General features: G+C 31.4%; 102 protein-coding genes and 1 tRNA gene (2 of these 103 running past the window's edge). 40 read left to right on the forward strand and 63 right to left on the reverse strand.

Features of this window, described 5'->3' with window-relative positions:
• From LACAL_RS01080 to LACAL_RS01095, 4 genes are all read left to right on the forward strand, one after another.
• Positions 1-80: the end of a DUF368 domain-containing protein gene (locus LACAL_RS01080; RefSeq protein WP_013868844.1), read on the forward strand. Its footprint begins 931 nt before the window's first position; 80 of the gene's 1,011 nt are visible here — the last part of the coding sequence; its start codon lies off the left edge, out of view; its stop codon occupies positions 78-80.
• Positions 80-1,099, forward strand: a complete 1,020-nt coding sequence (locus tag LACAL_RS01085) for a DUF368 domain-containing protein (RefSeq protein ID WP_013868845.1) — start codon at positions 80-82, stop codon at positions 1,097-1,099. Before LACAL_RS01080 ends, LACAL_RS01085 begins: the two co-directional genes overlap by 1 nt.
• Positions 1,092-1,829 (forward strand): shikimate dehydrogenase, encoded by a 738-nt coding sequence (locus LACAL_RS01090; RefSeq protein ID WP_013868846.1) that lies wholly within the window; start codon positions 1,092-1,094, stop codon positions 1,827-1,829. Before LACAL_RS01085 ends, LACAL_RS01090 begins: the two co-directional genes overlap by 8 nt.
• Before the next feature lie 101 nt (positions 1,830-1,930).
• Positions 1,931-3,934: a DUF349 domain-containing protein gene (locus LACAL_RS01095; protein WP_013868847.1), complete on the forward strand. Its 2,004-nt coding sequence runs from the start codon at positions 1,931-1,933 to the stop codon at positions 3,932-3,934.
• A gap of 293 nt (positions 3,935-4,227) precedes the next feature.
• Here the strand turns inward: LACAL_RS01095 and mazG are convergent, their stop codons facing one another.
• The 4 genes from mazG to ruvX form a co-directional block, all read right to left on the reverse strand.
• A complete protein-coding gene (mazG, locus tag LACAL_RS01100) occupies positions 4,228-5,001 on the reverse strand; it encodes a nucleoside triphosphate pyrophosphohydrolase (RefSeq protein WP_013868848.1) in 774 nt (257 codons plus the stop codon).
• Positions 5,002-5,085: 84 nt separating this feature from the next.
• Positions 5,086-5,502, reverse strand: coding sequence for a DUF5606 domain-containing protein (locus tag LACAL_RS01105; protein WP_013868849.1), 417 nt, complete (start codon positions 5,500-5,502; stop codon positions 5,086-5,088).
• Between the two features lie 85 nt (positions 5,503-5,587).
• A complete protein-coding gene (gene def, locus LACAL_RS01110) occupies positions 5,588-6,178 on the reverse strand; it encodes a peptide deformylase (RefSeq protein ID WP_013868850.1) in 591 nt (196 codons plus the stop codon).
• Positions 6,179-6,182: 4 nt separating this feature from the next.
• Positions 6,183-6,593 (reverse strand): Holliday junction resolvase RuvX, encoded by a 411-nt coding sequence (gene ruvX, locus LACAL_RS01115; protein WP_013868851.1) that lies wholly within the window; start codon positions 6,591-6,593, stop codon positions 6,183-6,185.
• Positions 6,594-6,772: 179 nt separating this feature from the next.
• Here ruvX and LACAL_RS01120 point away from each other — a divergent pair, with 179 nt between their 5' ends.
• Both LACAL_RS01120 and LACAL_RS01125 read left to right on the forward strand, forming a co-directional pair.
• Positions 6,773-7,588, forward strand: a complete 816-nt coding sequence (locus LACAL_RS01120; RefSeq protein ID WP_013868852.1) for a 2,3,4,5-tetrahydropyridine-2,6-dicarboxylate N-succinyltransferase — start codon at positions 6,773-6,775, stop codon at positions 7,586-7,588.
• A 74-nt stretch (positions 7,589-7,662) separates the two neighbouring features.
• Complete coding sequence (locus LACAL_RS01125; RefSeq protein ID WP_013868853.1) at positions 7,663-8,724, forward strand: glycosyltransferase family 9 protein; 1,062 nt, start codon at positions 7,663-7,665, stop codon at positions 8,722-8,724.
• On the opposite strand, the gene LACAL_RS01130 is transcribed toward LACAL_RS01125, so the two are convergent.
• Positions 8,719-9,543, reverse strand: a complete 825-nt coding sequence (locus LACAL_RS01130) for a glycosyltransferase family 2 protein (protein WP_013868854.1) — start codon at positions 9,541-9,543, stop codon at positions 8,719-8,721. The two genes, LACAL_RS01125 and LACAL_RS01130, sit on opposite strands and share 6 nt — an antisense overlap.
• Positions 9,544-9,603: 60 nt before the next feature.
• Here LACAL_RS01130 and LACAL_RS01135 point away from each other — a divergent pair, with 60 nt between their 5' ends.
• Entirely contained in the window at positions 9,604-10,359 is a 756-nt protein-coding gene (locus LACAL_RS01135; protein WP_013868855.1) for a glycosyltransferase family 2 protein, read from the forward strand.
• Here the strand turns inward: LACAL_RS01135 and LACAL_RS01140 are convergent.
• Genes LACAL_RS01140 through LACAL_RS01150 form a run of 3 tightly spaced genes read right to left on the reverse strand, consistent with a single transcriptional unit; the run spans position 10,356 to position 12,786 of the window.
• Complete coding sequence (locus LACAL_RS01140) at positions 10,356-11,120, reverse strand: lipopolysaccharide kinase InaA family protein (RefSeq protein ID WP_013868856.1); 765 nt, start codon at positions 11,118-11,120, stop codon at positions 10,356-10,358. The genes LACAL_RS01135 and LACAL_RS01140 overlap by 4 nt on opposite strands.
• Positions 11,113-11,907, reverse strand: a complete 795-nt coding sequence (locus LACAL_RS01145; protein WP_013868857.1) for a glycosyltransferase family 2 protein — start codon at positions 11,905-11,907, stop codon at positions 11,113-11,115. Before LACAL_RS01145 ends, LACAL_RS01140 begins: the two co-directional genes overlap by 8 nt.
• 6 nt (positions 11,908-11,913) lie before the next feature.
• Entirely contained in the window at positions 11,914-12,786 is an 873-nt protein-coding gene (locus tag LACAL_RS01150; RefSeq protein ID WP_013868858.1) for a hypothetical protein, read from the reverse strand.
• A gap of 116 nt (positions 12,787-12,902) precedes the next feature.
• Here LACAL_RS01150 and LACAL_RS01155 point away from each other — a divergent pair, with 116 nt between their 5' ends.
• Entirely contained in the window at positions 12,903-13,853 is a 951-nt protein-coding gene (locus tag LACAL_RS01155) for a hypothetical protein (protein WP_013868859.1), read from the forward strand.
• Position 13,854: 1 nt separating this feature from the next.
• Here the strand turns inward: LACAL_RS01155 and LACAL_RS01160 are convergent, their stop codons facing one another.
• Both LACAL_RS01160 and LACAL_RS01165 read right to left on the reverse strand, forming a co-directional pair.
• Positions 13,855-15,081 (reverse strand): glycosyltransferase, encoded by a 1,227-nt coding sequence (locus LACAL_RS01160; RefSeq protein WP_013868860.1) that lies wholly within the window; start codon positions 15,079-15,081, stop codon positions 13,855-13,857.
• Between the two features lie 49 nt (positions 15,082-15,130).
• Positions 15,131-16,015, reverse strand: coding sequence for a polysaccharide pyruvyl transferase family protein (locus LACAL_RS01165; protein WP_013868861.1), 885 nt, complete (start codon positions 16,013-16,015; stop codon positions 15,131-15,133).
• A 38-nt stretch (positions 16,016-16,053) separates the two neighbouring features.
• On the opposite strand from LACAL_RS01165, the gene LACAL_RS01170 reads away from it, so the two are divergent.
• The 14 genes from LACAL_RS01170 to LACAL_RS01235 all read left to right on the forward strand — a co-directional run bounded on the left by LACAL_RS01170 (position 16,054) and on the right by LACAL_RS01235 (position 43,431).
• On the forward strand, positions 16,054-16,620 hold the full coding sequence (locus LACAL_RS01170; RefSeq protein WP_013868862.1) for an L-threonylcarbamoyladenylate synthase: 567 nt from the start codon (positions 16,054-16,056) through the stop codon (positions 16,618-16,620).
• A gap of 17 nt (positions 16,621-16,637) precedes the next feature.
• Positions 16,638-18,056: a CCA tRNA nucleotidyltransferase gene (locus LACAL_RS01175; RefSeq protein WP_013868863.1), complete on the forward strand. Its 1,419-nt coding sequence runs from the start codon at positions 16,638-16,640 to the stop codon at positions 18,054-18,056.
• Between the two features lie 2 nt (positions 18,057-18,058).
• The gene (locus tag LACAL_RS01180) at positions 18,059-18,511 is read left to right on the forward strand and encodes a GNAT family N-acetyltransferase (protein ID WP_013868864.1); all 453 of its coding nucleotides are present in this window, start codon (positions 18,059-18,061) and stop codon (positions 18,509-18,511) included.
• A 25-nt stretch (positions 18,512-18,536) separates the two neighbouring features.
• Positions 18,537-19,571, forward strand: coding sequence for a heme A synthase (locus LACAL_RS01185; RefSeq protein ID WP_013868865.1), 1,035 nt, complete (start codon positions 18,537-18,539; stop codon positions 19,569-19,571).
• Positions 19,572-19,606: 35 nt separating this feature from the next.
• The gene (locus LACAL_RS01190) at positions 19,607-20,122 is read left to right on the forward strand and encodes a hypothetical protein (protein ID WP_013868866.1); all 516 of its coding nucleotides are present in this window, start codon (positions 19,607-19,609) and stop codon (positions 20,120-20,122) included.
• Between the two features lie 162 nt (positions 20,123-20,284).
• Positions 20,285-21,184, forward strand: coding sequence for an ABC transporter ATP-binding protein (locus LACAL_RS01195; RefSeq protein WP_013868867.1), 900 nt, complete (start codon positions 20,285-20,287; stop codon positions 21,182-21,184).
• 74 nt (positions 21,185-21,258) lie between these two features.
• The gene (locus LACAL_RS01200; RefSeq protein WP_013868868.1) at positions 21,259-22,095 is read left to right on the forward strand and encodes an ABC transporter permease; all 837 of its coding nucleotides are present in this window, start codon (positions 21,259-21,261) and stop codon (positions 22,093-22,095) included.
• An 82-nt stretch (positions 22,096-22,177) separates the two neighbouring features.
• Entirely contained in the window at positions 22,178-25,513 is a 3,336-nt protein-coding gene (locus LACAL_RS01205) for a T9SS type B sorting domain-containing protein (RefSeq protein WP_013868869.1), read from the forward strand.
• Positions 25,514-25,663: 150 nt separating this feature from the next.
• On the forward strand, positions 25,664-31,582 hold the full coding sequence (locus LACAL_RS01210; RefSeq protein WP_013868870.1) for a T9SS type B sorting domain-containing protein: 5,919 nt from the start codon (positions 25,664-25,666) through the stop codon (positions 31,580-31,582).
• A gap of 121 nt (positions 31,583-31,703) precedes the next feature.
• Positions 31,704-33,542: a T9SS C-terminal target domain-containing protein gene (locus LACAL_RS01215; protein ID WP_013868871.1), complete on the forward strand. Its 1,839-nt coding sequence runs from the start codon at positions 31,704-31,706 to the stop codon at positions 33,540-33,542.
• Positions 33,543-33,657: 115 nt separating this feature from the next.
• A complete protein-coding gene (locus LACAL_RS01220; RefSeq protein WP_013868872.1) occupies positions 33,658-38,478 on the forward strand; it encodes a T9SS type B sorting domain-containing protein in 4,821 nt (1,606 codons plus the stop codon).
• A gap of 73 nt (positions 38,479-38,551) precedes the next feature.
• Positions 38,552-40,891 (forward strand): choice-of-anchor L domain-containing protein, encoded by a 2,340-nt coding sequence (locus LACAL_RS01225; protein WP_013868873.1) that lies wholly within the window; start codon positions 38,552-38,554, stop codon positions 40,889-40,891.
• Positions 40,892-40,990: 99 nt separating this feature from the next.
• On the forward strand, positions 40,991-42,994 hold the full coding sequence (uvrB, locus tag LACAL_RS01230; RefSeq protein WP_013868874.1) for an excinuclease ABC subunit UvrB: 2,004 nt from the start codon (positions 40,991-40,993) through the stop codon (positions 42,992-42,994).
• 2 nt (positions 42,995-42,996) lie between these two features.
• Positions 42,997-43,431 (forward strand): SRPBCC domain-containing protein, encoded by a 435-nt coding sequence (locus LACAL_RS01235; protein ID WP_013868875.1) that lies wholly within the window; start codon positions 42,997-42,999, stop codon positions 43,429-43,431.
• A gap of 7 nt (positions 43,432-43,438) precedes the next feature.
• On the opposite strand, the gene LACAL_RS01240 is transcribed toward LACAL_RS01235, so the two are convergent.
• The gene (locus LACAL_RS01240) at positions 43,439-43,852 is read right to left on the reverse strand and encodes a hypothetical protein (RefSeq protein WP_013868876.1); all 414 of its coding nucleotides are present in this window, start codon (positions 43,850-43,852) and stop codon (positions 43,439-43,441) included.
• A gap of 479 nt (positions 43,853-44,331) precedes the next feature.
• On the opposite strand from LACAL_RS01240, the gene LACAL_RS01245 reads away from it, so the two are divergent.
• Entirely contained in the window at positions 44,332-44,655 is a 324-nt protein-coding gene (locus tag LACAL_RS01245) for a DUF1456 family protein (protein ID WP_013868877.1), read from the forward strand.
• A gap of 31 nt (positions 44,656-44,686) precedes the next feature.
• Here LACAL_RS01245 and sucC read toward each other — a convergent pair whose 3' ends face one another.
• Positions 44,687-45,880 (reverse strand): ADP-forming succinate--CoA ligase subunit beta, encoded by a 1,194-nt coding sequence (gene sucC / locus LACAL_RS01250; protein ID WP_013868878.1) that lies wholly within the window; start codon positions 45,878-45,880, stop codon positions 44,687-44,689.
• Between the two features lie 192 nt (positions 45,881-46,072).
• The gene (locus tag LACAL_RS01255) at positions 46,073-46,729 is read right to left on the reverse strand and encodes a hypothetical protein (RefSeq protein ID WP_013868879.1); all 657 of its coding nucleotides are present in this window, start codon (positions 46,727-46,729) and stop codon (positions 46,073-46,075) included.
• A 112-nt stretch (positions 46,730-46,841) separates the two neighbouring features.
• Between LACAL_RS01255 and lysA the strand changes: the two genes are divergently transcribed.
• The 3 genes from lysA (at position 46,842) to LACAL_RS01270 (ending at position 50,128) form a co-directional block, all read left to right on the forward strand.
• Positions 46,842-48,068: a diaminopimelate decarboxylase gene (gene lysA, locus LACAL_RS01260; protein WP_013868880.1), complete on the forward strand. Its 1,227-nt coding sequence runs from the start codon at positions 46,842-46,844 to the stop codon at positions 48,066-48,068.
• Between the two features lie 166 nt (positions 48,069-48,234).
• Positions 48,235-49,734 (forward strand): PAS domain S-box protein, encoded by a 1,500-nt coding sequence (locus LACAL_RS01265; protein ID WP_013868881.1) that lies wholly within the window; start codon positions 48,235-48,237, stop codon positions 49,732-49,734.
• Positions 49,727-50,128 (forward strand): two-component system response regulator, encoded by a 402-nt coding sequence (locus LACAL_RS01270; RefSeq protein WP_013868882.1) that lies wholly within the window; start codon positions 49,727-49,729, stop codon positions 50,126-50,128. The genes LACAL_RS01265 and LACAL_RS01270 overlap by 8 nt, the downstream gene beginning before the upstream one ends.
• Here the strand turns inward: LACAL_RS01270 and LACAL_RS01275 are convergent.
• The 10 genes from LACAL_RS01275 to LACAL_RS01320 all read right to left on the reverse strand — a co-directional run bounded on the left by LACAL_RS01275 (position 50,125) and on the right by LACAL_RS01320 (position 60,347).
• Positions 50,125-50,505: a glyoxalase/bleomycin resistance/extradiol dioxygenase family protein gene (locus LACAL_RS01275; RefSeq protein ID WP_013868883.1), complete on the reverse strand. Its 381-nt coding sequence runs from the start codon at positions 50,503-50,505 to the stop codon at positions 50,125-50,127. The two genes, LACAL_RS01270 and LACAL_RS01275, sit on opposite strands and share 4 nt — an antisense overlap.
• A gap of 3 nt (positions 50,506-50,508) precedes the next feature.
• Entirely contained in the window at positions 50,509-51,906 is a 1,398-nt protein-coding gene (locus tag LACAL_RS01280) for a M20/M25/M40 family metallo-hydrolase (RefSeq protein WP_013868884.1), read from the reverse strand.
• Positions 51,907-52,008: 102 nt separating this feature from the next.
• Positions 52,009-52,887 carry a PPK2 family polyphosphate kinase gene (locus tag LACAL_RS01285; RefSeq protein ID WP_013868885.1) on the reverse strand — a complete coding sequence of 293 codons (879 nt, stop codon included), beginning with the start codon at positions 52,885-52,887 and terminating at the stop codon, positions 52,009-52,011.
• A gap of 159 nt (positions 52,888-53,046) precedes the next feature.
• On the reverse strand, positions 53,047-54,210 hold the full coding sequence (locus LACAL_RS01290; RefSeq protein WP_013868886.1) for a sigma-54 dependent transcriptional regulator: 1,164 nt from the start codon (positions 54,208-54,210) through the stop codon (positions 53,047-53,049).
• Positions 54,210-55,097 carry a DUF6268 family outer membrane beta-barrel protein gene (locus LACAL_RS01295; RefSeq protein WP_013868887.1) on the reverse strand — a complete coding sequence of 296 codons (888 nt, stop codon included), beginning with the start codon at positions 55,095-55,097 and terminating at the stop codon, positions 54,210-54,212. The genes LACAL_RS01290 and LACAL_RS01295 overlap by 1 nt, the downstream gene beginning before the upstream one ends.
• A 3-nt stretch (positions 55,098-55,100) precedes the next feature.
• Complete coding sequence (locus LACAL_RS01300) at positions 55,101-56,060, reverse strand: mechanosensitive ion channel family protein (RefSeq protein ID WP_013868888.1); 960 nt, start codon at positions 56,058-56,060, stop codon at positions 55,101-55,103.
• A 1-nt stretch (position 56,061) separates the two neighbouring features.
• On the reverse strand, positions 56,062-57,375 hold the full coding sequence (locus tag LACAL_RS01305) for an ABC transporter permease (RefSeq protein ID WP_013868889.1): 1,314 nt from the start codon (positions 57,373-57,375) through the stop codon (positions 56,062-56,064).
• A 5-nt stretch (positions 57,376-57,380) separates the two neighbouring features.
• Positions 57,381-58,307 (reverse strand): ABC transporter ATP-binding protein, encoded by a 927-nt coding sequence (locus tag LACAL_RS01310; RefSeq protein ID WP_013868890.1) that lies wholly within the window; start codon positions 58,305-58,307, stop codon positions 57,381-57,383.
• Positions 58,308-58,637: 330 nt separating this feature from the next.
• On the reverse strand, positions 58,638-59,756 hold the full coding sequence (dnaJ, locus tag LACAL_RS01315; protein WP_013868891.1) for a molecular chaperone DnaJ: 1,119 nt from the start codon (positions 59,754-59,756) through the stop codon (positions 58,638-58,640).
• A gap of 51 nt (positions 59,757-59,807) precedes the next feature.
• Complete coding sequence (locus LACAL_RS01320) at positions 59,808-60,347, reverse strand: nucleotide exchange factor GrpE (RefSeq protein WP_013868892.1); 540 nt, start codon at positions 60,345-60,347, stop codon at positions 59,808-59,810.
• Between the two features lie 156 nt (positions 60,348-60,503).
• On the opposite strand from LACAL_RS01320, the gene LACAL_RS01325 reads away from it, so the two are divergent.
• Positions 60,504-61,139 (forward strand): YceI family protein, encoded by a 636-nt coding sequence (locus tag LACAL_RS01325; RefSeq protein ID WP_013868893.1) that lies wholly within the window; start codon positions 60,504-60,506, stop codon positions 61,137-61,139.
• 63 nt (positions 61,140-61,202) lie between these two features.
• On the opposite strand, the gene LACAL_RS01330 is transcribed toward LACAL_RS01325, so the two are convergent.
• The 3 genes from LACAL_RS01330 to LACAL_RS01340 all read right to left on the reverse strand — a co-directional run bounded on the left by LACAL_RS01330 (position 61,203) and on the right by LACAL_RS01340 (position 63,360).
• Positions 61,203-62,105 carry a TIGR01777 family oxidoreductase gene (locus LACAL_RS01330; RefSeq protein WP_013868894.1) on the reverse strand — a complete coding sequence of 301 codons (903 nt, stop codon included), beginning with the start codon at positions 62,103-62,105 and terminating at the stop codon, positions 61,203-61,205.
• A gap of 78 nt (positions 62,106-62,183) precedes the next feature.
• Positions 62,184-62,852 (reverse strand): tRNA (5-methylaminomethyl-2-thiouridine)(34)-methyltransferase MnmD, encoded by a 669-nt coding sequence (gene mnmD / locus LACAL_RS01335; protein WP_013868895.1) that lies wholly within the window; start codon positions 62,850-62,852, stop codon positions 62,184-62,186.
• 1 nt (position 62,853) lies between these two features.
• Positions 62,854-63,360, reverse strand: coding sequence for a DUF4920 domain-containing protein (locus tag LACAL_RS01340; protein WP_013868896.1), 507 nt, complete (start codon positions 63,358-63,360; stop codon positions 62,854-62,856).
• A 106-nt stretch (positions 63,361-63,466) separates the two neighbouring features.
• Here LACAL_RS01340 and LACAL_RS01345 point away from each other — a divergent pair, with 106 nt between their 5' ends.
• On the forward strand, positions 63,467-64,531 hold the full coding sequence (locus tag LACAL_RS01345; RefSeq protein ID WP_013868897.1) for a branched-chain amino acid aminotransferase: 1,065 nt from the start codon (positions 63,467-63,469) through the stop codon (positions 64,529-64,531).
• Positions 64,532-64,579: 48 nt separating this feature from the next.
• Here the strand turns inward: LACAL_RS01345 and LACAL_RS01350 are convergent, their stop codons facing one another.
• On the reverse strand, positions 64,580-64,966 hold the full coding sequence (locus tag LACAL_RS01350; RefSeq protein ID WP_013868898.1) for a nucleoside triphosphate pyrophosphohydrolase family protein: 387 nt from the start codon (positions 64,964-64,966) through the stop codon (positions 64,580-64,582).
• A 343-nt stretch (positions 64,967-65,309) separates the two neighbouring features.
• Between LACAL_RS01350 and LACAL_RS01360 the strand changes: the two genes are divergently transcribed.
• Positions 65,310-66,332 carry an SRPBCC family protein gene (locus LACAL_RS01360; protein WP_041301652.1) on the forward strand — a complete coding sequence of 341 codons (1,023 nt, stop codon included), beginning with the start codon at positions 65,310-65,312 and terminating at the stop codon, positions 66,330-66,332.
• A gap of 23 nt (positions 66,333-66,355) precedes the next feature.
• Complete coding sequence (gene crcB / locus LACAL_RS01365; RefSeq protein ID WP_013868901.1) at positions 66,356-66,727, forward strand: fluoride efflux transporter CrcB; 372 nt, start codon at positions 66,356-66,358, stop codon at positions 66,725-66,727.
• On the opposite strand, the gene LACAL_RS01370 is transcribed toward crcB, so the two are convergent.
• Positions 66,724-67,326 carry a DUF1684 domain-containing protein gene (locus tag LACAL_RS01370; protein WP_013868902.1) on the reverse strand — a complete coding sequence of 201 codons (603 nt, stop codon included), beginning with the start codon at positions 67,324-67,326 and terminating at the stop codon, positions 66,724-66,726. The two genes, crcB and LACAL_RS01370, sit on opposite strands and share 4 nt — an antisense overlap.
• 271 nt (positions 67,327-67,597) lie before the next feature.
• Here LACAL_RS01370 and LACAL_RS01375 point away from each other — a divergent pair, with 271 nt between their 5' ends.
• Positions 67,598-68,836 carry an MFS transporter gene (locus LACAL_RS01375; protein ID WP_013868903.1) on the forward strand — a complete coding sequence of 413 codons (1,239 nt, stop codon included), beginning with the start codon at positions 67,598-67,600 and terminating at the stop codon, positions 68,834-68,836.
• Positions 68,805-69,179, forward strand: a complete 375-nt coding sequence (locus tag LACAL_RS01380) for a VOC family protein (protein ID WP_013868904.1) — start codon at positions 68,805-68,807, stop codon at positions 69,177-69,179. Before LACAL_RS01375 ends, LACAL_RS01380 begins: the two co-directional genes overlap by 32 nt.
• Here LACAL_RS01380 and LACAL_RS01385 read toward each other — a convergent pair.
• On the reverse strand, positions 69,176-71,113 hold the full coding sequence (locus tag LACAL_RS01385) for a CocE/NonD family hydrolase (RefSeq protein ID WP_013868905.1): 1,938 nt from the start codon (positions 71,111-71,113) through the stop codon (positions 69,176-69,178). The two genes, LACAL_RS01380 and LACAL_RS01385, sit on opposite strands and share 4 nt — an antisense overlap.
• Positions 71,114-71,165: 52 nt before the next feature.
• On the opposite strand from LACAL_RS01385, the gene LACAL_RS01390 reads away from it, so the two are divergent.
• The gene (locus tag LACAL_RS01390) at positions 71,166-71,939 is read left to right on the forward strand and encodes a DJ-1/PfpI family protein (RefSeq protein ID WP_013868906.1); all 774 of its coding nucleotides are present in this window, start codon (positions 71,166-71,168) and stop codon (positions 71,937-71,939) included.
• Here the strand turns inward: LACAL_RS01390 and LACAL_RS01395 are convergent.
• From LACAL_RS01395 to LACAL_RS01410, 4 genes are all read right to left on the reverse strand, one after another.
• Positions 71,936-72,406 (reverse strand): RES family NAD+ phosphorylase, encoded by a 471-nt coding sequence (locus tag LACAL_RS01395; RefSeq protein WP_013868907.1) that lies wholly within the window; start codon positions 72,404-72,406, stop codon positions 71,936-71,938. The genes LACAL_RS01390 and LACAL_RS01395 overlap by 4 nt on opposite strands.
• 2 nt (positions 72,407-72,408) lie before the next feature.
• Positions 72,409-72,912 carry an antitoxin Xre-like helix-turn-helix domain-containing protein gene (locus tag LACAL_RS01400; protein ID WP_013868908.1) on the reverse strand — a complete coding sequence of 168 codons (504 nt, stop codon included), beginning with the start codon at positions 72,910-72,912 and terminating at the stop codon, positions 72,409-72,411.
• A gap of 65 nt (positions 72,913-72,977) precedes the next feature.
• Entirely contained in the window at positions 72,978-73,523 is a 546-nt protein-coding gene (locus tag LACAL_RS01405; protein WP_013868909.1) for a sigma-70 family RNA polymerase sigma factor, read from the reverse strand.
• A gap of 228 nt (positions 73,524-73,751) precedes the next feature.
• Positions 73,752-74,192, reverse strand: a complete 441-nt coding sequence (locus tag LACAL_RS01410) for an Lrp/AsnC family transcriptional regulator (RefSeq protein WP_013868910.1) — start codon at positions 74,190-74,192, stop codon at positions 73,752-73,754.
• A 118-nt stretch (positions 74,193-74,310) separates the two neighbouring features.
• Between LACAL_RS01410 and LACAL_RS01415 the strand changes: the two genes are divergently transcribed.
• The gene (locus LACAL_RS01415) at positions 74,311-74,706 is read left to right on the forward strand and encodes a hypothetical protein (RefSeq protein ID WP_013868911.1); all 396 of its coding nucleotides are present in this window, start codon (positions 74,311-74,313) and stop codon (positions 74,704-74,706) included.
• Between the two features lie 157 nt (positions 74,707-74,863).
• On the opposite strand, the gene LACAL_RS01420 is transcribed toward LACAL_RS01415, so the two are convergent.
• Positions 74,864-78,277: a methylmalonyl-CoA mutase family protein gene (locus tag LACAL_RS01420; RefSeq protein ID WP_013868912.1), complete on the reverse strand. Its 3,414-nt coding sequence runs from the start codon at positions 78,275-78,277 to the stop codon at positions 74,864-74,866.
• 147 nt (positions 78,278-78,424) lie between these two features.
• Between LACAL_RS01420 and purU the strand changes: the two genes are divergently transcribed.
• From purU to LACAL_RS01435, 3 genes are all read left to right on the forward strand, one after another.
• Entirely contained in the window at positions 78,425-79,273 is an 849-nt protein-coding gene (gene purU, locus LACAL_RS01425; protein ID WP_013868913.1) for a formyltetrahydrofolate deformylase, read from the forward strand.
• 117 nt (positions 79,274-79,390) lie between these two features.
• Positions 79,391-80,095, forward strand: a complete 705-nt coding sequence (locus LACAL_RS01430) for a DUF4197 domain-containing protein (RefSeq protein WP_013868914.1) — start codon at positions 79,391-79,393, stop codon at positions 80,093-80,095.
• 252 nt (positions 80,096-80,347) lie between these two features.
• Complete coding sequence (locus LACAL_RS01435; protein WP_013868915.1) at positions 80,348-80,545, forward strand: Lacal_2735 family protein; 198 nt, start codon at positions 80,348-80,350, stop codon at positions 80,543-80,545.
• On the opposite strand, the gene LACAL_RS01440 is transcribed toward LACAL_RS01435, so the two are convergent.
• The 13 genes from LACAL_RS01440 to LACAL_RS01505 form a co-directional block, all read right to left on the reverse strand.
• Positions 80,528-81,319 carry an ABC transporter substrate-binding protein gene (locus LACAL_RS01440; protein ID WP_013868916.1) on the reverse strand — a complete coding sequence of 264 codons (792 nt, stop codon included), beginning with the start codon at positions 81,317-81,319 and terminating at the stop codon, positions 80,528-80,530. The two genes, LACAL_RS01435 and LACAL_RS01440, sit on opposite strands and share 18 nt — an antisense overlap.
• Before the next feature lie 27 nt (positions 81,320-81,346).
• Entirely contained in the window at positions 81,347-82,162 is an 816-nt protein-coding gene (gene pyrF / locus LACAL_RS01445) for an orotidine-5'-phosphate decarboxylase (RefSeq protein WP_013868917.1), read from the reverse strand.
• Between the two features lie 45 nt (positions 82,163-82,207).
• The gene (prfA, locus tag LACAL_RS01450; protein ID WP_013868918.1) at positions 82,208-83,284 is read right to left on the reverse strand and encodes a peptide chain release factor 1; all 1,077 of its coding nucleotides are present in this window, start codon (positions 83,282-83,284) and stop codon (positions 82,208-82,210) included.
• 402 nt (positions 83,285-83,686) lie between these two features.
• A complete protein-coding gene (locus LACAL_RS01460) occupies positions 83,687-84,640 on the reverse strand; it encodes a DUF3078 domain-containing protein (RefSeq protein ID WP_013868920.1) in 954 nt (317 codons plus the stop codon).
• A gap of 17 nt (positions 84,641-84,657) precedes the next feature.
• Positions 84,658-85,836: an AIR synthase related protein gene (locus LACAL_RS01465; protein ID WP_013868921.1), complete on the reverse strand. Its 1,179-nt coding sequence runs from the start codon at positions 85,834-85,836 to the stop codon at positions 84,658-84,660.
• Between the two features lie 87 nt (positions 85,837-85,923).
• Positions 85,924-87,447 carry a carboxypeptidase regulatory-like domain-containing protein gene (locus LACAL_RS01470; RefSeq protein ID WP_013868922.1) on the reverse strand — a complete coding sequence of 508 codons (1,524 nt, stop codon included), beginning with the start codon at positions 87,445-87,447 and terminating at the stop codon, positions 85,924-85,926.
• A gap of 40 nt (positions 87,448-87,487) precedes the next feature.
• The gene (locus tag LACAL_RS01475) at positions 87,488-88,993 is read right to left on the reverse strand and encodes a CsgG/HfaB family protein (protein WP_013868923.1); all 1,506 of its coding nucleotides are present in this window, start codon (positions 88,991-88,993) and stop codon (positions 87,488-87,490) included.
• A 17-nt stretch (positions 88,994-89,010) separates the two neighbouring features.
• Positions 89,011-89,421 carry a curli production assembly/transport component CsgF gene (locus tag LACAL_RS01480; RefSeq protein WP_013868924.1) on the reverse strand — a complete coding sequence of 137 codons (411 nt, stop codon included), beginning with the start codon at positions 89,419-89,421 and terminating at the stop codon, positions 89,011-89,013.
• Positions 89,422-89,423: 2 nt separating this feature from the next.
• Positions 89,424-90,227: a curli assembly protein CsgE gene (locus LACAL_RS01485; RefSeq protein WP_013868925.1), complete on the reverse strand. Its 804-nt coding sequence runs from the start codon at positions 90,225-90,227 to the stop codon at positions 89,424-89,426.
• A gap of 10 nt (positions 90,228-90,237) precedes the next feature.
• Complete coding sequence (locus LACAL_RS01490; protein WP_013868926.1) at positions 90,238-90,780, reverse strand: hypothetical protein; 543 nt, start codon at positions 90,778-90,780, stop codon at positions 90,238-90,240.
• A gap of 104 nt (positions 90,781-90,884) precedes the next feature.
• Positions 90,885-92,396 carry a curlin gene (locus tag LACAL_RS01495; protein ID WP_013868927.1) on the reverse strand — a complete coding sequence of 504 codons (1,512 nt, stop codon included), beginning with the start codon at positions 92,394-92,396 and terminating at the stop codon, positions 90,885-90,887.
• Between the two features lie 330 nt (positions 92,397-92,726).
• Positions 92,727-94,235, reverse strand: coding sequence for a hypothetical protein (locus LACAL_RS01500; protein ID WP_013868928.1), 1,509 nt, complete (start codon positions 94,233-94,235; stop codon positions 92,727-92,729).
• 203 nt (positions 94,236-94,438) lie between these two features.
• On the reverse strand, positions 94,439-96,625 hold the full coding sequence (locus tag LACAL_RS01505) for a glutamine synthetase III (protein ID WP_013868929.1): 2,187 nt from the start codon (positions 96,623-96,625) through the stop codon (positions 94,439-94,441).
• Between the two features lie 192 nt (positions 96,626-96,817).
• Here LACAL_RS01505 and LACAL_RS01510 point away from each other — a divergent pair, with 192 nt between their 5' ends.
• Entirely contained in the window at positions 96,818-97,843 is a 1,026-nt protein-coding gene (locus LACAL_RS01510) for a glutamine synthetase beta-grasp domain-containing protein (protein WP_013868930.1), read from the forward strand.
• Between the two features lie 71 nt (positions 97,844-97,914).
• Here LACAL_RS01510 and LACAL_RS01515 read toward each other — a convergent pair whose 3' ends face one another.
• The gene (locus tag LACAL_RS01515; protein ID WP_013868931.1) at positions 97,915-98,853 is read right to left on the reverse strand and encodes a calcium/sodium antiporter; all 939 of its coding nucleotides are present in this window, start codon (positions 98,851-98,853) and stop codon (positions 97,915-97,917) included.
• Between the two features lie 28 nt (positions 98,854-98,881).
• Positions 98,882-100,861, reverse strand: coding sequence for an endonuclease (locus LACAL_RS01520; protein ID WP_013868932.1), 1,980 nt, complete (start codon positions 100,859-100,861; stop codon positions 98,882-98,884).
• Between the two features lie 573 nt (positions 100,862-101,434).
• Between LACAL_RS01520 and LACAL_RS15510 the strand changes: the two genes are divergently transcribed.
• Both LACAL_RS15510 and LACAL_RS01530 read left to right on the forward strand, forming a co-directional pair.
• Positions 101,435-101,587 (forward strand): hypothetical protein, encoded by a 153-nt coding sequence (locus LACAL_RS15510; RefSeq protein ID WP_013868933.1) that lies wholly within the window; start codon positions 101,435-101,437, stop codon positions 101,585-101,587.
• Positions 101,588-101,722: 135 nt separating this feature from the next.
• Positions 101,723-101,796, forward strand: a tRNA-Arg gene (locus LACAL_RS01530).
• A 113-nt stretch (positions 101,797-101,909) separates the two neighbouring features.
• Here LACAL_RS01530 and LACAL_RS14930 read toward each other — a convergent pair.
• The 14 genes from LACAL_RS14930 to LACAL_RS01595 form a co-directional block, all read right to left on the reverse strand.
• Positions 101,910-102,185, reverse strand: coding sequence for a helix-turn-helix domain-containing protein (locus tag LACAL_RS14930; protein ID WP_013868934.1), 276 nt, complete (start codon positions 102,183-102,185; stop codon positions 101,910-101,912).
• A 407-nt stretch (positions 102,186-102,592) separates the two neighbouring features.
• Positions 102,593-103,087 carry a heavy-metal-associated domain-containing protein gene (locus LACAL_RS01540; RefSeq protein ID WP_013868935.1) on the reverse strand — a complete coding sequence of 165 codons (495 nt, stop codon included), beginning with the start codon at positions 103,085-103,087 and terminating at the stop codon, positions 102,593-102,595.
• A 32-nt stretch (positions 103,088-103,119) separates the two neighbouring features.
• On the reverse strand, positions 103,120-104,898 hold the full coding sequence (locus LACAL_RS01545; protein WP_013868936.1) for an efflux RND transporter periplasmic adaptor subunit: 1,779 nt from the start codon (positions 104,896-104,898) through the stop codon (positions 103,120-103,122).
• The gene (locus LACAL_RS01550) at positions 104,888-105,370 is read right to left on the reverse strand and encodes a DUF305 domain-containing protein (RefSeq protein ID WP_013868937.1); all 483 of its coding nucleotides are present in this window, start codon (positions 105,368-105,370) and stop codon (positions 104,888-104,890) included. Before LACAL_RS01550 ends, LACAL_RS01545 begins: the two co-directional genes overlap by 11 nt.
• Positions 105,371-105,396: 26 nt before the next feature.
• The gene (locus LACAL_RS01555) at positions 105,397-106,188 is read right to left on the reverse strand and encodes a cation transporter (protein WP_013868938.1); all 792 of its coding nucleotides are present in this window, start codon (positions 106,186-106,188) and stop codon (positions 105,397-105,399) included.
• 4 nt (positions 106,189-106,192) lie between these two features.
• Positions 106,193-108,688 (reverse strand): heavy metal translocating P-type ATPase, encoded by a 2,496-nt coding sequence (locus LACAL_RS01560; RefSeq protein ID WP_013868939.1) that lies wholly within the window; start codon positions 108,686-108,688, stop codon positions 106,193-106,195.
• 75 nt (positions 108,689-108,763) lie between these two features.
• Positions 108,764-109,321: an AraC family transcriptional regulator gene (locus tag LACAL_RS01565; RefSeq protein ID WP_013868940.1), complete on the reverse strand. Its 558-nt coding sequence runs from the start codon at positions 109,319-109,321 to the stop codon at positions 108,764-108,766.
• A 3-nt stretch (positions 109,322-109,324) separates the two neighbouring features.
• The gene (locus LACAL_RS15515; protein ID WP_256365401.1) at positions 109,325-109,588 is read right to left on the reverse strand and encodes a nuclear transport factor 2 family protein; all 264 of its coding nucleotides are present in this window, start codon (positions 109,586-109,588) and stop codon (positions 109,325-109,327) included.
• Positions 109,589-109,606: 18 nt separating this feature from the next.
• Positions 109,607-109,846 carry a hypothetical protein gene (locus LACAL_RS15520; protein ID WP_237701000.1) on the reverse strand — a complete coding sequence of 80 codons (240 nt, stop codon included), beginning with the start codon at positions 109,844-109,846 and terminating at the stop codon, positions 109,607-109,609.
• Positions 109,847-109,871: 25 nt separating this feature from the next.
• Positions 109,872-110,330, reverse strand: a complete 459-nt coding sequence (locus tag LACAL_RS01575) for a heme-binding domain-containing protein (RefSeq protein WP_013868941.1) — start codon at positions 110,328-110,330, stop codon at positions 109,872-109,874.
• Entirely contained in the window at positions 110,331-110,939 is a 609-nt protein-coding gene (locus LACAL_RS01580; protein ID WP_013868942.1) for a DUF3347 domain-containing protein, read from the reverse strand.
• Between the two features lie 52 nt (positions 110,940-110,991).
• Positions 110,992-113,265 carry a multicopper oxidase domain-containing protein gene (locus LACAL_RS01585; RefSeq protein WP_041301238.1) on the reverse strand — a complete coding sequence of 758 codons (2,274 nt, stop codon included), beginning with the start codon at positions 113,263-113,265 and terminating at the stop codon, positions 110,992-110,994.
• A gap of 3 nt (positions 113,266-113,268) precedes the next feature.
• The gene (locus LACAL_RS01590; RefSeq protein ID WP_013868944.1) at positions 113,269-114,504 is read right to left on the reverse strand and encodes a TolC family protein; all 1,236 of its coding nucleotides are present in this window, start codon (positions 114,502-114,504) and stop codon (positions 113,269-113,271) included.
• On the reverse strand, positions 114,501-115,343 hold the 3' end of the coding sequence (locus tag LACAL_RS01595) for an efflux RND transporter permease subunit (protein WP_013868945.1). Its footprint extends 2,904 nt past the window's final position; 843 of the gene's 3,747 nt are visible here — the last part of the coding sequence; its start codon lies beyond the right edge, outside the window; the stop codon is at positions 114,501-114,503. Before LACAL_RS01595 ends, LACAL_RS01590 begins: the two co-directional genes overlap by 4 nt.

Genomic DNA, 115,343 nt, shown 5'->3' on the forward strand with positions numbered 1-115,343 from the left:
CCACATTAGCAATAACCTTAATGGTTGCTGGGTTTTTAACCATATTCGTTTTAGAATATGTTGGTTCAAAAGTTAAATAATGGAAAGTACTCGCAGCTTAAAAGATAAATTATTTCTAGTCTTAAAAGGATTAGGAATGGGTGCTGCAAATAAAGTTCCTGGTGTTTCGGGAGGTGTTGTTGCTTTTGTTGCTGGTTTTTACGAAGAATTTATTTATTCCTTACAACGTATTAATGGCACTGCTTTAAAGCTATTAATTAATGGCCGTATTAAAACATTAATAAAATACATAAATGGTAAATTTTTAGGCTTACTTTTTTTGGGAATGCTTGTAAGCTATTTTAGTGTTTCAAAAATTTTAGATTACTTAATTAAATATTATGAACTTTACGTCTGGAGTATTTTTTTCGGGATGATTTTAGGCTCAATATATTATTTAAGTAAAGATTTTAAAGATTGGAAAATTACTACTTATACAGCATTATTTATAGGTGCTGCTATTGGTATAAGTATTAGTTTTCTAGATCCTGCAACACAAAACGACAACCTTTGGTTTGTTTTTATTTGTGGTATTATTAGTGTTTCTGGCATGACTTTACCAGGTTTTTCTGGTTCATTTATATTAATTCTTCTTGGCAACTATGTATTACTATTAGTAGACTCTGTAAATGCACTTTACGATACTTTTTTCGAAGTTTTAGGAGGCAATTTTAGTTTTATAGAAAATGTAGAACGTATAAAAATGCTAAAAGTTCTAGGTGTATTTACATTAGGTTCTATAGTAGGTTTAATAACTTTTTCTCATGTTTTAAATTACATTTTAAAACACTATAAAAGTGTAACTACAGCATCAATTATTGGATTTATAATTGGCTCTTTAGGAGTAGTTTGGCCATGGAAAGAAACCATATATAAAATAGACAGCAATGGGAAATCACTAATTGATTCTGCAGGAAAACAAATAGTTGAAAACTACAAACGTTACTGGCCCGAATTAAGTTTTGAAACTAGTTTGGCGATTATTTATATAATATTAGGAATAGCAGTTGTACTAAGTTTAGAATGGTACGGAAGAAAAACAAAAAAAGTTAATGCGTAGATTTGGGTTAATAGGAAAAGATATAGAATATTCATTTTCAAGAAATTATTTTAAAATAAAGTTTAAAACCGAAGACATAGACAAAACAACATACGAGAATTTCGATTTGGTTTCTATAGATTTATTTAAAAACGAATTAAAAAAAGATAAAACAATTAATGGCTTTAACGTTACAATACCATATAAAGAAAGTATAATAACACATCTTGATAAGCTTGATAAAAAAGCAAAAGCCATTGGAGCCGTAAACACTATAAAAGTCACAAAAAAAGGAAAGTATGTTGGTTATAATACAGATTTTTACGGTTTTAAAAACACTTTAAAACCACATTTAAAACCACACCACAAAAAAGCATTAATATTAGGAACTGGTGGCGCCAGTAAAGCCATTGCATATGCCCTTAAAAAATTAAATATAAAATTTATTTTTGTCTCTAGAAACCCTAAAAATCCAAATGAAATTTCTTATGATGCATTAAACGATTTAAATATAAAAAAATATAAAATTATAATAAATTGCACACCATTAGGTACACATCCAAATATAGAAAGCTGCCCAAAGATCCCATACCAAGAACTAACAAAAAAACACTTACTTTTTGATTTAATTTACAATCCTGCCGAAACAAAATTTTTAAAATTAGGGAAAAATCAAGGTGCAAAAACCGTGAATGGTTATGGCATGCTTGCCTTACAAGCCGAAAAATCATGGCAAATTTGGAATAAGTAAAATTATTAAAACAAGCTTTATAGAACTTCAACCTTTGTAGATAATGCAATTTTAGTATCTTTAAAGTCTAAATTTTTATTAGAACTATAACATTTAAACAAATGTCTGAGCAAGATAACCTGCTAAACGCAGATGGAATTGAGGATAAAAATCCTACCAAAAACACTTCAGAACAAGAACCTACAAATTCAACTCCTGAAGACACAACAACTAAAAACACTAATAGTGACTCTAGTGACGATGATTTAATTAATGAAATCGATGAGTCTAATGCAGAAGATGCAGAAGATGAAGGAAATGTAGAAAGACATAGCATCGAAGAAAAAGATTATCATGCAATGTCTCTTGACGAATTAGTTATAGAACTTGAAAAACTGGTAAAAAACCAAAAAGTTCAAGCAATTAAAAAGCATGTTGAAACTATTAAAAGTGAGTTTACAGAAAAATTTAATGCACTTTTAGACGATAAAAAAGAAGACTTTTTAAGTAAAGGTGGTAATGAAATAGATTTTCAATACTCAAACCCATTACAAAGAAGTTTTAAAGATACCTATAAAGAGTATCGTACTAAATTAAATACACACTATAAAAATTTAGAAAAAGGACTTAAAGATAACCTTTCTTCTAGACTTGATATTATAGAACAAATAAAAACACTTACAGATAGTGATGGCACTATGAATAGTAAGTATAAAGAGTTTAAAGATTTACAAGAACAGTGGAAAAACGCAGGATCTATACCAAGAGATAAATATAATAATGCATGGAATAGCTATCACTTTAACGTTGAACGCTTTTACGACTTGTTACATTTAGACCGTGATTTAAGAGACAAAGACTTTGAGCATAATCTTGAGAAAAAAACCAAGATAATAGAACGTGCAGAAGAATTAGTAAATGAAGAAAACACAAATCGTGCTTTTAGAGAACTACAAGCACTACATAAACTTTGGAAAGAAGATTTAGGTCCAGTAGCAAAAGAACATCGCGAAGTTATCTGGGAGCGTTTTAAACAAGCAACCAAAGCAATAAATGCAAAAAGACAAGACTATTTTAAACATTTAGACGAGTTGTACGAAAAAAACCTTGAACTAAAACAAGGCATTATTGCTATTATAAAAGAAAAAACCCAAAACACACAAGACAACCATAAAAGTTGGCAAAATAAAATTAAAGAAATTGAAACTTTACGTGAAGAATTCTTTAAAGCAGGAAAAGTACCAATTAAGGTAAACGAAGCTACTTGGGCTCAATTTAAAGAAGCAGTTAGAGCGTTTAACCATAAAAAAAATGCTTTCTATAAAAATTTAAAAAAGGACCAATACGTAAATCTTGAAAAAAAGCAAGCACTTGTTAAAATTGCCGAAGACAATAAAGACAGTGACGATTTTGAAAAGACTACAGCGCTAATGAAAAAAATTCAAAGCGACTGGAAACGCATTGGTCATGTACCAAGAAAAGACAGCGATAAAATTTGGAAACAATTTAGAGCTGCCTGTAACCATTACTTTGATCGTGTACATGCAAAACGTAACGAAGCTAGTGCCGAAGAAGAAAAAGCATATCAAGAAAAAGAAAACATGCTTAAGCTTGTTAAAGAAACAAAGCTTACAGGAGAACAAAAAGCAGATTTAGCAACTATAAAACAACACATCGCAAACTGGAAAAACATTGGTCGTGTTCCTGGAAACAAGCGTAGAATTGAAAGTGAATTTAATAAAGCACTTGATACGCTGTTTGGCACGTTAGATATGAATAAAAGTGAAGTAGAAATGATGAAGTACGAAAATAAACTTCAAGATTTATCTTCTGCCAGAGACCAAAGAGCACTTGAAAACGAATATAATTTTATACGTAAAAAAATAGGTGAGATAAATGCTGAAATCACTCAGCTTCAAAACAACTTACTGTTTTTTAAAGATGCCGACAGAAAAAATCCTTTAGTAAAATCTGTTTACGATAATATAGATAAGCAAACCGAAGCTTTAAAAACTTGGAAAGCTAAGCTTAAAAAAATTAAAGTAATGGAAAATGCTAAAGCGAAAGCTGAAGAAGAAGCTCAAGCTGCAGCTAAAACTAATACAGAGAATAGTGAAACCGAATAATTAGAATTTTATTTCAATAACTATTAAAATACCCGTTTATAACGGGTATTTTTTATTTTATACTAATATGAACCGCTATAAAAAACCAAATCCTGCTCGATTTAAATCAAACAGGATTTTGGCTCCTAACTAAACTAACCAATTATTTCTATTTCGCTTACTAGAAATAATTTATTATATAAAATGACATTATAAAAGTTTACGCTATTAACCAATTTTTCTATGAAGAAAGAATGTCATTTGTTATATATACGCACACATTATAGTTTTGGACTTCGAGATTTAAAAAATAATTACATTTTTTTTGCTTCTTCCCAAAAAACGTCCATTTCGGCTAGTGTCATATCCCTTAAATCTTTATTCAATTCCTTTGCTTTTGCCTCTATATGCTTAAAACGCTTTGAAAATTTCTTATTGGTTCGCTCTAAAGCATTCTCTGGATTTATATTTTTAAATCGTGCATAATTTACAAGAGAAAATAAAACATCTCCAAACTCATCTTCCATTTTATCGGCATCGTTATGCTCAACTTCTGCTTTAAATTCTATAAGCTCTTCTTCAACTTTTTCCCAAACTTGTTCTGGCGCATCCCAATCAAAACCAACACCTGCAACTTTATCTTGTATTCTACTAGCTTTTACTAAAGCTGGTAAACTTTTAGGCACACCTTCTAAAACACTTGTCTTTCCTTCTTTAAGTTTTAGTTTTTCCCAATTACGCTTTACTTCTTCTTCATCTTTTACTTTTACATCACCATATATATGTGGATGCCTGTGTATAAGTTTTTCGCAAATAGAATTACAAACATCTGCAATATCAAAAGCGTTTGTTTCGCTTCCTATTTTAGCATAAAAAACCAAATGCAGCATAAGGTCTCCAACTTCTTTTTTTATTTCTTCTAGGTCGTTATCTAAAATAGCGTCACCAAGCTCGTAAGTTTCTTCTATGGTAAGATGTCTTAAACTTTCCATAGTTTGCTTTTTATCCCAAGGACATTGCTCTCGCAACTCGTCCATAATAGTTAATAATCTATCGAATGCTTTTAATTGGTTAGCTCTAGAATTCATGTAAAAAAGTTTTTGTAAAGGTATTTAAAAACAAAAAAATCCAGCTTAAAAGCTGGATTTTAATTTATGTTTAGATTAAGTGTTTTATTCTTCTTCATCTGTAGATTTAGTATCTTCTAAATCTAATAAGTCGTTTTTTTGTAACGTATTATACCACTGTATTACTTTTTTAATATCGCTTGCATATACTCTATCTTCATCGTAATCTGGTAATACATCGAAGAAATATTCTTCTAATTTATCTTTAGATTCTTTATGGCTTACACTTGTTTGTGCACCGTTTTCTTTAGTTTTTATTTTATTAAAAACCTCGCGTAATGGTACTTCTTCTGTTAAAGTATAAATAGCTATTTCACTTAAAACACTTACGTTTTGCTGGATACCTACAGAGATTTTACGATTATCTACTAAAGATTTTGCAATAAATCCTCCTCTAGTTTGTGTTACTAACTCGTATAAACCTGGTTTTCCTGAAATTGCTAAAATTTTATCTAATGCCATATTATTGTTTCTTTTTGTTTGCTATCACTTAATTTTTAAACTAAGGAGCGCAAATATCTTGTACACGATTGTGTTTTGCAAGTTTTTAACGTTTCTTTTTTAGGTTAGGAAACTTCATTCTATACTCTACATTAATTTTACCTTTAGAGATATTAAGTAGTTTTCCTTTTATTAAACGTTTTTTTAATGATGATAATTTATCTGTAAATAAAATACCTTCAATGTGGTCGTACTCATGCTGGAAAACTCTAGCTGCTAAACCACTTAATTCCATGGTATGCTTTTTAAAGTCTTCATCAAAATATTCTACTTTAATATTAGGTTTTCTAAACACATCTTCACGAACATCTGGTATGCTTAAACAGCCTTCGTTAAATGCCCATTCATCTCCAGATTCTTCTAAAATTGTTGGGTTTATAAATGTGTGTTTAAAATTTTTTAAAAAGGCGCGCTCGTCGTCTTCTAATACATCATCGTCTGCAAATGGAGATGCATCTACTAAAAACATACGAATTGGCAAACCTATTTGTGGTGCTGCTAAACCTACACCATAAGCGCCATGCATAGTTTCTTGCATGTTTGTTATAAGTTCTTTAAGGTTTGGGTAATCTTTATCGATTTCCTTAGCTTTAACTTTTAATACTGGATCGCCATAAGCGACTATTGGTAATACCATATTATTATTTATTGTAAAGGTAACTTTGTAATATTATTGTTGCACTAATTTCGTCTACTAATGCTTTATTTTGTCTCTGTTTTTTCTTTAAACCACTATCAATCATTGTTTGTACTGCCATTTTAGATGTAAAACGCTCGTCTACTCTTTTAATTGGTATGTGTGGAAAGAAGGTGCGTAATCTACTTATAAAAGGTGCTATTAAGGCTTCGCTTTCGCTGGCCTGATTATTCATTTGTTTTGGTTCGCCAACCAAAAACAACTCTACGCTTTCCTTTGTTGTGTAGTCTTTTAAAAAATCTAATAATGTTGTGGTAGCAACCGTGGTTAGGCCAGAGGCGATAATTTGCATATCGTCTGTTACTGCTAATCCAGTTCTTACTTTACCATAATCTATTGCTAGAATTTGAGCCATTATTATTTTTTATGCAAATTTAATGTTTATATACTACATACATAAAATATTATGCCAAATTATAAATAGAGGTTATATTTGCGTGAAGGATGGAGGCATTTGTTGAAGCTCCTCGCAGAGAGCGACTGCCGAGAGCCTGACCTTTAGGGCACGCCCAAAACACTAAAAAATTATTATTGATGAAAGATTTACAACAAACTATTGAAAATGCTTGGGAAAACCGAGATTTATTAACTAAAGAAAATACGCAAAACGCCATTAGAGAAGTCGTTAAGTTACTTGATGAAGGTACTTTAAGAGTGGCTGAACCTGTTGAGAATGGTTGGCAAGTTAATGAATGGGTTAAAAAGGCTGTGGTTTTGTATTTCCCTATTCAGAAAATGGAAACTATTGAGGTTGGTGTTTTTGAATTTCACGACAAAATCCCATTAAAAACGGGTTATAAAGAAAAAGGCATTCGTGTGGTACCTCATGCTGTGGCTAGACATGGTGCATATATTTCGGCTGGTACAATTTTAATGCCTAGTTATGTTAATATTGGTGCTTATGTTGATGAAGGTACTATGGTAGATACTTGGGCTACTGTTGGTAGTTGTGCACAAATTGGAAAAAATGTTCACCTTTCTGGTGGTGTTGGTATTGGTGGTGTTTTAGAGCCTTTACAGGCTGCTCCTGTTATTATTGAAGATAATGCTTTTATTGGTTCTAGATGTATTGTTGTTGAAGGTGTACACGTTGAGACTGAAGCGGTTTTAGGTGCTAATGTTGTATTAACGGCTTCTACTAAAATTATAGATGTTACTGGTGATGAACCTGTAGAGATGAAAGGTCGTGTTCCTGCTCGTTCTGTTGTTATTCCTGGTAGTTACACAAAATCTTTTCCTGCTGGCGATTACAATGTGCCTTGTGCTTTAATTATTGGAAAGCGTAAAGAAAGTACTAATAAAAAAACATCGCTTAATGATGCTTTACGTGAGCATAATGTAGCAGTATAAACGAATAAGATAAAGTTATATAATATGCTAAATCCCAAAATTGTTTTCAATCTTGGGATTTAAATTTTTGAAGTATGAAAATTTTAGTAATTCAGCAAAAAATGATTGGCGATGTGCTTACTACAAGTATTTTGTTTGAGGTTTTACGTGCTAAATATCCAGATGCTGAGTTACATTATTTAATTAATTCTCATACCTTACCAGTAGTTGAAAACAATCCGTTTATTGATGAATTTGTTTTTTTTACTAAAGAAATTGAAAATTCTAAAACTGAATTTTATAAATTTTTAAAACGTATTAAAGCTGAAAAATATGACACTGTTATTGATGTTTATGGAAAACTAAGTAGCAATCTTATTTCTTACTTTACCAAAGCTGAAACTAAAATTTCTATTAAAAAATCTTATTCTTCTTTTTTATACAACCATACTTTTAAAGATTCTAAAACTCCAAAAACAAACGCTGGTTTAGCTATTGAAAACAGGTTACAGTTATTACAGCCTTTGTTAGGCAAAATACCGCAACCTATTAAACCTAAAATTTATTTAACGAATACTGAAATTGAAAAAACAAAGGCTTTTTTAATTTCAAATAGTATAGATTTAAATAAACCTTTGATTATGATTGGTGTTTTGGGTAGTGATTTATCTAAAACCTATCCTTTTGAATATATGGCTAGCGTGTTAGACTATATAATTGAAACATATCCTGATGTACAACTACTTTTTAATTATATACCAAAACAATTAGAAGATGCTAATGCTATTTACAACCTGTGTAAAGTAGAGACTAAAAAAAGAATTAGATTAAATGTTTTTGGAAAAAGTTTACGCGATTTTATTTGTATCACACACTTTTGTGATGCTTTAATTGGTAACGAAGGTGGCGCTGTTAATATGGCAAAAGCTTTAAATACGCCAACATTTACCATTTTTTCTCCTTGGATTGATAAAGCCGCATGGAGTTTGTTTGAAAATGGAACCACAAACATTTCTGTACATTTAAAGGATTTTAAACCAGAATTATATAAGAATACTACTTATAAAGCGATTAAAAAAGACTATTCTAATTTTTATAATTATTTTAAACCAGAGTTTTTACTTGATAACTTAACCGTATTTTTAAAAAATCTATGATTTTTGTAAAATACCGTAGTTAGTCCATTTTAAATTTTCTTTTTTTACAACAGCACGTATTGCTTGGTTTTTATCTATAGCTTCCTGGTTTACATAACCTCTAGAATGGTCTAAATGTAAACATATTGCATTATACCTTATCTGTTTAGATTTTATACCCATATTAAATAAGCGTTCTCCCATTTCTCTATCTTCACCACCATATTGCATACGCTCATCAAAACCATTAACTGCTAAAATATCTTTTTTCCAACCCGAAGCATTATGCCCATTCCAACTAGCATTTGTTGGCGTTATGGTATTTAAAACCTTTGCTTTTAAAGGTGATGCATTTAATTTATTATTTTTAAAAGATGATGGTAAACCATTTGCCAACAACCATTTTAAGTTAAAACAGTCTTGAGATAGAATATCCTGTTTTGTTATTTTTTGAGAAATATCCATTGGTAATTTAAAATAACCACCAGATAAAAAGTAACCTTTTTCTCGTTTGGCGTAATGCGTTTCAACAAAATCTTTTCTCGCCATACAATCGCCATCACTCATTAATATATAATTAGCGTTACAGGCTACAATTGCTTTGTTTAAAATTTTTGTTTTTTGAAAACCATTGTCTTCATGCCAAACGTGTTGTATAGGAAATGAAACTTCGTTTTTAATTCGCTCTAACAAATTAAAAGTTGGTTGCTTAGAGCCATCATCTGCAATAACTATTTCAAAATTTTTAAAGCTTTGTGCCTCGTAACTCCACAGTACTTTTTCTAGCCAAGCTTCGGCATTGTAAGTACTTATAATTATTGAGATTTCTGGTTTAACCATTGATTTTAGATAAAGTCTTTATATATAGCAAAAATAGTTATTTTTACACAAAACTTTAGTGTGAGGAAAATAACAGCAATTATACCTACTAAAAATGAAATTGATAATATTGAAGCAGCTATTGCTTCGGTTTCATTTGCTGATGAGATTTTGGTTATTGATAGTTTTAGTACCGATGGTACTTTTGAGAAAGCAACTACTCTAGCCTCACGAGCTATACAGCGTAAGTTTGATTTTTATGGTGTTCAAAAAAATTATGCCATTGCTCAAGCTGAACATGATTGGATTTTACTTTTGGATGCCGATGAACGCGTTACACCAGAATTAAAAACTGAAATAACCTCACTTTTAAATAAAAATGAAATTTCTCACGATGCCTTTAGTATTAAACGTATAAACCATTTTATGGGACAACGTGTACATTACAGTGGCTGGCGAAATGATAGTGTTATTAGGTTATTTAAAAAAGACGCTTGTAAATATGATAATAGGCATGTACATGAAGCTTTACAAGTAAACGGAAGTATTGGAAAATTAGAACATAAATTTTTACATTATTCTTACCGTAGTTTTGATCAATACATGCAAAAAATGAATAAGTATGCCACATTACAAGCTAAAGATTACGATACTAAAACAGGCCAATTAACTGCTTATCATTTTGTAATTAAACCTGTTTGGGGCTTTTTAAAACATTATTTAGTACAAAGTGGTTTTCGTGATGGTGTTGTAGGCTTAACCATTGGCTATGTACAAGGTTATGTTGTTTTTATGCGTTATGTAAAATTATGGTTGCTGCGTAAAGGTAGAAACTAATCGTATTTTTTCCAGAATTTTATTTTTTGTTTTAAGCGTCTACGGCGGTGAAAAGATTCTTGAAACGCCTGTGTTTCCTGCCACATTAAATTAAACACTTTACTATAATCTTCATTAATAAGCTTAGCGTATTCATCACTCATAACTTCAATCATAGATTTATGAACTGTAAGTTTTGCAAAGTTTTTTATACGTTTTTCAAAAGTCATGGTTTCAAAATTCATTCGGTTTAAGTCTACCAAATAAAATTTATAATCACCATTATTATAGTCTATTAATGTATTTCCTGGTGAGTGATCTAAAAAATTTACGCCATTTTCATGTAGGTTAAATGTAAACCTTGTAAAGGCTCTAAGTATAGCCTCATAGTTAGGTATATTAAAATCTGTAGTTAATTCCCTATAGGTAATGTCGCAATCTAACTGCTCACTTATATAATAACTTTTACCAAATAGTAAACCAGTATTTATTTCGTAAAATGCTACTGGTTCTGGTGTGCCAATGCCTAATTCTTGTAATTTATTTGCATACTCAAAAGAGCGTTGTGCTTTACTTTTTCTAAAAAATTTATAAACGACTTTATTTATTGCATTTGGCTTTTTAAAAGATTTAGCATTTAAAACTTTGCCATCTAACTTAAATAAGCGCAAACTGTTTCTATCTTGATTGCCAAATGCTTCACCTTGAGTTTCATAATTTAATATAAAATGGTCAAGTGCTCTTGTATTGGCTTGATATAGTGGATTTATTACTTTACGCATTATTTAAATATTTATCTAATCCATTAGTTGCCCAATCTATTTTATTGCTAATGGTTTTTAACTCTATTGTATTGTTTGCTTCTACTCTATCTTTCGATTTTTCTTTATGCCAGATGTGAAACACAATGCCACGGTAACGCAAACGTCTTGCTTTTACTCCTTTATTATGCATACGCAGCATAAGCTCACTATCTTCACGTCCCCAACCAGTTATATCTTCATTATAGCCATTTACTGCAATAAAATCTGATTTAAAGTAAGAGGTATTACATCCACGAAATTTTTTTGAAAAGAAATCTTGCTCTTTATAAAAGCCGCTTAAAAATTTAGAATGAATGGCTCGTGTGCGTTTTTTTATTCCTTTTGAAAACGGTCCAAAATTGGTTTGCTTTTTTTGAAATAAAACTTCTAAATATGGTTGCTGTATATTTACTCGAGAGCCAAATAAATATTGATTGGCATTTGCAAAAGCCATGTGATCTTTCACAAAATTTCGATGCATAATACAATCGCCATCTACTTGTATTATATATTCGCCACTTGCTTGCGCTATGGCTTTATTAAGAATTTGAGATTTTCTAAACCCTTTATCTTCCTGCCAAATGTGTTTTACTGGTATGGTAAATGTTTTTGCATACAGGTCTATTAATGCTTTAGTTTCTTGTGTAGAACCATCATCTGCAATTAAAATTTCGTTTGGTAATTGCGTTTGGTTTTTAGCACTTTGTAAAACTAACTCTAAAGCTGCTGGCCAATTATATGTAGCGATAAGGAGTGTTGACTTCAAAATAAATTACTTAAAAAGGTATTTAAAAAACTGTCCTAAGTTTTTTTTAAAAATAAAAACCTTAGATTTATATAATCCTTTTTCTTTTTCTTTTTTAAAATTTTCAAAAAGCTCTGTAAAGTTTGATCCTTTAACAAAATCCAAGTGTTTCCATTTTTCTGGTTCTAAAAAGAAAAAATCTTGCATGTCTTTATAATTAGACTCATTTACAGCATCCCATTTTTTCATGAAACCGTCAACATCTACCTCTTCATTATGTCCCCAATTAGTGAGCTTTGTGATTAAATCTTCACGATCTCTAGAAATACTTTCGTGTAAAATTAAAGCATTAAAATAAATTACTTTACCATGCGTTTTTCTTCCAATTTTATAATCTGGATAATTAGTTGCAACTACAGTTTTGGTTGCTTCATTTACATACAAATAACCATTTTCTGTTTTTTTATATAAACTTACATGAAATGGTTGTATTTGTATTTTATGTTTTTCAGGGTTTGTTAAATAAGCATCTTTACTTTTTAAAAACTTTACAAAACGTTCAAAGTTTATAAAATACTCATCGGCATCCAGTTGAATTATCCAATTACCAATTCCCATTTTTTCGGCCATCATTTTACGCTCACGCACTTCGCATTGCATGGTTGTTAGTTCTGGCTTACAAAAATTATCTTCGTAAATAACTATTTTATTCTCTGTGTCAAAGGTTTTTATCCAATTAAAAAAAGAATCATCAATAGTAATTGGTGATCCATTCCAGGTTTTTCGGTCTATATCAACCGCTAAAAAAATAGTATCGGCTAATTTATAAACTAAAGGAATAGCATTTTTAAGCAATTCGTAATCGTAAGAGACTAAAAAGCCTACTTGAATTTTTTTCATAAAAAGTAATTCTGTTTTAAAACAAAAAACAAAGATACAATTCTTTAACATACCTTGTAGCTTTACAAAAAACTGTACCTTTGAGTTTGAAAAATAACTAGCGACAACTTGCGTTTATGAAAATTACCTTAATAAGTTTTGATTATTGGAATTACGACCAACATATTGTAAAAGCATTACAAAAAAAAGGGATTGAAGCTACACATATAGATATTAGTAAGTTTAAATATAAATACCGTTCGGTATTTGAAAAACTTAAAAATTTTGTTTTAAAGACATTTTTTAACAAGAATATAAAAAAAATTAAACGCTTAGAATATATTACTAATACACTTGAAAGTTTAGGCAAACAAGATGCTATTTTAGTTATAAGGCCAGATTTAATACCATTAGCAGTTCACACAAAAATAAAGACTTTTACAAACCAGTATATCGCTTATATTTACGATAGTTGTGTACGCTTTCCTGTGGACCATTTATTAAATGGTGTTTTTGATTCTATTTATTCTTTTGATTTAAAAGATGTTGAAAAATATGGTTTTAAACACATTACTAATTTTATTTATTTAGAGAAGCAACCTATAAAAACGGAGTACAAATATGATGCTTTTATAGTATTGTCTCCAGACGAAAGACTTACTCAACTTAATAGTATTGCACAACAATTTGATGCTTTAAATATTAGTTACAAATTTGTAACTGTAAGCTCTAGAAAACCGGTTGGTTTATATAAAAATATTGAGCATACTAGCACAGAGATTAAAGCTGATGAACTTAAAGAGCATCTTGATAACTCTAGAATAATTTTAGACTTAGTTCGTGATGGACATAATGGCTTAAGTTTTAGGATTTTTGAAGCTTTAGCTTATCAGAAAAAAATAATAACTACAAATGCTTCTGTAAAGAATTATGCTTTTTATAACCCTAATAATATTATGGTTATAGATAGTAAAAACCCTAAAATTGATGCTTCCTTTTTTAATACACCGTACCAGGTTTTACCAGAGGATATATACCACGAATTTACTGTAGATAATTTTACAGATACTGTTTTTAAACTTAAATAAGTTAGCGTTTTAAAACCTGATCTATTGTACTGCTAATATGCTTTAGAGAAAATGGCTGAATAATTTTTGGTGAGAAATCACTTAACTCATTCCATAACTCATTATTAGTATAAAGCGCCACAATTTGATTAGCAAAGTCTCTTTTATTATTTGCAATCATGGTTTGACTAAATGGAGAAAAATCGAAACCTTCTGCTCCAATATCTGTAGTTACAACTGGTAAACTATACTCAAAACTTTGTCCTATTTTTCCTTTAACACCTGCGCCATATTTTAATGGCGCCACAAATAATTTTGCTGTTTTATAATAGAGAGACACATCTTCTACAAAACCTATAACATTAAACTTTTTAGAGTGAAGCTCTAAAACCGTTTGTGTTGGATAACTACCAACAATATTAACTTTAATCTCTGGATGTGTTTCCCAAACCAATGGCATAATTTCATTATGTAAATACAATACAGCATCTTCATTTGGCATGTGCTTAAACCCACCAACAAATAGCAAATCTTTACGGTTTTCTACTGTTAAAAATTCATCTGTTTTTTTTATATAATCGTGAACATTACCTATAACGACCATTTTTTCTGGCTTATTATAATGTTTCAGTAGTTCGGTTTTATCATCTTCAGAAATTACTATAATACTATCGGCTTGATTGCAGTTATTTAATTCTATTTGTAAATAGCGTTCTGCTTCAGTTTTTGTGTTTAAATCTTGTGAGTCTTTAAATTCTCTACTTAACCTTAAATAATGAAAATCTACCATATCAAAAACCAACTTAATATTAGTATTTGCTTGTTTTATTTGTTGGTAATATTTTTCAAAAATATTTGGTCTATGTAACCATGCAATATCAAGTTTTTCTGCAATTTTATATATAAAAAGTTCTTTAGTTACCAATACATCACTTTGGTCTATTGTTGGCTCGTAAACATTTACACCAAGTGCTTTAAACTTTTCTATATAATCGCTTTTATACTTGTATTGCTTTAAATCTGCTACTAAAAATACAGCAACATCTTTTTCTAAAAGTAATTTTATAATTTCGGTTAAACGTCTAGAACCAGAATCTTTATTAAATTCTGGCACAATTTGATCTATAATTAAAACATTAGTTTTTTTAAAAACGTAGTGTTCTAAATTAAAACGCTTATTCTCCTTAATTAAACGGTTTCTAAGTGCATTATTTTTGTACTTAACTTTTATTTTTTTGAAAAAACTCATAGAATATATTACATCATTTAGGTTGCATTAAAAACCATATGTATTAAATTTATTGAAAATATTTAGCATTAAAAGCGTCTACTTCTGTCTCCATTTTTTCTATCATATTTTCCATTATAGACTCTGTAGATAAATTGAACAAAATACTTTCATGCTGAGACAGTTTAGATATTAAATGGTCGCGATTTGCTTTTTTATAAGCTGCTTTCGAGATTTTAAACCATTTTTTTCGTTTTAATATTGGCGCTTCAATAAAACTATTTTCTTTAATATCTATAGACAACATCCAATCGTTCCATTTCCATTCACTTACACGTTCTCCTTCGTACATATGTGCATTAAAACGTAAACGTTTCCAAGGTACTCTTAAAGCATCTGCCAGAATACAACCATGCATTGCTTCACTTATAACTTGTTCACTTTCTGCAATATCAATCATAAATTGTTCTACGTTACCATCTGTTGGTAAAATAAGATTCCAACCTAAGCCATCGCAAATAGATTTCCAGTCTACTTTATCTAATGATTTAAAATACGGTATAAAACTAATTTTATGTTTTTTAGGTAAGTTTAAATAGGTTTTATATTGCGGCAAAAGTGCTAAAAAATAAGCACCATCTGCAATGTAGTTATTAGCTTCTTTTGTTAACCTTAATGAGCTATAAGGACCACGTACAAATCTAATATCCCAAGAGTCATCAAAATTAAAGTTTTCATTTATAGAGCGAACTCCTGTACTAAAAATTACTTTTTTTTCGCTTTTATTAGCTAGTTCTATAAATTTCGAGTTGCCCATTAAAATTGAGCCAATACCCATAAAAGCAACATCGTTTCGTTTATTAAAAAAGTTGTCTCCAAAAACTTTAGGCCATATCCATAAATTTAAATCGTCTCCAAAATTTCCATGATCTGATTTATAATAAACTAATTTCATTTACTTTTGTTTTACGCAAATATATAATAAAATTGAGTGTGGATATTAAATTACTTACTACCGAAGCTGTCACTGTTTTAAAACAAGGTGGCATTATTTTATACCCAACAGATACTGTTTGGGGTATTGGTTGCGATGCAACAAATTATAATGCTGTTAAAAAAGTTTATAAACTTAAAAACCGTGAAGAAAGTAAAGCATTAATTTGTTTGGTTAATAATTATAGTATGCTAGAAAAGCATGTTGATAATGTACCAAATATAGCTTACGACATTTTAGATTTAGCTATAAATCCAACTACAGTGATTTATGATAATCCAGCTGGAGTTGCAGAGAATTTAATTGCAGAAGACAATACACTTGCCATTAGAGTTACTCAAGATAAATTTTGCCAGCACCTTATAAAATATTTAGGAAAACCTATTGTATCTACATCTGCTAACTTAGCAGGAAATCCAACTCCAAAATCGTTTAAAGAAATAGACGAAGCCATTTTAAAAGGTGTGGATTATGTCGTAAATTTGCAAACAGAAAAAAGGTCTACAAACCCATCAACTATTATAAAGTTGAGTAATAACGGAAACGTTAAAATTATTAGGGAGTAGCAAGGTTTGCATATACAATGAATCACAAAAAAGCACTTAAACACAACATATTTAAAATCATTTCCCAATCTGCTAAAGAGTTAAATCTTGATAGCTATGTAATTGGTGGTTTTGTACGCGATTATTTATTACAACGCGGCAACGCTAAAGATATAGATATAGTTGCTGTTGGTAGTGGTATCGCTCTTGCAAAGCAAGTTGCAAAAAACTTACCAAATAAGCCAAAAGTTCAAGTATTTAAAACGTATGGCACAGCAATGCTTAAATATAACGACATAGAAGTTGAATTTGTTGGTGCTAGAAAAGAATCTTACAACGAAAACAGCAGAAATCCTGTTGTAGAAAACGGCACTTTACAAGATGACCAAAACCGAAGAGATTTTAGCATAAATGCTTTGGCTTTAGATTTATCGCAAGATAATTTTGGAGATTTATTAGACCCTTTTAATGGTGTAGAAGATTTACAAAACAAAATTATACGCACACCTTTAGACCCAGATATTACGTATAGTGATGACCCTTTACGCATGATGCGAGCTATACGTTTTGCTACGCAATTAGGTTTTACTATAGAAAAAGAATCGTTAGATGCTATTACGAGAAACAACAATAGAATTAAAATAATTACCAAAGAACGTATTGTTGTAGAATTAAATAAAATATTAGAAAGTAAAACACCATCAATTGGCTTTTTATTACTAGAACAAACGGGATTACTTAAACATATTTTACCAGAATTAACGGCTTTAAAAGGTATTGATGAAGTTGAAGGCCAACGCCATAAAGACAATTTCTACCACACACTTGAAGTTGTAGATAATATAGCAAAACATACAGATGACGTTTGGTTGCGTTGGGCTGCATTATTACACGACATTGGAAAAGCACCAACAAAAAAATTCTCTAAAAAAGTAGGCTGGACATTTCATGCGCACGAATTTGAAGGCTCAAAAATGGTATATCATTTATTTAAGCGTTTAAAAATGCCGCTTAATGAGAAAATGAAATTTGTTCAAAAATTAGTATTTATGAGCTCGCGACCAATTGTTTTAGCTCAAGATATTGTAACAGATTCTGCCGTAAGACGCTTGGTTTTTGATGCTGGAGATTATGTAGATGATTTAATGACACTTTGTGAAGCAGATATTACAACCAAAAACCCTAAGAAATTTAATAAATACCACAACAACTTTAAAATTGTTAGAGAAAAAATAATTGAAGTTGAAGAGAAAGATAGTATTAGAAATTTTCAACCACCAGTAACTGGTGAAGAGATAATGAAAACCTTTAATTTAAAACCATCTAGAGAAATAGGTATAATTAAAGAAGCCATAAAAGAAGCTATTTTAGAAGGTGAAATACCTAACGAACATGAAGCCGCTTTTAATTTAATGCTAGAAAAAGGAAAAGCTTTAGGTTTAAAAACAAATCTATAACAATGCTTAAAATTTCAAGAACAAACTCTAATAATCAAGATTTTATCACTTTGGTAAAAGAATTAGACAATTATCTTAAAATTACAGATGGCGATGAACATGATTTTTACAACCAATTTAATAATATAGATGTTTTAAAACATGTAGTTGTAGCCTATAAAAACAATCAAGCCATTGCTTGTGGTGCATTTAAACCTTTTAATACTACTTCGGTAGAAATTAAACGCATGTTTACTAAACCAGAATTTAGAGGTTTAAATATAGCTAGTACCATTTTAAAGAAATTAGAACTTTGGGCTTTAGAATTAGGATATAATTACTCGGTTTTAGAAACTGGAATTAGGCAAGTAGAAGCTGTAGGATTTTATAAAAAAAGTAACTATAAAATAATACCTAATTACAGCCAATATAAAAACATGGAAAACAGTTTATGTTTTAAAAAACAATTAAGCTAGAAATTTAATTTTTAGGAAAAAGAATATGAAAAAACACTTTAGAACTTTTGCAAAAATAGCCTTAGTTTTAGTTTATCTGGTTATTATTGCTGGCGCAGTAGTTCGCATGACAGGTTCTGGAATGGGTTGTCCAGATTGGCCAAAATGTTTTGGTTATTACATACCTCCAACTCAAGCTTCAGATTTAGAATTTAAACCAAATCACGATTATAAAAAAGGTATTGTAATTATTAAAGATGAAGGTCTTTTAGTTGCACAAACAAATTTTATTTCTTCAGAAAATATAGATTTAAATAATTGGGAAGCATACACAAAACATGATTACGCAAAGTATAACCCATTACATACTTGGGTAGAATACATTAATAGATTATGTGGTGCCTTATCGGGAATTCCAATATTAATATTTACAGTTTTATCCTTTTGGTTTTGGCGAAAAAACAAATGGCTTCCTATAATATCTATACTTACAGTGTTTGGCATGGCATTTCAAGCTTGGCTTGGTAAAACGGTAGTAGACTCTAACCTTGCGCCTTATAAAATTACCATTCATATGGTAATGGCTTTAGTAATTGTAGGCTTTATTTTATATTTAATTTACGCCTCTAAAACACGCTTTAAAAAACAAATTCAAAATTCTAAATTTAAAAACATTTTACTATTTGCCATTGTTTTAACTTTAATACAAATTGTTTTAGGTACTCAAGTTAGACAGCATGTAGATGAGCAAGTAAAAGCTATAGGTTATGTAAAAGAATTATGGCTGCAAAACCCAACACTTCAATTTTATGTGCATCGTACATTTTCATTTTTAGTGTTTTTTGTAAACGCATGGTTATATGTTAAAAACAAACGTTTAAACTTAGGTTATAAAAAAGTAAACTTAATAATTATATGTATTGTTTTCGAGGTTGTTTCGGGCATTGCAATGTATTATTTTGATTTTCCTTTTCTATCGCAACCATTACATTTAGTGATTGCAACTATTTTATTTGGAATTCAATTTTATGTATATTTAGAAAACAGCTATAAAAGTATTTTTATTTCGGAAGAAATATAGAAGACAATCGTACCTTTGCAAACCAAAATTAAATTATGATTTATAGATTTAGAGTCATTCTTGACAATGATACAGAAGAAGATGTGTTTCGCGATTTAGAAATTAGAGAAACAGATACCATGGAAGATTTGCATAATATTATTACGCAGTCTTTTGGGTTTGATGGTACAGAAATGGCATCATTTTATTTAAGTGATGATGAGTGGAATCAAGGCGAAGAAATCTCATTGTTTGACATGAGCGAAGGCGCTAACCAAGTAAAGCTAATGAACGAAACAGCTTTAGATGACACAGTACATGAGGCACAAACAAAACTTATTTATGTTTACGATTTTTTTAATATGTGGACATTTTTTGTTGAATTAGCCGAAATCGCTGAAGAAACTGAAGGTGTTGATTACCCTAATTTAATGTTTGTTCAAGGTCAAGTACCAGACTCTGCGCCAGAAAAAGTTTTTGAAGCTGAAAGTGATGATATTTATGATGAATTTGATGATGATTACAATATTGATGATTACGATAATTTAGATTTTGATGAAAACTGGAATTAAAATTCTATTACCGTATTACTTATAAATACACATATAAATTAAAACCATTCTTTCCCAGAATGGTTTTTTTTATGCCTAATTTGTAACAAAAAATAAATAGCATCGTCTTACTTTTAAACCAACCTTTGCCTTTTTTATGGCATCAAAAAATATTAAGAGTTCATGGAAACCATTCTTCAAATAAATAATCTTACAAAAAAATATGGCTATTTAACCGCTGTAAAAGATTTATCTTTTACTATAGAAAAAGGTAATGTATATGGCATTTTAGGACCAAACGGTAGTGGGAAATCTACAACTTTAGGCATTGTATTAAACGTTGTAAATAAAACCAGTGGTGATTTTAAATGGTTTGATGGTAATGCAACTACACATGAAGCTTTAAAAAAAGTAGGTGCTATTATTGAGCGTCCTAACTTTTATCCATACATGACTGCTTTTAAAAATTTAAAATTAGTTTGTAAAATTAAAGGTATTGATGATAGTAAAATATTAGAAAAACTTGAAGTTGTTGGCTTAACAGATAGAAAAGATAGTAAATTTAAAACCTTTTCTTTAGGAATGAAACAGCGCTTAGCCATAGCTTCTGCCCTACTTAATGATCCTGAAATTTTAATTCTAGACGAACCTACTAATGGTTTAGACCCACAAGGTATTCACCAAATTAGAGCTATTATTAAACAAATTGCAAGTCAAGGTACAACTATTTTATTAGCATCGCATTTACTTGACGAGGTAGAAAAAGTATGCTCACACGTTGTAGTTTTAAGAAAAGGCGAAAAATTATATTCTGGCCGCGTAGATGAGATGATTTCAAGTAATGGCTTTTTCGAATTAAAAAGTGACGACAAATCTAGTTTACTTTCTTTTTTAGAAACACATAAAGATATCGATCGTGTTACAGAAAAAGATGGTGTTACAACTGCGTTTTTAAAAGCACCTGTTTCTGCATCAGAGTTTAATAAACAAGCCTTTAATAATGGTGTATCCTTATCGCATTTAGTTATGCGTAAAGAAAGTTTAGAAGAGCAATTTCTTCAGCTTACAGATAATAAAAAATAAAACATCAATCCTGCTAAATTAAAGTTTAGTATTTAAATCATTTCTGAATTATTTCAGCTAAAAACCAACCAATCATGTTACGACTTTTAAATATAGAATTTATAAAACTTTGGAATAATCGCGCTAGTAAAGTGCTTATTCTAGCTTATTTTATTTTATTAACTGCCATTGCTTTAATTGCTGCCATTAAATTTGATATTGGTCCTGTAAAATTTCATCTTGCAGAACAAGGCATTTTTAATTTTCCATATATATGGCACTTTAACACGTTTATTGCTGCTTCACTAAAATTCTTTTTAGCCATTGTTATTGTTTCTATGATGGCTAATGAATATAGCAACAAAACCATTAAACAAAATTTAATTGATGGTTTAAGTAAAAAAGAATTTATAGCTTCTAAATTTATAACTGTTTCAGTTTTTGCACTAATTTCTACACTTTTTGTATTTGTTGTATCTTTAATTCTTGGTTATTCATTTTCTAGTATTACAGAGTCGTTTCACGTGTTTTCAGACTTAGAATACCTTTTAGCCTTCTTTGTTAAATTATTAGGTTTCTTTTCGTTTTGCTTGTTCTTAGGTATATTAATTAAACGCTCTGCTTTTGCTTTAGGATTCTTATTTGTTTGGTATGTAATCGAAAAAATTGCCTACGCTTTAATAAGGTTTCAGTTTGATGCTACAAAAGATCATTGGGAAGCAATAACACAATGGTTTCCTTTAGAGTCTATGTCTAATTTAATAATGGAACCCTTTTCAAGATTAGGTGCTGTTAAAGAAATAGCAAACCAAGTTGGTGAACAATTTAATTTTGACTATAGTTTACATTGGTACCAAGTCGCTATTGTTTTATTTTGGACCGCTCTATTTATTTTAGGCTCTTACCGTTTGTTATTAAAACGTGATTTGTAGGTAATTACCTATTTATTTTAACATACTTAAGTTAGATTAACAATTGTATTTATAATATATTTGAATACTACGCTAATCTATTATGAAAAAGGTATTTAATTTCCTACTATTATGTTGTTGTTTTGCTGTTTACTCGCAACAAGAAGCCTCTAACTGGTATTTTGGTGATAATGCCGGAATTAATTTTGATTTAAATGGAAATGTTACAACTTTAGATAACGGACAATTAGCTACTGAAGAAGGTTGTACAAGTATTTCAGACAATGCAGGTAATTTATTATTTTATACCAATGGCGAGAATGTTTACGATAGTTCTCATAATTTAATGCCTAATGGTTTTGGTTTAACAGGTAACCAGTCTAGCACACAGTCTGCTATAATTATACCTAAACCTGAAGATGCAGACATTTATTATATAATTACCCAAGACACAGAGTTTCAAGGTGGTTTAGATTCTGGATTTCGTTACTCTGTTGTAGATATAACTTTAAATGGCGGATTAGGAGATGTAACATTAAAAAATCAGTTTTTATTACATAAAGCTTCAGAGAAATTAAGTGCTGTTTTAAAAGATTGCCAATCACAAAGTATTTGGGTAGTGACATTTGCAGATAGTGATGCGTTAACAAACTCAAATGCAGTTGATAATAATAACAATACATTTTATGCCTTTGAAGTAAATGCTGTTACAGGAATTAATACAACGCCTATAGTATCGTCTTTTCCTTTTTCAATTTCAGAAAGAAGAGGTTACTTAAAATTCTCTCCAGACGGTACAAAATTAGCTGCGGCAAATATTACCGAAGGCTTATACCTTTACGATTTTGATACCGCTACGGGTATAGTTAGTAATCCTACATTTATTAATATAAATTTTATTTCGCAAGCTGGAGCACAAAACCCTTATGGTATTGAGTTTTCTCCAGATAACACAAAACTTTATGTCTCGACTTTTGTCAATGTAGCTCCAGAAGATTTTAATAATGCTAATGCTCAATATGGCGCTTTATTACAATATAATTTACAAGCAACAGATATTAGTGCAAGCGAAGTACTTATTGACGAAAGACAAACTTATCGTGGAGGTTTGCAATTAGGACCTAACGGAAAAATATACCGTGCCATGAGCAATACTTACGATCAAGGCACACCTTTTTTATCTGTTATAAATAATCCAAATGCACTAGGTTTAGCTTGTAATTATCAACATAATGCAGTGGCTTTAACTGCTAATTCTAGACAAGGTTTACCTCCATTTATTTCTTCTTTTTTTACTGAAACTATAGATATTATTAAAGATGGAAACAGTACAACATTTTTAAAACTATGCGATGGTGATTTTTACTCTTTAATGGGAGACGATATACCTGGTGCTACCTATACTTGGACTTTAGATGGCAACCTTTTACCAGAAACAGATTTTGATTTAGATATTACAACATCTGGTTTTTATGAAGTATTAATTGAACTTAACGATGGTAATTGTGGCGCTTTAAAAGGTGAAGCCAATGTTACGTACTTCTCGTATCCAGTCGCTAATCAACCTTCAAATATTAGAGTTTGTGATAACAATAATGATAATAAATTTCTTTTTGATTTATCGCAACAAACAAGCGATATCCTTGATACTCAAGACCCATTAACAACAGATGTTATTTATTTTGAGAGTTTAAGTGATGCTCAAGCTGGGATTAATAGTATTAGTGGTTTGTATGAAAATACTTCAAACCCACAAACAATATACGCACGAGTACAACCTACAGGCAATGCAAATTGTTTTGATATTACATCTTTTAATATTCAAGTATTTAATACTCCGCAAATAAATAATACTAACGACTTTATTGTATGTGATAACGATAATAATCCTATGGATGGATTTTTAACTATAGATTTAACTACTTTTAATGCAGATATTATTGGGAATCAAAATCCAGCAATTTATACTATTTCATACTATAACAGTTTTGAAGATGCCGAAAATGAACAAAATCAATTACCTAATAACTATACCAATCAAACAGCTTTTAATGAGACTATTCATATTAGAATTGAAAACAATAATGAAACATCATGTTATTCTATAGGAAATTTTCAATTAATAATAAACCCTATACCAGAAGCTAACAATACCACACTATACCAATGTGACGATATTAATGCTGTAGACGGTTTTACAACCTTTAACCTAACTCAAGTTATAGATAATATTACACCTACTACAACAAATAGGAGCATTAGGTTTTTTAATTCACAAAACGATGCCGAAAACAATACCAATGAAATAGATGGCAACGCATATAACAATATTACTAATCCTGAAACCATTTACGTTAGAGTAACTAATACTATTACCGGCTGTATTAATACAAGCGAACTAATAATTGAAACTAGCGATACACAAATTAGTAATTATTACGCACCAGAACTTTGTGATGTTTTAAACTCTGAAGATGGTTTAGATACCTTTAATCTAGATGAGTTTTCTGTTCAAATATTAAACGCATTACCAACAGGTTTAAATATTAATTATTTTGAAACTTATAATGATGCACTTTTAGAACAAAATCCACTAGCATCACCGTACCAAAATACTACGCCATATTCTCAAACTATTTATGTTAGAGTTGAAAACAATAATGCCTGTTATGGAATAAATGAAGTATACTTAAAAATTAATCCTCTACCAGAATTAGAGACCGAAAACGAAAGAGTTTTATATTGCTTAAATACATTTCCAGAAACACTAACTTTAAATAGTAGTTTAGCTGATGAATTTTCGGGAAACTATAGTTTTAACTGGTCTACAGGTGAAACAACCGAATCTATTCAAGTTAATACTGTTGGTACTTTTACTGTAACCGTTACAAATATTGCATCTGGTTGTAGTAAAACAAAAAATATAATTGTAGAACCTTCTAATACTGCAACAATAGAAGATGTTTTAGTAATTGATGGCAGTTTAAATAATAATCAAATTACAATATTATTTAGTGGTGAAGGCGAATACGAATTTGCATTAACTAATCAAGATGGAGAATCTACACTTTTTCAAGAAAGTAATATATTTAATAATATTTCTCCTGGAATTTATACAGTAACCATTAGAGATACCAAAAATAATTGTGGTAGCGTTACAGAGTTGGTATCTGTAATAGGTTTCCCTCTATACTTTACACCTAATAATGATACAATAAATGACACTTGGCAAGTTTACGGTGTTTCAAGTCAATTTCAACGTAATTCTTTAATTCATATTTTCGATCGCTACGGAAAACTTCTTACTACTTTAGATCCTGCTGGTAAAGGTTGGGATGGTACTTACAATGGAAAAATTATGCCCGCAAGTGACTATTGGTTTCATGTTACCTTAGAAGATGGCCGTATTTACAAAAATCACTTTACATTAAAACGCTAATAGACTTTATCTTTTTTTTAGTAGGTGTTATTTACATAGAGTTGTTTTAAATTTAGTATTCCACTTTTTATAGCTATTCTAATATTTAACAATCTTATGAAAACTAATTATATAGTTTATATTTGCTCAATCAATCGCATTTAACCCATTATGAAAAGGATCCTACTAAGTACATTATTTTTTATTTTCTCGTTTATTTCTTTCGCTCAACAACCTAATGACTGTGCTAATGCTCTTACGGTTTGTGGAGATTCAGATGTTGTTTTAGATGTTAACGGACCTGGAAACAATAGTAACGAATTTCCTAACTCTTGCCAAAGTAATGAAAACAATAGCTTATGGCTAGAAGTAACTGTAACAACAACAGGTACTTTAGCATTTACATTAACTCCTAATAGCAATAATATTACTGAGGACTACGATTTCTTTATTTTTGGACCAAACACAACATGTGGTAATTTAGGACCAACGATAAGATGTTCTACAACAAATCCTCAATCATCTGGTCAAGCAAATAATTTAACAGGGTTAAGTACTTCTGAAACAGACAACTTTGAAGGTCCTGGTGCTGCTGGAAATAGTTTTGTAAGTGCTATAAATGCTAATGCAGGAGATACATATTTTATTGTTATAGATAGACCTATTGGTAATAGTCCTTTTAGTTTAACTTGGACTGGTACCGCACAATTTGCCAATGCTCCAACCAGCGAAACAGATCCTTCTGGAAATGCTTTAGATTTAACTGAATGTGATTCGGTAGCGCCATTTAATGATGGTCAAACACCTTTTAATTTAGAAGAAAACACGCCTCTAATTATAGGATCGCAACCAGATGTAGCTGTGGCATACTATGAATCTGAAAGTAATGCTAATATCGCTTCAAACCCATTAACAAGCCCATATATTAGTAACAGTAACGGACAAACTATTTATGCTACAATTACTAATACATCTACAGGTTGTTTTACTATTCAAGAATTTCAATTATTAATAAATAACAATACTACTGCTGCACAGCCTTCAAACCTAGAACTTTGCGACGATTCTTCAAACGATGGCGTAGAAATATTTGATTTAACAACCGAGGAAGCAGTTATTTTAAACGGTCAAGATCCAGCCAATTACACGGTAAGTTATTACGAGCAACCAGGTGATGTAGCAACAAGTACCAATGCAATAGCAACACCAGGAGCTTACCCAAATATGTCAAGTCCACAAACCATATATGTTCGTGTAGACGATAACTCTAATCCAGCATGTTTTGGCGAAACAAGTTTTACAATAACGGTTAATCCAGAAGACGATTCGACCTTTACCATGCAACCAACCTGTGATGGAGCTACTGTAGATACAGTAGCCACACCAGGCGGCACCTATGTATTAAATCCAGATCCTGCAGATGGCTCAGTAATAGATGCAACAACAGGAACAATAACCGACGGATTATCAGGCGCGAGTTACACTGTAGATTATACAACAAATGGCACCTGTCCATCAACAAGTTCATTTACAGTAACAGTAGATATAACCAATGATGCTTCATTTACTATGAATGCTACCTGTGATGGTGGAATAGTAACAAGCGAAGCCACACCAGGCGGTACCTATGCATTTAATCCAATACCAACAGATGCTGCTAGTATAGACCCAGTAACAGGAACAGTAACAGGAGCCACATCTGCCACTGTTTATATGGTAGAATATAGCTTAGGAGGCGCTTGTCCGTCATCAACAATAGAAACGCTAACCGTTTTAACTACCGATGATGCTAGTGTAACCTACACACCAACCTGTGATGGTGGCGTTGTAGATTCAGAAGCCACACCAGGCGGAAGCTATGCATTTAATACTGTGCCAACAGATGGTGCGATTTTAGATACCACTACAGGCGCTATAACCGGAGGCACACCAGGAGCAAGTTACACCGTAGATTATACAACAAATGGTAGCTGTCCAGCAACAAGTACAACAACTGTAACAGCCAACCCACTACCAACAGTAGTAACACCAACACCTTTAGAAGTATGTGATGATGCGACACCAGATGGAATAACAGCAATAGATTTAACATTAAAAAATCAAGAGATATCAGGCGGAAATCCAGCCTATACAGTAAGCTATTATTTTACACCATTAGACGCAATAAATGCGACCAATCCATTAGCCATACCTTATACCAACCAAACACCAAATATGCAAACGGTATATGTTCGAGTAGAAGATGCAAACACGGGATGTTTTGATACAACGAGTTTAGAATTAGTAGTTGAGCAAGCACCAGTAGCCTTTACACCAGCAGCTTTAGAATACTGTGATCCAGACAGTGATGGGTTTGGAGAGTTTATGCTATCAGATACCGAAGCAGAAATCACAGCAGGCGCACCAGGACTAACAGTCACTTACCATGAAACGATGGCCGATGCTATGAATAATGTTAATGCCTTATCAAGTCCTTACAATAACATTGTAGCAAACATGCAAACAATTTATGTACGAGTAGAAAGCTCTACCATAGCAACAGACTGTGCGAGTTTTGTAGAACTTGTATTAATAGTCAACCCAACACCACAAATAACCGATCCAACAGCGTTAGAAGTTTGTGATGATAATGCCGATGGTTTTGCTACATTTAATTTACCAAGTAAAGATGCCGAGATTCTAAATTTATTAGATACCGATCCAACAAACGATTTAGATCCAACGCAATACACAGTAACATATTATATAACACCAGGCGATGCTATGGCAGGTACAAACCCAATAGCAACACCAAACGCTTATGTTAATACTAGTAACCCGCAAATAGTACATGTACGAGTAGAAGACACAGCTAATGATTGTTTTACAAACACGACATTAGAGCTTATAGTTAACCCATTACCAGTACTTGTGCAACCAGATCCTTTAGCCTTGTGTGATGTTAATAATCCAGGAGATGAAGTAGAAGCCTTCACTTTAGAAGATGCAAATGCACAAATACTAAACGGTCAAACGGGTATAACACTAACATACTTTGATACACAAGCAGGAGCCGATACTAATGATGCAGCCGCACAAATATTCAGTCCATATACCAATACTGTAAACCCACAAACAGTATATGTACGAGCAGAAAATGATAACACAGGCTGTGTAAGCACGATCACATTAGACCTTCGTGTCAATCCATTACCATCACCAGTTGCAATGCCAGCAGCTATTGAAGAATGTGATGATGATAATGATGGTTTTGCAAGTTTCGATTTAGACGCCCAAAGTGCTATAATCACCAATGGAGAGCCAGATATCACTATTAGTTACTATGAGACGCAAGATGATGCTATGAATATGGTAAACCCATTAGTGAGTCCATACAATAATATTGTAGCCAATATACAAACCATTTATGTTTTAGCAGAAAATGATAACACAGGCTGTTTTACAATAGTCGAAATGCCATTAATTGTACAACCAGCACCAGTAGTACCATTAGATATCGAGGACTATATTATTTGTGATGACGATGATGATGGATTCAATCAATTTGATTTTGATGCAGTAATTACACCACAAATCTTTACAGCAGGACAAACAGCGGCAGATTTCACACTAACGTATCACACAACACAAGCTAATGCCGATTCAGGAAACAACCCAATTATTAATACCAGTAACTATACAAATAACTCTAACCCACAAACCATTTACATTCGATTAGAGAGTAATACTAATGGATGTGTTACTACAGGAGAATTTATAATACGTGTAGAGTTTCCACCAGTATTAGATCCAAACTACGATAATGAGTTAGCACAATGTGATGATTTAGACGCTAACTATATGGAAGCCAATGACGGTTTCACTTCTTTTGATTTAACAGTAGAAGATTCAGAAATAGTAAATGGCAACAACAGTTGGGTTGTAACCTATTATGAAACAATGGCAGATGCTCAAGGCGATGTAAATGCAATAGCAGACCCAACCAACTATACCAATACCATGAATGGTCCACAAACACTTTATGTACGTGTGACCGATAACGATACAGGGTGTTTTTCATTTACAACAGTGACATTACGAGTACTTCCAAACCCATCACCAACACCAGATCCAGAAGATTTGATAGTGTGTGATGATACCAACGCAGGTGATTTAATAGAAGTTTTCGATTTAACACAAAATGAAATAGCAATTATTAATGGAGAATTAAATGTAACGGCAAGTTACTACACCAGTCAAGACGATGCCATTACAGGAAACAATGCAATAGCAGACCCAACAATGCATACTAATGAAGATCCAAACAATCCAGGAACAGGTATAACACCACAAACCATTTATGTACGTCTAACCAATGGCGATGATAACACAGGATTAAACGGTACAGGATGTTACAGTTTAGTAAGTTTTGATGTTATTGTAAACCCATTACCAACAGTAACACCAGTAGACGATTATATTATTTGTGAGCTGTTTAATGATGGTATGGCCGATTTTGATTTAGACGGCACGATGACAGCAGCAATATTAAACGGTCAAGACCCGTCAATATTCACTGTAAGTTATCATGAAACACAGGCAGAAGCAGATGCAGCCATCAATGGATTAAACAGTCCGTATACCAATATTACCAATCCACAAACCATATATGTAAACATCACCAATACTATTACAGGCTGTGATGTAGCGACACTAAACTTTAATATAGAAGTACAAGAAGCAGCACAAGCCAATCCAGATGGAGTAGCAATAGTATATGAGCAATGTGATGACAATATGGAGTTTGATGGCGACCCAAGTAACGATACAGTACAGTTTAATTTAGAAACACAAAACCCATTTGTTTTAGATGGACAAGACGCTAATAACTACACTGTAAGTTACTATGAAAATCAAGCAGATGCAGATGCAGGTACAAACCCATTACCATTTTTATACGAAAACACTAGTAATCCACAAGTAATTATTGTTCGTGTAGATAATGATACCATGATAGTAACACCAATAAGTTTAGACCTAAGCAGTTTAACAACAGGATTAGATGTTGATAGTGATGGAAATATAGATACAATAGATACCAATGGCGATGGCGTGTTCGATATAGTAGATATCAATGGCGATGGCATAGCAGAAGGATTTGATAGTGATGCCGATGGTATTATAGATTATATAGATTTAGATGGCGATGGCAATGGTGATTTAGTAGACCTAAATAACGATGGCGTTGTAGATAATGGTCAAGACAGTTCAATATGTTATGAAACCGCTGAAGTTACTCTACAAGTCAACCCGTTACCAGCCTTTGATTTAGACGATAGTTACCTACTATGTATCAATACTAATGGTACAGAAGTAGTAAACTCACCACTAGTAGATACAGGTTTAGATGCTTCATTATATAGTTTTGAATGGAGCTATGAAGGCAATGTTATGGCAGGAGAAACAGGACCATCAATCATGCCAACCGAAGGCGGAAACTATAGTGTAATAGTAACAGATACCTCTACAAGTGCAAATACAATGTGTATGAGTAGTGATAGTACTGTGGTAGATGTAAGCGAACCACCAGTAATTAGTTACGAGCTATTAACAGCAGCCTTTGCAGACCAACACGATGTGCAAGTAACGGCAAGCGGAAGCACAGCAACTTCAATAGCCGTGTATGAATTTAGTTTAAACGGTGGTGCTTGGCAATTAGGAACAGCAAATGCAGATGGAAGTTACAGTCACACCTTTACCAACATACCAGCAGGCGGTATAGTTGTAACCGCAAGAGATGTTAATGGTTGTGGAGAAGTAAGTGAAGAAATCATGGTACTAGACTACCCAGTTTACTTTACACCAAATGGTGATGGTTATAACGAAACATGGAATATATATAGCATCTCAAATTACCCAGATGCTAAGATTTACATCTTTGATCGTTTTGGAAAACTATTAAAACAAATAAGTCCATTAGGCGATGGTTGGAACGGAACTTACAATGGTAACCCAATGCCAACAAGTGACTACTGGTTTACAGTAGAATATACAGACACAGCAACAAATACTAAAAAGCACTTTAGAGCACACTTTACATTAAAGCGTTAAAACTAAAGTAAAACACATAGTAAATAGTAAACACAAAAAAATCTGAACGATTCGTTCAGGTTTTTTTATTTAATTCATCCTCACTTATTATTTGTATTTTTAAGTTCCTTAAGCTTAAAAAATGAAAAAAACATGTTCTATTTTATTTATAATATTTATACTTCCAGTAATCGTTTGGTGTCAAGATATTTCAATATTTCAACAATTTAATGGAAGGTATGATTATTTAGCTATTGGCAATACATTAAATCCCGCAGAAAATAATTTAGTACAATCTTTTTGCGAGATTCTACCATCATCTCAAGCTACACTTAATATTAACAGTTCTTCTACTGTAGTTGCAGCATATTTATATTGGGCCGGCTCTGGCTTAGGAGATACTGAGGTCTCTTTAAATGGAACCGCAATTAATGCTGCAGACACTTATAATACAATATACACAGATACTACATTAGGAGATTTAAATTACTTTTCCTGTTATGCAGATGTCACGAATCAAATAATTAACGAAGGCAATACTGTTTACGAATTAACAAACCTTGATATTTCTGAAACTTTAGCTAATAATCCTGGGCATTGCGCCAGGCGAACAAATTTTGCAGGTTGGAGTATTTATGTAATATATGAAAACCCTACACTTCCTCTTAATCAAGTCAATTTATTTCAAGGATTAGAAATTATAAATCGTAATGTAACAGAAAAAACAATTTTTCTTGATAATGTAAATGTACTCGATAATGATAATGCTAAAATAGGTTTTTTGGCTTGGGAAGGCGACAATGCTTTAAACTATGGAGAAACCTTATCTATAAATGGAAATATAATTTCTAATCCACCACTAAATTTAGCAGATAATGCCTTCAACGGGACTAATACTTTCACTAATGACACAGGTTTTTATAATGGAGATTTAGATGTATATAGTATAGAAAACAATATAAATATTGGAGACACACAAGTTGAAATAAAACTAACTACAGGAGATTTTAATGAATTTGGAACTTTTCAAGCCGATTTAATTTTAATTAATAACATTATAACCGTACTTAATAGCCAATTACCAGATGCGACAATAGACGTTATAGGAAATGTGACTAATTGCGGAGATAGAAATATAACTTTAGATTACATTGTAAACAATACAAACAGTACAGATCCCTTACCTGCAGGAACACCAATAGCATTTTATGTAAATAACCAACTAATTGAACAAACAATAACAAACAATATTATAGGAATAAACGAAAATGAAACAGCCACAATAGAAATAAGTATTCCAAGTAATATTCCAAACGATTTTATATTAGAAGTCTATGTTGATGACGATGGCTTAGGAAACAGTACAGTAATAGAGATTTTAGAAAACAACAATAGCACAAACTTAGCTGTATCATTAATTCCATTACCTGAAACAATAGAATTACCACCATTAAACAATTGTAATGAAGGTTATAATACCGCAACTTATGATTTAGAATTAATTTTAATTGAAATAAACTCTAATAACTATTTTAATTTTTTATTTTATGAAACTACCGAAGACCTTCAGAATAATACTAACCAAATTATAAACATAAATAATTACCAATCACAACAAACACCACAAACACTATATATTAAAGCAGAAACAACAAACTGTTTTGATATTTTCAAATTCAATTTAATAACAGAAAATTGTCCGCCATTTATTCCGCAAGGCTTTTCACCTAATAATGATGGTTATAACGATTATTTTAATATTCAAGGACTCTATACTATTTTCCAGGAACATGAGTTATTAATTTATAGCCGTTATGGCAATCTTATATTTATTGGTGACGACTCAAAAAAATGGTATGGTTTTTCTAATCACGGTATTAACGACGGAAAACGCGTACCAACAGGTACATATTTTTATGTTTTAAAACTTAATTATAAAAATTCTTCTCCAAAGGTTGGTTGGGTTTATTTAAATAGATAAAAAAATCATGTATTTCATCGATTAATTTTGCGTTTAAACATAAAAACGTTAATTTTGAGCACTTTAACGAACAGATTGAAGTTTAAAAAACTCTGTTTTCATAATTCATTACTAGATGGAAAAGTCCTCAAAAAAAACAGTAAATCATGTTACATTAGTAATGTTATTTATAAATTTACTTACCCTAAATGCGCAACAAATTACTGTAGACAGTAATCAATCTGCACAAGAATTAATTGAAAATAATTTGGTGCAAGGTTGTGTACAAGTTTCAAATATATCTTCCCCAATTAATGGAAGTATAAACGGCTTCTCTAGTTTTGGTTATTTTGAAAGAGCTAATTCTAATTTTCCTTTTGAAAATGGTATTGTACTATCTTCAGGTAATGTTAACTCTGCAGGAAACATGCAAAATACAAGTGCATTAAATGAAGGTAATGATAACTGGCAATCTGATCCTGATCTAGAAACTGCTTTAGGTATTAATAATACTTTAAATGCTACAAGTATTCAGTTTAGTTTTACCTCATCATCAAGTACTATACAATTTAATTATATTTTAGCTTCCGAAGAGTATTTTGCAGATTACCCATGTAATTATTCAGATGGTTTTGCATTTTTAATTAGAGAAACAGGAAGTGGAAACCCATACCAAAATATAGCTATTGTACCAGGAACTTCGATACCAGTAAATACTAGTACCATACACGATGAAATTGTAGGTTTTTGTCCTGCCGAAAACGAAAGTTATTTTGAAGGCTATAATATTGGAGACACCAATTTTAACGGAAGAACAACCGTTATGTCTGCATCTGCTAATATTACACCTAATACGCAATACGATATAAAATTAATAATAGCCGATCAAACCGATAGAAATTTTGACTCTGCTGTATTTATAGAAGGTAATAGTTTTACAGATAGTGTAGATTTAGGTCCTGATTTTTCTACATGTGATGCTTCTGCAATATTAAATGCTAATACTAATAATCCTCAAGCAGTTTATAATTGGTATCAAGACAATGTATTAATTAGCGGTGAAAACTCAAGTAGTATAAATGTAAACACATCGGCTACTTATACTGTAGAAATAACTGTACCTTTAAATAATACTACATGTACTTTTGATGATACTATAAGTGTTACTTTAAACTCTATACAAACCATAGAGTCGCTTAGTGATTTTGAATTATGCGATGATATAAGTGGCGATGGGACAGAAAATTTTGATTTAACCCAAAAAAACCCAGAATTACTGGCATTATTACCAAACTCTAATTACAATATAAGTTATCATGACTCGCAACAAAATGCTATTGATAATACTAATGCCTTTACAAATATTAACAACACTGCAAATCCTCAAACAATTTATATAAGAGCCGAAGACACCTCTAGTGGTTGTGTATATATGTCGCAAGTAACTTTAGTAGTAAATACAATACCACAAATTACAGATCCTCAAGATGCCGAAATTTGCAGTAATAGCGATGGTAGTATTGCTCTAACTAGTTTTAATAATGAAATTACAAACGGCGATACTAACTATAGTGTCACTTACCATTATTCTCAAACAGATGCAGACTCTGGCTCTAACCCAATAGACTCTCCTTATACACCAACAAATACTACAGAGCAACTATTTATTAGAGTAGTAAACGTAAATACAGGATGTCTTGCTTTTACAGATATTATTATAAATACTTATAATGCTCCAAACATAAACAATTCTACACAGCAAATTAACGCTTGTGAACAAGACGATGATGGTTTTGAAACTTTTGATTTAGAAAGTGTTTTATCAGATGTATTACAAGGCGAAACAGGTGTAACAACAACTTTTCACACCTCTATAGAAGATGCACAAAGCGGTGATAACCCTATAAATAATCCAACAGATTATCAAAATACCATACCAGAGTTTCAAGTTGTTTATATAAGAATTACTAATAACAATAATTCATGTTTTGAAATTGTACCTATAGAATTACATACAAACATTCTAGAAACAGGAACAAATATTCGTGATTTTGCTTCGTGTGATGTCGCTCCAGATGATAACATTGGAGAATTTGATTTAGCAAATATAACTGTGGTTATAGCAAATGGACTTCCAGATATAACTATAACTTATTATGAAACAGAAGACGATTTAACAAATAATACTAATGCTATAGATACTTCAAACTTATACAGTGTAGAAAATGAGCAAACACTTTATATTTTAATTGAAGATGCAGACTGTTCAAATACATCAGAGATTTTATTATACATTTTACCATCGGTTACTATTTTAAACGATGCTCCTGTAACCTATTGTGATACAGATCCAGATGGCTTCACCTCTATTCAATTGTCTTCATTTAACGAATTAATGGGTCAAGGTATTCCAAATGCGGCCGTTACTTATTATGAAACTCAAACCGATGCTGAAAATTACCAAAATCAACTTCCAGAATTTTATAATAATACAACTAACCCAATTACAGTTTTTGTTAGAGTAATTGGTGAAGGTGGTTGTCACGACATAAAACCTCTCGAGATTCAAGTACTACCAGCACCTAATACTAACTTACCTACAGATTTTTTAATTTGTGATGATGACCAAGATGGAGCTTCTGTTATAGATTTAACATCAAAAAATAATGAGATTACAAACGATTCTAACGTTACTATAACTTATTATGAATCTGAAAATGATGCTAATTCATCTTCAAACGAAATTTTAAATACTACAAATTACAGTACCCAAACTACAACTGTATTTGCTAAAGTAGAAAACAATACATCTGGATGTTATGCTATTGTTCCTGTTTCAGTTATTATAAATACATTACCTGTATTTACATCTATACCAGACTTTATTATTTGTGAAACAGACGGTAATCAAACTGCAGATTTTATTTTCTCTAATCATGATGCTGCTGTTTTAAATGGACAAACAGGAAAACAAGTATTGTATTTTGAAACGCAAAATGATGCTGCAAATAGAACAAATGTTATAGATAAAAATGCAGTTTACAACAATACCTCACAAACACAAGTAATGCATGTTAGAGTAGAAAATGTAACAGATGCGTCATGCTTTGGCATTTCTACTTTCAATATTGAAGTTGGATCAGAACCAATATATACTGCGCCTCAAGATGTTTTTGTTTGTGATGACATTTCAAATGATGGTTTTGAAACTTTCGATTTAAACGAAATTACAAACACCATAACTCAAGACAGTCCAGAAACGCTAAGCGTATCATATTACTTATCTCAAAATGATGCCAATAACGAAGTAAATGCAATACCACAAAACTTTACTACAACCGAAAATCCTCAAGCCATATTTATAGTTGTAGATAATGGTACTTATTGTAAAGGGTTAAACAGTTTTGAGTTTAATGTTATACAAGTTCCACAAGTAAATTTAGCATCAGATTTAGTTATCTGTGACTCTAATACAGATGGCTTTGCTACTTTCGATTTAACAGTTGCAGAAATTGAAGTTTTAGCAGTAAGACAAGACAATATTTCTATTGCTTACTACGAAAACGAAACAGATTTAGAGAACAATACCAACCCAATTTCAACGCCAGAAAATTATACAAACACAGCTAATCCACAAACTGTATATATAGAAATTACTAATACTGTTTCAAATTGTGAAGTTTCGGTTCCTATAGAGTTAATAGTTAATCTACCACCAGAAATAAACAATATTGGTACTTTTAATATCTGCGAAACGACTAATAATAGTTTTAATTTAACCCAAACCATAGAACCGTTAATAGGCAATCAAGATGCCTTAATTAATTTTTATATATCTCAAAATGAGGCAGAACAAAACCAAAACCCATTAAATACAGATTATACGTATTCAACAAATAGCGATATTATATACGCCAGAGCAGAATTTGCTAATAATGGTTGTTATAATATTATGCCTTTTACATTAAATGTTTATACTAATCCAGTTGCTAATACCTTAAGTGATTTAGAAGCTTGTGATGATGATTTTGACAGTTTTCTATTTTTTGATATCTCACAACAAACACCAATTGTACTTGGCTCTCAAAATCCAAATGATTTTTCAGTAACTTATTTTACTACAGAAAATGATGCTATTAACAATACTAATACAATACAAGATTTAAATTATGAAGCTGAAGATGGAGAAGAAATTTTTGTAAAAGTTGAAAACAATACAACCAGTTGCTATGATATAACTAGTTTTTCAATTTATGTAAAACGCAAACCTATAGTAGAAATAACAGATCAGGTATTATGTTTAGATAATTTACCGCTTACTGTAACTGCAGAAACATTTGTTGATACAGACACTTACCTTTGGTCTACGGGAGAAACAGATGCTACTATAGATATAAGTACAATAGGAGACTATAGCGTTACTGTAACATCACAATACGGTTGCAGCACGACCTCAAATTTTTCTGTAATAGAATCTGAAGCTGCAGTAATAGAATTTACAGAAAGTATAGACTTTGGTAACCCAAATAATTTAACAGTAACTGTTTCTGGAATTGGTGAATATCTATACCAATTTGACGATGAACAACCTCAAGAATCTAACTTTTTTAGTAATGTGCCTATTGGGCCGCATACCATTACAGTTATAGATTTAAATGGCTGTAATAGCACCACCAAAGAAATTGTAATTATAGATGCACCTCAATATTTCACACCAAATGGAGATAACATTAACGAAGAGTGGCATATTACCGGTGTAGAATTACTTGAAGGTACAGTAGTTAATATTTACAGTAGATACGGTAAAATTTTAAGCACATTAAACCACAATTCTAGAGGATGGAATGGTAATTATAATGGTAACCCAATGCCTGCTACAGATTATTGGTTTGTTGCAGATGTTAAAAAAGGAGCAATAGCTTTTCAAGTTAAAGGTCATTTTGCCTTAAAGCGTTAAGCATAGCACTTTAGCATAACTTTTAGATAATTTTTTTTTAGAGTTACTTATCTTTGCAAAATAATTGCGATTGATGAAAAATTCCCTTTTTATAATTCTATTTTTTTATGTCTTGTTTGCAAGTTCACAAAACATAACTGTAGATAGCCAAACCTATACACCTCAACAACTTGTAGAGGATATTTTAATAGATAGTGATTGTATTTCTAACGTACAAGTTACAAATACAGTTGGTGGCGATTTTAATAATACAGACCAAAGTTATGGCTATTTTGATGCTACAGGCACAACATTTCCTTTTCAATCTGGAATTGTATTAAGCACAGGTAGATTAAATAACGTACCTGGACCTAATAATTCTTTAAGTGATGACGATGCTCCAAACTGGCAAGGCGATCAAGATTTAGAAATAGCTTTACAAGAATCTAATACATTAAATGCTACTATAATAGAATTTGATTTCACATCTGTAGCAAACCAAATTAGTTTCCGTTATATTTTTGCTTCAGAAGAATACCAAGAAGGAAATTCTAGTACTTGCCAATATTCAGATTTATTTGGTTTTTTAATTAAACCTGCTAGTGCTCCTACTTCAGATTATGAAAACATTGCCTTAGTTCCTAATACACAAACTCCTGTTAAAGTAACTACTGTACATCCAGAAATTCCAGGAAGTTGTGATGCTATTAACGAAATATATTTCGATACATTTAATGATAATGTCTCTCCTATAAATTTTAATGGTCAAACAGCTGTACTTACTGCAACCGCACAAACAGTTCCTAACCAAAGTTACCATGTAAAGCTAGTAATTGCAGATGAGCAAAATTACCGTTATGATTCTGCTGTATTTTTAGAAGCAGGAAGTTTTGAACTAAGTACAAATTTAGGTACAGACAGACTTTTAGCAACAAATAATCCGCTTTGTGGTAACGAAACATTAGAATTAAACGCAACTCAAGTAAATGCAACCAGTTACCAATGGTTTCAAGATGGCAATATATTATTAACAGAAACAAACCCTACTTATACAATAACAGAATCTGGAACGTATAGTGTAGAAGTTAGCGTAAATAATACTTGCGTGTCTTTTGGTGAAATTGTTGCAGAATATGCTACGCCACCAAATGTAGCAAACACTACTTTATTTGAGTGTGACTTTAATCAAGATGGCTTTACAACATATAATTTATATAATGCTGCAGATACAGTAACTATGAATGATCCAAATATTGGAATCACCGATTTTTATCTAAGTATTACCGATGCCGAAATGCAAACTAATGCTATTACAAATGCTACAAGTTTTAATAATACTAGTATAATGCAAACCGTTTATGCTTCTGTAATAAACCAAAATACAAATTGTACAGCTATAGCTGAAGTTATTTTAGATATTTCAACCAACACAATAACTTTAGAACCTTTTGATACTTGTGACGATGGAATTGTTGATGGTTTTACCAGTTTCGATTTAGATGAATTAAGGTTACAAATTCAACCTAATGTTCCTGCAAATGCTACCATAACATTTTATACAACTATTGAAGATGCTTTTGCTGAAACAAATAGCATTAATGGAAACTTTGAAAACACAATACAAGATACTCAAGATATATTTGTAAAAGTTATTACAGATACTAACCAGTGTTATGCGGTTTCTAATATTACATTAAATGTACTTTTTACTCCACAGTTACTGCCAGACGAATCGGTTTTATACTGTTTAAACAGCTTTCCTGAAACCATTACTTTAAATGGAGGTATTACTAACGATTTACCTAACAATCACTATTACCAATGGTTGCTAAATGGTGTAGACACTGTTGTTAACACTAGCTTTATAGAAGTTAATGAACTAGGTGTTTATACTGTAATTGTTACAGACCCAAACGGCTGCTCTAACTCAAGAGAAATTACTGTTGTTCCTTCTAGCGAACCTATTATTGAAGATGTTGTTTTTACAGAATTAACATCAAACAATACAGCAACTGTAATAGTTTCTGGAGATGCTACATATGAATATGCTATAGATGATGAATTTGGTTTTTATCAAAACAGTAATACGTTTTCAAATTTAGAACCTGGCTTGCATACTATTTATGTTCGTGATGTAACTAATTGTGGTGAAGCTTCTATTAGTTTTTCAATTTTAGGCTTCCCTCAATATTTTACACCAAATGGAGATACAGTAAACGAAACCTGGAAACCTATTGGTGTAAACAACGACTTTAATACCAATTTAAATATTTTAATCTTTAATCGTTATGGTAAATTACTAGCTAACGTAAACCCTATTATTGGCTGGAATGGAACTTTTAATGGTTTAAATCTACCTAGTGATGACTATTGGTATGTAATAAATCACCCTAATGGTAATCAATACAAAGGCCATTTTGCGCTAGTTCGTTAAATACTAACTAACTTTATAATAAAAATTAAACTAAAAGAGGCAAAATGCTTTAACCTTCCTTTAAATAAATAACTGCTTAATATTCTGTAATTTTGCAGTATGAAATTCAAAATACAATCAGAGTTTAGTCCAACTGGTGATCAGCCAGCTGCAATAAAGCAATTGGTAGACGGTATAAATGCCAACGAGAAATACCAAACTTTGCTTGGTGTTACAGGTTCTGGAAAAACATTTACTGTTGCTAAGTTTGTAGAAAGTGTAAAAAAACCAACCTTAGTCTTGGCCCATAACAAAACGCTTGCAGCTCAATTATATAGTGAGTTTAAACAATTTTTTCCAGAAAATGCTGTTGAGTATTTTGTATCTTATTATGATTATTATCAACCTGAAGCTTACATACCAACATCTGGTGTTTATATAGAAAAAGATTTATCTATTAACGAAGAGATTGAGAAAATGCGTTTAAGTACAACGTCTTCCCTGCTTTCTGGTAGGCGTGATGTTTTAGTTGTTGCTTCAGTCTCATGCTTATATGGTATTGGTAATCCTATAGAATTTCAAAAAAATGTAATTACTATAAAACGTGATCAGGAAATTTCACGTACAAAGCTTTTACATCAATTAGTACAAAGTTTATATTCTCGTACCGAAGCTGATTTTAAACATGGTAATTTTAGAATAAAAGGTGATACTGTAGATATCTTTCCTAGTTATGCAGACGATGCTTTTAGAGTACATTTTTTTGGAGATGAAATTGAAATGATTGAGCAATTTAATATTCAAACCAATGAAGTTATTGATGAGTATGACCGCTTAAACATATATCCTGCAAACATGTTTGTAACATCACCAGATGTTTTGCAAGGCGCTATTAAAGAAATTCAAGATGATTTAGTTAAGCAACACGATTATTTTAAAGACATAGGCAAACACCTTGAGGCCAAACGTTTAAAGGAACGCACAGAGTTTGATTTAGAAATGATTAGAGAACTTGGCTATTGCTCTGGTATCGAAAATTATTCAAGATATTTAGATGGTAGATTACCCGGTACAAGACCCTTTTGTTTATTAGATTATTTTCCGGACGATTATTTAATGGTTGTAGACGAAAGTCACGTAACAGTGTCTCAAGTACACGCCATGTACGGTGGTGATAGAAGCAGAAAAGAAAATTTAGTAGAATATGGCTTTAGATTACCTGCTGCAATGGACAACAGGCCATTAAAGTTTGAGGAATTTGAAGCTTTACAAAATCAAGTCCTTTATGTTAGTGCTACGCCAGCAGATTATGAGCTTCAAAAAACAGATGGTGTTTATGTTGAACAGGTTATTAGGCCAACAGGATTATTAGATCCTATTATTGAAGTAAGACCTAGTTTAAACCAAATTGATGATTTAATTGAAGAAATACAGGTACGTGTAGAAAAAGATGAACGTACTTTAGTTACTACTTTAACCAAAAGAATGGCTGAAGAATTAACCAAATATTTAAGCCGTATAGATATTCGTGTACGCTATATACATAGTGATGTAGACACTTTAGAGCGTGTTGAAATTATGCAAGATTTACGTAAAGGTATTTTTGATGTATTAGTTGGTGTTAACCTTTTACGTGAAGGTTTAGATTTACCAGAAGTTTCTTTAGTTGCAATTCTAGATGCAGATAAAGAAGGTTTTTTACGCTCTAATCGTTCGTTAACACAAACTGTTGGTCGTGCAGCCAGACACTTAAATGGTAAAGCTATTATGTATGCAGATAAAATTACTAAAAGCATGCAATCAACCATTGATGAAACCGAATATAGGCGTGCTAAACAAATAAAGTACAATACAGATAATAACCTTACTCCTAAAGCGCTTAATAAAAGTTTAGACAATGTTTTATCTAAAAACTCTGTAAGTACTTATAGTTACGAATTAGAAGCTGCACGAGCTGCAGAACCTGAAAGCGAATACTTAACTAAAGCAGAATTAGAAAAGAAAATTAGAGAAAAAAGAAAACTAATGGAAAAAGCTGCAAAAGCTTTAGACTTTATTATCGCAGCTCAATTACGTGACGAAATAAAAGTATACCAAGGAAAATTAGAAGAATTAAAAGCTTAAATATGGCGTTAAAAAATGTACCAATTGTAGTTAAACAAGAATGTAATACTACAGTAGAAAAACTATGGGAGGCAATTACAAATCCAGAGTTAATGCGCCAGTGGTATTTTAATAACATTCCAGATTTTAAAGCCAAGGTTGGATTTTCAACAAAATTTATAGTAAAAACCAATACTCGAGTTTTTCCGCATATATGGAAAGTAACAGAAGTTGTACCTTTAAAAAAGTTAAGTTATAACTGGAACTTTGAAGGCTATAAAGGCAGCTCTATTTCTACTTTTGAAATACATAGTATCAATAACAAACCAGTTTTAACACTTACCGCTATAGTTCTTGATAAGTTTCCAGAAGATATTCCAGAATTTAAAAGAGAAAGTGGATTATCGGGATGGAATTATTTAATAAAAGAAAGCCTAGTTGCGTTTTTAAAAAAGTAAATATTACTTAATTATATTGTACTTTAAATATATCAATAAGTACTTCTGCTGGAACCATCATATCTGGAAAACCTTCCATTAAATACAGTACGCGTGTTATAGACTCATGGTTTAAGCCCATTCTAAGGCCATAATTATAAAGTTTAGCAACTTCTTCTTGAGTGCGTTCTTGGTCTATATGCATTAATAAAACCAAACGGTGAAATTGCACAATACGCTCACTGTGAGATTTTAAATGTATAGAATTTATAGGATGTTCTATTAAATAATCAAAATCCTCTCTTGAAATTTCGAGTTGTTTTGCGACACCTAATAGAAAATTGTATTCTATTGTCTTTAATTCGGTATCCGATTTAGCAAAAGCAATCATTTCTGATAACAAGCTTAATTTTTCGACTCTATTAGGCATTACATGTAGCATTAAATTATACTTTATAAAGTTATGAATAATTAGTAATTTATAATCGTTGAAAGTGCGTAGCTTATCGAAAAACAAGTCGTTTTACATCGGTTTTTGTATTAATTTAGTCCGATTTTTAAAAAGTTAAACTTTTAATAATCAATTTATTTGTTGATTTTCAATAGAATTTAAACCAACAAAAAACAAAACACAAAATACTGATAAACAATAAGTTGAAACAAGTGCCGTTCATTTTTATATAAGTGTTTATATTATGGCAGTAGTTAATTTTTTATTATTTAATTATTAAATATTACAAAACGCAGATTTTAAAAATAAACAGAGAAAAGTTACTCAATTTTACATTTAAATTCTATAAAAAGATTATAACTAAGAAAATGAATAATATTTGAGATAATTAATTTATTTTTGATGCTTATTAGAGAATTTTCTTTTTTATTGACAAAGCGTAATTTTTACGAGTTGTTAAATTTCAAATTATGACAAACAACGATATATTTAAAAAACTAAGAGTCGCTCACAAACTTCGTGATGATGATATTATTAAAATTTTAATGTTAGTAGATTTTAGGGTTACTAAAAGTGAGCTTAGTGCTTTTTTTAGACGAGAAGATCACCCTAATTATGTAGAATGTGGCGATCAAATATTAAGAAACTTTTTAAATGGTTTAATTATTCATCTTCGCGGTCCAATGCCAAAAAAGGAAGATAAGCCAAAAGCAGTAAAAACTGACAATAAGAAAAGGTTTGATAATAAAAAGAATTTTAATAAACCTAGAGATAAAAAAAAGAGCAACGATTAAGTTGCTCTTTTTTTTATATAAATATTTTAGCTTATGCTAAAACAGTTTGTACTTTATCTGCTGCTTCTTGAAATTCTGTAGCACTCATTACATCTAATCCAGAACTATCAATTAGTTCTTTTGCGATATCTGCATTAGTACCTTGTAAACGTACAATAATTGGAACGTTTATAGCGTCACCCATATTCTTGTATGCATCTACAACTCCTTGTGCTACACGATCACAACGTACAATACCACCAAAAATGTTTATTAAAATTGCTTTTACAGCTGGATCTTTTAATATAATTCTAAAAGCTGCTTCAACACGTTTAGCATCTGCAGTACCACCAACGTCTAAAAAGTTTGCAGGTTCTCCACCAGCTTGTTTAATTAAATCCATTGTTGCCATTGCTAAACCAGCACCATTTACCATACACCCAACGTTACCGTCAAGATCTACATAGTTAAGTCCTAATTCACCAGCTTCAACTTCAATTGGGCTTTCTTCACGTATGTCACGTAACTCGGCTAAATCTTTATGTCTGTATAATGCATTAGCGTCTAAAGTTACTTTAGCATCTACTGCCATTATTTTATCGTCACTTGTTTTTAAAACAGGATTGATTTCAAATAAAGAAGAATCAGATTTTACGTAAGCTGTATATAAAGACGTTACAAATTTTGTCATGTCTTTAAATGCTGCTCCAGATAAACCTAAGTTAAAAGCAACTTTACGTGCTTGAAATGGTAAAATTCCAGTTGCAGGATCTATTTCTTCAGTAAAAATTAAATGTGGCGTTTCTTCTGCTACAGTTTCAATATCCATTCCACCTTCTGTAGAATACATAATCATATTACGTCCAGTTCCTCTATTTAAAAGTACAGACATGTAATATTCTTCTGGCTCAGAATCTCCTGGATAGTAAACATCTTCTGCTACTAAAACTTGGTGTACACGCTTACCTTCTGCAGAAGTTTGAGGTGTCACTAAATCCATACCAATAATATCATTAGCGATAGATTTTACTTCGTCTAAGTTTTTAGCAAGCTTTACGCCACCACCTTTTCCACGACCACCGGCGTGAACTTGAGCTTTAATTACGTGCCATCCTGTTCCGGTATCTTCTGTTAGCTTTTTAGCTGCAGTTACAGCTTCATCAGCGTTTTGTGCAACTATACCGCGTTGGATACGTACGCCAAAGCTGCTTAATAATTCTTTTCCTTGATATTCGTGTAAATTCATCTTTAAATAGATTATTTGTTATTTCCGCGAAGACGGAAATCTATAAAATTAAATTTTTGATTGTAATAAATTCCGAAGAACTATTATGCAACAAAAGTAAATAACCTTAGGCGTTTTACCAATATTTTTTATTAATGATTTTAATTGATTTAATTTTATAATTATGTTGCTATTACAATTATGTAGTTTTATTTAATTTTTTAAGCTTTTTATTACAGAAAAGGCTTTATCTACTAAATGGTCTTCTACTAATATTGTAAACTCGTTTGTTGTAGAAATCACTTCGTATAATGTTACATTTTCCCAAGCTAAACGTTTAAACATTTGGTAGTACAAACCAGCTATTTTAGAGTTTCCTCTTGGTAAATTTATACTTATGGCAGATAGTTTATCTTGTAACCCAATTAGTGTTTCGTTATTAAAAATTTTTAATATAGCATCTTTCTCTACACTAGAAATAATGATATTGCTTTCTAAAATACCACGAGTAAAACCATAAAATATATGGTGATTTGTATTTATTTTTTCTAATATTTTTGAGTGACTATTTATTAATGTTTTTGAGTTTTGAAATGTAAAATCACTAAGGTTTGAACGTACGGTTATATCTCCTAAATTTTTAAATACCTTTTTTAACTGTATAGAGTTATCTACATTAATTGGTTGATTGTAACGTCTTAACGCCATCATTATCGCTCCATTTTTTATAGGTTTACGTAGCATTTTTGAGATGGTATCGTTTAAGTCTTCTGCTAAAGCAGAATAATTAATAATATTACGAGAAAGTGCTTCTTCTAAAAAAGGACTAGAAATTATAATATCTTCTACACAAGAGGCGATAGTTTTCATTTTGTTAAATATTTAACATTATGTGCAAAAATAGATAAAATTTTCCATTTTTAAGTTTTAGAAGGTTTTTCCTTTTAGTTTTGCTTTATTATTAGACTTATAATTAAAGAAAATGAAACAAAACACCTTATTACAAATTGCTAAAGATTTTGAAAGTCCAGTATATGTTTACGACTCTCAAACTATAACAAACCAGTACAAACGTTTAACTTCTGCTTTTAATAAGGTTAAAAATGTTAAAATAAACTATGCTGTAAAAGCATTGTCTAATATTTCTATTTTAAAATTAATGCGATCGCTTGGAGCTGGTTTAGATACTGTATCTATTCAAGAAGTACAATTAGGCTTAGCTGCTGGTTTTAAAGCAGAAGATATAATTTTTACTCCTAACGGTGTCTCACTTTTAGAAATTGAAACAGTGGCTAAACTTGGGTGCCAAATTAATATAGATAACTTATCTATACTTGAGCAATTTGGTACTAAACATCCAAAAATTCCTGTTTGTATTCGTATTAATCCTCATGTTATGGCTGGCGGAAATACTAATATTTCTGTAGGACATATTGATAGTAAATTTGGTATTTCTATTCACCAAATACCACATATACTACGTATTGTAGAAAATACAAACATGACTATTAATGGTATTCACATGCATACAGGAAGTGATATTTTAGATATAGATGTATTTTTATATGCTAGTGAAATACTTTTTGAAACGGCTAAGAATTTTAAAAACTTAGAGTTTATAGATTTTGGTTCTGGCTTTAAAGTACCTTATAAAACAGGAGATATTGAAACTAATATTGAAGAGTTTGGAGACAAACTTTCGGCAAGATTTAATACCTTTTGTAAAAACTATGGTAAAGCACTAACACTTGCCTTTGAACCTGGTAAATTTTTAGTTAGTGAAGCTGGACAATTTTTAGCTAAAGTAAATGTAGTAAAACAAACTACCTCAACAGTTTTTGCTCAAGTAGATTCTGGTTTTAATCATTTAATTAGACCTATGCTTTATGGCTCTCAACATGAAATAGAAAATATTTCTAACCCTAATGGTAGAGAACGTTTTTACAGTGTTGTTGGTTATATATGCGAGACAGATACTTTTGCTAACAATAGGCGTATTGCCGAAATAAGAGAAAACGACATTTTAGCTTTTAAAAATGCTGGAGCTTATTGCTACTCTATGGCAAGTAATTATAATTCACGTTATCGTCCCGCTGAAGTTTTATGGCACAATGGTGAAGCACACTTAATTAGAAAACGTGAAACCTTTGATGATATTTTACGTAACCAAATAGAGATTGATTTAAAACCTAAAAAGGTTAAAGTTTAGAAAGAAACACTTATAACAACAAAAACGCTTCTAGAAATTAGAAGCGTTTTTTTATTAAGCTAAAAAATAATGCCCTTGTTTTTATTAAAAAAAAGTTTTTTTTGCGATTTTTTACATAAATTGTACAAGCATCTTTAAATTATGCACTTATATCCTATTTTTTAATATGCCCAAAAACGCACAAAAAAATATAATTTCTAATGAATTTCAAGACGAACAATTCATAGATAAAATACAACATTCACTTGCAGTTGGTTCTTGGGAAGTTAACCTAAAAACTAATACTTTAAAATGGAGTGAGGTAACCAAAAAAATTCATGAAGTTGATAGCGATTATATACCTACTCTAGATACCGGAATCAATTTTTATAAAGAAGGTAAACATAGAGAACATATTACTACACTTTTTAACAACGCTGTTGAAAATTGTGAAGGATTTGATGATGAATTTATAATTATAACTGTAAATGGAAATGAAAAATGGGTAAGATCTATTGGTTACCCTATATTAGAAGATAACAAATGCGTGTTGGTTAGAGGCGTTTTTCAAGATATAACCGAAAAAACCCAGAAAAATATAGAGATTACGTATAAAGAGAATTTATTTAGATCCTTCTTTGAATATTCTCTTACTGGATTAGCCATTGTAGGTTTAAAAGGCCAATGGCTAAAAGTAAATAAAAGCACATCTAATATATTAGGTTATACAGAAGCTGAATTTTTAGAAACTAATTTTATGTCTATAACTCATGAAGAGGATAAACATATTGGTTTTAAAGAGGTAAAACTTATGGTAAATAATGAGCTTGACAATTTTCAAGCAGATAAAAGATATATCCATAAAGACGGTAGCACAGTACATTGCCAAATTTCGGTATCTATCGTAAGGGACGACAATAATAAACCTTTACATTTTATTACCAACATCAACAATATATCTAAATCTAAAAAAGCTAAAGCAGAAATAAAAAACTTACTAGCAATCTCTTCAAAACAAAATGAGCGCTTATTAAATTTTGCACATATCGTGTCGCATAATTTAAGATCTCATGCTGGTAATTTAGATATGCTTATAGGTTTAAAAAAAGAAGATTATCCAGAAAGCACTAATAATGAATACTTTCCTCATATAGAAAAAGCTGTAAAAAATTTAAATGAAACGATATCAAACTTGAATGAGGTTGCAATTCAAAATATAATTGAAATAGAGAATTTAAAGTCTATAAATTTATTGCAGTTTACTACAAACGCAATTAGTAATATAAAAGCATTACGTATCGCCAATAATGCTAACATTGAAGTTTTTATTGACGAAAAAACATCTGTAAAAGCTATACCTGCTTATTTAGATAGTATTTTAATTAACTTACTAACTAATGCCATTAAGTACAAAAGCCCAGATAGAGATCCAGAGATAGAATTAACTGTAAAACAAATTGACACCTATATGGTTTTAGAAATTGCAGATAATGGTATGGGAATAGATTTAGATAGACATGGTAAAAAACTATTTGGCATGTATAACGTTTTTCATAAAAACAAAGATGCAAAAGGCATAGGATTATTTATCTCAAAAAATCAAATTGAATCTATTGGCGGTAAAATTGAAGTAGAAAGTACAGTTGGACAAGGCACAAAATTTAAACTCTTTTTTAAATATGAATAGTGTTCAATTAACTTGTTTAATAGATGATGATCCAATCTATATTTTTGCTCTAAAAAAGTTGTTTAAAAATCTTAATTTTAGTGAAGGCTTTATTGTTTACAATAATGGTGAGGATGCTATTAACGGTTTAATTGAAATTACTAACAACGGCAAACCTTTTCCAAATCTTATTTTACTAGATATTAATATGCCTATTATGGATGGGTGGCAATTTCTTGATGATTATATAAATACAAGTTTAAATAAAAATACACCTATTTACATTACTAGTTCTTCAATTAAAGAAAGTGACTTGAAAAAAGCTAAAAAAAACACATTAGTAAGACATTATATAAATAAACCTTTAACTAAAGAAACTGTTTCTTTTATAAAAAAAGATTTAGAACAAGTTTAGTTATGCGTACTGTAGAACGTAAGTCCGTTATTATCTAAATCATAAAATGCAAATTCTACAGTTTCCCAATTTGTTTTTCTTAAAGTTGTTTTATCACTTATAATACCACGAAACTTATATTCTTCGTAAAGGTTTTCTATATGTTCTGTAACTATACGTAACATTGGTGTATTGAAACCTATCTCCCATTCTTTTTCATCATGCCATTGTAAATGTATTTCTACACCATCACGAGTTATACCTGCATACTTTGGGTTTTTAGAATCATCTGCAAATGCTATTTTAAAACCTAATTTTTTTACATAAAATGTTAATGCTTCTACTACATTTTTAACTGGTAAAATGGGATGTATTTGATGCAATATTGGTTTTGGCATTATTTAATCTTTTATTTCGTTTATATTATTAATTGTTGAAGTTCCATATTTATCGAAAAGATAAATTAAGCTTGTCATGGTTGCTGCTCCTAATTCTAACTCCCTTTTATTAACAGCATCAAAAGTATCGTTTGCAGCATGGTGATGATCAAAATAACGTTGTGAATCTGGACGTAATCCTGCTAAAACTATATTATCATTTTTTAATGGGCCAATATCTGCGCCACTATATCCTTTTTCAAAATAATGAATTAAATAAGGTTTAAATAATGGCTCCCAACTTAATACTTTATTTAAGTTAGCTTCACTACAATCAAAACTAAAACCTCTTGGTGTAAAACCACCAGAGTCGCTCTCTAAAGCAAACACATGATTTTCGTTTTTACGTTTTGCTTCTTCAGCATATTTTTTACCACCGCGTAATCCATTTTCTTCATTCATAAACAAAACAACTCTAATAGTTCGTTTTGGTTTTACACCACTTTCTTTTAACAAACGTAATACATCCATAGATTGTACAACTCCTGCGCCATCATCATGAGAACCGTCGCCCAAATCCCAAGAATCTAAGTGACCACCAACTACCATATACTCGTTTGGAAATTCGCTTCCTGTAATTTCTCCTATTACGTTATAGGACAAAACATCTTCAAACTGTTTACAATTTTGTTTAAAATAAAATTCTAGATTTTTATCATTTTTTAAAGCTTTAGATAAAATATTTGCATCGTTTGTACTTATTGCTGCACTTGGTATGCGTTGGTTATTTGGTAAGTCTAGATAACCCATACTACCTGTGTGCGGAAAATTATCTTCTCGTAAATTTAAAGATCTTACAATTACACCAAGCGCTCCTAATTTACCTGCTTCGTATGCTCCTGCATAGCGTTGTTTTGAACAACCTCCATAGGCTTCGAATGTATTTATTAACTCTGGATTCATTGCGCCATTAAAAAATACAATTTTACCTTTTACACTTGTTCCTAATTTAGCTAATTCTTCAAAGCTTTTTACTTCTACGACTTTAGCTTTTAATCCTGTTTTGGGAGTTGCAACAGATCCTCCTAAAGCACAAATATTTACATTTATTTGTTTTCCTAAAGTTGTAAAATAACCAACTTCTTTTTCTCCACGTTCCCATTTTGGTACCATAACTTCTTGAAGCCATACTTTATCTAAACCTAATTTTTCTAATTCGGCTTTTGTGTATTGCACGGCTTTTTCTGCATTTACAGAACCAGATAGCCTACCGCCTATTTGGTTTGATAAATGGTCTAACCAGTGGTAAGATTTACCGTTTGTTAGTGATTGACTGTAAATAGTTTTTAGGGTTTCTTTATCGTTTTGTGAGAACACGTTAACTGATAAAAATAGTGCTGCGAAAATAAGTTTTAGTTTCATATTGTGTGCGTTAGCGATTGTAATGGCATCCTTTTTTTTGCTGCCGTATATGGCAAAAAAAAGATATAATGAAAAGCGCGACCTTTTGGTAACGCCCTAATGTTATTCGTTATTTAATTGTTGGCGGTATAAATCTATATTTGCTTTAGTTTTAGCATCTAATTCTGGCTCTTTAATATTGTTATACTTATTTAGTGTTTCGTACAAAATTGTAGCTACTGCTAATCGTGCTGAGGGTTTATTATCTGCTGGAATATTAAACCAAGGTGCATGTGCTTTAGAGGTTCTATTTATAGCGTCCTGGTAACAAAACATATAATCATCCCATAGTTTACGTTCTTTTAAATCACCTGCTGAAAATTTCCAGTTTTTTTCTTTTAAATCTAAACGACGTAATAATCTATTTTTTTGTTCTTTTTTAGATAAGTTCATAAAAAACTTAAATATTATGGTGCCATTTTCTACTAAATGCTTTTCGAAGTTGTTTATCTGCTCAAAACGTTTATCCCAAAATGCTTCATTTACATCTTCTACAGTATTAATATCTGGTAAATTTTCTCCTAATATATAATTTGGATGAACACGTGTTACTAATACATTTTCATAGTGCGTGCGATTGTGAACTCCAAATTTTCCGCGAGCAGGTAATGCTATGTAATGCCTCCATAAATAATCGTGCTTTAATTCTAAACTGGTTGGTACTTTAAAGCTCATTACTTCAACTCCACGTGCATTAAAATCTTTAAAAACCTCACGTATTAAACTGTCTTTACCAGAGGTGTCCATACCTTGTAAACATACCAAAACGGAATATTTACCATGCGCATATAGCGTATCCTGAAGTTTCCCTAATTTTTTACGTACTTTTTTTAATTTATCTTTTACCTCATCATCACTTTCTTCTAAATCTAAAATTGTAGGTAGATTAGATAGTTTTATTTTTGATGTGATTATATGGTCTTTTATGTTAATGTCTTTCATAAATTATTTATTAAGTTTAAATATACGCAATGCGTTTTGTTAATAAAAGTAATAATAATTTTAAGCTTTATTAATTGCTTTGCTTTTACAAGATTTTTAAGTATAAAAAAACCAATCTATTTTTATGAGATTGGTTTTTATAATAAATTTTATATGTTATTACTTGCTTGCAAATAACTTTACATCTTGCTCGCTAACTTCTACTCCACCCAAAATTATTAAACGTTCTACCACGTTACGTAGCTCACGTATGTTTCCTGTCCAGTCGTATTCTTGCAATAATTTTATAGCTTTTTCTGAAAAACTTTTTTGAGCTGTACCTTGCTCTGCAGAAATCTTTTTTGCAAAATGATTGATTAGTAATGGTATATCTCCTCGCCTGTCGTTTAATGCTGGAACTTTTACTAAAATAACGGCTAGTCTATGATATAAGTCTTCTCTAAACTTACCGTCTTCAATTTCTTTTTTAAGGTTTTTATTTGTTGCTGCAACTACACGAACATCTACTTTAATATCTTTGTCACTACCAACACGTTGTATACGGCTTTCTTGTAATGCTCGTAATACTTTTGCTTGAGCAGATAGACTCATGTCTCCTATTTCATCTAAAAAAATGGTACCTCCGTTTGCGGCTTCAAATTTTCCTGCTCTATCTTTTGCTGCACTAGTAAACGCACCTTTTACATGGCCAAATAACTCACTCTCTATAAGCTCACTAGGTATTGCTGCGCAGTTTACTTCTATCATTGGGCCTTTTGCTCGCTCACTTTTTTGGTGTAACCAGTGTGCGACTAATTCTTTTCCTGTTCCATTGGGTCCTGTAATTAATACACGTGCATCTGTTGGAGCTACTTTATCTATAATACTTTTAATTTGAGATATGGCTTCGCTTTCTCCTACCATTTCATACTTTTTGCTAACTTTCTTTTTTAAGATTTTGTTTTCTACAAAAAGCTCTTTTCTATCTAAAGCATTACGTACTGTATTTAGCAATCTGTTTAAATCTGGTGGTTTTGATATATAATCAAAAGCACCTAACCTCATAGTATTAACTGCTGTATCTAAATCGCCGTGTCCAGATATCATTACCATTGGGATTTCTGGTTTAATTTTTCTAACTGCTTCAAGCACTTCAACACCATCCATTTTTGGCATTTTAATGTCGCACAATACTAAATCGTAATCGTCCTTTTTTATCTTTTCTATACCAACTAAACCGTCTTCGGCTTCTTCGACTGCATATTTATCGTTTTCTTCGGTTAAAATTTTAACTAAAACCCTTCTTATTGCAGCTTCGTCTTCTATTACTAATATTTTTGGCATTATATCTTGAATTTTATTCCACTTCTAAAATATAGAGTGTTTACGTTATCTAATTTAAATACTTCTTCTCTGTCACTATCTCTTAATCTATTGTTCATGCTTAAAGTATAGCCTGTATAAGCATACCACAAAAGGTTTTTAGTAAAACAGTACTCGTAACCCAAACCTGTAACAATAACAGATAATGAAATATTATCTGCTTGTTGATCATTTACCAATAATGGACCTTGAATATTAGCAAAATAGCCATCTATACTTGTGTAAAGTTGCACGATATTTTTTTCGTTAAAAAAGTATTTAACGTTTGTTTTTGGTATACCTAGGTTAAAAGACCAATGTTTATTTACACGTCTGTAATAACTTACAAATGGTAATGGTAATGGTATTCCTGCTGTACTATTATATGTTAAACCTACTATTAATCTATAAGGTTTTTTAGCAGATTCGTCTTTTGTACGATCGTTTACAGCATATACACCACCATTTAAAAAAATATCATCTCCACCTATTTTCTCTCTTAAAGTAGAAGCTATTCTTGGTGCTATTTTAGCTCCTAACCTCCATTTTTCACTTACTTTAAATGTGTATGCTAAATTAAAATCTATTATATGTAATTGACTTAAATTATTAGTTTCAAATGGATAATGATCTTCTATATCAAAATCTATATTACTATATTCTCCACCTATAATTAAATAACTATCATTTTTTAACTCTATTGGATAATTTAAAAGCGTTCTAAACCTTTTAAAACTATCTTCAGAATTTCCTTTTGGAATATAGGAATATTCAATTCTAGCTAGGTCTGTGAGCTGAGCAGAAACGGGTTGAAAAGAAATAATAATTAATATAGTTAATAATAGTTTTAGACAATTTTCTTTTAGCATAAATTATTTTTTTGTGTTAAAATGTTTTAAATTAATTTTTTGGTTTTCGTTTTGAATAATATGTATATCCCGTTGCGGAAATGGTATACTTATATTGTTTTCTCTAAAAAGTTTATCTATAGCAAAACGCACTTCGCTTTTTGGTATTCTTGAATTAAAACTATCTTCTATAGTAAATGCTACTCTAAAATCTAATGAGCTTTCTCCAAAATTCATAAACACAACACTTGGTGGTGGATTTTTAAATATTAATTCTGAAGATTTTGCGGCATCTAAAAGTAGTTTTTTTACTAATTCTACATCACTTCCATACGCTACGCCAACATCTACACTTTCTCGTGTAGAAGAACCATTTTGTGTCCAATTATACAAACTATTTGTGAGGTACAGGTGATTTGGAATGATTAAGACCTTATTATCTATCGTTACAGCTCTTGTGGTTCTTAATTTAATTTCTTCAACACGACCAACTTTACCTTCAATCTCAATTATATCTCCAACATGAACCGATTGATCTACTAAAATAAACACACCTGAAATAATATCTTGAAATAATGTTTGAAGTGCTAAACCAATACCTATTAAAAGTGCTGCCGAAGCTGCAAAAACTGCTGTAACATCTATACCAATTGAGTCTATGGCTATTAAAAAAACAATTGCATATACGAGCCATCTTGCAAAAGAAAACACTGTATTAAATTTAGACTTATCATCGTCTGGCATTTTACGTGTTAAAAGCGACCTTACCCAACGTAACAAATAGGTAGTCACCATTAAAATTAATATAACTAATAGAATATATTTTACTTTTAAAAAGCCTGTTTCTGCTCCATCTTCACCAGTAAAAGTGTATATTTTATAGTTTAAAAACTCAACAAATTTTTCCCATAGAGAACTTTCAACAATAACGTCTCCAACTTTCTCTACTTCTTTTTCTATTTTATCTGTTACTTTTTCCTGCATTTTAATACTTAATCCATTTTAAAAGTTCTTTATAACTTGGCTTTTTACCATACATTAAAATACCTACACGATAAATTTTAGCTGCAAACCATACGGTAAACATAAATGTACCAATTAATAATGCTAACGATAATATTTGTTGCCATATTGGAACACCAAACGGTATACGCATAAGCATAACTACTGGTGATGTAAAAGGTATAAACGAAAAAACGGTAGATACGGTTCCATGAGGATCTTCAATTACTGTAAACATACCAACATATACCGCTAAAATTAATGGCATTAATATTGGCAACATAAACTGTTGTGTATCTGTCTCATTATCTACTGCTGCTCCAATTGCTGCATAAAGTGAACTGTATAATAAATAACCACATATAAAAAATAGTATAAAGGCTATAATAAGGTTTGTTATTGGTAAGTTGTAAAACGATTGCATAACACTTTGAACCTTCATATTAATATCTGGGTTCTCTATAGCTTGTTGTAAAATTTCTTGTTGCGGTGTTTGTACTGCGGCTACATCTATACCAAATATTGCAGATACAGCAGTAAGCATAACACCTCCAAGAATAATCCAGATCACAAACTGAGTGATACCTGCAAGCGAAGTTCCTATAATTTTACCAAGCATAAGTTGTATAGGTTTTACTGAAGATATTATAACTTCTATTATTCTACTTGTTTTTTCTTCTATTACAGAGCGCATAATCATATTACCATAAATAATTATAAACATGAATAGTAAGTAACCTGCAACGCCACCAAAACCAAGTTTCATAAAACTATCTATTTTAGAGGTTTTCTCACCTGTATAATTTTCTTGATTAATATCTATGCGTATTCTTGAAGCTTCAATTAAAGCAACATTTGCTCCTTTTTGCTCTAAATTTAAATCGGTTAAGCGTTTTTCTATTTTATTCTCAATCTCTGAAATCACAGACAGAGATGGTGAATCGTCTGAGTAAAACTCTATCCCATTTTCTGCACTTTCTATATTTTCAAATTTTGCAATGTGTAGTAAACCATAATAATCTTGTTCTGCTGCAATTGTTTTAGCATTGTCTAACGATAAATGCTCTAGTTTAGTATATTTTGTATTGTTTGTATTTTCAAAAATTTGCTGTACTTTTCCAGAGTCATCTAAAATAGCTATAGTTCTTTCTTTACTATTATTTAATTGTGATAAATAGGCTACAACGGTTATTAATACAATCATAATTAGCGGACTTAAAATAGTCATTACTAAAAATGATTTATTTCTAACTTTAGTTAAATACTCGCGTTTTATTATTAATGATAAATGATTCATAGCTACTAATTATTCTTTACTGTTTGAATAAATATGTCGTTTGCACTTGGTATTACTTCTACAAAATGAGACAACTCACCTTTTGTAGTTAAATAACTTAATAGTTGATTTGCCGTTTCTTTTTCTGAAAGTTTAATGTTAAGTTTCAATTCATTATTTAACGATTTAAATTCTGCTGGAGAAACAATAAATTTTTCAGAAAGTGTTTGTTGTAATTCTAAAGGATTTTCTGCATTTATACCAATTTCAAATGTATTGGTTTTATACTCGCGTTTTATGGCATTTAAATTACCATCTAAAACCTTATTAGATTTATGAATTAAAGCAATATGATCACATAACTCTTCTACAGATTCCATACGGTGTGTAGAAAAAATCACTGTAGCTCCTTCATCACGTAATCTTAAAATTTGATCTTTTATAATATTGGCATTAATTGGGTCAAAGCCCGAAAAAGGCTCATCAAAAATCAATAATTTAGGTTCATGTAATACAGTAACAACAAACTGTATTTTTTGAGCCATACCTTTAGATAGTTCTTGAATTTTTTTATTCCACCAATCTCCTATTTCTAATCTCTCAAACCAATCTAACAATCTTTTTTTAGCTACTGCTTTGTCCATACCTTTTAGCTGCGCTAGGTATAAGGCTTGTTCTCCTACCTTCATAGACTTATATAAACCGCGCTCTTCTGGTAAATAACCAATGTTTTGTATATGATGCCTTTTTAAAGGCTCGCCATCTAACAAAACATGTCCTGTATCTGGTATAGTTATTTGATTTATAATTCTAATTAATGTGGTTTTTCCAGCACCATTTGGTCCTAGTAATCCAAATATGCTACCTTTTGGTACTGCAATAGAAACATTATTTAATGCTTTAAAATTTCCGAAACTTTTAGAAACCGAGTGTGCTTCTAATAAATTGTTCATAAGTATGTTTTGGCTGTTAGTAGCGTAAATATAGAAAATGTAACACGAGAAGCTTTACTGTTTAGAAATAATTTAACGCTGTATATAATAATTATTTAACACTTTAATAAAAACAAAAGCTTCTAAAAAAAACAAAACCCACCCTTAGTAAACTAAGGATGGGAAAAAATTGCTATGAAAAAGAAAAATTACCACTAGCTTTAACTAGTGATAAACCAAATATAACATTTTTTAACTAACTTTAACTTAAAAGCATTAATAAGTTAGTTTTTTAACAAAAAAAATCCGCGAATTGTTCGCGGATTTTATTATAGTAATCTTTTATAAAGCTTAAGAGAACATGTCTTTTACTTTTTCAAAAAATGATTTATCAGATTTTTCTGGTTTTGGTGAAAAATGATCATCATCTTTCATGTTTTCAAAAAATTCTTTTTGTTGTTTACTTAATGTTTTAGGTGTCCAAACATTTACGTGTACTAGTAAATCTCCTTTACCGTAACCGTTTATACTTGGAATTCCTTTTCCGCGTAAGCGTAAAATTTTACCAGATTGTAAACCTGCTTCAATTTTTATTCTCACTTTTCCAGAAACAGTATCTATTTCTTTAGATGTTCCTAAAACAGCATCACTAATGCTTACATATAAATCATAGTGTAAATTATCTCCTTCACGCTGTAATGTTTCGTGATCTAGTTCTTCAATCGCTACTAAAAGGTCTCCTGCTATACCATTTCCTGGAGCATCATTACCTTTACCAGACACCTTTAGTTGCATACCATCTACAACGCCTGCAGGAATTTTTACTGCAATTGTTTCTTCTTTAGTAACTAAACCTTGCGCATCTGCTTCGGCTGGTTTTTTATCTATAATTTGACCAGAACCACCACATGTTGTACATGGTGATGCTGTTTGCATACGGCCTAAAATTGTATTAGTAACACGTGTAACTTGACCAGAGCCATTACAGGTTGTACAGGTTTTATAAGTAGTACCTTTTGCTTGTATTTTACGTTTTACTTTTATTTTTTTCTCTACACCATTAGCAATTTCTTCAAGTGTAAGCTTAACACGAATACGTAGATTACTTCCTTTTACTCGACGTTGTTGTTGGCCTCCACCAAAACCGCCGCCAAAGCCAGAAAAACCGCCACCTCCAAAAATGTCACCAAATTGGCTAAATATATCGTCCATATTCATGCCGCCGCCGCCAAAACCGCCGCCACCTTCAAAGGCTTGATGACCAAATTGGTCATAACGTGCTTTTTTGTTTTCGTCACTTAAAACCTCATATGCTTCGGCTGCTTCTTTAAATTTAGCCTCGGCTGTAGAGTCGTCTGGATTTTTATCTGGGTGAAACTCAATAGCTTTTTTACGGTAAGCTTTTTTTATCTCACTTGCTGTTGCGTTTTTACTTAATCCTAATATTTCGTAATAATCTTTTTTTGCCATCTTGTTTTACTATTAGCGCACGGTTTTCACCGCTGGCTATAAATATTTAAATTATTGTCCGATAACTACTTTTGGGAAACGTATAACTGTTTCTCCTAAAATGTAGCCTTTTTCAACTACGTCTATAATTTTTCCTTTTAAATCTTCACTAGGTGCTGGTACCTGAGTGATTGCTTGGTGAACTTCAGAATCGAAAGTATCTCCTTGCTTAACTTCCATTGCTGCTAAACCTTTTTGACCTAACGTATTTAAAAGTTTTTGGTAGATTAAAACAACTCCTTTTCTTAATTCTTCGGCCTCTTTATCTTCTTCAATATGCATTAAAGCTCGCTCAAAATCATCAAGAACAGGTAGCATAGACACCATGACATCTTTACTTGCTGTTTTAAATAATTCTATACGCTCTTTAGATGTTCTTTTTTTATAATTTTCAAATTCTGCAAATAAGCGCAGAAATTTATCTTTTTCTTGACCTAACTCTTCTTGTAATTTCTCTTCTACTGTTAACTCTGGAGTTTCTACAGTTTCTGTTTGAGTTTCGCTATTTTGTTGGTCTTCTATCTCTTCTTGTTTTTCTTTCTTTTTGCTCATTTTGTATTTCTTATTTTAAACACAGTTAAAAGGTTGGCAAAAGTACTGCCAATATTATAAAAATGCCATAATGTCACTACTTTTTTTTAAGAAAAATTTAAGTATATACCATGGAATCTTTTTTATATTTGTGGCTAACCATTAATTAAAATAAAGATGAAAAAACAAGTATTAAATATTTTTGCAATTATTGCTTTAGGAGCGGCTGTTGTAGGATGTAAAAATGATAAAAAAACAGAAACAACTGAAGCTAAAGAGGTAGAAACTGTAATGGCCGAGGAAACTTTTAAAGCTATACCAGCAGAATCTATGGTTTCTTGGGAAGCAAACAAAATTGTTGGCGGACATACAGGAACTATACATTTAAGTAATGGCGTGGCTAAAGTAAAAGGAGACCAATTAGTTGGTGGTAATTTTATTTTTGATATTTCTACTTTAAAAAATACAGATATTGAAAAGGAAGAAGGGAGAACAAGTCTTGAAGGTCACTTAAAAAGTGCTGACTTTTTTGATGCTGAAAAATTCCCCAATGCTGCTTTTGAAATTACTAGCGTTGATGGTAATAATGTAAGTGGTAACTTAATGATGAAAGGTATTAAAAAGAATGTTACTGTACCTGTAAATGTTGATATTAACGGAGATTCAATGACTATTACTAGTGATGAGTTTACTATTGATAGAACAGAATGGGACATTAAATACAACTCTGGTAAGTTTGCAGAGAACTTAGGAGATAAAATGATTAAAGATAATGTAAGATTAAAAATATCTGTTAAAGCTAACAAAGCTTAATTAGATTTATATCATATTATTTAAAAGGTCACATTTAATAATGTGGCCTTTTTTTATATACATTTATAATAAGTCTTTTAATGCAGCATTTAAATTAGAATATTTAAAATCAAAACCACTAGTTTCTATTTTTTTAGAACTTACTCGCTGACTTTCAAAAAGTATTATGTGCATTTCTCCTAATGCTAATTTCATTGCAAATTTTGGAATACTAGGCAATATTAAAGGCTTGCTTACTTGTTTAGCAATAGCCTTTGTAATTGCTTTATTTGTTTCGGCATTTGGAGCGACACCATTATAAACACCTTCGAGATTATGCTCTATAATATGTAAAAAAATGGCAGCAAGATCATTTAAATGAATCCAAGACATCCATTGTTTTCCACTTCCCATAACTGCTCCTGCTCCATATTTAATTGGTTTTGCTATTTGCGGAAATGCACCACCTTTACTTGAAAAAACAACGCCTATTCTTACTTTTGAAACAATAATATTTAAAGTTTTAAAAGTATCTACAGCTTGCTCCCAAACTTCAACTACTTGACCCAAAAAAGAGGTGTTTACTTTTTTGGCGTCTTCTGTATAATAGTTAGTTAAAGAATCTGGATAATAACCAATTGCACTTGCAGATACAATTTGCTTTATTTTATTAGGATAGTTTTTTACCGTTTCGTGTAATAATGCTGTGGTTTCTAAACGACTATCTAATATTGCTTGTTTGTGAGTCTTTGTCCAACGTTTAGAAATACTTGCTCCAACTAAATGAATTATAACATCTACATTTTCTAAACATTTAGAATCTATAATTGCTTCCTTTGGGTTCCAATAAAACCCTTTATAATTATCGCTGTTCTCTATTTTAGACTTACTTGTTGTTAAATAACTTACTCCAATCCCGGCATTAAGACATTGTTTTACAATTTCATGACCAACCAAACCTGTAGCTCCAGTAATAAGTACTCGCATAGTTTTTTTTATTTTTAAAGTACAAATTATACTTTAACTTTATAGTACGTTTAAGTTCGATTTAACACAAAAAAATTATTATTTAATAGCGCGTAACATATGGCGTTTTCCTGGTGGCCCTTCTACTTTTGCTACCTTAAATCCGGCTGTTATCATTGCTCGTCTTGCATGTCCTTGTGCACAATAGGTTACTAAAACTCCTGTTTTACTTACTGCGTTATACATTGCATTAAAAATGGGCTGTGTCCATAATTCTGGTTGTACTCGTGGTCCAAAAGCATCAAAATAAATTACATCGTAAAGTGCTACATCGTCTATTACATTAAAGTTTTTATTTTGCTTTTTTATTATAAAATTTTTAGACACCTCATAATAACTTTCCCACTTAGCGTCATGTATCGCATTAAATAACAATTGCTCTTCTGTATTATTTGCGTAATTTAATTGCTTTAATTCTTTTTTTAATACAGGAAATCCCTCAACACCTGTGTAGTTTATTTTTAGATTAGATTTTTGAGCTTCGATTGCTGTTAAAAAGGCATTTAATCCTGTACCAAAACCAATTTCTAAAATAGATACTTCTTTTTTATTTATGGATTTTAATTCCATAAAAAAAGCTAAACCGTGTTTTATATACACGTGTTTAGCTTCTTGTATTGCACCATGAGTAGAATGGTATTGTTCATTCCATTCTGGTATATGAATGGTTTTAGAACCATCTTTCGTGGTGATAATTTCGCGTTTCAAATTACTCTTTTAAAAGTACACCATCAGCTTCAAAAGAATAGGTACGTTTAGGTTCTGTTATTGCAGCAATTGCTTCTGCACTTTCTCCTCCATCTTCTGCATAATGTCTCTGTTCATCGACAGATACTTCTTTTACATAAGCTTTTCCATTAATAACAACTTCTTTTCCTTCTATATCTTTTGGCATGAAAAAACCGTAATCTTTAAATTTAACCATTACTTCTTCTCCATCAGCAAGATCTAATTTCATCCAGCATCCTTTTGCTTTACAAACTTCATTTACTGTTGCGGTAACTTTTGCATCAATACTATCTCCTACTTTCATGTTTTTATAATGCTCTTCCATAGATTTAGTATTAAGGGCATCATCTGCTATAATTTCTTTTCCAAAAGATTTGTATGAAACTGCTGCAATCTCTTCTTTAACTTCTTCTTTAGTTGCTTTCTCTTCGTTTTTACAAGCCGAAATCATTATTAATAGTGAGAAAATAATGGCGATTTTTTTCATGTTTTATAGTTTTATTAATTATCTAACAAATATAGTATTTTAAGCTATATTTCACATTTTTTTACTCTTATTTCTGTATTTTTGCAAAAAAGCTAAATATCTAAAAATGACTAAAACCAAACATACGTTAACCGTTAAAAAAGTTGAAAATTCTAAAATTAATTCTGTTGATTTTAATAATTTAACTTTTGGAAAAACCTTTACAGATTACATGTATTCTTGCGATTTTGTAGATGGTGAATGGACTAACCCAACTATTGAGCCTTATGGACCATTACAAATAGATCCTAGTGCAAGAGTGTTTCATTATGGTCAAGCTGTTTTTGAAGGTATGAAAGCTTTTAAAGACGCAAGTAACGACGTTTGGCTTTTTAGACCTTTAGATAATTTAGAAAGAATAAATAAATCTTCGGCCAGGTTAGCAATGCCAAAATTTCCTAAAGATTTGTTTTTGGAAGGTTTAACCACTTTATTAAACTTAGATAAAGATTGGATTAAAAATACTCCTGGAAGTTCTATGTATATTAGACCATTTGTTATTGCTACCGAGCCTGCTATTTCAGCATCACCTGCAAGTGAATATAAATTTATGATTATTTTGTCTCCTGCACAATCTTATTATGCTGGAGAAGTTAGAGTACTTTTTGCTGAAGAATATAGCCGTGCTGCTAATGGTGGCGTTGGTTTTGCTAAAGCTGCTGGTAATTATGCTGCACAATTTTACCCAACTAGCTTAGCACACAAAGAAGGTTACCAACAAATAATCTGGACAGATGCTAATTCTCATGAATATTTAGAAGAAGCTGGAACTATGAATATTTTCTTTAGAGTTAATGACAGCTTATTAACTGCACCTATTAGTGATAGAATTTTAGATGGTATTACCAGAAAAAGTATAATACAGCTTGCTAAAGACAATAATATTAATGTTGAAGAACGCCCAATAACAGTTAAAGAAATTAAAGAAGCTGCAACAAATGGAACTTTAAAAGAAATTTTTGGAGCAGGTACAGCTGCTGTAATTACTCCTATTTTAGGATTTAAACATCGTGACATGAAACACGAAATCATTCCTGCTAGTGAATCTTATGCTTCGCTTTTTAAAGAAAAACTCACGGCTATACAGTATAATGTTGCTGAAGATACTCATGGATGGCGTTATAAAATATAACAAATAAAAAAAGCCTTTTACTAAATTGTAAAGGGCTTTTTTGTTTATTTATTTTTCTAAAATCGCCTTAATATTGGGTTTAAAATAATTTGGCCCTTTTAAAACTTTACCATCTTCTCGGTATATTGGTTCTCCATTAGCATCAAGTTTACTCATATTACTTCGCTGTATTTCATTAAAAACCTCTTCAATTTTATGCTGCATACCATGCTCTATAATTGTACCACATAAAATATAAAGCATATCTCCTAAAGCATCTGCTACTTCTACTAAATCATCATTATTTGCTGCTTCTAAATATTCTTCATTCTCCTCTTTCATTAAATTAAATCGCAAAGTATTTTTAGAGCTTCCTAAATTAGCTTTTGGAGACTCTAAATGTCCAATTTTAAAAGCAGTGTGAAACGCTTTAACAGCTTCTATTTTATTTTTCATGTAATTCGGTTTTACTAGTAGTATTAGTTATTTTTGTATAAAAATAATAATATGTTTAGTACAGGACAATTAATCTTTGCCATTTGTTTTGCTATGGTTTTTATCTCTTTTATAATTTATACTTATAGAAAGGATATAAATATACATAGACAGCATTACAGAGGCGTTTTTTGGGTGCTTTTAGCCTTTGTAGGATTTATTGGATTAATAGCTGCTATAAAATTTCTATTATAAAATTATTTAAGCCAAACTTCTATTTTAAACACTTTGTAGTTATTTTTTTTGCATTCCTTAAATGCACAAAAATTTACTAACTTTGGCTAACCAACTAACTAATAGATTTATGAAAGCACTAAAATACATTTTCTTTTTACTACTTATTTTAATTATTGGCTTCGCCATATATATTGCAGTACAGCCTAACGAATTTTCTGTATCTAGAACAAGAACTATAAAGGCTCCTGCTAAAGTTCTTTTTGAAAAAGTAAATGATTTTAAAACTTGGAAATCTTGGTCTTCATGGGTTGAAAAAAATCCAGAAATAAAAATCACCCTATCAAACAAAACATCTGGTGTTGGTGCTAAATACACTTGGGAAGATAGTGATGGAATTGGCACAATGAAAACTATAGAAACAAACCTAAATAAATCTATAGATCAAGTTATGCAATTTGAAGATTTCCCTCCATCTCAAGTAGATTGGGAGTTTAAACCTAATAACGATGGCTCAACTAACGTAACTTGGAATATTGCCGGAAAAGACTTACCATTTAGTTTTAAAGCTTTTGCAGCAATTATGGGCGGTATGGAAAAGCAAATTGGTCCAAAATACGAGAGAAGTCTTGAAAAACTAGACAGCCTTGTTTTATTAGATATGAAAAAATATAGTATTGTAGTAGATAAGCAAACTACACAACACAGTGGTGGTTTTTATATTTACAATACTACAGCAACAACATTTGAAGATTTCCAGTCTAAAATGGCGACAATGTTTCCTCAAGTAATAGAATATGCTAATAAAAACAATATAACTATGGCTGGTGCGCCATATGTTTTATATCACAAATGGGATAAAGAGAATAATGCGGTAATATTTTCTTGTTGCGTACCAACAACCTCAAGAGTAATTACTACCAGTGACACTATTTTAACAGGGCAATTAGAGCCATTTAAAGCTGTAAAAACCACATTGAATGGTAGTTACGACAATTTGGAGCAAGCTTGGCTAAAGGCAAATCAAGCTATAACTAATAGTGGCTTAGAAAAGGATGAAAATGGTCCTGCTGTAGAAGCCTATTTAAACTCACCAATAAATACACCAAATCCAGCAAATTTAAAAACGGAAATATATATTGCTGTAAAATAATAGTCCACTACATTCTATTTAAAATGAAAAACTTAGTTTTAGTATTTATTGGTGGCGGTTTTGGAAGTGTATTAAGATACATTATTGGTAAGTACCTTAATAGTACAGAAAATGGTATCCCTTATGGTACTTTTACAGCTAATATATTAGGCAGTTTATTAATAGGTATTATTTTAGGTTTAGCACTTAAAAACAATTCCTTAACACAAAACCATACGTTATTATTAGCAACAGGATTTTGCGGTGGTTTTACAACTTTCTCTACTTTTGCTTACGAAAACCACATGTTTTTAAAATCTGGTGATTTTGTAAGTTTTGCTATTTATACTATTGCAAGTTTTGTTTTAGGATTTTTAGCTGTTTTTGGAGGTATGTTTTTAGCTAAAAGCTTTTAGTGTTTATTATAATCTTTAACACCTGCTTCTACTCTAACATTTATATAATTTTCTCTTGGTACAACCGGACATGAAAATTTTTCATTATAAGCACAATATGGATTATAAGCTTTATTAAAATCTATAATCACAGTGTTACCTGTTGGTGTTTTTAAATTAATATAACGACCACCACCATAACTTCCATCTCCATTTGTATCGTCTAGAAAGGATAAAAACATACTTTCATCTTTCTCTGTATCTTCTTTTAATTCTATATTTTGATATAAATTCAATTTATGATCTAAACCTTTTAAAGAAAAGGTTAATTCGCCATATTTGACATATAGCGGCGCTCTATTAGTTGTTGTTTTCATTTTAAAAGTTTTCTCATTTGGAGTACGTTTAAAATTTGCAGTAACAATATAAGTTGAATCAAATTTAAAAAATTCAAGACCTTCAAAAGTTTTTCTGTCTTTTTGCGATAGTGGAGATTTAGTAGCGTCTTTAAAATCTGCATTTAACTTACGCTGGTATGCTGTTTCACCTTTTAACGGTGTTTTTTGAGCACAACTTACTGTTGAAATAACACATAATAGTAACCAGAAAAACTTCTTCATTTTCATTTTTTATTTAATTCAAAAATACAACTTTAAAATATTTTGTTTAGCTTTGGATAATTAAAACATAGAAATACATGCGTTGCGTCATTAAAAATTATAAACAAATCACCACTTATAGACCTATAAGGAGGACTTGTTATATTATATAATGATGTAAATATCAAATAATACAATATTAAAAGTCCAACTCTATAGTTGGACTTTTTTATTTTACATATAAAACATCCAATAAATGACTTAAAAACAACATCTAAAACCAACCAAACCAATGAAAACGCTATTCAATAATTACTTAAACACTTTTAAAGGCCTCTCCAAAGAAGTATGGTGGCTTGCACTAATTACATTAATTAATCGTGCCGGTACAATGGTTATTCCTTTTCTTTCTATTTACTTAACCGAAGATCTAAATCTCTCGTTAGAAAAGGTTGCTTGGGTAATGACCTGTTTTGGCTTAGGCTCTGTAATTGGTACTTGGTTAGGAGGCAAATTAACAGATACTATTGGCTTTTACAAAGTTATGGTTGTAAGCCTTTTTTTTACTGGGATTTTATTTATTGCCGTACAATTTTTAAAAACGTTTGAGTCTTTTTGTTTGGGTATATTTCTACTAATGGTTGTTGCAGATACTTTTAGACCTGCCATGTTTGTTGCTATGAGTACTTATAGTAAGCCAAAAAATAAAACTAGAAGTGTAACCTTAATTAGACTTGCTATAAATTTAGGCTTCTCTGCCGGACCTGCAGTTGGTGGCTTAATAATTTCGGGTATAGGCTATTCGGGACTTTTTTGGGTAGATGGCTTAACTTGCATAGCAGCTACACTACTGCTAATTAAAGTATTAAACCCGAAAAAGGCAATTGTACAAGATGAAATAAAAATAGAGAATCCAGAATCTGCCTATAAGAACAAAAGCTTTATTATATTCTTTTTTGCAATGCTTGTTTTTGCTGTTATATTCTTTCAATATTTTTCGGCAATGCCTTTATATTACAAAGATGTACATTTATTAAATACTGTAGAAATAGGCTTACTTTTAGGCGCTAATGGCTTTTTTATATTTTTATTTGAAATGCCTTTAATTAGCTGGCTAGAAAAAACGAAATACAACAAAGTAAGTCTAGTATTATTTGGAGCCTTTTTAACAGGCTTAAGCTTTATTGTTTTAAATATTACAGCATGGTCTGGAATATTAATAATTGGTATGTTTTTAATGACCGTTGGTGAAATGATTGCTTTTCCTTTTTCAAACTCTTATGTTATGGATCTTGCAAAAAAAGGAAACCAAGGTGAGTATATGGCTATGTATATTATGTCTTTCTCTATTGCAAGTGTATTTGGTTTTAATGCAGGATTGCAAATAGTATCTGGTATTGGTTTTAATAGCACGTGGTTAGTAATGACAGCGCTTGCAGGAATTTGCATTTTACTTTTATTTGTTTTAAAATTATATATGAAGAAAAAAATTAATAGTAATGAACTTAAACCAAGTTACAATAGCCACTGAAAACACAAGACAACTAGTATCTTTTTATAAAAAATTAGGTTTAAAATTAATTGTAGATGCTTTGCCTCGTTATGCTAGGCTGGAATGTCCAGATGGTGAGGCTACTTTATCTATAAGCTTTACAGATGATATTTTATTAAGGAACAACACCACGCTTTATTTTGAAAATCAAGAGCTTGATGCTGTCGTTAAAACGCTTCAAAATAAAGGCATTACATTTAACCAATTACCAAAAAATGAGTCTTGGTTATGGCGCGAAGCCAAACTCCAAGACCCAGATGGTAATAATATTATTCTTTTTAAAGCTGGTGAAAATCGTAAAAATCCACCATGGCGTATTTAATTAGCTAAAATTGAAAATTCAATATTAGAAGCATTTAATACTGTATGCGTTTGGTTTTTAAAATCGCTTTCTTTGGCTTTATAAATATTTGGTACAAATGTTTGCGGATTTAAATCAATAAGTGGGAACCAAGTACTTTGAACTTGTATTTGCAATTTATGTCCTGCTTTTATTGTATGAAAAACATCTTGTAATTTAATAGTTACATCTGTAGTTTTATTAGGCACAAAAGGTTCTGGTTTTTCAAAGCTATTTCTAAAACGACCACGCATAACTTCACTTCTAACCATCATATGGTAATTACTAAGTTTTAAGTGATCTTGCATACCTTCTTCTTGCTCTTCAATGTCTCCAGGATGTACATCTATAACTTTAACAATCCAATCTGCATCTGTTCCTGTTGTTGCTACTTTTAAATTTGCTAAAATATCTCCTGCTAAAGTTAAATCTTTCTCTAATGCTTCAGTTTCAAAAACTAATACATCTGGTCGTCTAGCAGCAAAACGTTGATCGTCTGTCATATACTTTCTTGGTGTAAACACCGTTTTTATATCTTCAGAATATGGTACAGGACGTTTTAAATCACTAATAAAAACCTCTTTAGTATTTCCCTTTTTTGTTGTTGCTAATTCCTGGTTAGCATTTAAATACATTTTCTGTTTAGTAACGTTTTCTGGTGGCCAAGCGTTAAAACTACTCCAATCTTTTTTTCCAGAATCAAAAACATAAGCTTCTGGTAACCCTGTATTTTTATCGCCACTTCCTTTTAAAAAGTGATTAAAAAACTTTGTTTCTACTTGTTTTTGGTAGTTTAGAGATATTGAATCGCCAAAGAAATAATTACCTACATAATTTTTTTCGGCACTACTTGCCCAACGTCCGTGGTCCCAAGGTCCAAACACAATAGTATTGTAAGCTTCAGGATTATTTTTTTCAATAGCTTTATAGGTTTCTAATGGTCCATACAAATCTTCTGCATCAAAAAAACCACCAACTATCATAGTCGCTACAGTAGGTTTAGAATGTTTTAAATTTTGAATAAGTCCTTTTGGTTTCCAAATACTATCGTAATTTGGATGCTCTATAATTTCTTTCCAAAACACATCATCAATTCTATCTGTTTTAGAAACAGATTTATCATCGGGAGTTTCATATTGAAAATAGCTATTTAAATTGCTAAGTGGTCCAGCATCTAAGAAAAACTGATACTGATCTTGTGTTGGTAAATTTGGTAATTTATACCATGCAGAATCTGTAGGTTTATTTTTTGTAGTTCCGAAGAGAGAAACGGCTCTAAAATAGCTTAATAAAAATGCACCATTATGATGAAAATCGTCGAAAAAGAAATCACCAATACACGCTTGTGGCGATGCTGCTTTCAATGCTGGATGCGCATCTATAGTTGAATATGTTGCATAAAAACCTGGATAGCTAATTCCCCAAGTTCCAACGCGGCCATTATTATTTTCTACATTGTTTACAAGCCAATCTATAGTATCGTAAGTATCAGATGATTCGTCAATATCGTTATTATCTTTTTTATTAGGAATGTAAGCTCGCATATTATCGTAAACACCTTCACTCATCCAACGGCCACGAACATCTTGATATACAATAATATTACCTTCTTTCATTAAATGGACATTAGGACCTATTTTTTTCTTAAAATTATTCTCTCCATAAGGTTGACTACTATATGGCGTACGCATCATTATTATAGGGTATTCCTTACTTGTGTCTTTTGGAGAATAAATGGTTGTGTGCAACTTTATACCATCTCGCATGGCGATATCCACTTCTTTTTTGGTATAATTATCTTGTACATACGTATCTGTTTCTTGAGTAACAGTTGTTGTTGTTGTTGTTTTTAAATCTTTTTTACAGGACGTAAAAAGAATTAAAAGCGCAAAAGTGATTTTAAAAATGTGTTTCATTAAAGTAATTGATTGTTTAGATTGACTAAATTTACAAAAACAATTTCTCTCTATGATTAATATAAAAAATATAGGCTTCCTTTTTTTAATTTTAACACTATTTGGATGTAATTCTAATAAGAAAAACACTGTCTCACCTCCTAATATTACCAGTGAAAAACAAATTGAAGAAAAACAATTCCCTAAATTAGAGCCTAACCGTTATAATGTTGCGTTTTTAATAATGGATGGTACTTTTAATACAGAACTAACTGCGCCTTTCGATATTTTTCAACATACCATATTTAGAGAAAATATTAAGGCTATGAATGTTTTTACTGTTGCAAATACAGATAAACCTATTACTACATTTGAAGGCATGCGTATTACTCCAGATTATAACTATGTAAAAAATAAACTACCTAAAATAGATATTTTAGTAGTACCAAGTGCAGAACATCATTTAGATACAGACCTAGAAGATAAAGTAATGATTGATTTTGTTAAAAAAATTGATAAAGAAGCTACTTTTATAACATCGCATTGTGATGGAGCTTTTGTATTGGCAAAAGCGGGACTATTAAATAATGTTACTTCAACAACTTTCCCTAGTGATATTGATAAAATGCGAGAAATGTTTCCTAAACTAGATATTAAAAAAGAGGTGTTATTTGTTCATGATGGTAAATACATTACCTCTGCTGGTGGTGCAAAAAGTTTTGAAGCTGCACTATATTTATGCGAATATCTTTACGGAAAAGAAATTGCACAATCCCTCGCTGGTGGTTTAGTAATAGACTGGAATCTTAATAATGTACCACATTTAATTATTGAAAAGAATCTTTAAAGTTTTGTAGAATCCAACAAACGACTATCGATATCTAAATCTGAAATTTTAATAATCTTTAATTTACCTATGTCTTTATGCTTTGGGTTTACTAAAATATTATTTGCTATTGGCAGTATAGCACAAGGTACTTTTAATGCTAATTTTTTATTTTCTTTTAAAAAGTTATTTCCAAGATTTATAGTACTGCTTTTTGGTGGGTTATCTCTCCAATCGCTATTTAAATCTTTTATTTTTAGACTTTTATTAACCAAGGTATCTGGAATTTCCACTTCCATATAACCAAAATCGTTAGATAAATATTTAAAATCAAGGTGCACTAAAACCTCTAAAAGACTTGTAGATAAACTGTCTGAGAAATATAACATAGCCATACCTTTTTTATTCCAACGGCCACCATATAACCTAGAACCTTCACCAGATAAATCTTCTAAATATTGCTTTTTAGCTATTCTAAAACCTCGCATAATTAAGAGTAAACACCAAATTCTATACGGCCTAAAACATCTAAAATTAATGCAGTACCAAAACTGGTATCTAGCAAACTAATAGGTTTATTATAGTTTAAAACACGAATATCACTGTGCAACCAAGATGTGAAGTTATCTAGTGTTCCTAAAACTTCTATACCGCGTGAAACAACTTGAGCAATTTCTAGTATTTGCTCTGTACTGTAAACATTTAATAAATCACTATCACTTTTACGTTGAATTGTACGGTGCGAAACATGTATTAAATCACTCATGTGCTCCATAGAAATACCTAATAATTTACTAAGCGTTAAAACCGCAGATTTTGGCAATCCTTTTCTAGTAATTTGAATAAGATCAAAATCGCTGTTTATATCTTGAGAGATATTTGCACTACCTCCCAAAACACTTATAATTCTATCGTATTTGTTATCTAAGCCATAAAAAGTTTCTGGCTCATTTGCTAAGTTTTGAATACTAGATTCTTGTTTGTAAGGTTTCATGATTACGACATTTGACACAAATATAATTAATTTTGTCGTGATTTTAAAGTTTTAAACTAAGTTTTTTAATTACAAATTTTACAATCTTCTTTTTCTTGTATTTCTCCAACCAATACACCATTATCATTCTCAACAAAACCACAACAATCCATAAAACCTTGTGCAACCATTTTTCGGGCGCGTTGTATTTGAGATTTTACGGTTGGCAGAGTAAGTTGTAATTGTTTCGCAATATCTGCTTGCTTTAATCCTTTAATATCTGAAAGAAACAATGGTTCTCTATACTTTTTAGGTAAGCTTTTTAAAATGCCATGTAAGCATTCTTTTTCTGTGTGAGTAGATTGTTTTATTTGCGTTTGAGTTTCAAAATTTGCAATCTCAAACGTTTTATTATTTGTTTTAAAATAATCTAGTACTGAATATCTTGCAATAGAAAATAACCAAGATTTTAGTTTAGAAACGTCTTGCAGAGTATTTAACTTAGTATGAATTTTTACAAACACATCCTGCAATATATCATCTGCTACCGCATCATTTTTTACTTTACTAAAAATAAAACGTTTTAAATCATCAGAATATGTTTTCCAAATTTGTTTTGTTGTCATAATCATAATATTAAGTCGGTTTTACATAGAGTAAATTACATAAAACCAACTTTTAATTAACAATTACAATTTGTACAAGTACAACTCTCGCATGTACAAGATTTACAATTGCCTTTTTTACAACCTTCACAGTTACAGTTACATTCTATATTTTTCATGATTATTATTATTTAGTGTTTATATAATAGACTAAAAATTATGTAAAAAGATGCAAAAAAACTTTACAAATTTTAGTTAAACTCTTTTAACAGGATTATTTTTTACTACATGAGATAAAACAATTTGAGTTTTAACCTCTCCATAAACAATTAATTGATCTATAAATGATTCTAAATGTTTTTGATGTTTTAATACAACTTCCATTACAATATTTTCGTTACCAGTAATTCTATAACAATTTGTAACCTCATCATAAGTTTTTACTTTTTCTAAAAAGGGCTTTAACATGCCCATAAATGCTCTTAAGTTAATAATAGCTTTAAATTGATAACCAACAGCTATAGAAGAAACCATTGTATTATAGCTTTGTATAACTCCGGCATCTTCCATTTTTTTTATACGCTCTGAAACTGCTGGAGAGGATATGCCTACTTGTCTACCAATTTCGGCATTAGATTGTCTCGCTTGCTTTTGCAAACAATTTAAAATTTTCCAATTTAAATTATCAATAGTCATGTTTAAACTTTTTAAGCAAATATATTTAAAAATTAAAGCAAATAGTTGTTTTTACATTAATATCTAAATCCAACTTTTTAAACTTGTTATTAAATTTGATAAAAATTGAAAAAGAAAAATGTATTACAATCTTCCACCACATGTACCTAAATCGCCTATATATCAAAAGGCTCTGGATATATTTGCCTTATCGCAAAATATTTCTATTTATTTAAGAGACGATTTATCTTACTTAAAAAATAATGGAGAAGAAGACGAAAACATTTATGTTTCTGGTGACATTGTACAGCAATCTGTTTCTTTAGGTTCTGAAATTATAAAAGTGGAGTTAGAACATTGTAAAGAAAAAAAACACAAACAACTTTATAGTTTAAGAAGATTAACAAACAGGTTGTACCGAAATTGTATTAAACTAGAAAAATGCAATAGTAACGGAAAAGACTATCTTCCCATATTAAGAAAAGAATTAAAAATTTTTAAAAAGCTTCAAAACCATTGGGCTTTAACATTGTAACTATTTAACCAACCACCATTATTAAAAAAGCACTTAATTTAAATAAATTAAGTGCTTTTTATTTTTATAATAACTAATCGTTTTCTAAAGTCCCAAATAAATATAGTATAAGCAATTCATGTACTTTTTTGGAAAAAGCAAAAAAGTGTTTCTCTACTTACATATTTCGGCGATACTGACCACCAACTTCAAATAACGCTGAAGTTATTTCACCTAAACTACATACTTTACAAACATCCATTAAGGCTTCAAAAATATTTTCGTTATTAATGGCTTTGTGCTGTAAGTCTTTAAGCATCGCTTTAGTATCATTTGCTTTATGTAAATTCTCTAAAGTTTTTATCTGGAATTGCTTCTCTTCTTCTGTTGCTCTAATGACTTCCGCAGGAATTACCGTTGGCGAACCTTTAGAACTTAAAAATGTATTTACACCTACAATTGGGAACTTTCCGTTGTGTTTTAATGTTTCGTAGTATAAACTCTCTTCTTGTATTTTACTGCGTTGGTACATGGTTTCCATTGCACCTAAAACGCCACCACGTTCTGTAATTCTATCAAATTCTTGTAAAACTGCTTCTTCAACTAAATCGGTTAATTCTTCAATAATAAAAGAGCCTTGTATTGGATTTTCATTTTTATTTAATCCTAACTCTTTATTTATAATTAGCTGAATAGCCATTGCACGTCTAACCGATTCTTCAGTTGGTGTGGTAATGGCTTCGTCATACGCGTTAGTGTGTAATGAGTTACAATTATCGTAAATAGCATATAAGGCTTGAAGCGTTGTACGAATGTCGTTAAAATCTATTTCTTGAGCATGTAAGCTTCGTCCAGACGTTTGAATATGGTATTTAAGCATTTGTGCTCTTGCATTAGCTCCATATTTATGTTTCATGGCTTTTGCCCAAATTTTTCTGGCAACACGACCAATTACTGCGTATTCTGGATCAATTCCGTTAGAGAAAAAGAACGATAAGTTTGGTCCAAATTTATTAATGTCCATACCACGACTTAAATAATATTCCACATATGTGAAACCGTTAGATAAGGTCAATGCTAATTGTGTAATTGGGTTGGCTCCAGCTTCTGCAATATGATATCCAGAAATAGAAACCGAATAGAAATTACGCACATTATTCTCTATAAAATACTCTTGTACATCTCCCATTAATCGCAATGCGAATTCGGTAGAAAAAATACAAGTGTTTTGAGCTTGATCTTCTTTTAAAATATCTGCCTGAACTGTTCCTCTTACTTGTGCAATGGTATTCTTTTTAATTTCTGCATACACATCTGCTGGCAAGACTTGGTCTCCAGTAACACCTAAAAGCATTAATCCTAAACCGTTATTTCCTTCTGGTAAATCGCCGTTATAAGTAGGACGCTCTTTGCCTTTATAAAGTTTTGCGATTTTTGCTTCAACTTCTTTTTCTAGACCATTTTCTTTAATGTAAATCTCACATTGTTGGTCTATGGCAGCATTCATAAAGAAACCTAATAGCATAGGCGCAGGACCATTAATAGTCATACTTACCGATGTCATGACGTTTGCTAAATCGAAACCAGAATATAATTTTTTAGCATCGTCTAAACAGCAAATAGAAACACCAGCATTACCAATTTTACCGTAAATATCTGGACGTAAATCTGGGTCGTTACCATAAAGTGTCACACTATCAAAAGCGGTAGATAAACGTTTTGCTGGTAAACCTGCACTTACGTAATGAAAACGTCTGTTTGTACGCTCTGGTCCACCTTCACCAGCAAACATACGTGCTGGATCTTCACCTGTACGTTTAAACGGATATAATCCCGAAGTATATGGAAATTCTCCTGGCACATTTTCTTGTAAGGTCCAACGTAATAAATCTCCCCAAGCTTGGTACTTTGGTAAAGCTACACGAGGAATTTGTAAGTGAGATAATGACTCAGAGTGTGTTTCAATTTTAATCTCTTTATCTCTTACTTTAAAGCTATATATTGGATTTTTATATTTATTTACCTTTTCATCCCAACCAGTAATGACTTCCCAATTGTATGGGTCTAAGTTTAATTTAACACGATCGAATTCGGCAATAAGCAATTTTACAAAATCTTTATTGTCTTCTTTTATTTCAAAAGAATTTGAAGCAATTCCAGCTTTATCTAATTCTGGAGTTACTTCTAATACAGATTCTATAGTTTTATAAATTCCGTATAATTTTTGAGCAACTTCAACTTGAGTGTTTGTTGTTTTATCGTAAGCACGATTATTTTCAGCTATTTCAGATAAATAACGTGTTCTACTTGGCGGAATTACAAAAATCTTCTCACTCATTTCATCAGAAATATGGAACGTAGATTTTAAGTCTGAATCTGCCTTTTCAACCAACTTATCCATAATCGCTTTGTACAGCGTATTCATTCCTGGATCGTTAAATTGCGAAGCTATTGTACCATAAACAGGTAATTCTTCTTGTGGTGTATCCCAAAGGTTATTGTTACGCATGTATTGTTTTTTTACATCACGTAAAGCATCTAAAGATCCACGTTTATCAAATTTATTAATGGCTACTAGATCTGCAAAATCTAGCATGTCAATTTTTTCTAATTGTGTTGCTGCACCAAATTCTGGCGTCATTACATAAAGAGAAACATCAGAATGTTCTATAATTTCAGTATCCGATTGTCCGATTCCAGACGTTTCTAAAATAATTAAATCATATTCGGCAGCTTTTAAAACCTCAACCGCTTCATTAACATATTTAGATAATGCTAAGTTAGATTGACGCGTTGCCAAACTACGCATATATACTCTTGGAGAATTGATAGCATTCATACGAATACGATCTCCTAAAAGTGCGCCACCTGTTTTACGTTTAGAAGGATCTACAGATACTAAACCAATTGTTTTTTCTGGAAAATCTATTAAAAAACGACGAACCAACTCGTCAACCAAACTAGATTTACCAGCACCACCAGTTCCTGTAATTCCTAAAACTGGTGTTCTAGAATTTTTATTTTTAATATGAATTTTATCTAAAGTGTCTTTTGCAACTTCTGGAAAGTTCTCGGCAGAAGAAATCACTCTAGCAATGGCTTTTGGATTTTTAGTTGCAAGTACATCAACTTCACCATTTAAGGTATCACCAATGGCAAAATCTGATTGTTCAACCAAATCGTTAATCATACCTTGTAATCCCATGGCGCGACCATCATCTGGAGAATAAATTCGTGCAATACCATAATCCATTAACTCCTCAATTTCTGAAGGCAAAATTACGCCGCCGCCGCCGCCAAATATTTTAATATGTTCTGCTCCTCTTTCTTTTAAAAGGTCGTACATATATTTAAAATACTCATTATGCCCACCTTGATAAGAGGTTAAGCAAATTGCATTAGCATCTTCTTGAATAGCTGTATTTACAACCTCGTCCACGCTTCTATCATGGCCTAAATGTATAACTTCTACACCTGTAGATTGGATAATACGACGCATTATATTTATTGATGCATCATGGCCATCAAATAATGCTGCAGCTGTTACTATTCTAACTTTATATTTTGGATTGTAAGGTGCTTTTTGTTCCATTACTAATTTTAAGTGTGATTAAGGCTTGCAATTTACGGAATATTCAAAAAAATAGTTGCTAAAATCATAATTATCTAATACTACTATGCTATATAATATTTTTTTTTTTTTTGCACTACCTTAGTTACACTATTAATAATCAACACAATGAATAAAATTACACTACAAATACATTGCAAAGACCAAACTGGCATAATAGCCTCTGTTACTAATTTTATTGCCAATAATAATGGAAATATAGTATACATAGACCAACATGTTGATAGAGAACAAGATATTTTCTGTATGCGATTAGAAAGTGAGTTTAAAGCTTTTTCAATGGAAAGTTTTAAATCAAATTTCACCAATGTATTAGCTGAAAGGTTTAACATGAAATGGCGAATTTATGATGTTGAAGACAAACCAAAAATGGCACTATTTGTTTCTAAATACGACCATTGCTTGTATGATTTATTAGGAAGATATAATTCTGGAGAATTGTTTGTTGATATTCCTTTTATAATTAGTAATCATAACAATTTAAAACCTATTGCTGAAAGCTTTAATATTCCTTTTTATTATATTCCTGTAACAAAAGACACTAAAGCTGAAGCTGAAGCACAACAACTTAAACTTTGTAAAGAACATGGCATTAATTTTATTGTTTTAGCGCGTTACATGCAAATTGTAACAAACACATTAATTAATGAATACCCAAATAAAATTATTAATATTCATCATTCTTTTTTACCTGCATTTGTAGGAGCAAAACCTTATCACTCTGCCTATAAACGCGGTGTTAAAATTATTGGAGCAACAAGCCATTATGTAACTACAGACTTGGATGCTGGACCAATTATAGCACAAGATGTAGCGAGCGTTTCGCACACACACTCAATAGAAGATTTAATTACCAAAGGTCGTGATCTTGAAAAAATAGTTTTAGCCACCGCTATAAAATATCACATAAACCGAAAAGTTATGGTGTTTAATAATAAGACCATTATTTTTTCATAGCCAACATTAAACATAAAACGGATTTTTTTTATTTAAAGAATAGTTAACATTATCCGCAAGTTTTGAGCTTAAAGCGCATCTTAATATTGAGTATATTTACACCATAAATTATAGAACATGAAAAAATTATTGACTTTTATTATTATTTTAAATTTTACAGCTTGTGCAGAACTACAAGACGTTGTTAACCAATTACCTCAAGGAAATGGTAGTCTTTCTCAAGTAGATATAGGTAACGGTTTACGCCAGGCTTTAGACTTAGGGATTGACAAACAAGTAACTAAACTAACACAACAAGATGGTTTTTTTAAAAATGAATTAGTAAAAATTTTATTACCAGAAGAGTTACAAAAAGTAGATAAAGCTTTACGTGATATAGGTTTAAGTAATTTGGCAGATGAAGGATTAAAAGTTTTAAATCGTGCAGCAGAAGATGCTGTTGGTGAAGCTACACCTATTTTTATTGATGCGGTAAAAGGCATCACTTTTAACGATGCTAAAAACATTTTACTTGGTGATAACGATGCCGCAACACAGTATTTAAGTAATAGAACAGAAAGTGCTTTATACGCTAAATTTAATCCGGTTATTAAAAACAGTTTTGCAAAAGTTGGTGCAGACCAAATTTGGGCTAATTTAATAAACAAATATAACGCGATACCGTTTACAAATAATGTAAACCCAGATTTAACAGACTATGTTACAGGAGAAGCTTTAAAAGGTGTTTACAAAATGATTGCTGTTGAAGAACTTGAAATTAGAGAAAAAGCATCATCAAGAACTACAGATTTGTTACGTAAAGTTTTTGCTTTACAAGATTAATATAAGTAACACATTTAGTAATAGTTAGATAATATTAATGTAACATTAAAGCTGAAGCTTTTATATACATTTGTATCTCAAGTTATTCATCTCATATTACTTGAGTTAGTTAGTTTATTATAGTATAAAAAACCAACCTTAGCATCATCACTAGGTTGGTTTTTTTTATATCTGTTTTTTAAATTAACCGTTTCGCAACTTGCTTATTATCAATATTTAATGTATTTTTAATAACGTAATCTCCCAGGAACTATGTCAAGAAAAAATATTTTAAAAGCGCACCAAAGTAAGCTCAACAAGCGCTACAAACAATTAGTAGAGCAAGCCTATAATTTGAGAGAAACAGATCATGCACTTAGTGATGACTCTGAGTTTAAAGCTATGAAATTATTAAATAAGTTAAACCAGATTAAGTTTTTAGCTCGCGACAACTCACAGCCTATTTCTTAAAGCTTTAAAATAATCAAAGGCTTTAATTAATCTTGAGCCGTACCAAGAAAAATATTCGCCATCAACAAAAATTGTTTTTGCATGGTGAGACACACGGCCAACCTCAAAGGCATGTTCGTCTTTAAATGGATAAGGTTCACTAGATAACATTACAATTTCAGGATCTCCTTCTAATCTTATCTTTTTTAATTCTATTTCGGGATAACGTTCACGGTTTTTATAGATGTTTTCAAAATTATTTAATTCTAATAAATAATCTATAAAAGTGTTATTAGCTGCAACCATCCATGGTTTTCTCCAGATAAAATAAGCAACCTTAAGTGTTGGTTTATTTTTTATAAAAGCTTTAAAATCGTTTAAATTAAAATTTATTTTATCTATTATTTTAGAGGCGTTTGTTCGCTTATTAAATAATTCTCCATATTGAGTTATTAACTCTAAACAATCTGATATATTAAAAATATCAGATACATGTGTTGCACAAATTGTTTTACATGCATCTACTATTTCTTTTGTGTTTTCTTCTTTATTACAAAGTATAATATCTGGATTCAAAGCTTTTATAACTTCAATTTTAATATTTTTTGTTCCGCCTACTTTATGCTTTGTACTTTTTGCATGAAATGGATGTACACAAAATTTAGTGATACCAACAATAGAGTCTTCTAAACCTAAATCATAAAGTAATTCTGTTTGAGATGGCACTAAAGAAATTATACGTTTAGGTGTTGTTTTTAAAGTTACAGTATTTCCTATTTGATCTCTAATTTCCACAAATTGTAATTGGCTTAAGGTTATAAATTATTTGTTTAAAATAACTTCCATTTGCTTTTGTAATTCTTCTGCTTTAATGGCGGCAGCAGTAGCAAAATTTTCAGTTTTTGAAGCATAAATAATACCTCTTGAAGAGTTTATTAATAAACCAATAGTATCTGTCATACCGTATTTGCAAACGTCTTGTAAGTTTCCGCCTTGAGCACCAACTCCTGGAACTAATAAAAAACTGTCTGGAATTATTTTTCTAATCTCTGAGAAATATTCTGCCTTTGTTGCTCCAACTACATACATTAGGTTTTCTGAATTTTTCCACGATTTTGAAGTTTCTAAAACTTGTTTGTACAGCTCTTTGCCTTCTACTGTTTTGGTTTGAAAATCGAATGCGCCTTGATTAGACGTTAAAGCTAACATTATGGTATGCTTATCTTTAAAAGCTAGAAAAGGTTCTACAGAATCTTTTCCCATATATGGAGCCACTGTAACACTATCGAAAGCTAAATCTTCGAAAAATGCTTTAGCATACATAGTACTTGTGTTTCCTATGTCTCCACGTTTTGCGTCTGCTATTGTAAAAATTTCTGGAAAATTTTTATTTAGATAGTTTATAGTTTTCTCTAAGGATTTCCAGCCTTTTAATCCATAAGCTTCATAAAATGCTGTATTAGGTTTATAGGCAACACATAAATGGTGTGTAGCGTCTATTATAGCTTTATTAAACTCAAAAATTGGGTCTTCTAAATTTAATAAGTGTTCTGGTATTTTATTTAAGTCTACATCTAACCCAATACAAAGGAATGAGTTTTTTTTATTTATTTGGGTTACAAGTTGTTTTGTAGTCATGGTAAGTTAATAATAAAAAAAGCCTCTAAAAAAGAGGCTTGAATTTTACATTATATCGCTGTTTGCCTTTAATTTTTCGGTGTTTTCGGCTAGCATTAATTCGTCTATAATTTTTTGAATGTCTCCATTTACAATATTAGATAAATCGTAAAGTGTTAAACCAATTCTATGATCTGTTACACGACCTTGAGGATAGTTGTAGGTTCTAATTTTTGCACTTCGATCTCCAGATGTTACCATGGTACCTCGTAATGCAGCATCTTCCTCCATTTTTTTGGCAAGCTCTAAATCGTATAAACGAGAACGTAATACTTTAAATGCTTTTTCTTTATTTTTATGTTGCGATTTTTGATCTTGACATTGTGCCACTAATCCTGTTGGTTCGTGTGTTAAACGCACTGCAGAATATGTTGTATTTACAGATTGTCCTCCTGGTCCAGATGAACAGAAGTAATCTATACGAACATCTTTAGGGTCTATTTCTACATCAAACTCTTCGGCTTCAGGAAATACCATTACAGTTGCTGCACTTGTATGAACACGACCTTGCGTTTCGGTTTGTGGAACACGTTGTACACGGTGAACACCTGCTTCAAATTTTAAAGTTCCATAAACATCGTCTCCAGATACTTCAAATTGAATTTCTTTAAAACCACCATTTGTACCTTCACTATAATCTACAGTATCTACTCTCCATCCTTTGCTCTCACAGTATTTTGTATACATTCTATAAAGATCTCCTGCAAAAATACTAGCTTCATCTCCACCTGTACCAGCTCTTAATTCTACTACTGCATTTTTAGCATCCTGAGGGTCTTTTGGTATTAATAATACTTTTATTTCTTCTTCAAGTTCTGGGATTGCTGTTTTAGCTTCATCGTATTGCATTTTAGCCATTTCTACCATTTCTGGATCACTACCATCTGCAATTATCTCTTCAGCTTCAGCTAAATTATTTGTAAATTCTAAATATAACTCGCGCTTATCCATTAACAAGCGTAAATCTTTATATTCTCTATTTAATTCTACATAGCGTTTTTGATCTGTTATAATATCTGGTTGAATGATTAAATCACTCACCTCATCAAAACGCTGTTTTACTATTTGTAATTTCTCTAGCATCTATCTCTTTAAATTGTAAAAACAAAAATACGATAATTTATCAATTAGTAACTGATAATGTTTAGTTTCCGTTTTTTTTGAAAAATATTATATAATATTTTGCGTTGTTATTTATATGCTTAACCAATTTCGCGCTATACTATTTTATTACAAACCACTTTTTGTGTGGTCTTTTATAGTTAACATTATAGTTACTATATATAGTCCTCAAATTGTTTTTGCTTTATTAACTAAATTATTTTTAATTATAATATTTTGGTTAATGATTAGCGATAAAACCATGAGAAGAAAACTTGGTTTTTACAAAATGGTAGGTGTTTCTAATCTTAAATTAATTAGTATTTTATATTTAGTAGATTGTTTTATTACCTGTGGATTTATATTGCTTATTAAAGGCTTTATTTAAAACGCCATTATTACACCAACACCAAGCGCTTGTTTCCATTGTACTTTTGCGCCTTTTTCTTCAAACTCATCTTCAACATTTGTTTCTACAAGAGTTTTAATATCGTCGTCATATTTTAAATGAGATCCTAAAGTCGCTTTTACATAATCGTTTACTTTAAAATCGAATACCACTTCCCAGTCTACATCTACGTTACCAAAGCTATTAATATAATCTGTATAAAAACTTAATTGGTTTCTTATGTGTATGTTTTCAAAAAGCTCTGTTTCATAGTTATTGGTAACTAGTACTCCCATTTCTGTTCTTACATTTTCGCCTTTTTTTATTCTATTTCCTTCTTCATCATATAGTGCTGCATCAACTCCAAAGGCGCCTGTATCGGCTAAATTTTGATCTAAAACATAAGTGCCTTTGTAGGTTAATGGTGAAAAGTAAAAGGCTAATTTTTCTATATTTTTACCATACTCTACTCCTACACCTAAAAACATATAGCCTGGTGCCATGAAACGTGAGATAGGATTTGCTCTATCTGGATAATTATAACCGTTTGAAAATTGGGTTCTAAAATTAAATTTACCAGAATAGTACCAATTTGTAAGTGTATCTTTTCTATAACCTATAGTGGAGCTAAGTTCTAACTCATCTTCGGTTTTTCTTAGCTTTTGATTTTCTTGTTTGTTTACTCCATAACGTGTTCTTGCTACACTTTTCCAGATTAAATTGTCGCGTTTATAACGTAAACTTGATTGTAAATTAAGTAGTGCTGAAATAGAGTTACTTCCTCCTGCGCTCCAATTTACAAAGGTTACTTCGTTTATATCTAAACCTGCTTTATTCTCTTGTAGCCATTTAACTGTATCTTGAACTTTAACTACCGAGTCTTGATTTATTTCTTGTGCTTTTCCTATATTAATTGCTATTAGTGCAATAATTAATAAACAAATTCTCATTAATTTAATTTAGAAGTTTAATATTGAAACGTTCCAAAAGGACTTTCTATTGTTAGTTTTTTATTTTCTGAAGCTTCGACTTTTCCAATTATTTGAGCATCGACATTAAAGCTTTTTGATATTGCTATAATAGATTCTGCTATTTCAGGACTTACATATAATTCCATTCTATGCCCACAGTTAAACACTTGATACATTTCTTTCCAATCTGTTTTAGATTGTTCTTGAATTAGCTTGAAAAGTGGTGGAATTGGGAATAAATTATCTTTTACAATATGCAAATTATCTACAAAATGAAGAATTTTGGTTTGTGCTCCTCCAGAACAGTGTACCATACCATGGATGTCTTGCGAAGTATATTTAGATAAAATTTCTTTTATAATTGGCGCATAAGTTCTTGTTGGTGACAATACTAATTTACCTGCATCTATTGGGCTATTTTCTACTGCATCTGTTAACTTAACTTGCCCAGAATATACTAAATCTTCTGGTACTGCTGCATCAAAACTTTCTGGATATTTTGTAGCTAAATAATTATTGAATACATCGTGTCTAGCAGAAGTTAAACCATTACTTCCCATACCTCCATTATATTCTTTCTCGTACGTGGCTTGACCAAAACTTTCTAGACCAACTATAACATCTCCTGCTTTAATATTTGCATTATCGATTACGTTTTCTCGTTTTATTCTAGCTGTTACTGTTGAGTCTACAATAATTGTTCTTACTAAATCTCCAACATCTGCTGTTTCTCCACCTGTAGAATGTATAGTAACTCCAAAGCTTTTTAAATCTTCAATTAATTCTTCAGTTCCATTTATAATTGCTGAAATTACTTCGCCAGGAATTAGATTTTTATTTCTTCCTATGGTTGAAGATAACATAATGTTATCTGTTGCTCCAACGCAAAGTAAATCGTCTATATTCATAATTAAAGCATCTTGTGCAATGCCTTTCCAAACAGAAATATCTCCTGTTTCTTTCCAATACATATAAGCTAGTGACGATTTTGTACCTGCTCCATCTGCATGCATTATTAAACAATAATCCTCGTCATTAGTTAAATAATCTGGTACAATTTTACAGAATGCCTTAGGAAACAATCCTTTATCTATATTTTTAATAGCGTTGTGTACGTCTTCTTTTGAAGCTGAAACACCTCGTTGACTATATCTTTTACTAATTTCTGAGCTCATAATGTTGTGTTATACTCGCAAAGATAATTGTAAATAAAAAGCATACAAAATTATTGTATGCTTCTTTAAATTTATGTTATAATTTTATTAATCCCAATCTGGCATTGAGGCAGCAGTGAAGAGTTCTTTTTCGGCAGTAGCTTGACCGAGCTGAAAACTTCTAACTCCAGGAACTGCTCCTAAATTATTATCTACTCTTGTAAAAACAAAGCCTCCTTCTGTTGGGGAAAATTTCACATCTAAATCATTTTGTCCTGGTAAAGCTTCAGTAACTATTTGGGTATTTGTACCTAAATTTATATCGTAAAAAAATATCCTACTTTGAAATTGCCTATAATCTGGCTGCTCGTATCCTGATAAGTCTCTAGTATAAACCACTTGATTTCCATTAGCAGAGATATCAATACCGCCTAATGCGCCATTAAAACCTTCTGCTATAACAGTTTCTTCTGTTTGAGTAGATAGTCTTAATGTAAAGATTCTTGCATTATAACCATTTGCATTGTTAGTTTTTAGTAATACTAAATCATTATCTGACGCTACAGTTTCGACTTCTGAAATAAATGATCCATCTACTGTTTCATAAATTAAAATAGCTCCACTTCCATCTGGATTAATTGAATATAACTCATTAAAATTTGGATAATATAATTTACTACCATTTTGTGCCCAGCAAAAATCTATATGATCAAACCTAAACCCTGTTACTGGTATTGCATTAGTAACTTGAGTTTTATTAGAACCATCTGTATTCATAGTGAAAATTTGAGCATTACCTCCAGTGGTTCGCAAATAAGCAATTTTATTTATTGCCATATTAGCTCTTGGTCTAAAACTATTGTTGGTTTCACTTGTTAACTTCAATATTCCTACATCTACATCTCCATTTCCTGTCGTAGAATCATCTTGATTTCCAGAATATATAACACTGTTACCATCTTCTTCTTTTACAAATAGAAAAGGATTGTTTGGAGAGGTTATTGTACTAAATTGACTGATAGAAGAAGTAACTTCCTCATTAGTATTATCGCTAACTTTTACTTGCCAAAAATAAGTTGTAGATAATTGTAAGTTACTTGCTAAGTAAAACGTATCTTGGGCAGTCTCAAAAATTTCTATTTCATTTGTATTTCCATTTCTTAATTCTAACGTATAAGATAATTCATCATTAATATCTAGGTCACTTGCTTCCCATGTAAATTGCATTTCTAAAGGCTGCTCTGTAGCTAAATCTTCTGGAAATATTAATGTTGGTATTGACGGAGGTTGATTATTTGCGTTAGAAGTTAACATCTCAAAAGATACAACCGCTGCGGCGTCTTCAATAACTGTTACAGATTCAAATGCAGTAACAAAACCATCAAGTTCTGCTTGTACAGCATATGTTCCTATTGGTGCATTTTCAATAACAAAATTCCCTTCATTATCTGTAAAAACAGTACTTGTTGGAGAATTTGTTGATATTTTCACATTCTCTAAAGGAGCGTTTGTACCTTCTGCAACAACTTTACCGTTAATTGAACCTATTCGCTCTCCATCAATTTGATTTTCACTACATGTTAATAATAACATACAAACAAAAAACATTGCTAAATATTTTAGTGTTTTCATTTTTGTTAATTTAGGTTAGTTCCTTTTAATATTTTATTGATTAATTTTCATTGTTATTAGCTTCAACTTCATCTATCAATTCACTAGACTTATTATATAATCCTTTTTCTATGTTTTCTCTTCTAATTTTTCTCAACTCTTTTCTTCTCTCTCTTTCTCTAGCTCTTTCTATATCTTTTTTAGTGTTATAATTACCAATGTATAAATTAACACCAAGTCCTATTCTAAGGTACATATCGTCTTTATCTCCTCTTACCAAATCATCAACAGCATCGCTAAATACAAAATTATTTTCTACGTAGCTAGTTATTCCTAATCTATCTGTGACCAAATACTCTAAGCCTAATCCTGCTTGTATTTTTGGATTTATATTATTGAAATCACTTGAAATATTAGTTCCTCCTCCAACATATATGTAAGGTGATAATTTATCAAAGGGAAGAATATTATATTCTACATTAGCATCAAATGAAACAAAGCTTTTTTCAAATATATCCTCATTAGAGAGTTTAAATTTATTTGCATTTAAATTTAAATTGAAATGAGAGTTTAAATAGCGTTTAAAACCTAATCTAAAATTAAGTTGATGTTCAGGGTTTATATAATCTCCATTAATTCTTGCACTACCTAACGAACCATGTATTACATTATCTGTTCGTCTTTTAAATGTAAATCTATTAAATAATTGAGTGGAGTTAGAAATTTCTTTTTCTTCTTTATATTCACTCATTAATTGATTATCCTTTTCAACACCAGCATTACTAGCCCAATACCCATCTTGCATACCTTCTAAAATTAAATCGTACACTGCTTTTTCAATAGCATCTTTAACTGCTAATTGTACTGGTTCATTTTGAGTAAATCCTGTTTCTGCTTCTAACAATCTTTGAAATTTAACAAACCGGAATAAACTTACATCTACTGCTTGTGATAATATCGTTTTTGAAACATATATTGTTTTTAAAATTTCTCCATTTTTAGTGGAAATAGCTCGCAAGTAAACCGTTATTCTGTCTTGCCTATACCTAGCAGATCCTCCAACACCAAAATATCTAGCTCCAGCTCCACCTGTAACAATATTGGTGTCATACGAAATAATACCACCTTCTAACATTAAACCCGCATAAAGCAAAGGCTCAATTGGTGGTTCGTTAGGATTTAATCCTTTTATATATTCTTGCTTAGTTGTACGTATAATATTTCTTTCTGTAGAAAGATTATTAAAGTTTTCTCTTTCTAAAGGAATAAAATAGCCTGAATCTCCTAAAGCTTTAATTAATATTGTAGTGGCTCCTTGCGTTACAGCTGTACTAAAAGTACTTCCGTTTTCTACAGCTTTATATTGCCCTGTTTGATCGCTAAAATTATATACAGCGACTTCTAATGGTACTTTAGCTGGCGGTAAACTAAGTAGCTTGTTTGTAGATTTTGAAAATTCTCCAATTTTTGCGGGTTCTTGAGAAAAAGGTTGATTAAAATAAGTACCACAAGAGTTTGCGAATATGTATATAGTCAATAAGACTATTATTTTTTTAAAATTATTCATAAAAGGTTAAGCTTTCTTTAAGGATTTGGAACAATAACTTGAGTTTGCTCTCCATTTAGTGTATCAAGAATATTAATAACTAAACCTTCATCAGACTCAAATACTTCTACATTTAATGAGCCAAATGTAAATGTTCCCTCTTCATTAAAATCACCAACAGCATCTACTTGTTGCGCTAAAAGCGCTCTTGAGATTTGACTAAGAACTTGTTGATTTAATTGCTCTCCAAAACGATCTAATTCAGATTCTTCTTCAGTTTCTGCTCTTGGTTGTGTAAATCCATTTTGTGCATTTGCAGAACTCAATAACCAATTATAATTAAATGTATCTCCTCCAAACGCAGGATTTAAAGGCTTATAACTAAATTGCTGTGCCATTGCAACTGTACTCGCACTAAAAAGAAAAAATATAAATAGTTTAAATTTCATAATTAATATTGTGTTATTGTTTCTTTAGATTTTTGTAATAGTTGTAAATACCTAATGCTTTTTTGCATTGCTATATTTACCATCTCAAGTAAAAACTTTTTTTTAGGGTTTACAAAAAACTGCCATACTAATCGACCATCTACTTTTACAGAAATTCTAGTGGATCTTCTTTGCCCAGGCACTTCTTCAATTACAATATGTTTATCAGTCTTTATTTGCCTATTAAAATATTCTGAATAAAAGTACCGATGAAAATCTCTTCCTGCTTTAGTTAACGTTTTTTGAATAACTAATCCTTGCAAAAAAACACCGTCTTGTCCTGTATTTGCTAAATCTTGTGATTCTTCTTTTAAAATTTCTTTTCTATTAGGATCTAATTCAATAACAATCTGTCCATTTTCATTGCTGGTTAACACAACTCTATCCTTACCAATTGCTCCTACATTTTTTTCTCCATCAATAATTGGATATATTAATAAAACAAGAATAATTTTACCGTTAATATCATTATTAATTGTTAAGGAAGATAATACTTTTTTTTGATTTGCTTCTAAATAGAAATTATTGCTTTGTGATGATTTTGAACTGTTATTATTTACATCGGTTTTAAAAGCTAAAAACTCATACCTTAAATTATATGCTGAAAACTTCAAATTTTCTGCTGTTGCAGAAAACTTGGTAAACTCACTTGATTTTTCAATTTTAATTAAAGCATTAATGTCTTTATTATAAAATTTTTGTGCATTAATAGAAAAACTACTAAGCACAAAAATTAATAACAAAGTGTAATTTAATTTAGATAACATTTACAACACCCTAATTAAAACTTCTAATAATTACAGTAGGCGAAGCTGCTGTTTGAGTAAATTTAATATTCTTTGTTATATTATTTGCTCCAAAACGTTCAAAATTTAAGCCATCGCCATTTTGCTTAAGTTCTAATGATACCTTTGCATTAGGGTCTATTACGTAATCTAATATTGAATTATTATCTCCATTTTGCTCTAAGTCTGCAACAACTGCATCAACTTGATATGTAAGATTTACATTATTAGCATCTCCGTTTTGAGATATATTAATATCACTAGCTCTTGATGCTACTTTTACTACCGATGTATTAAAAGAAGAAACTTGTGTTATTGTAACAGAATTTCCAGTTATTGTGTTTAAAGTTTCATTTGGTGTTGTATCAAAATAAGAATCAAAAAAAGACTGCGAGACTTCTTGTCCATTTAGCTCTGTTGAAGCCTCTGTACTATTATCTTCATCTTCACTATACGTTTGAGACCAACCTAATTGTAAAACTAATAATAGAAATACTAATATTGAATTTGATTTATTTTTGTTTAATATTTTCATAATAGTTGTAATTTAATAAAAAAAGGAGAATGCTTGCTATTTAAACATCCTCCTTTTTATAATTTATAGTATAAAATAACTATTTCTAAATATAAATTTGGATTTTAACATCCACTTCCACCACATGGAGCATCTAAATCGAAACTACCTGGTCCACCTGGAGTAATTAAAGTTTCCATTTCTTGGAAATCACAGTTTTCACCGTCATTCATTAAATCTCCGTTAGGTCCTAACTGTAAAACACTAATTGTATTACCTCCATTAGACATTCCATCTGGAATATTTTGACTAGCTTTAAAGCTATGTCCTGAACCATCTGCAATTCCACTTTTTTGCACAATTAAAGTTTGGTTAGCAAGACCTCTTTGTCCTGTAAAAGCAACATTTTCATCACCACTCTGGTAAGTACTTACTAAGTTAGAGTCTCCTTTTTGAGATGAACTTACAATGTTACCATCACCATACTGTCTTTGGTAAGCTAAATGATTTCTACCGTTTTGACCTAAAATAGCACCATTAACATCTCCTGTTTGATCTTGACGACCGTAGTTAGCACCACCATTTGAGACACCGTGAGCGTTTTGAGCTATATAAGCCACGTTATTATCTCCTGTTTGATTTTGCTCTGCATAGTCACTATCTTCACTGCTATCTCCCCACTGTCCTATATAACCAGTGTTTGCGTCACCATCTTGAACTTGTAATGCTCTAGCATCTGTAGAACCCATACCTGTATTATCGGTACCATCAGTATAACCTGCATCTGAATAGGTTACAATAAAAGCATCTAAATCTGATTGAGAAGCTCCAAAATCATTTATAGGGTTTACATCTGCTCCTTGATCTACTAAAGCAGTGTTATCGTCACCAGTTTGGTATTGATTAGAAATATTCAAATCTCCTTCTTGAACAGAGTGTGCTTTGTTACGACTACCATCTTGATCAATTCTGGTAACATTCTCATCACCATATTGCTCAGCTATAGCAGTGTTACCGTCAGATCCATCTGGTCCAGAGTTTTGAAAAACACCTGCAACGTTATCATCTCCTTCTTGTACTGTTCTTGCTTGGTTATTATCGAACTGCTGTCTTGTTTTAGCACGGTTGTCTTGACCATCTTGCTCTATCATAGCATAGTTCATTTCACCTTGCTGTCCAGTTCCATGGTGAATTAAAGCTCTGTTTCCTCCACTTGCTCCACCGTCTTTCATACCTTGACGTGTAACAGCTTCGTTTAAATCTCCTTCTTGTAATGTAGTAGACTGGTTACCAGAACCCATTTGTCTTACATCTGCTGCATTACCTACACCACTTGCTGCTGAAACCTCACCTGTTTGCCAGATTCTTGCTCTGTTATCACCAGTTCCAGTTCCATCAGCTTGTACTGAATAAGAAGATTGATTTGTTCCAGCCTGCATAACTTGTAACTTATTTGTGTTACCTGTTTGAATAGCCTCACCTGTGTTACCGTTTCCAGTCGCATAATCTACAGCTACCTGTGTGTCTACTGAATTAGATCCATTTTGGACTTTTAAATCATCCTGTGATACAGGACTTTGCGCAAATATAGCGCCCGTGAATAGAAGTGCCGAAGCACCTAAAATTACTTTTTTCATGTTAAATATATATTGATTAATAGCTTTGTAAAGATAAAAAAATAAACATTAAAAACGTCTTTTTAAGACTATTTTCGACTATTGTTTTGGTAATATCGACGAAATACATTAGCACAAAAAAAACATCTATAAACAGCTACAAGTAAGAAACATAACTAAAATCATCTACTTCTGTTTTTAAATATTAAAACTAAAATATTACTACATAAAACGGTTATTATTTTTTTTACTAAAATTCATAAAAAGTTTAAGCAAAAAAAAGAGGATGCTTGCTATTTAGACATCCTCCTTTTTCTAATATGTAAAACCTAAATTAATTTAGATTGGATTTTAGCATCCACCTGCACCACATGGAGCATCTAAATTAAAGTCTGCTGGTGTTCCTGGTGTAACTAAAGTTTCCATATCTTGGAAATCACAGTTTTCACCTTCAGTCGTTAAGTCTCCATTAGGTCCTAATTGTAATACACTAATTGTGTTACCTCCGTTAGACATTCCGTCAGCTAAGTTTTGACTTGCCTGGAAGCTATGTCCTGAACCATCTGCAACACCTGCTTTTTGCACAATTAATGTTTGGTTAGCAAGACCTCTTTGTCCTGTAAAAGCAACATTTTCATCACCACTCTGGTAAGTACTTACTAAGTTAGAGTCTCCTTTTTGAGACGAAGCAACGATATTACCATCACCATATTGTCTTTGGTAAGCTAAATGATCTCTACCATTTTGACCTAAAATAGCAATGTTAGAGTCTCCTGTTTGATCTTGACGACCGTAGTTAGCACCACCTGTTGTAGAACCATGAGCGTTTTGAGCTATAAAAGCAGCATTATTATCTCCTGTTTGGTTTTGCTCTGCATAGTCACTATCTTCACTACTGTCTCCCCATTGACCTATATAACCAGAGTTAGCATTTCCATCCTGAACTTGTAATGCTCTTCCGTTAGTAGAACCTTGTCCAGTATTATCAGTACCATTTGTATAACCTGCATCTGAAACTACACTTAATGCTAAATCTAAATTGGCTTGAGTATCTCCAAGAGAACTAATTGGATCTACATCACCACCTTGATCAGTTAAAGCCCAGTTATCATCACCAGTTTGGATTTGATTAGCAACATTTAAATCTCCTAATTGATTTGAATGTGCTGTGTTACGGCTTCCATCTTGATCAATCATAGTGGCGTTTGAATCACCATACTGCTCAGCTAAGGCAGTATTACCATCAGAACCATCTGGTCCAGAGTTTTGAGTAACACCTGCGATGTTGTTATCTCCTTCTTGGATTGTTCTTGCTTGATTGTTATCGTACTGCTGTATAGTTGTAGCAGAGTTAGTTTGACCATCTTGCTCTATCATAGCATAGTTCATTTCACCTTGTTGTCCTGTACCATGGTGAATCAAAGCTTTGTTTCCTCCACTTGCTCCACCGTCTTTCATACCTTGACGTGTAACAGCTTCGTTAAAATCTCCTTCTTGGTAAGAAGTAGACTGGTTACCAGAACCCATTTGTCTTACATCTGCTGCATTTCCTTCACCACTTACTGCTGAAACATCACCAGTTTGCCAGATTCTAGCTCTGTTATCTCCAGTTCCTAATCCATCTGCTTGCACTGAATAAGAAGATTGATTTGTTCCAGCTTGCATAACCTGTAACTTATTTGTGTTACCAGTTTGAATACCTTCACCTTTATTTCCAGTTCCTAATGCAAAATCTGTAGCTACTTGAGCATCTACTGAATCTGTACCGTTTTGACCTGTTAAAGTACCTTGAGTTGGCAATTGTGCAAATAATGCACCTGAGAATAATAGTGCCGAAGCACCTAAAATTACTTTTTTCATGTTAAATATATATTGATTAATAGCATGGCTAATATATAGAATTAAATCAATACAAAATTTAATACGGTCACAAAAAAAGATGAATCCAACAGTTTTTTCGATTACCTATTTACTTACATCGACGAAGCGTATTTACTTGTAAGAAAAAACTTATTTATTGTTTTTAACCACAAGCTAAACAACTTACTATTAAGTACGTAGAACTACGTAGTAAATAAGAGTTCACGGTACTTTGTAAGCGGCCAAAGCTCATCATCCACTAGTAGTTCTAGTTTATCACAATGGTAACGAATAGTCTCTAACATAGGTTTTATATCCTGACAATATGTTTCTGCCTTACTATTTATATCATCTATTATATTTGCCTTTTTTCGAGCCTCAGTCATATTAGTAACCAATTCATTTATCTTTTCTATGTGATTAGATATGTCTTCAATTAAAACCATTTGTGCTTTTGCTACTTTTTTAAAACCATCATTATATATAGACTTTAATCCTTTTACATTTTCAATTAAAATGTTTTGGTATTTAACTGCAGTAGGTACAATATGATTTCTTGCTAAATCTCCAAGCACTCGCCCTTCTATTTGTAAGCGCATTATATATTGTTCCATTTCTATTTCGTAACGCGCTTGTGTTTCTACAGCATTCATGATGCCTAAACTTTCATATAATGCTATAGTTTTTTTAGATACTTTTACTTTTAAAGCTTCTGGTGTTGATTTATTATTTGTTAAACCTCTTTTTTTTGCTTCTTTTTCCCAAGCTTCACCATAACCATTACCTTCAAAAAGAATACGTTTTGATTTTTTTATATATTCTCTTAAAATATTAAATATTGCTTCGTCCTTTTTTAAATCCTTTTTTTCTATAAGTGCATCTACTTCAATTTTAAATTCCATTAACTGTTTCGCCACAATTGTATTTAGAACCGTCATTGGGTTTGCACAATTAGCTTTAGAGCCTACTGCCCTAAATTCGAATTTGTTTCCTGTAAATGCAAATGGTGATGTCCTGTTTCTATCTGTATTATCTAACAATATTTCAGGAATTTTACCTACTACATTAAGTTTTAGGTCGGTTTTTTCTTTAGGAGATAGTTTACCACTAGTTACATTTTCTAATTCGTTTAACACACCTGTTAATTGCTCACCAATAAATACTGAAATAATTGCAGGAGGCGCTTCGTTTGCTCCTAATCTATAATCGTTACTTGCAGATGCTATTGCAGCACGAAGTAACTCCTCATTATCATTAACAGCTTTTATTGTATTTATAAAGAAAGTTAAAAATTGCAGATTACTCATAGGTGTTTTTCCTGGACTCAATAGATTAACTCCCGTATCTGTACTTAAACTCCAATTATTATGTTTCCCTGAACCATTTATTCCTTTAAAAGGTTTTTCATGAAATAACACTTTAAAATTATGTCGCTCTGCAACTTTATCCATAACATCCATTAATAAAGCGTTGTGATCTACAGCTAAATTTGCTTCTTCAAAAATAGGTGCTAATTCAAATTGATTTGGAGCGACTTCATTATGCCTTGTTTTAACAGGTATACCCAACAGCATGCATTCTGTTTCCAAATCTCTCATATAAGACATTGCTCTATTTGGTATTGTACCAAAATAATGATCATCTAACTGTTGTCCTTTAGCAGAAGCATGCCCTAAAAGCGTTCTTCCTGTTAATTGAATATCTGGCCTTGAAGATACTAATGCACTATCTATTAAAAAATACTCTTGTTCCCAACCTAGTGAAGCATTTACTTTTTTTACATTTTTATCGAAATACTTACAAACAGCTACAGCCGCATTATCTACTACTTGAAGCGCTCTTAACAATGGTGTTTTGTAGTCTAATGCCTCACCTGTATATGCAACAAATACTGTAGGTATACATAAAGTTGTACCATATATAAACGCTGGAGACGTGGGATCCCATGCTGTGTAACCTCTCGCTTCAAAAGTATTTCGAATTCCGCCATTTGGAAAACTTGATGCATCTGGCTCTTGCTGTACTAATTGAGAACCACCAAATTTTTCAATTGCATTATTATTTTCTATAGTCTCAAAAAAAGCGTCATGCTTTTCTGCAGTAGCACCTGTTAAAGGTTGAAACCAATGTGTATAATGTGTTACTCCCTTAGAAAGCGCCCAATCTTTCATAGCAGATGCTATTTGGTTTGCAATAGCACGATCTATTTTGCTTCCTTTTTCTATAGCGCTCGTTAAACTTTCAAAAGCATCACTAGTTAATGTTTGACGCATTTTTTTTGAATCGTAAACATTCTGTCCAAAAAGTTCTGAACGACGTTTTTCATCTTTAATAATTACTGGCTTTCTATTTAACGTTTCTTTTATTGCAAAAAATCGAAGTGTTGACATTTTATATAGCTTTTTTTTACAAATATATCAATTTAAGGTTATTTTTAAGTCTTAAAATAAATATACCCTAAAAAAAATAGGGGTTGTTTGATAAATTTAATAATTTTTAAAAAAATTGCCTTATTTTTTTATAGGTATACTAAAAATCATTCTATATTTGTAAACATATTATTTAAAATTACCTGAAGTATTATGGCAAAAATAAAATTAGAATACATTTGGTTAGATGGTTACCATCCTACTCAAAACATGAGAAGTAAAACTAAAGTTGAGGAACACGAAGATTTTAAAGGCACAATTGAAGAGTTAGAAAATTGGTCTTTTGACGGATCTTCTACTAGACAAGCCGAAGGCGGATCGTCTGACTGCTTATTAAAACCTGTAGCTATTTATCCAGATCCAGCAAGAGTGAATGGTTATTTAGTAATGACTGAAGTTTTAAATGCAGATGGAACTCCTCACGTATCTAACGGAAGAGCTACTATTGAAGATGAAGACAATGATTTTTGGTTTGGTTTTGAGCAAGAATACTTTATAATGGATACAAAAACCCAATTACCTTTAGGATTCCCTATTGGTGGTTATCCAGCTCCACAAGGTTTATATTATTGCTCTGTTGGAGGTAAAAACACACATGGAAGAGGTTTAGTTGAAGAACATGCAGATTTATGTATTGAAGCAGGCTTAAACTTTGAAGGTATTAACCAAGAGGTTGCTTCTGGACAATGGGAATTTCAACTTTTTGCTAAAGGTGCTAAAAAAGCAGGTGATGAAATATGGATAGCACGCTACCTATTAGATCGTTTAACTGAACAATATGGTTACTATATAGAATACCACCCAAAACCATTAGGAAAAGATATGGATTGGAATGGCTCTGGAATGCATGCTAATTTCTCTAACACTACATTAAGAACTTGTGGTAGTCAAGAGACTTACGAAAAAATATGTGAAGCTTTTAGACCTGTTGTTAAAGAACACATTGCTGTTTACGGAGAATTTAATGACCAACGTTTAACTGGTGATCATGAAACTGCATCTATACATGATTTTAGCTACGGCGTATCAGATCGTGGTGCTTCAATAAGAATACCTATTATTACTGTAGAAAAAGGCTGGAAAGGTTGGCTAGAAGATAGACGCCCTGCTTCTAACGGTGATCCATACAAAATTGCAGGCCGAATTATAAAAACGGTTAAGTCTGCTAATATTGATTAACACAAACTATTAGTTAAATCCACAAAAAAAGCGTTTGAAATATTTCAAACGCTTTTTTTTATTGCTTTTTATTAAGCAAATGCCAAGTATATAAAACTACAATAACCTACAACAAGCAATAAACCTTTATAACGACTTATTTGCATTTGTTTTGGAATAAATATTAATAAAATTAGGACCGCTGCAAATGCAATCATCCAAAAAATATCGCTATCTAAAATTTTAGAATCTGTAACTGGAATAGTTTTTACAATAGAGGTTAAACCTAACACAGAACCTATATTAAAAATATTTGAACCTATTAAATTACCTAAAGATAATGCCTTCTCTTGTTTTGCTGCTGCTATTACAGAAGCCGCTAACTCCGGCACACTTGTTCCTATCGCTATTACTGTTACAGCTATTACCGCATCACTCACTCCCAACGCTAACGCTAACTCTTTAGCACCATCTACCAACCAAACAGAACCAAAATATAATGCTACTGCTCCAATTACTAACCAAAGCAATATTTTAGCATTAGATACTACTGCTAAAGCATCATCTACTTCTTCTGCTACAGCATCTTTTTTTGCGCTTTTTAAAAGAATAATTATAAATAGAATTAAGCCTCCAAATAGAATACAGCCTTCTATTGGTGATAAAAAGTTATCATTACTTAGAAAATAATATAAAGCAAATGAAAAAATCATCATCGCAGGCCAATTTAACGTATAAAAAGACTTATCTACAGCTATTGAGCCTATTAGTGCCGTTATACCTAAAACCAATCCAATATTAGCTATATTAGAACCTACAACATTATTAATTGCTATTGCTGGAGATCCTGATAAGGCTGCTTGTAAACTAACTAACAACTCTGGTGCAGAGGTTGCAAAAGAAACAACCGTCATACCAATAACCATTTTAGATATATTGAATTTTAAAGACAAACCAACAGAGGCTTTAACTAAAAAATCTCCTCCAATAACCAATAGCACTAAACCTGCTATTACAAAAAAAATGCTCATAAATTCTAATTAAATTTTTACGAAGATACTACTTCACAAGAAATTTACGAGTTTCGGTTTTACCATTTGCTGAAATTTTTGCGAAATAGAGTCCGCTAGCTATATCAAAACGTATAGCTGAATTATTTTTTATAGTTTCAGATTTAATCATCCTTCCTTCAGAAGAATATATAGTTACCAAATATTCGTCATCCTGTCCAGAAATAAATAGTTGACTAGAAACTGGATTTGGAAATATTTTTAAATTTTCAGTATTAAAACTTTCAACACTTAAACTATTATTCCAAACTTCACCTGCATTTGCTCCCCAAATATAATCTACTAAATCTGGCATATCGATTAAAGGATTTCTGTTAAATTGCCAATTGTAAATAACATTATTTCTATTCATTTCAAAATCGTCTGGAGGATCTTGATTATGCCATTGTAATAATGTTGCTAAATCTCCCATTTGACCTGTTGTAGTTGGAAAACCGTTAACAATTTCAAGATCGTTGTAACGTAACTGCATATACAACACGCTTCGGGCTACATCTCCTTTAAAGCTACTTTGATTCCCTGTTGGCCCGTTATATTCTCCATAATGCTGGTTTCCTCTAGAACTATTTTCTGGACCATCTGCAGCTCTAAGTGCATGAGCGTCTGAGTTTCCATGTCTTAAAGAATCTGCTGTTGTATTCCAAAATACATCTATTCCATCTGCATCATCATCTTCATCTATGCTATTGTATCCTGCTAACGAACGTGGAAATGTATGCTCTCTATTCCATTTACCTACACTATTTGAAGTTGTTTGGTAGTCTAATTTCGCTCGACCTTGCTCTGTATACACTAACCAAACTTGGTTACTATTTTCTGGGTTTTGATCTGCTTCTTTTAAAATATCTATAACATCTGCATACGTTTGTGCTCTTACAACACCTTCTTCTGCAATTATATCTTGGATTGCTTGCTCTAAATTTGCTCCAGACAACCCATTTAAACTATCGTAGTATCCTGCAGGTTGAGTGCTTTGCACAACACCTGTTGGCATTGGTGGATTTCCAGGAATTGGCGCATTATATGGTGCAACAATAAAATCATTATCAACAACTCTTAGTTTTAAAAAATTGTTGAAAGGAATATAAGGTGTAGATAAGTTTACAAATTTTATAATTGGCTCTTCATCTCCATCATTAATTCCATCACTAAGCACTGTTATAGATGTAGTAACAGAGTTTTGACCAGAAGGAATTGTAACTGTTGTATTTCCTGTAAAATCTGAAGTTGTAAAACTTTCATTATCTAAAGTAAAACTAAAAGTAGCATCTTGAGTTACATTATTTTGAGATGTAAATGTTATTGGTATTGTATCTCCTTCATTATAAATTTCCTGAGTGGTTGAAATCTCTATGGCATTAAAAACTATACCACTACCATCATTTAACGCTCTAGGTGTTGGTGTGGTTGCAGTGTATGTAATAGTCCCAGAACCATCATCAAATCTTTGAATTGAATTAGAATTATTTCCTGCTCCTTCACTAATTTGGTCATTTGGACCTAAACCTAATAAACTTAGCAAATTAGTGTCTACAGCATCATTAGTACTATACACCAATGCATCTACTAAATTAGTTGTTGTAGCAAGTGTTTCACCAGGAAAAGCATCTATACTATCTTGATATATTGCAACTGCATCTGCTCCATTTTGAATTACATTTGAAGGTATTAATAATTGTGGAAATGGCATCACCGTAGTACTACCTATTAACAACAACCCATTATCGTCTGATACGCTACCTGTTAAATCTACAGCAAAGTAACTAGAATCACCACCAGAAGAAGAGCCATTAAAAAACACCATAACAAAACCGTCTAAAGACATATTAGGAGTTGCAGTTAATAATTCTACAAATTCCTCTTCATCAAGTCCTGGATTATCACAATCTAACTCATTAATTACTACCTGTTGACTGTACACTAAGTTAAAAAACAATAATACAGCACTAAAAATCACAATCTTTTTCATTTACACAAATTTGGGCAAATTTAAAAAACAAAATGCTAGTATATATTTCTTTATTGTTAATTGTTAAATTATTTTAAAATGAAAAAAAACTTATGTCTTAATGAATTTTAAAAACAAACACTTTTTATTAATTAAAAATCCCTTGCAAAAAAATAATCACTCAAAAAAGCCCCTACAATTATTACAGATTAAAACAAGCAAACACAAAAGCAATTACAAAAAACAACCATAATTAAGAGAAATTACAAAATCTTAAAACACTACACATTAAACCACTTATACATATACAGTCAATTATATTAATTTATACTTTTTTGCTTGGATAGTAATTATCAAAAAATATATATTGAATGGACAATCAATAAAATTAATATTAACCCTTAAACTAAACCACTATGATGACATTAGCGAAATTAATTATCGAAACTATATTATCGATAGGACTGTAAAACAAAATAAAAGATAAAACTTAGTCTAGAATAAGTTTTAAGCTTTTAAATTACAATAGGATTTGGCTAAGCATCTTAAAAACTATAATTTTGATTTTATTAATTTTTATAATTAAAAACCATTTTGAAAAAACATTTTTTTAAAATTATATCTAAAATTAACAAAGCTATATTACCTAGCTACACTAAGCAGCGTTTAGATCTAACTAAAGCTTCAAAATTACAAATGGCTATTTTTGCATGGAAATTATATGTTACCAAAAATGCTTTGGATTAAAAAAACATAGCAAAACCACACCTAACTACACCTTTTAAGAATTGAAAACATCTATTTTATTAATTAAAATAAATTTTTTACGATTTATTTTGACTGTATTATAAAAAAGAAATATATTTGCACCCACGAAAAAAAGGCCTCGTGGCGCAACTGAATAGCGCACTTGATTACGGCTCAAGAGGTTACAGGTTTGAATCCTGTCGAGGTCACTAATAAAACCAACACTTTACAAAGCTTTTGTAAATGTTGGTTTTTTTTATTTGCAGAAAATTTGCAGAAAAATCACTGTATAATTTCGCTATTACTGCCTGTATAATTATTGTTATTTTCTGAGTATAGCTAATATTTCCTGTTTATTGTAATAGCGTTTATTACCAACAGCGTAACTCTTTATAATACCTTTGTTTGTCCAATTCCAAAGTGAAACTAAACTAATTTTTAAAAAATCTGCCGTTTCTTGTCTTGTTAAATACGCTTCATTTCCATTAGTATGCAAATCATTTAAATAATGTTTTATTTTTATTAAAAGCTTATCTGCTACTCTATCTGCTAATTCATCTACTGTAATTTCTTGTACTTCTATTGTTTTTGTTATCATACCTTATTATTTTTTATAAAATGAAAGTTAACGAAATGAAGCAAACAAAAACTTGAGGTAAGATAGACGTCTAAAAAAATGAGAGAAGTGAAGCTATTGCTTCTATTATTCAACTTAGATTTGGGTCAGTTTTGTTGCGAAATAGAGGTTTTAAGCATTAGCAATAGCCCTTTGCTTTTTTATTGTACTAATTTATTTATATAGATACTTTTAAATAAAACAAGCAATGTGCTATTATAGCGTTGGATACAAGTATTATAACATAAAACCAACTATGTATTGCTCGCGTAATAACACAAAGGATTTTGAGCTTTCGACAGACTCAAATCGAAGCAAGCAAAAAAACTAGGTTTTGACTTGTATGGAATAAAAAAGAGCCTTCCGAAAAAGACTCTTTCATTATTGATCTAATGGTCGTGGTTTGAATGGTCATCATTTTTTTCTTCACCAGATTTATTCATTATCATATCGTGTTTATATTGACAGCAAGATGGAAGACTGTTAAATGCCTCTTCATCACCAGCTACTTTTTCGGTATCATATCCTGAAGCTGCGATTGCTTTATGGATTGCCATTGCATCGGTTTTTGTATCATCAAAAGACACATCAATCTTTTTTTTATCGACATCCCAATTAGCACTTGCAACACCTTCAACACCGTTAGCTGCTTTTTCGATTGTGCTTTTACACATTCCGCAATTTCCTCTTACACCAAAAGACAGGTCTGTCATTGCCATATCTTTTGACATTTCAGTAGTTGTGGTTTCTGTTTCTTTTTTGGTTTCGTTTTTACAACTTGTTAAACCTAATGCTGCTATTATAGCTACACTTAAAATTACTTTTTTACTCACGTCGATTACATTTTTGTTTTTGTGTTCGTGATTTTTCTTTGAAAAATTCATTGTTTAAAATTTAATTGTTATTACTTGATTTATTATTCTATTACTTGTTTTACTTCACCACAGGTTAGCATTGCTTCGCCAAAGTATGGATTGATTACTTTTTCTTCTTTACTCAACCAATATGCACCATTGTTGTTATCTGCCATTGGACAAAATTCCACATAGACCTTTTCATTGACACCAAACAATTGAACAGCATTGATTAGATGTGATGATAAATGTTTAAAATGGTCTCTTTGTGATTTTATATCGGACGTTTCAGAAATTGAAGTTGCAGAAGATTTTATTTCGCCTTCTAATGACATCCAATGGTTATGCGCCTTATTATCTGACAACAATTTCATATCTACTTTGTTCAATTTATTTAATAAAGTTGTTGCGTTTGCTGAAGTACTTATTGAATCTTCTTTTACTAAAGCATCTTTTAAATTGATATACGCATTGTAAACACTATTTAACTGTTGTTGAAATTTCTCTGATACTTCCAAACGCTCATTCATATTAGTGTGGTCACTTTCTTTGTTGGGTGAATTGTTATCCATACCTAAATGACCTTCGTGTCCAGTCATTACTTTACCACCATCTTTATTCATCATAGATTTTTTGCCTTGTAATTGTGCAGCTGCATCAACTGTAAATGTTCCGTTAGTCACTATTTCATTTCCAACAAATAAACCTTCTACAACTTCATATTCATTACCAATTTGATTGCCTAATTTAATTTCACGCATTTCAAAAATAGGTTGGTCTGGATTTGTTTTAAGGTACACCACAGAACGTTCACCTGTCCATAATACAGAAGATGCAGGAATTGATAATACTTCATCATTTTTAGCTGTACTGCCTTCAATATTTGCGGTTACAAACATTCCTGGTTTAAATACATCGTCCTTATTGCTTAAAACAACACGTAAGGTTACAGTTCTTGTTTTCGTGTTTAAAACTGGGTCAATGAAATCAACTTTACCTTTAAACTCTTTATTAGGATAAGCATTGGTTGTTATCATCACTTCCTGTCCTTTTTTAAAGCGGTCAATCTGATTTTCATACACATCAAAGTTTCCCCAAACTGTGTTGAGATTGGCAATTTTTAATAAGGGTTGTCCTTGTTTGATGTAATCGCCTTGCTCTACCAATTTTTCTGTAACAGTACCCGAAACGGTTGCATAAACAGGAAAGTTTTCTTTTACTTTTCCTGTTTCTTCAATCTGGTTGATTTGATTTTCAGAGAGTTTCCATAATTTCAATTTATTACGGACTGCTTTGTATAAAGCAGGTTGAGATTCTTTTAAAGAAGCTGCTGTGATTAATTCTTGTTGTGCTGCATAGAGTTCTGGCGAATAAATGGTTGCCAATAATTGACCTTTACGAACTTCTTCGCCTGTAAAACTCACATTCAAACGTTCAATTCTTCCAGCGAAATAACTTACCTGTACTGCATTGGCTTCTTCGTTTTCAGCAATTTTACCAGATAACTTTATGGTGTTGCCTTCAACATTTCCCTTGCCTACAACAGTTGTTTGAATATTGGCTAATGCCATCGCATTTTCTGTTAGTTTAAATTGGTCTGCCATTAAGCCATCACTTCCGCTTTCCGCAGGAATTAAATCCATACCACAAATGGGGCAGTCGCCTGGCTCTGGTTGCATAATCTGTGGATGCATAGAACACGTCCACATTTGATTGGTTGCTGCAACCGCATCGTGATTATGGTCTATTTCTTCATTTGATGAGCCACCAAAAAGCAACCAACCCAATAACACACCTACTACGAGTATGCCAATATATATGACTATTTTATTATTTTTCATTCTCTAATCGTTTTATCATTGCTTTCATTTCTTCTATTTCTTTACGTTGTGCTTTTATAATGTCTTCTGCTAATTTCTTAACTTCTGGGTCTTGAATATCTGCTCTTTCACTTGTTAAAATAGCGATAGAATGATGTGGTATCATTGCTTTCATCCAAAGGACATCACCAATAATTGGTGCTTGTGTTCTCACCAACCCTAATGCACCTACAAACAGAATAAAACTACCTACGAGTATGGCGATATTCTTCTTTTTGTCGTTATACATTTTTCGCATAAAAAACCACATTATTACTGCCATTGTTGAAATTCCTAAACACGTCATATAGAATCGTGTTAAACTAAACCATACGTGGTCTATGGAATAGGTGTTTAAATACATTGTGATGTACATTGCTACAAATGAGCAAGCCAACATTATAAAGAAGGTTTTGTAATTTCCTTTGTTTGAGTGTTTTTTTGAATTTTCCATAATTATTTGATTTTATAGTTAAACTTTTACTTACTTAATTTTAATATCCTGAATGCACCTTGTATCACCAATCCAAATACAATGATTCCTATAATTAAATCTGGAATACCAGAATGCAGCCAATTGACCAACACGCCTGCTACAATTACTCCGAGATTTATTATAATATCGTTTGATGTGAAAATCATACTTGCACGCATATGTGCTTCATTACTTTTTGATTTTTGTAAGAGGTACAAGCAAATGCCATTTGCAATTAAAGCAAATATTGAAACGATAATCATTGTTGAAAATACAGGTAAAGCTTCATAACCTAAAAACCGACGTATCACTTCAACAATTCCAATAATTGCAAGGGTTACCTGAAAGTAACCTGCATATTTTGCAATACGTTTCTTTTTTAAAACCGTTCCACCAACCGCTATTAAACTCAATCCATAAACAAATGAATCTGCCAACATATCTAAACTATCAGCAACTAATCCCATTGATTTTGAAATAAGTCCTGTACTCATTTCGATAATAAAAAATGCAAAATTGATGATTAGAACTGTCCACAACAGTTTGGATTGACTCCTTGTAGATTCAGTAATAATTGTGTCTGTATCTTCTGAACTGATTAAACTTTCATTTAATTTTAATTCATTTAAGGCATTACCAATTTCATTTACATTTGAATTATGATATAGTGTTAAGATTCTTTCTTCTAAATTAAAATCAAGTTGTTTGATACCATCTATATCAGATAGCTTCATTTTGATTAGATTTTCTTCAGAAGGACAATCCATTTTTGATATTTTAAAAACTGTTTTCTGCATATAATTAAATGTTTTTTGTTCTTAATCGTAGTGCGTTACCTATTACCGAAACCGAACTAAAACTCATTGCTAAAGCTGCTATCATTGGCGAGAGTAGTATTCCGAAGAATGGAAACAACACACCTGCTGCAATAGGTACACCTAAAGTGTTGTAGATAAGTGCAAAAAATAGGTTTTGCTTAATGTTCTTCATTACAGCATTACTTAAATTTTTTGCTTTTACAATACCGTGTAAATCGCCTTTTACGAGTGTTATCATTGCACTTTCTATCGCTACATCTGTTCCCGTACCCATTGCAATACCTACATCACTTTTTGCCAATGCTGGTGCATCATTAATTCCATCACCTGCCATAGCAACTACTTTTCCGTTTTCTTGTAATTTTTCTACTTCTTTGAGTTTGTCCTCTGGTAACATACTGGCTTTAAAATCTGCAAGATTTAGTTCTGATGCTACTGCTTGTGCTGTATCGTGATTATCACCTGTAAGCATTATAACATCAATCCCTTTATCCTGAAGTGCTTTAATGGCTTTAGCACTTGTTTCTTTTATCTTATCGCCTATAACTACATATCCAACGACGGTTCCATCTATTGACAAATAAGAAACTGTTTTGCCTTGTTTTTGGTAAGATTTCGCTTCGTCTTTCATTTTAGAAGCAATTTCTGCTTTCACATATTCCATCATTTTAGGATTACCTAATGCTACTTTTTTATCTTTTATGGTCGCTTCAACACCTTTTCCTGTGACTGCACTAAAATCTTCGGACTTTAAAATTTCTGCGTTGTGTTCTTTGCCATATTTAACTGTCGCTTCTGCCAAAGGATGTTCGCTATTTGTATTTAATGACACGATGTATTGTAACACTTCTTTTTCGCTTAAAGCATCATTAAAAGCTCCAACGGTTTCAACTGTTGGTTTTCCTTCGGTAATTGTTCCTGTCTTGTCAACGATAAGCGTATTTACCTTATCCATTTTTTCAAGAGCTTCAGCATTTTTAATCAATACACCATTTTGAGCACCTTTACCCACACCAACCATTACAGACATTGGTGTTGCTAAACCTAAAGCACAAGGACACGCAATGATTAGTACTGCAATTGCATTCACAAACGCATACACATAAACTGGTTCTGGTCCCCAAATAGACCATACTATAAATGTGATTATCGAAATGATTACTACAACTGGCACGAAGTAACCCGAAACTCTATCCGCTAAATTTTGAATAGGTGCACGACTTCTACTTGCATCATTCACCATATGAATGATTTGTGATAATAAAGTGTCACTACCTACCTTTTCAGCTTTCATTAAAAAGGATTGATTGCCATTTATTGTTCCGCTACTTACTTTATCTTCTTGAGATTTGTTTACAGGAATAGGTTCGCCTGTAATCATAGATTCATCAATAGTTGTTTCGCCTTCAGTTATCACACCATCCACAGGAATTTTATCTCCTGGTTTTACTTTTAGAATATCATTAAGTTCTATCTCGTCAATACTGACTTCAACTTCTTCATCATCTACTATTTTTATGGCTTTATTAGGTGCTAATTTCAACAGTTCTTTTACTGCCGAATTGGTTTTACTATGTGCACGAGCTTCTAACAATTGACCTAAAAGCACTAACGTTAAAATCACAGTTGCTGCTTCAAAATAGACGTGAACTGCACCTGATTCTGTTTTAAATTGACTTGGAAATACGTCTGGAAAGAACATACCAAAAACACTAAACGACCACGCCACACCTGCACCAATCCCAATAAGTGTAAACATATTGAGATTCCAAGTCTTAATGCTTTTATAGGCACGTTCAAAGAACATCCAAGTGGCATAAAACACTACTGGAATTGATAATGCAAACTGAATCCAGTTCCAATATTTCTGTTCCATTATATCGTACAACGGATTGTTATTGAGCATTTCGCTCATAGCCATTAAGAAAATGGGCAAGGTAAATGCTGTGGCAATCCAAAATTTCTTTAATAGCTTTTTATACGTTTTTTCTTCTGCTGAACTATCTGCTTCCATTGGCACTAAATCCATCCCACAAATAGGACACGAACCTGCTTCTTCTTTTACAATTTCTGGATGCATCGGACACGTCCATTGTTCCTTTGAAGTTGCTGATAGATTTTGTTCTTCCACCAAATCCATTCCGCAAACAGGACAATCACCTGGTTTGTTATAGATTTTATCGCCTTCACAATGCATAGGACAATAAAATGTGCCTGTACCTTTAGGTTGCTTTTCCTTTTTAGCTTCTGAATGCTGATGGTGTTCACCTTGTTTATGAATGCTATATGTACCACCATCCTTTTTTAAGGCTTCTTGAAATATTTCTATGGGAATATGTGATTCCATTTCTATGTTAGCTTCTGCCTTATCTAAATCGACTGTTGCTTTTGAAACACCTCCTACTTTAGAGAGCGTTTCTTCTACGTGTGTTCTACAACCATTACAGGTCATTCCGTGTATATGATATGTATGTTTCATTTTTAAATGTTTTAGAATTATTAGTCTAAATTACAATGACTTACCTTATAATATTATTCTAATTCTGGCTAATTTTTATACAATTTCATCCAAGGATTTTCTGTCTCCATATTGTAAGCTTTTATAATCTGTCATTGACATTCCAGTAACTTGTTTAAACTGTTTCGATAGATGACTACTGTTTTTATAGTTAAGGTTATAGGCTATTTCTGAAAAATTAAGCTGATTCAATTGAATATACTCTTTAGCTTTTTCTATTTTCAGGTTGATAAAATACTTTTCAAGTGTTATCCCTTCTGATTTACTAAACGTTTTACTCAATGTAGAATAACTTTTGCCTATTTCACTCTCAAGTTTACCAAGAATTTCATCTGTTTCATTTTTTTCAATATGCTGAATAAGATTAATTTTAATTTTTTCAATCAATGCCTTTGTAGGATCCTTAATCACTTCAAATCCTAAAGCATTCAACTGTGTTTCTAGCCGAACATAATCATCACTAGACTGTTCTTTAACAACAATTTTACCCAATTGTATAGATTCCACTTCAAAACCTTCATCATCCAACAAATTTATAATCGTCATTTTACAGCGATTACAGACCATATTTTTTATATGAAGAATATGATTCATTGTTTATTGATTCAATTTTTTAAATGAAGTATGTGAATGAATAATCTTCCAATCTCCATCAATTTTTTTTAAAATTGAAGTTGCTACGCCTTTACTTTCAATGGTTCGTTCTTTTGTTCCTTTAGCTTCATCTGCCTTTAAAACTATCGTATACAAATAATTTTCAGTTGTATATGCATAGGGCAAACTTACATTTACATCAATCTGATAATCTGAAAATGTAAAACTTTTAAAATGCCCAAGTTCTGGACCTAAATGACCATCTATATAATCTTTATAAGTTCCTTATACTTTACCTTGCTCAAAAACGGTTGCATCTTGCGTAAAGAGTTGAAAAGTGCCTTCGGTTGTTAAGTTTTGAATGGCATTTTTATAAGATTTCATAATTTTCAACACTTCCTCTTTTTCATTTATGGTGTCAACAACGACCTCTTTTTGAGTTTCGATAGTTGTATCTTGTTGTTTACTTTCTTTACAACTCACAATTAAAATCGTGAATAATAAGACAAATATGGGTGGTTTCATAATCGAATATTTTGATGTTTGACTTTTAATTATTTAAATTTTCTTTTAAATCTGACATATACTCTATGAGTAATTTCTTTTCGCTTTCAGACAATTTTGCATCTCTGTGTATTAACGTGTAAGAATCTAAAGGCATTTTATTGCCTTCTATTTGTTTTATAATTGAACGCAACTTGCTTGTTTTTCTTCGAATTGTTAATGAACCCCATTCACTAAAATTTAATTCTTTTTTGCCATCTTTAATATGTTCTTCTAAAAACCAAGCAACTGGTTGTATTTTATTATACCAAGGATATTTAGTGTTGTTACTATGGCAATCATAACAAGATACTTGCAACTTATTTTTTATATTATTTGGCACATTATTTACCAACATAAAATCGGTTACTGGTACAATATCAGTTTGGTTACTTTCTGTGGGAATAAATTGTATTCCCACAAAAGCGACCAATAAAATCAGCAATATGATTTTAACAGTTTTCATTTAGTTAATTTCTCTTTGTACTTTTCCGCACTTCAGCATTTTACTACCATAATAAGGGTTACGTACTTCTTTATTCATACTTAACCAAGCACTTCCTTTTTCATACATTGGGCAATATTGCTCATATAATTTATTAGAAGCACCTGTTATCGCAACCATATCTATAATATCTTTACTTAAAACCTTAAAGTGTTCTCTTTGGTGTGCTATTGGGCTTTTGGATATATGCTCTGCGTGTTCTTTGGCATCCAAAATAATATCCTTTAATTCTAATTTTTGAGCATCCGTATATTTAGAAACATCTAAATTTTCTAAACTTTTTTCTAATGAAGCACCTATTTTTTTTGCCTTTGCTTCATCATCTACAACTAAAGCATCTTTTAGATTAAAATAATCTTTAAGTATAATTTCGGCATTCCCGTCTTGATTGCTATTCATTGCCATTTCTTTTTTATCACTATCGTGATGACCATCGCTATTGTCGTGATTCATTTCTGTATTATGACCTTCATCGTTGTTATGTTCTTTTTTTGCGTCTTTACAAGACATTGCTGTTAGGCTTATAAAAGCCATTACCATAATTGTTGTTACTAATTTTACTTTTTTCATTTTGACTTACTTTTAAGATTAATATTTGTTTATATAAAATTGTTATGTATTATTAGAATCGAACTAATAGTCCGCCTCCCCAGCCATATTTATTATTGTAATTCCCTTGAATTGAAAAATTTCGAGATAAGATGTACGATGCTCCAATTAACCATTGAGTTTCACCTTCATAAGAATTGTTGTTTTCTAAATCATTGACCCATCCAAAATCTGCTCTGTACTCGTATTCTCCTTCGAGAAAAATTCTAGGAAAAATCAATAGTTCTCTGTCCAAACGTATTCTTGGGCGCAATTGATGGTCCATACTCACATCGACATTAAATCTGTAAGGCGTGAAATATTTAACTCCAACCAATCCCACAGTATTGAATGTATCATAAGAATCTGGTGTTGAAGTTTCAGTATTTACGCCTGCATACACGCGCACCCAATCATTGAGGTAGCGATTATAATTTACTTCTATTTCGGCATTTTGGTTATAATCAAACTCGGCACGTAGTCCAAATTCGTTGCGGATGTTGCTCGACATCAATAAAAGTTCATTAAAGTTTGAACCTACACGTGCAGCTCCCCACGAATAGTAATGGTCTGTCTCGTCAATTAGGTTTTGTACTGGATAAGGTTTCATCCTTTCATCTCGTGGTGTATCATAGCTAAATACTCTTGCCATACCACCCATCATATGATATAACACGTGACAATGAAAGAACCAATCACCATATTCTTCGTTATAAAATTCGATGACCACTTTTTGCATAGGTGGTACATTGACGGTATGTTTTAATGGGGAACGTTCGCCATTTTCATTGATGACCCTAAAGTAATGTCCGTGTAAGTGCATTGGATGATGCATCATTGTTAGGTTATTCAAAGTAATTCTAGTAACCTCTCCACCTTTAATTTTAATTTTGTCTGTTTCCGAAAGTGGTATGCCATTCAAACTCCAAACATAACGTTGCATATTACCTGTTAGATTAAGTAAAAGGTCGGTTACAGGTATGTCTGCCTTATAAGTCGTGTTTTCTTTTGCCTTTAAAAAATCATAATTGAAATAGGTTTTACGTGTGTCATAATTAAATGAAGTGGTGTCCTTTTGCATCATCTTATGATTCATTGGCATCACATCCTTTTTCATTTCCATATTCATTTCATTCTCCATCTGTCCATCTTTCATATCCATATTCATCTTCATCCCATATTTCTGCATTAGGACTTCTGGTGTGTTACTGTTTTTATTTCCTACTAAAGCAGGTGCACCCATCTTCATATCCATTGTTGCCATTTGCTTCATCATAGCCACTTTATCTGGTCTGTCTATTACAGTGGCTGGATACAATTTTCCGCTACCCAAACGGATTGAGGTGTTGCCAGAACCATCTTGGGCTGTTGCTGTAATCTCTAATGTACCTTCTGGAATGGTTACAATCACATCATAGGTTTCGGCAATTGCAAAAAGAAATCGGTTTTTATATTTTGGTGTTACATCCACACCATCACTCGCTACAATCATCGGGTTACCACCACCAAAATCCACCCAATAATAAGATGAAGCAGATGCGTTGATAAAACGTAGTCGTACTTTTTCACCTGTTTTAAACTCTGGATATTCTGCAAGTTTTTTACCATTGGCTAAAAACGCAGGATAGTAGATGTCTGCAATATCAGCGCCTTCCATTCTATCGCGCCAAAATTTGAATTGTGCGCCTAATGCACCTTCTTTTATAACTCTGCTTAATGGTACTGCTGTTCCTTTTTTAACCTGATACCATTCGTTTCCTCGTTTAAGGTTTCGCAGTACATTCATTGGTTTTTCGTTGGTCCAGTCAGATAACACTATAACCAAATCTTTGTCGTAGTCCAACGTCTTTTCTTTAGGATGAATGACTATTGAGCCATAAACTCCTTTTTGCTCTTGCAACATCGTATGGGAATGATACCAATATGTGCCAGATTGGTTTATAGGTATTCTATATTGAAATGTAGTGTTTGGTTTTATAGGTGGCGTAGTTAAATAAGGTACACCATCATAAAAATTAGGAAGTATTAAACCGTGCCAATGTACAGAGGTTTCTTCATCCATTTTATTAGTTACGTTAATAATAGCGAGGTCACCTTCATTAAATTCTAATGTAGGACCTGGAATTCCACCATTAATTGTCATTCCTTTGGCGGTTACACCTGAAAGAGTTATTTCATTTTCTTCTATAGTAAGGTTATACTCTTGTATGTTTCGGCCTTCTTCTTTTCTATCTTCACCATTTGTACCAACTTGGGCAAATGCCATTGAAGTTAGAAACAAGAGAAATATTGTGTTAAATGTTTTCATTGTTTACTGAATTAAATAATTAATGATTGTACTTTGCACATAGTAGGTCTTCACAGATTCTATTTGGTTCATTTGAAACTTTAGCTGCAACTCTTGAATATCCAAAACATCATTAAAATCAATCGTTCCTGTTTCATAGCTTTTGATTAAAATGTCTTCTGCATCTTTGGCTTGCTGTAGGTTTTTGGTTTGGGTAGCATAACTAATTCTTGCAGAAATGCGTTCGTTATTCGCTTTGTCTAAAAGCGTTTCCAATGCATTTAAACGTTCCTGTTTTTGAGCAGTAATTTCCTGCTGTTGCAAATCATTTTGTTTGGTTTGGGATTTATATTTCTTATTGAAAATTGGGATAGATACCGAAACCATTGGCATTACAATATCCTTTCCGTTATCGCTGAAATCCATATTTGGTCTTTCAGCAACATTGATGTAATCTAATCCGAAACCAATCATTGGACTGCTTTCTTTTTGATTCAATAATTCTGATTGCTCTATGGATTGATAGAGTTTATCAAATTTTAGTAATTCAGGATGTAATACTAATTTTTCAAAAGTAATATCAAAGTCTTCTGAAGGTATCATTAAACTATCTACCACATTCACGGTAACATCATTATCTCTATTCAATAGATTATTGAAGTTAGTTTGTTCTGCTAAAAACTGTTGTTGCAATACATCTTTTAATTGTTGCATTTCGTTCTGACGCATTTGCAATCGCAACACATCTACTGCGGATGCTTTACCAACCTCTACAGAAGTTAATGCCAACGTTTCATAAGTTTCTAATAGTTTGATGTTTTCAGTTAAAACCTCTTGCTTTGCTTTGTTAGCGTATAAATTATAATAGGATTGTGATACCGAAGCCATTAGTTTTCGCTTTGCGATAACAATGTCCTCGTATTTAGCATCTGCCAATGAACTCACGTAATTTTCTCTCGAAGTAATAGTCCCAAACCACGGTAACATTTGTTTAGCAGATACTTTAAAGCGCTGTGCACCTGTTCGTGTTTCTGGCTCACTCACAAAATAACCAACACCAAATTCGGTATTAGGAATGGTGTTGACTTCATTTACTTTTTCTGAAACTCTTTTGTATTGTAACTCGAATTTTTGAATTTCTGGATTGTTTGTTAAGGCTTCATCGATAAGTATTTCTAATTGTTGAGCGTTCGCAAAAAGACTCAAGAAACAAGAGCCAAGAGCCAAGACGATTTTTATTTGTATTGATTTATATTTCATTTTGATGCTCTTTTAAGTTGAACTTCTGCTTTCCAGCTATACAATACTGGTACAACAAACAAAGTGATTAAGGCAATGAGCATTCCGCCGAAACTCGGTATTGCCATAGGAATCATAATATCACTACCTCGTCCTGTTGATGTGAGTACTGGCAAGAGTGCTAAAATGGTTGTTGCTGTAGTCATTAAACACGGTCTGATTCGTTTTTCACCTGCTTCTACAATAGAGGCTCTAATTTCCTTTTTAGTTTCTGGTGAATTTCTATCGAATGTCTGTGTTAAGTAGGTTGCCATTACTACGCCATCATCGGTTGCAATTCCGAATAGTGCAATAAACCCTACCCAGACTGCAACACTTAAATTAATTGGGTGTATTTGGAATAAATCACGTAGATTTTCGCCAAAGAAATTAAAGTTTAAAAACCATCCTTGACCATACAACCAAATCATAATAAAACCACCTGCAAATGCTACTGCAATACCTGTAAATACCATTAATGACGTACCTACAGAACGGAATTGGAAATACAGAATTAAGAAAATAATTGCTAATGCTAAAGGCACAACAACCGACAAGGTTTTTTCGGCTCGCAACTGATTTTCGTATGTTCCTGTAAATTGGTAGTTAATACCTTTTGGAACTACTAATTCGCCACTATCTATCTTTTGCTGAATTAGAGCTTGTGCGCTTTCAACTACATTGACTTCGGCAAAACCATCTAGTTTATCGAACAATACATAGCCAACTAAAAAGGTATCTTCACTTTTAATGACCTGTGGACCTTGTTCGTAACTTATAGTTGCCAATTCGCTTAAAGGCACAGGACTTCCTTTTTCAAC

The sequence above is a fragment of the Lacinutrix sp. 5H-3-7-4 genome, from assembly GCF_000211855.2.
In the GTDB taxonomy this organism is placed as follows: Bacteria; Bacteroidota; Bacteroidia; order Flavobacteriales; family Flavobacteriaceae; genus Lacinutrix.

Bases quoted from the DNA above. Each gene is read 5' to 3' on its own strand.
- LACAL_RS01085 (WP_013868845.1), top strand. From the start codon at position 80: ATGGAAAGTACTCGCAGCTTAAAAGATAAATTATTTCTAGTCTTAAAA.
- LACAL_RS01090 (WP_013868846.1), top strand. From the start codon at position 1,092: ATGCGTAGATTTGGGTTAATAGGAAAAGATATAGAATATTCATTTTCA.
- LACAL_RS01095 (WP_013868847.1), top strand. From the start codon at position 1,931: ATGTCTGAGCAAGATAACCTGCTAAACGCAGATGGAATTGAGGATAAA.
- mazG (WP_013868848.1), bottom strand. From the start codon at position 5,001: ATGAATTCTAGAGCTAACCAATTAAAAGCATTCGATAGATTATTAACT.
- LACAL_RS01105 (WP_013868849.1), bottom strand. From the start codon at position 5,502: ATGGCATTAGATAAAATTTTAGCAATTTCAGGAAAACCAGGTTTATAC.
- def (WP_013868850.1), bottom strand. From the start codon at position 6,178: ATGGTATTACCAATAGTCGCTTATGGCGATCCAGTATTAAAAGTTAAA.
- ruvX (WP_013868851.1), bottom strand. From the start codon at position 6,593: ATGGCTCAAATTCTAGCAATAGATTATGGTAAAGTAAGAACTGGATTA.
- LACAL_RS01120 (WP_013868852.1), top strand. From the start codon at position 6,773: ATGAAAGATTTACAACAAACTATTGAAAATGCTTGGGAAAACCGAGAT.
- LACAL_RS01125 (WP_013868853.1), top strand. From the start codon at position 7,663: ATGAAAATTTTAGTAATTCAGCAAAAAATGATTGGCGATGTGCTTACT.
- LACAL_RS01130 (WP_013868854.1), bottom strand. From the start codon at position 9,543: ATGGTTAAACCAGAAATCTCAATAATTATAAGTACTTACAATGCCGAA.
- LACAL_RS01140 (WP_013868856.1), bottom strand. From the start codon at position 11,120: ATGCGTAAAGTAATAAATCCACTATATCAAGCCAATACAAGAGCACTT.
- LACAL_RS01150 (WP_013868858.1), bottom strand. From the start codon at position 12,786: ATGAAAAAAATTCAAGTAGGCTTTTTAGTCTCTTACGATTACGAATTG.
- LACAL_RS01155 (WP_013868859.1), top strand. From the start codon at position 12,903: ATGAAAATTACCTTAATAAGTTTTGATTATTGGAATTACGACCAACAT.
- LACAL_RS01160 (WP_013868860.1), bottom strand. From the start codon at position 15,081: ATGAGTTTTTTCAAAAAAATAAAAGTTAAGTACAAAAATAATGCACTT.
- LACAL_RS01165 (WP_013868861.1), bottom strand. From the start codon at position 16,015: ATGAAATTAGTTTATTATAAATCAGATCATGGAAATTTTGGAGACGAT.
- LACAL_RS01175 (WP_013868863.1), top strand. From the start codon at position 16,638: ATGAATCACAAAAAAGCACTTAAACACAACATATTTAAAATCATTTCC.
- LACAL_RS01180 (WP_013868864.1), top strand. From the start codon at position 18,059: ATGCTTAAAATTTCAAGAACAAACTCTAATAATCAAGATTTTATCACT.
- LACAL_RS01185 (WP_013868865.1), top strand. From the start codon at position 18,537: ATGAAAAAACACTTTAGAACTTTTGCAAAAATAGCCTTAGTTTTAGTT.
- LACAL_RS01190 (WP_013868866.1), top strand. From the start codon at position 19,607: ATGATTTATAGATTTAGAGTCATTCTTGACAATGATACAGAAGAAGAT.
- LACAL_RS01195 (WP_013868867.1), top strand. From the start codon at position 20,285: ATGGAAACCATTCTTCAAATAAATAATCTTACAAAAAAATATGGCTAT.
- LACAL_RS01200 (WP_013868868.1), top strand. From the start codon at position 21,259: ATGTTACGACTTTTAAATATAGAATTTATAAAACTTTGGAATAATCGC.
- LACAL_RS01205 (WP_013868869.1), top strand. From the start codon at position 22,178: ATGAAAAAGGTATTTAATTTCCTACTATTATGTTGTTGTTTTGCTGTT.
- LACAL_RS01210 (WP_013868870.1), top strand. From the start codon at position 25,664: ATGAAAAGGATCCTACTAAGTACATTATTTTTTATTTTCTCGTTTATT.
- LACAL_RS01215 (WP_013868871.1), top strand. From the start codon at position 31,704: ATGAAAAAAACATGTTCTATTTTATTTATAATATTTATACTTCCAGTA.
- LACAL_RS01220 (WP_013868872.1), top strand. From the start codon at position 33,658: ATGGAAAAGTCCTCAAAAAAAACAGTAAATCATGTTACATTAGTAATG.
- LACAL_RS01225 (WP_013868873.1), top strand. From the start codon at position 38,552: ATGAAAAATTCCCTTTTTATAATTCTATTTTTTTATGTCTTGTTTGCA.
- uvrB (WP_013868874.1), top strand. From the start codon at position 40,991: ATGAAATTCAAAATACAATCAGAGTTTAGTCCAACTGGTGATCAGCCA.
- LACAL_RS01235 (WP_013868875.1), top strand. From the start codon at position 42,997: ATGGCGTTAAAAAATGTACCAATTGTAGTTAAACAAGAATGTAATACT.
- LACAL_RS01240 (WP_013868876.1), bottom strand. From the start codon at position 43,852: ATGCTACATGTAATGCCTAATAGAGTCGAAAAATTAAGCTTGTTATCA.
- LACAL_RS01245 (WP_013868877.1), top strand. From the start codon at position 44,332: ATGACAAACAACGATATATTTAAAAAACTAAGAGTCGCTCACAAACTT.
- sucC (WP_013868878.1), bottom strand. From the start codon at position 45,880: ATGAATTTACACGAATATCAAGGAAAAGAATTATTAAGCAGCTTTGGC.
- LACAL_RS01255 (WP_013868879.1), bottom strand. From the start codon at position 46,729: ATGAAAACTATCGCCTCTTGTGTAGAAGATATTATAATTTCTAGTCCT.
- lysA (WP_013868880.1), top strand. From the start codon at position 46,842: ATGAAACAAAACACCTTATTACAAATTGCTAAAGATTTTGAAAGTCCA.
- LACAL_RS01265 (WP_013868881.1), top strand. From the start codon at position 48,235: ATGCCCAAAAACGCACAAAAAAATATAATTTCTAATGAATTTCAAGAC.
- LACAL_RS01270 (WP_013868882.1), top strand. From the start codon at position 49,727: ATGAATAGTGTTCAATTAACTTGTTTAATAGATGATGATCCAATCTAT.
- LACAL_RS01275 (WP_013868883.1), bottom strand. From the start codon at position 50,505: ATGCCAAAACCAATATTGCATCAAATACATCCCATTTTACCAGTTAAA.
- LACAL_RS01280 (WP_013868884.1), bottom strand. From the start codon at position 51,906: ATGAAACTAAAACTTATTTTCGCAGCACTATTTTTATCAGTTAACGTG.
- LACAL_RS01285 (WP_013868885.1), bottom strand. From the start codon at position 52,887: ATGAAAGACATTAACATAAAAGACCATATAATCACATCAAAAATAAAA.
- LACAL_RS01290 (WP_013868886.1), bottom strand. From the start codon at position 54,210: ATGCCAAAAATATTAGTAATAGAAGACGAAGCTGCAATAAGAAGGGTT.
- LACAL_RS01295 (WP_013868887.1), bottom strand. From the start codon at position 55,097: ATGCTAAAAGAAAATTGTCTAAAACTATTATTAACTATATTAATTATT.
- LACAL_RS01300 (WP_013868888.1), bottom strand. From the start codon at position 56,060: ATGCAGGAAAAAGTAACAGATAAAATAGAAAAAGAAGTAGAGAAAGTT.
- LACAL_RS01305 (WP_013868889.1), bottom strand. From the start codon at position 57,375: ATGAATCATTTATCATTAATAATAAAACGCGAGTATTTAACTAAAGTT.
- LACAL_RS01310 (WP_013868890.1), bottom strand. From the start codon at position 58,307: ATGAACAATTTATTAGAAGCACACTCGGTTTCTAAAAGTTTCGGAAAT.
- dnaJ (WP_013868891.1), bottom strand. From the start codon at position 59,756: ATGGCAAAAAAAGATTATTACGAAATATTAGGATTAAGTAAAAACGCA.
- LACAL_RS01320 (WP_013868892.1), bottom strand. From the start codon at position 60,347: ATGAGCAAAAAGAAAGAAAAACAAGAAGAGATAGAAGACCAACAAAAT.
- LACAL_RS01325 (WP_013868893.1), top strand. From the start codon at position 60,504: ATGAAAAAACAAGTATTAAATATTTTTGCAATTATTGCTTTAGGAGCG.
- LACAL_RS01330 (WP_013868894.1), bottom strand. From the start codon at position 62,105: ATGCGAGTACTTATTACTGGAGCTACAGGTTTGGTTGGTCATGAAATT.
- LACAL_RS01340 (WP_013868896.1), bottom strand. From the start codon at position 63,360: ATGAAAAAAATCGCCATTATTTTCTCACTATTAATAATGATTTCGGCT.
- LACAL_RS01345 (WP_013868897.1), top strand. From the start codon at position 63,467: ATGACTAAAACCAAACATACGTTAACCGTTAAAAAAGTTGAAAATTCT.
- LACAL_RS01350 (WP_013868898.1), bottom strand. From the start codon at position 64,966: ATGAAAAATAAAATAGAAGCTGTTAAAGCGTTTCACACTGCTTTTAAA.
- LACAL_RS01360 (WP_041301652.1), top strand. From the start codon at position 65,310: ATGAAAGCACTAAAATACATTTTCTTTTTACTACTTATTTTAATTATT.
- crcB (WP_013868901.1), top strand. From the start codon at position 66,356: ATGAAAAACTTAGTTTTAGTATTTATTGGTGGCGGTTTTGGAAGTGTA.
- LACAL_RS01370 (WP_013868902.1), bottom strand. From the start codon at position 67,326: ATGAAGAAGTTTTTCTGGTTACTATTATGTGTTATTTCAACAGTAAGT.
- LACAL_RS01375 (WP_013868903.1), top strand. From the start codon at position 67,598: ATGAAAACGCTATTCAATAATTACTTAAACACTTTTAAAGGCCTCTCC.
- LACAL_RS01380 (WP_013868904.1), top strand. From the start codon at position 68,805: ATGAACTTAAACCAAGTTACAATAGCCACTGAAAACACAAGACAACTA.
- LACAL_RS01385 (WP_013868905.1), bottom strand. From the start codon at position 71,113: ATGAAACACATTTTTAAAATCACTTTTGCGCTTTTAATTCTTTTTACG.
- LACAL_RS01390 (WP_013868906.1), top strand. From the start codon at position 71,166: ATGATTAATATAAAAAATATAGGCTTCCTTTTTTTAATTTTAACACTA.
- LACAL_RS01395 (WP_013868907.1), bottom strand. From the start codon at position 72,406: ATGCGAGGTTTTAGAATAGCTAAAAAGCAATATTTAGAAGATTTATCT.
- LACAL_RS01400 (WP_013868908.1), bottom strand. From the start codon at position 72,912: ATGAAACCTTACAAACAAGAATCTAGTATTCAAAACTTAGCAAATGAG.
- LACAL_RS01405 (WP_013868909.1), bottom strand. From the start codon at position 73,523: ATGATTATGACAACAAAACAAATTTGGAAAACATATTCTGATGATTTA.
- LACAL_RS01410 (WP_013868910.1), bottom strand. From the start codon at position 74,192: ATGACTATTGATAATTTAAATTGGAAAATTTTAAATTGTTTGCAAAAG.
- LACAL_RS01415 (WP_013868911.1), top strand. From the start codon at position 74,311: ATGTATTACAATCTTCCACCACATGTACCTAAATCGCCTATATATCAA.
- LACAL_RS01420 (WP_013868912.1), bottom strand. From the start codon at position 78,277: ATGGAACAAAAAGCACCTTACAATCCAAAATATAAAGTTAGAATAGTA.
- purU (WP_013868913.1), top strand. From the start codon at position 78,425: ATGAATAAAATTACACTACAAATACATTGCAAAGACCAAACTGGCATA.
- LACAL_RS01430 (WP_013868914.1), top strand. From the start codon at position 79,391: ATGAAAAAATTATTGACTTTTATTATTATTTTAAATTTTACAGCTTGT.
- LACAL_RS01435 (WP_013868915.1), top strand. From the start codon at position 80,348: ATGTCAAGAAAAAATATTTTAAAAGCGCACCAAAGTAAGCTCAACAAG.
- pyrF (WP_013868917.1), bottom strand. From the start codon at position 82,162: ATGACTACAAAACAACTTGTAACCCAAATAAATAAAAAAAACTCATTC.
- prfA (WP_013868918.1), bottom strand. From the start codon at position 83,284: ATGCTAGAGAAATTACAAATAGTAAAACAGCGTTTTGATGAGGTGAGT.
- LACAL_RS01460 (WP_013868920.1), bottom strand. From the start codon at position 84,640: ATGAGAATTTGTTTATTAATTATTGCACTAATAGCAATTAATATAGGA.
- LACAL_RS01465 (WP_013868921.1), bottom strand. From the start codon at position 85,836: ATGAGCTCAGAAATTAGTAAAAGATATAGTCAACGAGGTGTTTCAGCT.
- LACAL_RS01470 (WP_013868922.1), bottom strand. From the start codon at position 87,447: ATGAAAACACTAAAATATTTAGCAATGTTTTTTGTTTGTATGTTATTA.
- LACAL_RS01475 (WP_013868923.1), bottom strand. From the start codon at position 88,993: ATGAATAATTTTAAAAAAATAATAGTCTTATTGACTATATACATATTC.
- LACAL_RS01480 (WP_013868924.1), bottom strand. From the start codon at position 89,421: ATGAAATTTAAACTATTTATATTTTTTCTTTTTAGTGCGAGTACAGTT.
- LACAL_RS01485 (WP_013868925.1), bottom strand. From the start codon at position 90,227: ATGTTATCTAAATTAAATTACACTTTGTTATTAATTTTTGTGCTTAGT.
- LACAL_RS01490 (WP_013868926.1), bottom strand. From the start codon at position 90,780: ATGAAAATATTAAACAAAAATAAATCAAATTCAATATTAGTATTTCTA.
- LACAL_RS01495 (WP_013868927.1), bottom strand. From the start codon at position 92,396: ATGAAAAAAGTAATTTTAGGTGCTTCGGCACTTCTATTCACGGGCGCT.
- LACAL_RS01500 (WP_013868928.1), bottom strand. From the start codon at position 94,235: ATGAAAAAAGTAATTTTAGGTGCTTCGGCACTATTATTCTCAGGTGCA.
- LACAL_RS01505 (WP_013868929.1), bottom strand. From the start codon at position 96,625: ATGTCAACACTTCGATTTTTTGCAATAAAAGAAACGTTAAATAGAAAG.
- LACAL_RS01510 (WP_013868930.1), top strand. From the start codon at position 96,818: ATGGCAAAAATAAAATTAGAATACATTTGGTTAGATGGTTACCATCCT.
- LACAL_RS01515 (WP_013868931.1), bottom strand. From the start codon at position 98,853: ATGAGCATTTTTTTTGTAATAGCAGGTTTAGTGCTATTGGTTATTGGA.
- LACAL_RS01520 (WP_013868932.1), bottom strand. From the start codon at position 100,861: ATGAAAAAGATTGTGATTTTTAGTGCTGTATTATTGTTTTTTAACTTA.
- LACAL_RS14930 (WP_013868934.1), bottom strand. From the start codon at position 102,185: ATGATAACAAAAACAATAGAAGTACAAGAAATTACAGTAGATGAATTA.
- LACAL_RS01540 (WP_013868935.1), bottom strand. From the start codon at position 103,087: ATGAATTTTTCAAAGAAAAATCACGAACACAAAAACAAAAATGTAATC.
- LACAL_RS01545 (WP_013868936.1), bottom strand. From the start codon at position 104,898: ATGAAAAATAATAAAATAGTCATATATATTGGCATACTCGTAGTAGGT.
- LACAL_RS01550 (WP_013868937.1), bottom strand. From the start codon at position 105,370: ATGGAAAATTCAAAAAAACACTCAAACAAAGGAAATTACAAAACCTTC.
- LACAL_RS01555 (WP_013868938.1), bottom strand. From the start codon at position 106,188: ATGCAGAAAACAGTTTTTAAAATATCAAAAATGGATTGTCCTTCTGAA.
- LACAL_RS01560 (WP_013868939.1), bottom strand. From the start codon at position 108,688: ATGAAACATACATATCATATACACGGAATGACCTGTAATGGTTGTAGA.
- LACAL_RS01565 (WP_013868940.1), bottom strand. From the start codon at position 109,321: ATGAATCATATTCTTCATATAAAAAATATGGTCTGTAATCGCTGTAAA.
- LACAL_RS15520 (WP_237701000.1), bottom strand. From the start codon at position 109,846: ATGAAACCACCCATATTTGTCTTATTATTCACGATTTTAATTGTGAGT.
- LACAL_RS01575 (WP_013868941.1), bottom strand. From the start codon at position 110,330: ATGAAAACTGTTAAAATCATATTGCTGATTTTATTGGTCGCTTTTGTG.
- LACAL_RS01580 (WP_013868942.1), bottom strand. From the start codon at position 110,939: ATGAAAAAAGTAAAATTAGTAACAACAATTATGGTAATGGCTTTTATA.
- LACAL_RS01585 (WP_041301238.1), bottom strand. From the start codon at position 113,265: ATGAAAACATTTAACACAATATTTCTCTTGTTTCTAACTTCAATGGCA.
- LACAL_RS01590 (WP_013868944.1), bottom strand. From the start codon at position 114,504: ATGAAATATAAATCAATACAAATAAAAATCGTCTTGGCTCTTGGCTCT.